Source organism: Fodinibius halophilus, from assembly GCF_011059105.1.
Classification (GTDB): Bacteria; Bacteroidota; Rhodothermia; order Balneolales; family Balneolaceae; genus Fodinibius; species Fodinibius halophilus.
Window position 1 is genome coordinate 57,672 of sequence record NZ_JAALLS010000008.1, and the last position, 101,192, is coordinate 158,863.

90 protein-coding genes (1 of these 90 only partly in view) are annotated in these 101,192 nt (G+C 42.9%); 58 read left to right on the forward strand and 32 right to left on the reverse strand.

What is annotated here, in order from left to right:
- The 4 genes in view from ubiE to G3569_RS07650 are tightly spaced (at most 54 nt apart) and all read right to left on the reverse strand, a layout consistent with a single transcriptional unit that may run on beyond the window.
- Positions 1 to 463 carry the 5' portion of a bifunctional demethylmenaquinone methyltransferase/2-methoxy-6-polyprenyl-1,4-benzoquinol methylase UbiE gene (ubiE, locus tag G3569_RS07635; RefSeq protein ID WP_165267730.1) on the reverse strand. It extends 227 nt beyond the left edge of the window, so 463 of the gene's 690 nt are visible here — the first part of the coding sequence; the start codon lies at positions 461 to 463; the stop codon falls past the left edge of the window.
- A 51-nt stretch (positions 464 to 514) separates the two neighbouring features.
- Complete coding sequence (locus tag G3569_RS07640) at positions 515 to 1,156, reverse strand: histidine phosphatase family protein (protein WP_276611329.1); 642 nt, start codon at positions 1,154 to 1,156, stop codon at positions 515 to 517.
- A complete protein-coding gene (locus tag G3569_RS07645; RefSeq protein WP_165267734.1) occupies positions 1,156 to 1,788 on the reverse strand; it encodes a hypothetical protein in 633 nt (210 codons plus the stop codon). Before G3569_RS07645 ends, G3569_RS07640 begins: the two co-directional genes overlap by 1 nt.
- Positions 1,789 to 1,842: 54 nt before the next feature.
- Positions 1,843 to 2,556 (reverse strand): ComF family protein, encoded by a 714-nt coding sequence (locus tag G3569_RS07650; protein ID WP_165267736.1) that lies wholly within the window; start codon positions 2,554 to 2,556, stop codon positions 1,843 to 1,845.
- 150 nt (positions 2,557 to 2,706) lie between these two features.
- On the opposite strand from G3569_RS07650, the gene G3569_RS07655 reads away from it, so the two are divergent.
- The 6 genes from G3569_RS07655 (at position 2,707) to G3569_RS07680 (ending at position 12,816) form a co-directional block, all read left to right on the forward strand.
- A complete protein-coding gene (locus G3569_RS07655; RefSeq protein ID WP_165267738.1) occupies positions 2,707 to 3,801 on the forward strand; it encodes a helix-turn-helix domain-containing protein in 1,095 nt (364 codons plus the stop codon).
- A gap of 28 nt (positions 3,802 to 3,829) precedes the next feature.
- Positions 3,830 to 5,830 carry an NAD-dependent DNA ligase LigA gene (gene ligA / locus G3569_RS07660; protein ID WP_165267740.1) on the forward strand — a complete coding sequence of 667 codons (2,001 nt, stop codon included), beginning with the start codon at positions 3,830 to 3,832 and terminating at the stop codon, positions 5,828 to 5,830.
- Positions 5,831 to 5,951: 121 nt separating this feature from the next.
- Positions 5,952 to 8,387, forward strand: coding sequence for an HD family phosphohydrolase (locus tag G3569_RS07665; RefSeq protein WP_165267742.1), 2,436 nt, complete (start codon positions 5,952 to 5,954; stop codon positions 8,385 to 8,387).
- Positions 8,388 to 8,395: 8 nt separating this feature from the next.
- Positions 8,396 to 9,304 (forward strand): site-specific tyrosine recombinase XerD, encoded by a 909-nt coding sequence (xerD, locus tag G3569_RS07670; protein WP_165267744.1) that lies wholly within the window; start codon positions 8,396 to 8,398, stop codon positions 9,302 to 9,304.
- Between the two features lie 111 nt (positions 9,305 to 9,415).
- On the forward strand, positions 9,416 to 9,973 hold the full coding sequence (locus G3569_RS07675) for an ECF-type sigma factor (RefSeq protein WP_165267746.1): 558 nt from the start codon (positions 9,416 to 9,418) through the stop codon (positions 9,971 to 9,973).
- A 23-nt stretch (positions 9,974 to 9,996) separates the two neighbouring features.
- Positions 9,997 to 12,816 (forward strand): serine/threonine-protein kinase, encoded by a 2,820-nt coding sequence (locus G3569_RS07680; protein ID WP_165267748.1) that lies wholly within the window; start codon positions 9,997 to 9,999, stop codon positions 12,814 to 12,816.
- 104 nt (positions 12,817 to 12,920) lie between these two features.
- Here G3569_RS07680 and G3569_RS07685 read toward each other — a convergent pair whose 3' ends face one another.
- The 7 genes from G3569_RS07685 to G3569_RS07715 all read right to left on the reverse strand — a co-directional run bounded on the left by G3569_RS07685 (position 12,921) and on the right by G3569_RS07715 (position 22,775).
- Positions 12,921 to 13,508 carry a hypothetical protein gene (locus G3569_RS07685; RefSeq protein WP_165267750.1) on the reverse strand — a complete coding sequence of 196 codons (588 nt, stop codon included), beginning with the start codon at positions 13,506 to 13,508 and terminating at the stop codon, positions 12,921 to 12,923.
- Positions 13,509 to 13,642: 134 nt separating this feature from the next.
- Entirely contained in the window at positions 13,643 to 15,310 is a 1,668-nt protein-coding gene (locus G3569_RS07690) for an IPT/TIG domain-containing protein (protein WP_165267752.1), read from the reverse strand.
- Positions 15,311 to 15,593: 283 nt separating this feature from the next.
- Positions 15,594 to 16,475, reverse strand: coding sequence for a collagen-like domain-containing protein (locus tag G3569_RS07695; protein ID WP_165267754.1), 882 nt, complete (start codon positions 16,473 to 16,475; stop codon positions 15,594 to 15,596).
- A gap of 128 nt (positions 16,476 to 16,603) precedes the next feature.
- The gene (locus G3569_RS07700) at positions 16,604 to 17,467 is read right to left on the reverse strand and encodes a hypothetical protein (protein WP_165267756.1); all 864 of its coding nucleotides are present in this window, start codon (positions 17,465 to 17,467) and stop codon (positions 16,604 to 16,606) included.
- Between the two features lie 286 nt (positions 17,468 to 17,753).
- Positions 17,754 to 18,632 carry a collagen-like domain-containing protein gene (locus tag G3569_RS07705; protein ID WP_165267758.1) on the reverse strand — a complete coding sequence of 293 codons (879 nt, stop codon included), beginning with the start codon at positions 18,630 to 18,632 and terminating at the stop codon, positions 17,754 to 17,756.
- Between the two features lie 153 nt (positions 18,633 to 18,785).
- Positions 18,786 to 20,531, reverse strand: coding sequence for a hypothetical protein (locus G3569_RS07710; protein WP_165267760.1), 1,746 nt, complete (start codon positions 20,529 to 20,531; stop codon positions 18,786 to 18,788).
- A 120-nt stretch (positions 20,532 to 20,651) separates the two neighbouring features.
- Positions 20,652 to 22,775 (reverse strand): IPT/TIG domain-containing protein, encoded by a 2,124-nt coding sequence (locus tag G3569_RS07715; protein ID WP_165267762.1) that lies wholly within the window; start codon positions 22,773 to 22,775, stop codon positions 20,652 to 20,654.
- A gap of 242 nt (positions 22,776 to 23,017) precedes the next feature.
- Here G3569_RS07715 and G3569_RS07720 point away from each other — a divergent pair, with 242 nt between their 5' ends.
- The 3 genes from G3569_RS07720 (at position 23,018) to mtnA (ending at position 26,246) form a co-directional block, all read left to right on the forward strand.
- A complete protein-coding gene (locus tag G3569_RS07720) occupies positions 23,018 to 23,200 on the forward strand; it encodes a hypothetical protein (RefSeq protein ID WP_165267764.1) in 183 nt (60 codons plus the stop codon).
- 190 nt (positions 23,201 to 23,390) lie between these two features.
- Complete coding sequence (gene ggt / locus G3569_RS07725) at positions 23,391 to 25,109, forward strand: gamma-glutamyltransferase (RefSeq protein ID WP_240894645.1); 1,719 nt, start codon at positions 23,391 to 23,393, stop codon at positions 25,107 to 25,109.
- A gap of 81 nt (positions 25,110 to 25,190) precedes the next feature.
- Positions 25,191 to 26,246, forward strand: coding sequence for an S-methyl-5-thioribose-1-phosphate isomerase (gene mtnA, locus G3569_RS07730; protein WP_165267766.1), 1,056 nt, complete (start codon positions 25,191 to 25,193; stop codon positions 26,244 to 26,246).
- 76 nt (positions 26,247 to 26,322) lie between these two features.
- On the opposite strand, the gene ytxJ is transcribed toward mtnA, so the two are convergent.
- Genes ytxJ through G3569_RS07745 form a run of 3 tightly spaced genes read right to left on the reverse strand, consistent with a single transcriptional unit; the run spans position 26,323 to position 28,506 of the window.
- Positions 26,323 to 26,718, reverse strand: a complete 396-nt coding sequence (gene ytxJ, locus G3569_RS07735; protein ID WP_165267768.1) for a bacillithiol system redox-active protein YtxJ — start codon at positions 26,716 to 26,718, stop codon at positions 26,323 to 26,325.
- 39 nt (positions 26,719 to 26,757) lie between these two features.
- The gene (locus tag G3569_RS07740) at positions 26,758 to 27,834 is read right to left on the reverse strand and encodes a 6-phosphofructokinase (RefSeq protein ID WP_165267770.1); all 1,077 of its coding nucleotides are present in this window, start codon (positions 27,832 to 27,834) and stop codon (positions 26,758 to 26,760) included.
- A gap of 3 nt (positions 27,835 to 27,837) precedes the next feature.
- Positions 27,838 to 28,506, reverse strand: a complete 669-nt coding sequence (locus G3569_RS07745) for an L-threonylcarbamoyladenylate synthase (protein WP_165267772.1) — start codon at positions 28,504 to 28,506, stop codon at positions 27,838 to 27,840.
- A gap of 228 nt (positions 28,507 to 28,734) precedes the next feature.
- On the opposite strand from G3569_RS07745, the gene G3569_RS07750 reads away from it, so the two are divergent.
- Positions 28,735 to 29,442: a metal-dependent hydrolase gene (locus G3569_RS07750; RefSeq protein ID WP_165267774.1), complete on the forward strand. Its 708-nt coding sequence runs from the start codon at positions 28,735 to 28,737 to the stop codon at positions 29,440 to 29,442.
- A 183-nt stretch (positions 29,443 to 29,625) separates the two neighbouring features.
- Positions 29,626 to 32,040: a polyphosphate kinase 1 gene (gene ppk1, locus G3569_RS07755; RefSeq protein ID WP_205720080.1), complete on the forward strand. Its 2,415-nt coding sequence runs from the start codon at positions 29,626 to 29,628 to the stop codon at positions 32,038 to 32,040.
- Positions 32,041 to 32,075: 35 nt separating this feature from the next.
- Here the strand turns inward: ppk1 and G3569_RS07760 are convergent, their stop codons facing one another.
- Together G3569_RS07760 and G3569_RS07765 are read right to left on the reverse strand one after the other, a co-directional pair.
- Positions 32,076 to 33,695 (reverse strand): Ppx/GppA phosphatase family protein, encoded by a 1,620-nt coding sequence (locus G3569_RS07760; RefSeq protein ID WP_240894647.1) that lies wholly within the window; start codon positions 33,693 to 33,695, stop codon positions 32,076 to 32,078.
- A gap of 302 nt (positions 33,696 to 33,997) precedes the next feature.
- The gene (locus G3569_RS07765) at positions 33,998 to 34,561 is read right to left on the reverse strand and encodes a DUF420 domain-containing protein (protein ID WP_165267778.1); all 564 of its coding nucleotides are present in this window, start codon (positions 34,559 to 34,561) and stop codon (positions 33,998 to 34,000) included.
- Between the two features lie 369 nt (positions 34,562 to 34,930).
- Between G3569_RS07765 and G3569_RS07770 the strand changes: the two genes are divergently transcribed.
- From G3569_RS07770 to G3569_RS18370, 17 genes are all read left to right on the forward strand, one after another.
- Positions 34,931 to 35,581, forward strand: a complete 651-nt coding sequence (locus G3569_RS07770; RefSeq protein WP_165267780.1) for a cytochrome c3 family protein — start codon at positions 34,931 to 34,933, stop codon at positions 35,579 to 35,581.
- 40 nt (positions 35,582 to 35,621) lie between these two features.
- Positions 35,622 to 38,672, forward strand: a complete 3,051-nt coding sequence (locus G3569_RS07775; protein WP_165267782.1) for a TAT-variant-translocated molybdopterin oxidoreductase — start codon at positions 35,622 to 35,624, stop codon at positions 38,670 to 38,672.
- A gap of 17 nt (positions 38,673 to 38,689) precedes the next feature.
- Positions 38,690 to 40,123: an NrfD/PsrC family molybdoenzyme membrane anchor subunit gene (gene nrfD, locus G3569_RS07780; RefSeq protein ID WP_165267784.1), complete on the forward strand. Its 1,434-nt coding sequence runs from the start codon at positions 38,690 to 38,692 to the stop codon at positions 40,121 to 40,123.
- A gap of 12 nt (positions 40,124 to 40,135) precedes the next feature.
- A complete protein-coding gene (locus G3569_RS07785; protein WP_165267786.1) occupies positions 40,136 to 40,684 on the forward strand; it encodes a DUF3341 domain-containing protein in 549 nt (182 codons plus the stop codon).
- A 35-nt stretch (positions 40,685 to 40,719) separates the two neighbouring features.
- Entirely contained in the window at positions 40,720 to 41,709 is a 990-nt protein-coding gene (locus G3569_RS07790; protein ID WP_165267788.1) for a c-type cytochrome, read from the forward strand.
- A gap of 55 nt (positions 41,710 to 41,764) precedes the next feature.
- Positions 41,765 to 42,949: a hypothetical protein gene (locus tag G3569_RS07795; protein WP_165267790.1), complete on the forward strand. Its 1,185-nt coding sequence runs from the start codon at positions 41,765 to 41,767 to the stop codon at positions 42,947 to 42,949.
- Positions 42,950 to 43,019: 70 nt separating this feature from the next.
- Positions 43,020 to 43,580 carry a hypothetical protein gene (locus G3569_RS07800; protein ID WP_165267792.1) on the forward strand — a complete coding sequence of 187 codons (561 nt, stop codon included), beginning with the start codon at positions 43,020 to 43,022 and terminating at the stop codon, positions 43,578 to 43,580.
- Positions 43,581 to 43,595: 15 nt separating this feature from the next.
- On the forward strand, positions 43,596 to 44,432 hold the full coding sequence (locus tag G3569_RS07805; protein ID WP_165267794.1) for an SCO family protein: 837 nt from the start codon (positions 43,596 to 43,598) through the stop codon (positions 44,430 to 44,432).
- On the forward strand, positions 44,419 to 45,369 hold the full coding sequence (gene coxB, locus G3569_RS07810) for a cytochrome c oxidase subunit II (RefSeq protein WP_165267796.1): 951 nt from the start codon (positions 44,419 to 44,421) through the stop codon (positions 45,367 to 45,369). The genes G3569_RS07805 and coxB overlap by 14 nt, the downstream gene beginning before the upstream one ends.
- A gap of 1 nt (position 45,370) precedes the next feature.
- Complete coding sequence (ctaD, locus tag G3569_RS07815) at positions 45,371 to 47,110, forward strand: cytochrome c oxidase subunit I (RefSeq protein ID WP_165267798.1); 1,740 nt, start codon at positions 45,371 to 45,373, stop codon at positions 47,108 to 47,110.
- A 35-nt stretch (positions 47,111 to 47,145) separates the two neighbouring features.
- A complete protein-coding gene (locus G3569_RS07820) occupies positions 47,146 to 47,802 on the forward strand; it encodes a cytochrome c oxidase subunit 3 family protein (RefSeq protein ID WP_165267800.1) in 657 nt (218 codons plus the stop codon).
- A 22-nt stretch (positions 47,803 to 47,824) separates the two neighbouring features.
- Positions 47,825 to 48,127, forward strand: a complete 303-nt coding sequence (locus tag G3569_RS07825) for a cytochrome C oxidase subunit IV family protein (RefSeq protein WP_165267802.1) — start codon at positions 47,825 to 47,827, stop codon at positions 48,125 to 48,127.
- Between the two features lie 665 nt (positions 48,128 to 48,792).
- Positions 48,793 to 49,272 (forward strand): hypothetical protein, encoded by a 480-nt coding sequence (locus G3569_RS07830; RefSeq protein WP_165267804.1) that lies wholly within the window; start codon positions 48,793 to 48,795, stop codon positions 49,270 to 49,272.
- 21 nt (positions 49,273 to 49,293) lie between these two features.
- Positions 49,294 to 49,815 (forward strand): M23 family metallopeptidase, encoded by a 522-nt coding sequence (locus tag G3569_RS07835; protein WP_165267806.1) that lies wholly within the window; start codon positions 49,294 to 49,296, stop codon positions 49,813 to 49,815.
- Positions 49,816 to 50,002: 187 nt separating this feature from the next.
- On the forward strand, positions 50,003 to 50,530 hold the full coding sequence (locus G3569_RS07840) for an SMI1/KNR4 family protein (RefSeq protein WP_165267808.1): 528 nt from the start codon (positions 50,003 to 50,005) through the stop codon (positions 50,528 to 50,530).
- A 78-nt stretch (positions 50,531 to 50,608) separates the two neighbouring features.
- On the forward strand, positions 50,609 to 51,880 hold the full coding sequence (locus tag G3569_RS07845) for a hypothetical protein (RefSeq protein ID WP_165267810.1): 1,272 nt from the start codon (positions 50,609 to 50,611) through the stop codon (positions 51,878 to 51,880).
- A 58-nt stretch (positions 51,881 to 51,938) separates the two neighbouring features.
- Positions 51,939 to 52,091 carry a hypothetical protein gene (locus G3569_RS18370; RefSeq protein WP_205720081.1) on the forward strand — a complete coding sequence of 51 codons (153 nt, stop codon included), beginning with the start codon at positions 51,939 to 51,941 and terminating at the stop codon, positions 52,089 to 52,091.
- Between the two features lie 256 nt (positions 52,092 to 52,347).
- Here the strand turns inward: G3569_RS18370 and G3569_RS07850 are convergent, their stop codons facing one another.
- A complete protein-coding gene (locus G3569_RS07850; protein ID WP_165267812.1) occupies positions 52,348 to 53,286 on the reverse strand; it encodes a COX15/CtaA family protein in 939 nt (312 codons plus the stop codon).
- A gap of 119 nt (positions 53,287 to 53,405) precedes the next feature.
- On the opposite strand from G3569_RS07850, the gene cyoE reads away from it, so the two are divergent.
- From cyoE to G3569_RS07880, 6 genes are all read left to right on the forward strand, one after another.
- On the forward strand, positions 53,406 to 54,311 hold the full coding sequence (gene cyoE, locus G3569_RS07855; RefSeq protein ID WP_240894649.1) for a heme o synthase: 906 nt from the start codon (positions 53,406 to 53,408) through the stop codon (positions 54,309 to 54,311).
- A gap of 249 nt (positions 54,312 to 54,560) precedes the next feature.
- Complete coding sequence (locus G3569_RS07860; RefSeq protein ID WP_165267816.1) at positions 54,561 to 54,905, forward strand: hypothetical protein; 345 nt, start codon at positions 54,561 to 54,563, stop codon at positions 54,903 to 54,905.
- Positions 54,880 to 55,143: a hypothetical protein gene (locus tag G3569_RS07865; protein WP_165267818.1), complete on the forward strand. Its 264-nt coding sequence runs from the start codon at positions 54,880 to 54,882 to the stop codon at positions 55,141 to 55,143. Before G3569_RS07860 ends, G3569_RS07865 begins: the two co-directional genes overlap by 26 nt.
- Positions 55,140 to 56,279 (forward strand): outer membrane protein assembly factor BamB family protein, encoded by a 1,140-nt coding sequence (locus G3569_RS07870; protein ID WP_165267820.1) that lies wholly within the window; start codon positions 55,140 to 55,142, stop codon positions 56,277 to 56,279. Before G3569_RS07865 ends, G3569_RS07870 begins: the two co-directional genes overlap by 4 nt.
- 400 nt (positions 56,280 to 56,679) lie before the next feature.
- Complete coding sequence (locus G3569_RS07875; protein ID WP_165267822.1) at positions 56,680 to 57,420, forward strand: TolB family protein; 741 nt, start codon at positions 56,680 to 56,682, stop codon at positions 57,418 to 57,420.
- 162 nt (positions 57,421 to 57,582) lie between these two features.
- Positions 57,583 to 58,575, forward strand: coding sequence for a hypothetical protein (locus G3569_RS07880; protein ID WP_165267824.1), 993 nt, complete (start codon positions 57,583 to 57,585; stop codon positions 58,573 to 58,575).
- 444 nt (positions 58,576 to 59,019) lie between these two features.
- Here the strand turns inward: G3569_RS07880 and G3569_RS07885 are convergent, their stop codons facing one another.
- Entirely contained in the window at positions 59,020 to 59,739 is a 720-nt protein-coding gene (locus G3569_RS07885; protein ID WP_165267826.1) for an RDD family protein, read from the reverse strand.
- Positions 59,740 to 59,868: 129 nt separating this feature from the next.
- On the opposite strand from G3569_RS07885, the gene G3569_RS07890 reads away from it, so the two are divergent.
- Genes G3569_RS07890 through G3569_RS07915 form a run of 6 tightly spaced genes read left to right on the forward strand, consistent with a single transcriptional unit; the run spans position 59,869 to position 65,947 of the window.
- Positions 59,869 to 60,816, forward strand: coding sequence for a stage II sporulation protein M (locus G3569_RS07890; protein ID WP_165267828.1), 948 nt, complete (start codon positions 59,869 to 59,871; stop codon positions 60,814 to 60,816).
- A gap of 9 nt (positions 60,817 to 60,825) precedes the next feature.
- The gene (locus G3569_RS07895) at positions 60,826 to 61,692 is read left to right on the forward strand and encodes a hypothetical protein (protein ID WP_165267830.1); all 867 of its coding nucleotides are present in this window, start codon (positions 60,826 to 60,828) and stop codon (positions 61,690 to 61,692) included.
- Between the two features lie 13 nt (positions 61,693 to 61,705).
- Positions 61,706 to 62,413, forward strand: coding sequence for a DUF4129 domain-containing protein (locus G3569_RS18915; protein WP_205720082.1), 708 nt, complete (start codon positions 61,706 to 61,708; stop codon positions 62,411 to 62,413).
- Complete coding sequence (locus tag G3569_RS07905) at positions 62,410 to 63,603, forward strand: DUF4350 domain-containing protein (protein WP_165267834.1); 1,194 nt, start codon at positions 62,410 to 62,412, stop codon at positions 63,601 to 63,603. Before G3569_RS18915 ends, G3569_RS07905 begins: the two co-directional genes overlap by 4 nt.
- Positions 63,600 to 64,616, forward strand: coding sequence for an AAA family ATPase (locus G3569_RS07910; RefSeq protein ID WP_165267836.1), 1,017 nt, complete (start codon positions 63,600 to 63,602; stop codon positions 64,614 to 64,616). The genes G3569_RS07905 and G3569_RS07910 overlap by 4 nt, the downstream gene beginning before the upstream one ends.
- Positions 64,617 to 64,663: 47 nt before the next feature.
- Complete coding sequence (locus G3569_RS07915; protein ID WP_350356553.1) at positions 64,664 to 65,947, forward strand: DUF58 domain-containing protein; 1,284 nt, start codon at positions 64,664 to 64,666, stop codon at positions 65,945 to 65,947.
- Positions 65,948 to 66,594: 647 nt separating this feature from the next.
- On the opposite strand, the gene G3569_RS07920 is transcribed toward G3569_RS07915, so the two are convergent.
- From G3569_RS07920 to G3569_RS07945, 6 genes are all read right to left on the reverse strand, one after another.
- Positions 66,595 to 69,048, reverse strand: a complete 2,454-nt coding sequence (locus G3569_RS07920) for an alpha-ketoacid dehydrogenase subunit alpha/beta (protein ID WP_165267838.1) — start codon at positions 69,046 to 69,048, stop codon at positions 66,595 to 66,597.
- Between the two features lie 95 nt (positions 69,049 to 69,143).
- The gene (locus G3569_RS07925; RefSeq protein ID WP_165267900.1) at positions 69,144 to 70,538 is read right to left on the reverse strand and encodes a class II fumarate hydratase; all 1,395 of its coding nucleotides are present in this window, start codon (positions 70,536 to 70,538) and stop codon (positions 69,144 to 69,146) included.
- Positions 70,539 to 70,700: 162 nt separating this feature from the next.
- Complete coding sequence (locus G3569_RS07930; protein ID WP_205720083.1) at positions 70,701 to 71,834, reverse strand: N-acetyltransferase; 1,134 nt, start codon at positions 71,832 to 71,834, stop codon at positions 70,701 to 70,703.
- Between the two features lie 3 nt (positions 71,835 to 71,837).
- Entirely contained in the window at positions 71,838 to 73,082 is a 1,245-nt protein-coding gene (locus G3569_RS07935) for an aminotransferase class I/II-fold pyridoxal phosphate-dependent enzyme (protein WP_165267840.1), read from the reverse strand.
- Between the two features lie 106 nt (positions 73,083 to 73,188).
- Positions 73,189 to 74,310: a glycosyltransferase family 4 protein gene (locus G3569_RS07940; protein ID WP_350356554.1), complete on the reverse strand. Its 1,122-nt coding sequence runs from the start codon at positions 74,308 to 74,310 to the stop codon at positions 73,189 to 73,191.
- A gap of 25 nt (positions 74,311 to 74,335) precedes the next feature.
- Positions 74,336 to 75,490, reverse strand: a complete 1,155-nt coding sequence (locus tag G3569_RS07945) for a glycosyltransferase family 4 protein (RefSeq protein WP_165267842.1) — start codon at positions 75,488 to 75,490, stop codon at positions 74,336 to 74,338.
- A gap of 193 nt (positions 75,491 to 75,683) precedes the next feature.
- On the opposite strand from G3569_RS07945, the gene G3569_RS07950 reads away from it, so the two are divergent.
- The 12 genes from G3569_RS07950 (at position 75,684) to rpsU (ending at position 87,110) form a co-directional block, all read left to right on the forward strand.
- Positions 75,684 to 76,658, forward strand: a complete 975-nt coding sequence (locus G3569_RS07950; protein ID WP_165267844.1) for an NAD-dependent epimerase/dehydratase family protein — start codon at positions 75,684 to 75,686, stop codon at positions 76,656 to 76,658.
- A 4-nt stretch (positions 76,659 to 76,662) separates the two neighbouring features.
- A complete protein-coding gene (locus G3569_RS07955) occupies positions 76,663 to 78,228 on the forward strand; it encodes a putative Ig domain-containing protein (RefSeq protein ID WP_205720084.1) in 1,566 nt (521 codons plus the stop codon).
- Positions 78,229 to 78,274: 46 nt separating this feature from the next.
- Complete coding sequence (mutY, locus tag G3569_RS07960; RefSeq protein WP_240894651.1) at positions 78,275 to 79,369, forward strand: A/G-specific adenine glycosylase; 1,095 nt, start codon at positions 78,275 to 78,277, stop codon at positions 79,367 to 79,369.
- Positions 79,370 to 79,724: 355 nt separating this feature from the next.
- Entirely contained in the window at positions 79,725 to 80,564 is an 840-nt protein-coding gene (locus G3569_RS07965; protein WP_165267848.1) for a TIGR02757 family protein, read from the forward strand.
- A gap of 145 nt (positions 80,565 to 80,709) precedes the next feature.
- The gene (locus G3569_RS07970; RefSeq protein WP_165267850.1) at positions 80,710 to 82,029 is read left to right on the forward strand and encodes a hypothetical protein; all 1,320 of its coding nucleotides are present in this window, start codon (positions 80,710 to 80,712) and stop codon (positions 82,027 to 82,029) included.
- A gap of 94 nt (positions 82,030 to 82,123) precedes the next feature.
- Positions 82,124 to 82,822 carry a hypothetical protein gene (locus G3569_RS07975; RefSeq protein ID WP_165267852.1) on the forward strand — a complete coding sequence of 233 codons (699 nt, stop codon included), beginning with the start codon at positions 82,124 to 82,126 and terminating at the stop codon, positions 82,820 to 82,822.
- A 5-nt stretch (positions 82,823 to 82,827) separates the two neighbouring features.
- Positions 82,828 to 83,433 carry a hypothetical protein gene (locus tag G3569_RS07980; protein ID WP_165267854.1) on the forward strand — a complete coding sequence of 202 codons (606 nt, stop codon included), beginning with the start codon at positions 82,828 to 82,830 and terminating at the stop codon, positions 83,431 to 83,433.
- Between the two features lie 153 nt (positions 83,434 to 83,586).
- Entirely contained in the window at positions 83,587 to 84,273 is a 687-nt protein-coding gene (locus G3569_RS07985; RefSeq protein WP_165267856.1) for a hypothetical protein, read from the forward strand.
- A gap of 6 nt (positions 84,274 to 84,279) precedes the next feature.
- Entirely contained in the window at positions 84,280 to 84,882 is a 603-nt protein-coding gene (locus tag G3569_RS07990) for a hypothetical protein (protein ID WP_165267858.1), read from the forward strand.
- 132 nt (positions 84,883 to 85,014) lie between these two features.
- Entirely contained in the window at positions 85,015 to 85,629 is a 615-nt protein-coding gene (locus G3569_RS07995) for a hypothetical protein (protein WP_205720085.1), read from the forward strand.
- Between the two features lie 613 nt (positions 85,630 to 86,242).
- Entirely contained in the window at positions 86,243 to 86,443 is a 201-nt protein-coding gene (locus tag G3569_RS08000; RefSeq protein ID WP_165267862.1) for a hypothetical protein, read from the forward strand.
- A gap of 472 nt (positions 86,444 to 86,915) precedes the next feature.
- A complete protein-coding gene (gene rpsU / locus G3569_RS08005) occupies positions 86,916 to 87,110 on the forward strand; it encodes a 30S ribosomal protein S21 (protein WP_138430508.1) in 195 nt (64 codons plus the stop codon).
- A gap of 30 nt (positions 87,111 to 87,140) precedes the next feature.
- Here rpsU and radA read toward each other — a convergent pair whose 3' ends face one another.
- The 3 genes from radA to G3569_RS08020 form a co-directional block, all read right to left on the reverse strand.
- Positions 87,141 to 88,511 carry a DNA repair protein RadA gene (radA, locus tag G3569_RS08010; RefSeq protein WP_165267864.1) on the reverse strand — a complete coding sequence of 457 codons (1,371 nt, stop codon included), beginning with the start codon at positions 88,509 to 88,511 and terminating at the stop codon, positions 87,141 to 87,143.
- Positions 88,511 to 89,611 (reverse strand): lysylphosphatidylglycerol synthase transmembrane domain-containing protein, encoded by a 1,101-nt coding sequence (locus tag G3569_RS08015; protein ID WP_240894653.1) that lies wholly within the window; start codon positions 89,609 to 89,611, stop codon positions 88,511 to 88,513. The genes radA and G3569_RS08015 overlap by 1 nt, the downstream gene beginning before the upstream one ends.
- Positions 89,612 to 89,769: 158 nt before the next feature.
- A complete protein-coding gene (locus G3569_RS08020; RefSeq protein ID WP_165267866.1) occupies positions 89,770 to 90,846 on the reverse strand; it encodes a class I fructose-bisphosphate aldolase in 1,077 nt (358 codons plus the stop codon).
- 187 nt (positions 90,847 to 91,033) lie between these two features.
- Between G3569_RS08020 and dusB the strand changes: the two genes are divergently transcribed.
- Together dusB and G3569_RS08030 are read left to right on the forward strand one after the other, a co-directional pair.
- Positions 91,034 to 92,026 carry a tRNA dihydrouridine synthase DusB gene (gene dusB / locus G3569_RS08025; RefSeq protein ID WP_165267868.1) on the forward strand — a complete coding sequence of 331 codons (993 nt, stop codon included), beginning with the start codon at positions 91,034 to 91,036 and terminating at the stop codon, positions 92,024 to 92,026.
- 72 nt (positions 92,027 to 92,098) lie between these two features.
- On the forward strand, positions 92,099 to 92,320 hold the full coding sequence (locus tag G3569_RS08030; RefSeq protein ID WP_165267870.1) for a hypothetical protein: 222 nt from the start codon (positions 92,099 to 92,101) through the stop codon (positions 92,318 to 92,320).
- A gap of 51 nt (positions 92,321 to 92,371) precedes the next feature.
- Here the strand turns inward: G3569_RS08030 and G3569_RS08035 are convergent, their stop codons facing one another.
- From G3569_RS08035 to serS, 3 genes are read right to left on the reverse strand one after another with little or no spacing between them, the layout of a single operon-like run.
- A complete protein-coding gene (locus G3569_RS08035; RefSeq protein ID WP_165267872.1) occupies positions 92,372 to 93,256 on the reverse strand; it encodes a mechanosensitive ion channel family protein in 885 nt (294 codons plus the stop codon).
- A gap of 3 nt (positions 93,257 to 93,259) precedes the next feature.
- Positions 93,260 to 94,039 (reverse strand): DUF432 domain-containing protein, encoded by a 780-nt coding sequence (locus tag G3569_RS08040; protein ID WP_165267874.1) that lies wholly within the window; start codon positions 94,037 to 94,039, stop codon positions 93,260 to 93,262.
- Positions 94,040 to 94,064: 25 nt separating this feature from the next.
- Positions 94,065 to 95,339 carry a serine--tRNA ligase gene (serS, locus tag G3569_RS08045; RefSeq protein ID WP_165267876.1) on the reverse strand — a complete coding sequence of 425 codons (1,275 nt, stop codon included), beginning with the start codon at positions 95,337 to 95,339 and terminating at the stop codon, positions 94,065 to 94,067.
- Positions 95,340 to 95,543: 204 nt separating this feature from the next.
- Here serS and G3569_RS08050 point away from each other — a divergent pair, with 204 nt between their 5' ends.
- Together G3569_RS08050 and G3569_RS08055 are read left to right on the forward strand one after the other, a co-directional pair.
- Positions 95,544 to 96,020 carry an Lrp/AsnC family transcriptional regulator gene (locus tag G3569_RS08050; RefSeq protein ID WP_165267878.1) on the forward strand — a complete coding sequence of 159 codons (477 nt, stop codon included), beginning with the start codon at positions 95,544 to 95,546 and terminating at the stop codon, positions 96,018 to 96,020.
- A gap of 85 nt (positions 96,021 to 96,105) precedes the next feature.
- The gene (locus G3569_RS08055; protein WP_165267880.1) at positions 96,106 to 97,551 is read left to right on the forward strand and encodes a hypothetical protein; all 1,446 of its coding nucleotides are present in this window, start codon (positions 96,106 to 96,108) and stop codon (positions 97,549 to 97,551) included.
- A gap of 8 nt (positions 97,552 to 97,559) precedes the next feature.
- Here the strand turns inward: G3569_RS08055 and rpoN are convergent, their stop codons facing one another.
- Both rpoN and G3569_RS08065 read right to left on the reverse strand, forming a co-directional pair.
- Entirely contained in the window at positions 97,560 to 99,086 is a 1,527-nt protein-coding gene (gene rpoN, locus G3569_RS08060; protein WP_165267882.1) for an RNA polymerase factor sigma-54, read from the reverse strand.
- Complete coding sequence (locus tag G3569_RS08065; protein ID WP_205720086.1) at positions 99,083 to 99,289, reverse strand: hypothetical protein; 207 nt, start codon at positions 99,287 to 99,289, stop codon at positions 99,083 to 99,085. The genes rpoN and G3569_RS08065 overlap by 4 nt, the downstream gene beginning before the upstream one ends.
- 656 nt (positions 99,290 to 99,945) lie before the next feature.
- Between G3569_RS08065 and G3569_RS18375 the strand changes: the two genes are divergently transcribed.
- Together G3569_RS18375 and G3569_RS08070 are read left to right on the forward strand one after the other, a co-directional pair.
- Complete coding sequence (locus G3569_RS18375; RefSeq protein WP_205720087.1) at positions 99,946 to 100,317, forward strand: hypothetical protein; 372 nt, start codon at positions 99,946 to 99,948, stop codon at positions 100,315 to 100,317.
- Positions 100,293 to 101,024, forward strand: a complete 732-nt coding sequence (locus tag G3569_RS08070; RefSeq protein WP_165267886.1) for an SIR2 family protein — start codon at positions 100,293 to 100,295, stop codon at positions 101,022 to 101,024. Before G3569_RS18375 ends, G3569_RS08070 begins: the two co-directional genes overlap by 25 nt.
- Positions 101,025 to 101,192 lie beyond the last annotated feature (168 nt).

Genomic DNA, 101,192 nt, shown 5'->3' on the forward strand with positions numbered 1-101,192 from the left:
ATCCTTTGGGTTGCCCGAATTCCAATACTACTACTTTTCCACCGGGCCGTACTACCCGCCCCATCTCCTTAAGGGCCTGTACAGGATCGTCGACGTTTCGGATACCAAAAGCGATACTGCTAATATCAAATTTGTCATCCTCATACGGCAGATCCATGGCATCAGCTACCTCAAAATCGACCTCGAGGTTATGATCTTCAGCCTTAGCGGGGGCATGTTCGATCATCTCCTTACAAAAATCGGTACCCAGCACATAACCATTGTCACCTACTTTTTCTTTAAACTCCAGCGCCAAATCCCCGGTTCCGGTTGCACAGTCAAGAACTTTGTCGCCTTCATTGGCTCCGCTAAGCTGTACTGTTCTGTCTCGCCATGCATGATGGACACCGAATGACAAAATGGAGTTGACCCGATCATAGTCATCGGCGATATCGGCAAACATGTTGCGAACTTTTTCGCTCATATATTTCAGTAATTTCCTGTCGGTTCTATTTTTAAATAAATATCAATCATCTCAAACTTTGCTCGCACTACCATTGCTAAGATGCGCAGTACGATTCAAATAAATCGGTTTAAATGCATCGCCGTTCCATTGCAGGTGGTATAAAGCGCCATTCGTATGTGGCACTTTGTGCATCCCGGAAAGCCCGTAACCCAGCCAGTGAGACACGAGAATTCTAATCAGACGTCCGTGCAACACAAACAATAAGTTTTTACCTCGTTTTTCACTTAGAATATCTTCAACCCGTCCAGAAGCCCGCTCTAGCACGACTTCCGGGGTTTCTGCCTGCCCGAATGTAAACGTTGTATTCCCTGATCTCCAATTATTGTGTAGCTCTTCTAGTTTCGACTCTATTTCAGAGATCGGGCGCCCTTCGAGCGGACCAAAATCCATCTCATCAAGATCAGCATGAGGTTCCGGTTCCAACCCGTGCATTTCGCCCACTACCGATGCGGTCTCAAAAGATCGTTTTAAGCTACTGCTAAAGAGGTGATGCAGTTCATTGTTCTTAAAGTGGGAAGCAATTGCACGAGCCTGTCGGTAGCCGGTATCATTAAGAGAAGCATCGATACCCCGCCCCTGGATCTGATTCAAGCGGTTATACTCAGTTTGACCGTGTCTTGCAAGGTATAGGTTTGTCAAAGCCAATGGCATTATTTTTTTCCTTTTCGGCTGCTGGCCAGCTCCACAAATTTTTGTTCCATACCACGCACCTTTTCAGGAGCGATATTATAGTGCATGGCATATTTCGTCAAAATCATTTTAAATACCCGATCATTTAATGACAAACTTTTTGAACTCCCCTGGTCGATCTTATCCCACAACATTTTCAGGAGTCCCAATTTCATCAGAAAAAAGAACACAAGTCCCATTCCAGCTGCTAAATACTGTCCATCCATACCCAAAAAGCTAATTATCACTAAAGAAGTAACCAGCAGGTATCCATCAGTATTCATAAATTTTAGCAGTTTTCCCAGGTAGATTGTCACAAATCCACTTTTTGAGCGGTACCAGAAAAAATGAAAAGCAATCGCTGTTATTGCAGCTAATATCGGATGTATGACCAGTAGTGATCCCAACAAAATAGTTAAGGCCAAACTATCGGCACTGCGTACCCAGGCAATAGCTTCTTCTACTAATGTATCAAGTGGACGCTCATCAAGTAATCCGGGCACAAATTCTTCAATATGTTCCGAAGTAGTATGGAACCAATCGCCGGTACGCGTTACAATTCCTAATTGAGTCTCAATAAAAACATCGTTAGATCTCGGGCTGTGTTTTTTCATAGACCCCAAAATATCCTTCTTTTAGCAGAAAATGAATTTTTCTAACATAGAAAATTATGCCTGGGCTACGGTAAGAATAATCACACTTTTTGCCCCCGCCCTTTGCACAGTTCTACAAAGTTCAAAAGTAGTAGCACCTGTTGTAAAAACATCATCTATAATAACTAGTACCTTATCTTTGATAACGGAAGTATTGTTCACCTCAAATGCGCCTTCCATATTACGCAGCCGTTGATCCAGTGAAAAGCCCGTTTGAGTGTGAGTATATTTATGTCGAATAACATCATCAATATTACAAATTGGTATCTCCTTATACCCTTCTTGAAATCCCTTTGCAATCTTAAAAGCCTGATTAAATCCACGGTAGCGATATTTCAGATAGTGCAGGGGAACAGGTAAAAGAAGCGCACTATCCTTTTTTAAAAAAGCATTAAGGGATGGATGTAATGCAACTCGTTCGCCCAACTTGCGGCCCAGATCGTGACCAATAGTTGTAAGACGATGATATTTAAGCTGATGCAAAAGATCTTGCAACACCCCACCTTTATCAAACTGCCACAGTGCCAACTGAAACTCTACCCCTTCCGGTAATAGGGTATCACTCGATGCGCGTTCATTCTCAGGATTTGCATCCTCAAACCGCTCATCTAAACAGAACGAGCACAATTGATGCTCTTGTCGAGTGTTCTCATGTCCACAACAAACACAGACATTGGGAAATTCAACTTGTGACAAACCTTCCGATATATAACGAAATATTGGAATCATACGCTCTCTTTTTTTGGTCTTCTATAAGTATGATCCCCAGGGATGGCTACCCTTACAAAAGGATCTTTCCAAAAAATTTTTGCCAACCACTATATTTGTTTAGATTTACGACACTTCAATGGTTCTTTTATCTAAACCTGATCACCTTCTATGCCATCACTTGGAAATGACTTGGCCGACATTCGTAAAGAGCAAAAACTGACCCTGAATGATATTCATGAGGCCACAAAAATTCCTAAACATATTCTCAATGCTATAGAAGATGATTCTATCTTTTCTGAGTTTGAGAAGAACCCTACCTATATTCGTAGTTATATACGCAGCTATGCTAAAGCTCTTTCTATTGAGGAAGAAAAAATCATCTATGCGTTAGATAAAAAACAAAAAGATAACTACCAGGGCTCACTGCAGGAACTTCTGGAAGACGGACCAAAGCCCACATTTGAACTGGATGAAGGAGATGAACAACACGAGGCAACGGATTCAGATGACGATGAGCACGAGGCAGCAAAGGATGAGCCAGCTGAACCAGAACCTACTCCTATAGCCAAACCCAGCACGCTAGAATCAGAATCGGATGTACATTCCGTAGATTGGGTTGATATGGGGCAGCGCTTTCAACCCCTGGAATCCACAAAATCAAAGGTATGGGTTGGTATCATAGCCATAATTATTATCGTAGCCTCCGGTACCTATGTCTACTTTTATGAATTTTCAAATGCAGAAACTTCCGCTAATGTTGATGATAATCAGCCAACAGAAGTAACCGACGAAGCAGTTTCAGCCGATTCTTTGCAGCTTGATATTGTTCCCTCCACCGAATCTGACACTTCTGTTATGACAGAAAGTTCTGTTACAACAACAGAAGATGAATCTCTTGAGACCCTGCCCGATACGCTCTCAATGGTTATTTATGCAGCCTATGGCAAACTAGAGCCGGTACGGGTTTATTCCGATGTCACTGATAGTATCAATCCATACTGGATTGAAGAGTCTGAAGCCATTCGTTTTGAATTCATTAATGAAATTCAAATACGCGGGCAATACAGCCGAATGGTTCTTTTATTAAACGGTCATGTGGTACCAAACTTTCGGGAAACCTTTTACAACCCCGATTCACGGTTATTGGAGATTGATCGCTCTTACTTTGAAGGCGATTCTACCTGGTTGCAACCTCCTCCCGATTCACTGGCTATTGATGCTCCCTCTCCTTCTGTTATAAAAGAACGACCCACTTTTAACTGAGATTTATAAGAATTATTACTTAGCAATAATGAACGAAGAACAGGCGAAAAAGCGTGTTAATGAGCTACGCGATCTTTTGAACAAAGCCAATAAAGCTTATTACCAAGATGCACAACCTTTCATTTCTGATAAAGAGTTTGATGAATACCTTGCTGAATTAGAGCGCTTAGAAAATCAGTATGATCTTGCGACCCCCGATTCACCGACACAACGGGTAGGCGGTGAACCCAGCAGTGACTTTGAAACGGTATCCCACCCCGTGCAGCTGCTGAGCCTCGACAACACCTATAACGAAGACGAGCTCAATGATTTTGACCGCCGGGTAAGAGAATTACTGGGACATGAAAATTTTACATACATGGTGGAACTAAAATTTGATGGGGCAGCAATCCGCCTGCGCTATGAAAATGGTGACCTTGTCTTGGGAGCAACGCGTGGTGACGGAGAACGAGGCGATGATATCACTCGAAATATCAGAACAATAAGAGATATTCCCCTTCACCTGGAAAACGAATATCCCGGGGTAGCAGAGATACGCGGGGAAGCATATATAGAGCGCGATGCTTTTGTGCGATTAAATGAACATCGCGAACAGCAAGGGCTAAATGCTTTTGCGAATCCGCGTAACTCTACAGCAGGATCTTTAAAAATGCAGGATCCCCGCGAAGTTGCGCGCCGCCCGATCCGCTTCTTTAGTTTCGATCTTATAACCGATAACGAGGCCCCCATTACGCAGTACGAAAAAATGGAACTCCTCCAGGAGTATGGCCTGCGTGTATGCCAACACTACAAGAGGTGTGAAGAGATTGCAGCAGTGCATGCTCAAATTGATGAGTGGAAAGAGTTACGGCATGACCTCCCCTATGAAACGGATGGTGTAGTTGTTAAGGTCAATGAAGATAAATACCGTGAGGAATTAGGGTCAACTTCGAAAGCACCGCGGTGGGCTATTGCCTACAAGTTTGAAGCCGAACAGGCAACAACCGTTGTAAAAGATATTCGTCTGCAAGTAGGCAGGCTGGGTAAAATTACCCCTGTTGCCGATTTTAAAGCTGTTGAACTGGCGGGCACCACGGTTAAACACGCATCCCTACACAATGAAGATGAAATACATCGTAAGGATATCCGCCCCGGCGATCGGGTAGTTGTTGAAAAAGCGGGCGAAATTATCCCGCAGGTTGTCAGTGTCATTAATCCTGATCGTGATGACCGATCAGTTCCATTTGAGATGCCTACCCACTGCCCGGCTTGCAACGAAGAGTTGGTAAAGCTCGGCGAAGATGTAGACTGGCGCTGTATCAACCCGGAATGCCCTCCCCAAATACGCCAACGTATTGAACACTTTGCCTCGCGCGATGCCCTGGATATCGAAGGGCTGGGTGAAGCGGTGGTAGACCAGCTCGTCACTGAAGGGCTTATTAAAACATATGCTGACCTCTATGAATTGAAGAAAGAGCAGTTGCTACCTCTTGAACGGATGGCCGAGAAAAGTGCCCAAAACCTTATTGACGCCATCAATAGCAGTAAGGAACAACCATTGCATAGAGTTATTTATGCGCTGGGTATTCGCTTTGTAGGAAAAACGGTGGCACGAGACCTGGCCAATGGGTTCCAAACAATGGATGCTCTGATGGATGCCGACGAAGAAACCATTGCTGAAATCGATTCTATAGGGCCTAAAATTGCAGAATCTGTCGTCAAGTTTTTTGATCAGGAGCATAACAGGCAGATGGTGAAAACGCTCAGAGAACATGGGCTTAATTTTGAGATGGAAGAACAAGAACAAACTTCCCAAAAATTAGAAGGAAAAAAACTGGTATTAACAGGCAGCTTGCCCTCTTTTACCAGAAAAGAAGCCACAGAACTTATTGAGAAACACGGAGGTAAGAGAACCTCCTCTGTCAGCGGTAATACCGACTATTTGCTGAAAGGAGACTCTCCCGGCAGTAAATATGACAGAGCCCTTGAATTGGGGATAGCAATTATCGAAGAAAAAGATTTCCTGAACATCATTGGAGAAAAGGTTTAGCTCAAATAGTTTGGTAATATGAATTCGGGTTGGTATAATTTTGTATTCGAAGTATCTTAGCATCATTAATCAACGTTTTGCGGGATCTTTTATCTCCCAATAAACGGACCTAATTGATATTATGAACATTCTTGAAAAGCTGGGACTGGCCCCCAAAAAGCGACGGGGCGCCCCTGTAATTGGCGAAAAGAAGAAAGAGCAGGAAAAAGCCTCTTCACTAAGCCACAATAACTATATACAGGCCTTGGTATTACTAGGGTTTCTTGTTGTCCTCATTTTTTCGGTCCCCCATGCCTCTTTTAAAGAACCCATAAATTACAATGTCGGGGAACCGTGGCGTGCCGAAGATCTTACTGCCCCCTTTACTTTTCCTATCCAGAAAAGCAGTGAACAGATCGAAAAAGAGCGACAAACAATTCGTGAGACCACTCCCCCTATTTTCCACACGGATGATAATGCAAAAGTAGAAATTCAGGCCACACTGGATTCTTTGTTTCAGCAGATGAAACCGCTTGCAGAAAGCTATAAACAGTGGCAGACCGCTAAAGAAAATAACCAAAATGCGAGTCGCGACAGTATTCGGTTTAACAGGATTAAAAACCAAGCACCAATTCAACTGCCTGATAAGAGCTGGGAAATATTAATTGAAAATTATTATGCTCTTCAAAACAACTCACCGGCAGTAAATAACAGCGGCGACCAGTTTACGGCTGTCAACCTGGAAAAGCAGCTGAATAACCTCACAAATGAGATGCTTAATGATGGCATCATCAGCATCACTAAAAATGAGCTCTCTAATGATGAAATTACCGTTCGAGATCTCCGAAATCGGACTGAGCAAACGCTAAACCTGGTTAACGTGCGTGACATGCCCGAAGCACGGGAGTATGCTAAATATCGTATCTCCAGAAACTTTTATGAGGAACTGGCTAATGTAGCAACACAGATTGTTAACCGGGTTATCCAACCCAATTTGATCTACAACAAAAATGAGACCCAGCAGCGTATTGAAGAGGCAATGGCTGATATCTCTACCTCCAAAGGGGCTGTAGCCCAGGGACAGGTAATCATTCGCCGGGGCGATATTGTCACTGAGAAAAAATATAATATGCTGCAGAGTCTTGCCAAAGCAAGAGCTCAAAATGCCAGCACTACCGAGCTGTGGCTGCGTTACGGGGGAGATATCCTGGTTATCATGGCCATCCTTACAATATTTTTTTTCTACCTGTACCTGTATCGGCGCCATATCTTTTCCAATAATGCCATGTTACTATTGGTTGTTATTGCTATGTCGCTCATCTGTGTGGGGAGTTCCATTGTTTACGAAATTGAAAATATCTCTCCCTATATCGTACCTGTAGCCGTTGCTCCCATCATCTTAACAATCATCTTTGATTCCCGTGTGGGATTACTGGCTACTTTTACCCTGGCTCTGCTTACCGGCCTCATCAACGGCAATAATTTTGAATACATCACTGCCACTACGGTAGCCTGCAGCCTTGGTTTGTTTTCTGTACGAGATATTAAAAAACGATCGCAATTTTTCTTTACTACGCCCGGTATTGTTTTCACCGCATATGCGGTGGTCATTCTCGGTTTTAATATGACCTCTTTCAATGGTTTGGGTCCACTATTAAATGAGCTGTTCTATGTGGGAATCAATGCTATCTTTATTCTCTTTACCTATCCTCTGATTCTCCTATTTGAGAAGACTTTTAAAGTTACTACTGATTTTACGCTTATTGAGCTGAGCGATACAAATCTGCCCCTTCTCAAACAACTTATGACAAAAGCACCGGGCACCTTTCATCACAGCCTGCAAGTTTCTAACCTGGCCGAAGCAGCTGCCGGTGCTATTCGGGCCAATGCCCTGCTATGTCGTGTGGGAGGATTATATCACGATATCGGCAAAATGGAGAATCCCGGCTACTTCACTGAAAATCAAACCGAGGCCAATGAGCATGACAAGTTAAAGCCCCGCATGAGTGCCCTGGTTATCAAGGCACACGTTTCTAACGGCGTGAAGCTGGCTGAAGAAGAGGGACTGCCCGATGTTGTTATTGACTTTATTAAAACGCATCACGGTACCTCTCTTATCAAATTCTTTTGGGACAAAGCCAAAAAACAAGCTGACGAGGACAAAAAAGAGATTCGAGAAGAGGATTTCCGGTACGACGGTCCCCTGCCGCAATCCAAAGAAACGGGCATATTATTACTCGCCGACTGTATTGAAGCCTCATCCCGGGCGATGAAAGACCCGAACTACCAGAAGCTTGAGAACCTTATTGATAAAATGGTTGATGACCGTGTTAATGAGGGACAGCTTAGCAAAACACCTCTAACATTCCAGGATATACACGCTATTAAAGAGACCTTCCTCAACATTCTGGTGGGTATTTATCACAGCAGAGTTGAATATCCCGATGATGAAGAAAAAGAAGAGGCAAAGAAAACAGGTGTCAAAGAGCTACCATCTGCAGATTCCGATGAAGAGATTCCCAAACATCCCGAGGCCCCGGAAAGCCCACCCCCGGTTGATGAATATTACAATTCCTGATTTTCTGTATGCATTACAAAAAGGAGTTAAAGAGATACCTGCAGTTTATCAAACTGGAGAAAAATCTCTCCGAAAATTCAGTCGTCTCTTATGAACGGGACCTACGGCGGTACCTCAAGTTTATTGCAGATGATCTTCGAATAAAGAAGCTGAGCGGAGTTACACTGCATCATATTGAGAAATATCTCGAAGAGCTTTCGGCCATGGATCTGGCTGTCAGTTCTATAGCTCGCAACATCTCCAGCATCCGCAGCTTCCACGAATTTGCCGTTGTTGAAGGTATCGCCAGGGCAAACCCCGCCGAACTGGTTGAGCTGCCTAAGAAGGCACAGAATTTGCCTGAGGTATTAGATCAAGATGAAGTTGCAGCCATTATTGACACTCCCAACCGTGAGTCGGATGCCGGTATTCGTAATGCCGCCATCCTTGAAACGCTCTATGCCACCGGCATGCGTGTTAGCGAACTGACAAGCCTGGAAGTGGATAACCTCATTTTTGAAATTGGTTTTATACGGGTCATCGGCAAAGGGAATAAAGAACGACTGGTTCCGGTGGGCGAAGTCGCTCAATCGGCCCTGGAACATTACATTGAAGTGGTACGACCAAAATTTCTGAGTGATAAAGATCCCCACAAGGCAGAAAACAAAGTTTTTTTAAGCCAAAGAGGAAACCCTTTGTCTCGAATGAGTATCTGGAATGTAGTCAATGATGCCGCAGAACGAGCCGGCATAGAAAAGAATGTATATCCCCATATTTTCCGGCACTCATTTGCCACCCACCTGCTCGAAGGCGGGGCCGACCTGCGCGCCGTACAAGAGATGCTGGGGCACTCTTCTATCCTAACAACAGAGATTTACACCCATGTAGACCGTTCACTGCTGCATCAAGTGCATAAAGAATTTCACCCAAGAGCCTAAAACTTTCATTTCAGCTAAAGATCTTGTAATTAGTTGTAAGATTATCTGCAGACATAAATTTGTATCATTTGCGATATAGCTAGTGCTATTAACATTTCATCTTATTTACCGATGGGGAAGAAAAAAGTTACCAGGCTGTTAAAAGACCTAAGAGATCCCGAAAATAAAAGTTATGATGAACTATTTTCCTTGATATATGGGGAGCTCAAGAGGTTAGCTTATTCAAAGCTTCAAAAAGAACGGAAAGATATTACGTTTACTGAAACGGAGCTGGTGCATGAAGTATATCTAAAGATGATTGATCAGACTCAAATACAGGCCAATGATAAAAACCACTTTATGGCCATAGCTGCGCGATGCATGCGCCAAATACTTATCGATCATGCCCGCAAAAAGAAAGCTGAAAAACGAGGTGGTAATAAAAAAGACGTCACCTATATTGATGAGCTTCTTAAACAACACCATAAGACTGAAGAACTCATTAATCTTGATAAGGAGATCAATAAACTCGCAGAACTTGACCAGCGAATGGCCGATGTTGTAGTACTTCGGTTCTTTGGACAAATGAGTGTGACAGCCACCGCAGAGGTATTGGACATATCAGAGCGAACGGTCAAAAGAGATTGGGCCAAAGCGCGAGGTTGGCTTTATAAAGAATTAAAAGGGTAATTTCTTAAAAGCTTCACTATTCTATGAAGCAACATCAATGGAAAAAGGTTAACAAGATCGTTGATACCGCACTTGATCTTGATAAAAAAGAAAGAGCAACCTACATAGAAGAACGTTGTAAAGACGACAAAGAGTTAAAACAGCAAGTTACTCAACTGCTTGCCTCTATTGAGAAGTCGGGTACTGAAAATTTTTTAGGAACTCCTGAAACCTATCTCAGCGATATAGCCGGTGAACTATCTCCCGGCGATGCGCCTATGGCTTCGTCTATGATTGGCCAACAAGTGGGCAACTACAGCCTTCATGAACTTATTGGCCATGGTGGAATGGGATCTGTCTTTAAAGGCGAGCGCGCCGATGAGGCCTATAAAAAGGAAGTAGCTGTTAAAATATTGCGGCGTGGCATGGACACCCCTTCGAACATTGCTCGGTTTAAACGCGAGCGTAATATCCTGGCAAATCTGGACCATTCCAATATTGCACGTTTGCTTGATGGAGGGCTTACCGAAGAGGGACTGCCCTACCTTGTCATGGAATATGTAGATGGAACACCCTTGCTTGAGTACTGTAATAAACATCAACTTTCAGTTGAAAAACGTTTAGCTTTATTTGAACAAGTCTGCTTTGCCGTTCAACATGCCCACCAAAATGCGATTATCCATCGAGATCTAAAGCCTTCAAACATTCTGGTGAATACCCAAGGAGATGTCAAAGTGCTGGATTTCGGTATTGCTAAACTTATAGAACCGGATGATGAGGGAGCCTCCTTTCAAACCCGCACCGGTGCCCGTATGCTAACACTGGGCTATGCAGCACCCGAGCAGTTAGCAAGCCAAACCATAACAACGGCTACCGATTCGTATGTACTTGGCATTCTATTATATGAACTCTTAGCCGGGGTGCATCCATTTGAGATGGATGAGAAGAGCTTTGTAGAGATCGAAGAACAGATACGAGAACAACGTCCATATAGCCCTTCTCAAAGGTTTTCTGATTTATCTACCAATAACCAGCAGCAAATTGCAGAAAAACGTAAGACTTCGCCTGCAACTTTGGTTAAGACTCTGAAAGGCGATCTTGATGCCATTGTGATGAAAGCCTTGCGCAAAGAGCCAAACAGCCGGTACAGCTCGGCCGAGCAGCTGCTGGAAGATCTTAACAGGCAAAAAACGAATCTTCCTATAATTGCCCGGGAAGATACCTTTCGCTACAATGCCTCCAAGTTTATAAAGCGACACAAAACCGGGCTTTCTGTAGCAGCAGGTTTTGTACTACTACTTATTGGCTTTACTGCTTTTTATACCTGGCAAATTGCACAAGAACGTAACAAAGCACAGTTAGAGGCCCGAAAATCCCAAGAGGTAAGCACCTTTCTTACGGATATGTTCAGGGCCAGTGACCCCACATTTAATCCTAAAGATACTGTTACCGCCGCAACCTTTTTAAAGCGAGGACAAGAACGTGTAGAACAACTTGATGGGCAACCTGAAGTGCAGGCAGAACTACTGCGGGTTATTGGCAGAGCACATATACATATTGGAAACTATGATAAAGCAAAAAAACCTTTATATCGAAGCCTATCTATCCGTAAAAGAATTTTTCAAAACCCACATAGCGAGATTGCTTCGAGCCTACGTGAAGCCGGGTATTTACAGCGGAAGATAGGAAATTTTGCTGAGGCAGAATCTCTTAGTAGAGAAGCTTTAGATATCCAGCTAGCAACACTGGGCCCTGATCATAAGAATACCGTCAAAACTCAGAGCCAACTTGCCTTTGTACTAAGTCGGCAAGGGAAATATAAAGCTGCCGACTCCCTTTATGCGGAAACCTTACCCAAGCAACGTAAACTCCTCTCCACTTATCATCCCAATATCGGCACAACCCTCAGTGATTGGGCCCTTACCCTACGACAACTTGGCAAATTCCAAAAAGCAGATACCCTGAAACAGCAGGCTCTGGAAGTTTGGGAACAGAACTATGGTCGTATTCATCCTCAAATATTACAGGGCTTAAACGACCTTGCAGTAGTCAAAGAAAAGATGGGGAACTTTGCGGCTGCCGATTCTTTGTATCAAGAAGCACTAGAAATCAATGACAAACTGTACGACAAAGCTACTCCCTCAACTGCACAGCTTCTAAATAATATTGGTACTACAAATATTAAAGCCGGACGCTATGAAGATGCAGAACCCTATCTTAAAAAAGCTTTAGATATGCGAAAAGAGCTCTTGCGTCCCAACCATCCATCGATGGCTGAAAGCTATATCAATTTGGGCCGGCTTTATGTTGATCAAAACAAATTTGCCAAAGCCCAACCTTTAATTCAGAAAGCCCTGAAAATTGATACAGAACAGCATGGCAAGAATCATCCTTATGTTGCCGGTGACCTGAGAAACCTGGGTTTTATTGCCAAACAGCGCGGACAATATGAGCTGGCAGAACGCCATTTCAAGAGAAGCCTTGAAATCATGAAAAAAACGCTCTCATCGGATCATCCCTCAGTGGCCGTTTCACTGGCATCGTTAGGTAAAGTTTATCTACTGCAAGGCAACCACGAAAAAGCAAAACCACTGCTACAAGAAGCACTGGAAATCAGGCAAAAAAAGTTTGATCAGGGTGATGTTAGAATCGCTCAATCTCAAGTACCGCTGGGAGCAACTTTCATAAAAAGCAATAATTATGAAGAGGCAGAAAAGCTACTTAAAGCAGGGTATCAAACCCTTAAAAAAGAACGGGGACCACAGCATGATGCGACTAATGATGCCAAAGAATACCTTGTTGAACTTTATAACAGTTGGGGAAAACATGACTTGGCAAACGAGTACAAAGTAAAAAGTCCATAATTGGTAAAATATTACCACAACCAGATGACTTAAAACAAAAGCGCTACCCCCCTCGGATAGCGCTTTTGTTAGTTTTAGTGCTCAAGTTTAAATAAAAATCCACTTTAGTTTTCACTAAAGACAATACCATAAGGCTGCGTAAGCACTTCGCGTTCAGATTCACCCGGCAAGTGAGGGTAAATGACTACCAGTGTCTCTCCTGCTGATAAATCGTTTTGCGACAATGCCTTATTCTCTATTTCAGAAGGTGCCCACATAGACCCGGGATACCATTGGGTAGAAGGAACCCATATAGGACTGTCGTTCGCCCACTCTGAGCCACGAAACCAGGGTGAGTCGGGATACATCTCTGCAGTAGAGAGACCCGCCGACAGCTCCTCCAGATTGGTACCCACTGGATCGCTGGTTAAGCGATTGGTTACTTCGCCATTTTGGACTTGAAATACCGACAGAACTATCTCCCCTTCGAAAGAGTCCGGCTTGGGTTCCAAACCCAAAAGGATATTATCATTATAAAAATCCCAGGTGAAATCGCTGGGGGTATTATTAACAATCTGGCTGAGCTCTGATGTCGGGGACGTCGTAAAATCCAATGGTTTCAACTCATCTTCTGCACCCGTTCCTGAATCCGAGCAAGCCCCTGCCAGTAATGCACTACACAGTAAAAAAGTTATAAGTATCGATTTGTTCATAACAGTAAAAATTTTTCATTAATGGTTGTGCATAGTACCCTGCGAAAGAGCAACCAAAAAGGGGACAAATAAAAAACCCGCAGCATTTGAACCACTGCGGGTTTTACAATTACAGATCTGAAAGAGAACAATTTCTATTTAACCATCCCCCAATAAGGACTGCCATCAGTCTTGTTATTAGATAAGCTTGTAGCAGTACCGCTCCCGTCACTGGCTATCTTATAGATTCTTCCATTTCTGCTAAATACTAGTCTTGTTCCATCTGGTGACCAGCTGGGATATGAATCATAGGGCGAAGAATTATCTGTAATTCGTTGAGCACCTCCTCCCTGGGCCCCGGCAACATAAATTTCGAAATCATTATCCGCATTATTATTACTTACAAACGCAATCTTAGAGCCATCGGGCGACCAACGAGGCTCAGTATTCTCTGCATCATTTTCAGTAATCGCTTGAATACTATGCCCTTGCACTGTTACCGTAAAGATATCATCTCCCTTTGGAGGATCATTTTTATCATACAACCGATCACTGTAAAATACTATTTTTGTACCATCCGGAGACCAACTGGGATACTTATCATTCCCTTTATCATCTGTTAAAGGCGTCTGATTGCTACCGCTGCTACTCATGGTATAAATATGTAGATATCCATGCTGCCCAACCGCATCAAAAGCAATTTGGGAATCGTCCGGCGACCAACTGGCATGCATCTCATAAAGATTACTGACGTGGGTTAACCGCTGGATATCAGAACCATCAGCATTCATTTTATACAGATCATAATCTCCATTCCTGTCGCTGCTAAACACAATCGTTTTCCCATCATTAGATATAACCGGACTACCATCGATGGCACTATTGTTTGTCAACCGGGTATGATTACTACCATCAGCATCCATGATATATATTTCCTGGTTTCCATCCCGGTCACTTTCAAAGACAATCTTACTCTTGGCCTTGGCCTGGCAACTTACCTCAAAAGTGGTTTTCGTAGTATCTCCGGCTGCAATGCTTAATGTTCGTGGATTGTTACCACTTAAACTACAGTTGTTTGCCAGTCCGGTGAGCTCCAGGTCATGTGTCCCTTCCTCAATATCTGTCATATACCGTTCTGTATTAATGCCTATTGTTTGACCGGAAGAACCATCCAACGATACTGTGTACCCGTCACTATCTTTATCACTGCCTGATGTCTGTGTTATTATTTGGATCGTTCCATCGGTTATCACATCAAAATCGGGGCCAGTGGTTGACTTCTGCTCTACCGTCACTTTTATGGGACCGTCAGCAGCTCCCTGGGGCACCTCGGTCAGCAGCTGATCTTCAGTCGCTCCTTTCACCGTTGCACTGGTACCATTAAAAGAGATACTATTTTCCGAAGTCGTTGCACTAAAGTTCATCCCCTTAATGGTTACCTCGGTACCCACCGTACCGCTGTCAGGGTTTACCGAACTGATGCCAGGGGCTTTTGTCTCAACCGTAAACTGGGGTCCCGTAGCTGTTTCCCCGCCTACCGTTACTTTTACCGGTCCGCTGGAGGCTCCTTCCGGTACTTCAGCTTGTATCTGGTCTTTGGTGGCACTTATGACCGTGGCTGAAGAGGAACCAATACCCACGCTCATATCTGAGGCATGCGGCTGGAACCCTTTTCCTTTGACAGTTAGCATGGTGCCCGGCGGACCACTGTCGGGTTGAATATTTGTGATCTCAGGCTTAGGCGTACTATTTCCATTACCTCCGCACGATATAACGGTTATAACCATGATGAATAGTATGGATAATTGTAATAGTCGTCTCATAATATTTTTCTTGGAGTATGATTAAAAATCCTTGACTTAGCACTCTGCGTATTACATTGCAAAGAGAGGCCAAATAAAAAAGGGCCACAATCAAGTGGCCCTAAGAATTTCCATAAACAAGGGGGCTTTGCAAAACTATTCACATCTTGTCATGCTGAACCATGTACTGAGCCTGTCGAAGTATCTCTTCCAGCATCTCATAAACAGTTATTAATCTTAAAACCGAGATTCTGAACTGAATTCAGGATGACATGTCCGGTTTTACAAAGCTCCCAAACAAGCTTTACTTTGGTATTCCAAAGTACCTCTTTACCTGTTCATAATCATTCAAATCAATTGGTAGTTCTCCGGCCTTGGCTTTAGTTTTCAGATGTTTTCCTCCGGGAATAAGCACATAACGAAATTCACTACTCGTTCCAAGAGCATTAGGAAGCGTACCGGTAGCATCAGGATTCATATAGGCAATCCGCAACTGTTGAGGATTTAGCTGAAAAAAGTAACTGTAATTGGGATTTCCGGGGCTACCTGCCTTAGCTAACGGTAAGGAATACACCGATGGGGTATTAAAATTGGTATACACCTTAACAATTCCCTTATCAATAATATCCTGAGTCATCGCATTTGCGGAAATATCAAAATAGCGATATTTAGTTGTGGTTTGGGTACTCCCATTCCATTGCGGTGGATTTACCCAACTAGAATACATTACATTTGCAGTACCTTTTAAATTGATGGGCGTTCCCCAACTGTTAGCTGTTTTGGGACCATACAGGTCGAAAGTGCTTTTATTTAGGTAATAATCCCCTTCTTTACCCAATGAGGATTGGGGAGCCGAACTACCGGAATAGATTTGGCTGCCATCTTTGCCATCTTGGCCGGCAGGGCCCTGCAGACTTATAGGGGTGCCCCAACCCTGATCATTCTTCGGACCATACATTTCACCGGTACTAATATCTAAATAGTAATCCCCATTACTCCCTTTACTATTGCTTGGTGTTCCCTGTCTGGAATAGATCTTACTTCCGTCATCGCCCGCCGGGCCTACGGGGCCTTGCTCTCCTTTGGGCCCCTGCGGACCTTGTTCACCGGCCGGACCTTCACAACCAACAAACAGAGTTAAAATTGTGATTAAAAATAATGTTAACACTCGTGACAATCGTCTCATAGTTATTATCTCTTTTATTGTTATTAAAGCTTCTACCTAGCATAATGCGGGAGATCACTCAAAGAGGGGACAAATAAAAAAGGCCCTGCAAAATTGCAGAGCCCTTTAGAATCAAGTTTGAAACCTAATCACTTAAAGTTATAATACTCAAGAAAGGATTGTTGACCTAACACCTCCATCCCTTTAAGAGTCAAAGTTCCGGTATCAGCAACCTCTGTATTGTCTTGGGTATTATTGGCCTCTGTACGAATGATCTCAATTTGGTCATAAGGGATACCCGTTTTATTCGGCTCAGTATTTATGCGGAAATACCCACTCCCATTAACAAAATTGTGCTCAACAGAATACTGGATATTTCGAGCACGCCCTGGCACCGAATAATAAATCTGGTTGCTCCCGGTATCATACATTAAGTACACCGTCCAAGAACTCTGTTTCATTTCTGTTTCTGTTAAACTGCTAAACACCGCAACAAACTGTGGATCTGTACTAAAGTCATGCTGAGGATAAATGTATCGCGTAACATTGGCATTGCCGTCGGCCCCTTTCAAGTTTACCGCGGTGCCCCACCCCTGATCCGTTTTGGGACCGTACATGTCATAGTTGGATTTGTCTAAGTAAAAGTCGCCATTCGCTCCCAATGAAGGGTCTGGTGCACCGGATCCCCCATGAAATTGGCTGCCATCTTCACCGTCTTGGCCCATCAATACCATAATTGGATTTCCCCAACCATTGTTCTCTTTGGGGCCATAATATTCACCCGTAGTAGTGTCTAAATAGTAATCACCCTCACTGCCAATATCAGAAGCGGGGGCTCCAGAACCGGCATACATCATACTCCCGTCATCGCCGGCTGGGCCTACCGGTCCTTCTGGACCTTCAGGGCCTTCAGGACCTTGAGCTCCTTGCTCCCCCGCCGGACCTTCGCACCCTAAGAATAGTGGCAAAGTTGCTATTAAAAACAATATTAACACTCGTGACAATCGTCGCATAGTTGTAAAGCTTTATTCAGATTTTGTAGTCCTACATAGTAAATACGAAATGCAACAGAGAAGGGGCTCAAATAAATAAAGCCCGCGACATTTCTCAGTCACGGACTCAAATTACCACTAAGGCATCTTTTCTATTCTACCGGGCTTCAGGAAGGGGATCCCTGAACACCGTTGCTTGCAGAACCATCGGCATTTATAATAAAATTATCGAGATCTCTACCACGATTAAAAAACGGCCCTGCCTTGTAAGACAGGGCCGTTACTACAATAACGCTGCTAGTCTATACTATTTACTATTAAACCCAAAATATTCAGCTATGGCTTGATAGTCAGAAGTGTCAAGATCCTCCGGAATGGTAGCTCCCGGCTTTGCCTTGGGCAGATTTTCATTATTATTTGCTCTGACCTGTACAAACTCTATCCGATCATAGGCTTCACCCACCGCATTTTGATCGCAGGCAAGAGCAAAGACAACTTCTTGTCTGCTGTCGTAATAATAATGCTGGCTAAAGTAATAAGTTTGGTTGTTCTTACCATACCCTGGTACCGACCAATAGGCTTCATCCACATTGGGACTTGATTGTCCAACAAAGTAGATTAACCAGGCACTTTCTTTCATTTCAGTTTCACTTTGAACGGGAATATTCAACGGATGGTAATTCTGGCTGCTAAAGTCATGTCCCGGAAAAATATAGCGTGTGACATTGGCATTGCCGTCGGCTCCCTTCAGATTAATCGGTGAACCCCATCCCTGATCTGTTTTAGGACCATACATATCATAGTTGGATTTATCCAGATAAAAATCACCATTTTGGCCTTTTGAAGAAGATGGTGCACCGGTTCCGGCATAAATCTCGCTGCCATCTTCACCGTCTTTTCCCATTAATACCATCAGGGCATTACTCCCCCAACCGTTGTCATCCTTGGGGCCATACATCTCACCGGTATTGGTATTAATATAGTAATCACCATTGCTGCCGGTATTACTGGCAGGCGCTCCCGTTCCGGAATAGATCATACTCCCGTCATCGCCGGCCGGACCTACCGGACCCTGTGGCCCTTCCGGGCCTTGCGGACCTTGTTCGCCGGCCGGGCCTTCACATCCCGCAAACAGCGTCAAAGTCGCAATCAAAAATAACGTCATTACTCGTGATAATTGTCTCATAGTTACTATATATTTTATTTAGTATTACTCTTACTTTGAAAACTGCGTATTACTTTTCAAAGAGGGGACAAATAAAATAGGACTCTGTAAAATTACAGAGTCCTATACCAAAAAGTTGGGAAAATACTCACTAATTAAGCAGCATCTTACTGCTTAATTACACTGAACACTATCAAGCATATTACTGGGTGCCGGTGTACTTGCGTCAGTTTCGGTAAGTGACCAACTGCCGCGGCCACTTTTGCCAATCCATCCCCAGCTTCCAGAATCAAATGTGCCGTTTGAAGAATAAAAACTAAAGTCAAACCAACCGGTCTCATCCTCATTTGTGAAGATCCCTACATACGAATTGCCATCCCATATACCGGCAAAGACACCTCTACTGGCATAATCACCAACCAAAAACAAGTCTCTTGCCAACAATTTAATCTCCCCATACGAACTATCATATGTACCATCATAAACTGTCCGGTTGTTATCAATAATTTGAGTCTTAGAGCCATCTCGAGTAAAATTAGATAACTGTGTGACAGATTTTGATGTTCTGGATCCATTCCAAGACCCGCTTAGAGGATCTCCATGCCATGCCCATTCACCATTAAATTGGCCAAATTGTGGGGCGTTAAAACGAAATATCCCACTGCGATCTCCATTTGTAAAAATTCCAGATACACAATTCTCTTTTACTTTACCCAACATAATACCTTGGTCGGCATAGTCGCCCACCACATATTTATCAAATTGATGCAACCGGAGCTCCCCAAAATCGGTATCCCACTTTCCGGAAAAATCAACAGCCCGAGAGGTGATGGTAAACTGGACCTGGTTGCTTGTTTTGCCATAAGAAGACGTTACTGTTAATGGCCCTGTAGTTGCACCAATGGGCACTCTCATCTCTATCCAGTTACAATCGCTTTGGACAATATTAGTTGGTTCGGTCACGTATGATGCTTTTGTACCGTTAAAACTAACTTCCGGAGTCGACCAGTTTAAACTGGAACTGCATTTAAACTGATATCGAAATCGTTGTCCCTCTAAGTAAATGGTATCTCCCACAGCAGCTTGCATATGCGGTTGCCCGGGCCACTTATGCTTTAATGATGTTTCAAAAATAGTGGGCTCTACATTCATCATCTGGGTAGTTATAACTCCAGCCTGTTGTAGATCATTAATGGAAGTTCCTACCGGCAGGCGATGAAAAAGAGTCCATGCTGCTTTTTCATAAGCTGGCAGTGGTGGCTGTACACTTTTTTGAGTCATTATAGCATCGGGAAAACTGGGATGGCCACCAGCACCTAACATCACATGACCAAGTTCATGGACAGGTACTCCCTCATTCCATTGATTTATACCACTCTTAAAGCTATTACTTAAAACAATATATCCCCCGGTAATAATAAGTCCCCCTCCGTTGGACCAGTTAGCTGATTGCGGTCTGGAACTGCCATAGCTCGTGTTACCAAACTCTACCGTAATTACAGTATCTTTATCTCCTTGGAATGTTGTACTGTTATGGAACCTGGCAGTGAATTTACCACCGGTATAATCCTGTACGGCCTGCTGTAGCAAGCTCTCAACTTCTTGTTTACCTTGTGTTCCATGTCCATTTTTGAACCAAAAGATAGGATCTTTGGTAATCCTGCTTGTTTTTAGAAAACGGCTACCATCAAAATCAGCATGAAGCATCATCGCGAGGAAATATTCCCCGGCCTTTTCATTAAAACCTGAGGGTATGGTAACTTGCTTACCATTTACCGTAACGACCTGTTGTGAACCGGATGACATCGGTACAGCTTCTACCCCTTCAGACTGTACTGGCGTTGTCGGTTCACTATGATTTGAGCTGCATGAAATTACAATTAGAATTATTAATGGAAATAAAAAAAGTAGTTTTCTCATAATTGATGCTTAGTTAAATTTAGATAGTAACCTGCGTAATCCATTACTAAAACAGGACAAATAAAAAACCCACTGCAGTACGAGAACCACAGTGGGTGAGAATAGTTGAATTATGAGCTTTCATTGCTGTTCACACTCTAGGGTCATACCGGTAATCCACATATCTTTGCCCCCCTTGGGATCAATATTGTCATCATCGCTGCGGCCCGGCCAACTTGAAGTTGTCACACCCAATGTAAACAGATGCACTTCGCCATTTGCATCACGATACGTTTCAACTGCCGAAGGAAAGCCTCGTCCTTTCTTATCATTCTCAAATTCAAAGAACGTAGACTTTTTACTACCATCTATAAAAAGTGGTCTCCCGCCATCTGCATAAATGCCAAGATATGGGAGTCCCCCGATCTCAGATGCATTTTGGCCTACAAGAACAACTCCTCCACCGGGTATTCGCACGCCACCGTTGTATTTGGTGGATCCGCTATCATCAAACTTTTGCTGGTGGACCCATTGCTCAGCCCCACCAGAGCCCAACCGCTGCACATAGGCATCCTTGATGTATACATTTTTATTTGCTTCAAGGGAGGTACCTGTATTTCCATATACAACCGCTCCGCCATCTGGCATAGGAATAGGCTGTTTGATTTGTCGCGTCACCTGTTCACTCGATGCTTCAATCTGTAAACTACTGCTAAGTCTGGCGAACACGGTATTGCCATCATCATTTCTTGCTCCCAGGAATACTTGGCTTTGGTCATCGGTAGCTATGCTATAAGGTGCCGTATAAGCCTCTATTTGTTGTACGCTCTGCAGGGTCCCATTTTTCTGGAATTTGGCAATAGCCACATCATGAGATCCCTTATCGGGCTCTTTATTAGTTGGTGTGAAAGGACCACTCATTCTGGCAGAGACCAATATTTCACCCGAAGGAAGTACTGCAACTGTTTCATGATTGAGCTCATCAAGATCAGGCGATCCAAATTGCTGGGCCCATCCAAGACTTCCGGAACCGGCATCCAGGCGGGCTAACACAATATCCCTGCCTCCTGTATTAGAATTCCCGTCTTTAAGCGTTGAAAAGTGATACTTCAGTTTTGCTTCTCCCAAGTCCTGATCAGAAACTCCCCGCTCTCCAACAATATACACGCTATTGGCATCCACTTCGATACCTCTCCATGTTGTGGATTTGAGCTTTGTATCAAAATTTGATTTCCAGACCTCATCCCCATTGGAATCATATTTTGCTGCAACTCCTCGATCACGCAGTACCACGTATAGATTTCCATTGGAATCTATTGCCATATCCTGTGATTTATCATCTTTATCTGAGGTCGTCAACCCTTGGCTAACCCACTGCAGATTAGCATCAAGCTGTATATCATTACCATAACAAGCCTGGAGGTTCGTAATAATATCCAAAGGCATACCTTCGGATATCTGTTCCCCGACAATAACCTTAACAGGACCGCCGGTTACCCCCTTGGGTATAACCGTATAAAGCGTATCACTCTTGGCACTGTCAGCATTGGTCATAGTACCGCCAATAGAGATCTTATTTTTTGAAAGTTCATCCGCAAAATACTTCCCCTTTATAGCCAAAGTAGCTCCCTGTACAACCGTATCGGGCTTTATAGCCTTAATCTTTGGTGCCAACACATTGAAATCAGGTCCCATAGCAGATTTTTGATTTACGGTAACCTTCACCGAGCCATCACTGGCATTATCGGGCACCGTTGTCTTTAGCTGATCATCCGAAGCATCATTAACAGCGGCATCGGCTCCATTGAACGATATAGAAATGTCTGCAGGGTTTGAACTAAAGTTCATCCCTTTGATAGTTACGTCAGTCCCAATCATACCACTGTCCGGCTCTACCGAACTGATGCCCGGCGCTTTGGCTTCAACGGTAAACTGTGGGCCTGATACCGTCTCCTGACCAACGGTAACCTTTACCGGTCCGCTGGATGCCCCTTCCGGTACTTTCGTTTTTAACTCAGATTCACTGGCACTTTCGACAGGAGCACTCGTGCCCCCAATAGAAATAGTATTATCAGTATTCTGTGGACTAAACCCTTTCCCCTCTATTGTCAGCAACGTACCAGGCGGCCCACTGTCTGGCTGAATACCCGTTATTTCAGGATTGGGCGTACCGTTGCCCCCTCCCCCGCACGAGGCGACAAACAGCATCACAATAAAAAAAGCAACTGGTCTCAATGAATGTTTGATATCGTATAGTCTTTTCATAAGAAAAAAATTTAATTAGCCGTTTAGCAATTGAATGTAATAACTAATAAATGCCACATTGTCCCTGTATTCAACCACTAAATGCGTTTTTAATTATCACCTTACATACAACATACGTGCTGATTTATAAAGAGGGGACAAATAAAAATAATCTCTTATAATCTCTTGTTTTGGAAGAAATTTGACCTCTGTTCGTTCAAGTTCCCGCATGTAATAGTAAAGAGGACAAACTATTTGTACTTATGGAAAAACAACGTTGGCAACGGATAGAAAGAATTATTGAAGAAAGTTGGACATTTGAGACTTTACAAGAGAAGAAAGCACATGCTAAAAAAGCATGTAATAACAATACGCAGCTTTACAAAGAGGTGATAGCACTATTAAAAGGAATACGACATGCAGAAAGAGATGGGTTCATGGAGTAGGGTCGTATTCACATTAGAATAGCATTTCTTTCAATTGTCTTAATTACGTCCTTACCCCTTTACCAACTTTTGGATAGTCCAAAACTCATGTAATTGGCATCCCTTCTATTTAAAATAGAGATAGACTTTCTTTACAGTAAATATTCTACTTTCTTACTACAGAATTACAACTCAAAAACAGATTTAACATATGCTAGTAGGTAAAAAGATGACAAACCGTTTTCTAACTTCCTTCTTTGTAGTATGCCTTTTCCTTTTTTTGCCCCTGCAAAGTAATGGGCAGGTTGGCTCAGCCAAATCATATAAAAATGGGGTTATTGTCTCAGCAGAACAACGAGCCTCTGCCATAGGAAAAGAGATTTTGCAACAGGGTGGAAATGCTGTTGATGCAGCAGTGAGCATACAGTTTGCCCTGGCTGTAACACTACCGCGAGCCGGCAATATTGGCGGTGGTGGCTTTATGGTATTACACACTGCTGATGGTAATACACGTGCCCTTGACTTCCGTGAAGAAGCTCCCCGAAAAGCCTCCAGCGATATGTATCTTCGAAATGGGGAATATATCCCTGAATTAAGTCGACGTGGAGCATTGGCTGTAGGCGTTCCCGGCGTTGTTGACGGGATGATTAAAGGCCTGGAATACTATGGACGTCTTCCCCTGGAAACTGTTATGCAACCGGCAATTGAACTTGCTCAAAAAGGATATGCTCTGTCATGGGCACAAGCTCAAAGTCTGAACAGTAAGGGCGAAGCTTTTAAACAGTTCAAAAGCTCATCTGATTATTTCTTAAAAGAAAACAATGCACCTTGGCAAGAAGGTGATCTATTTGTGCAAAAAGATCTTGCTAAAACTCTGGAACGGATTGCTAATCGCGGGCGTGATGGTTTTTATTCCGGTAAAACAGCCGACCTTATCGTCGAAGAGATGCAAAACCAAGGCGGCCTTATCACTTATGACGATCTGGATAACTATGAAAGTGTCTGGCGAACTCCTGTGAAAGCCTCTTTCCGAGGGTATGACCTCCATATTATGCCTCCTCCCAGCAGTGGTAGCATAGCGGTACATCAAATTTTAGAAATGCTCAAACCTTTTGAGCTTAAAAAAATGGAATTTAATTCTACAAACTACGTGCACTTGGTTACTGAAACCATGCGACGCGCTTTTGCCGACCGGGCATACTTTCTGGGAGATCCCGACTTTGTAGATATCCCGCAAGAACGATTACTGAGTGATAGCTATAACAAAAAACGAATGCAAAGCTTTAACAATGATAAAGCAAACTCCAGTGATGAGATAGGCCACGGGGACATTCCTTTTTTGAAAGAGTCAAGTCAAACTACTCACTACTCAATAGTAGATAAAGATGGAAATGCGGTATCAGTGACTACTACCCTTAACGGAAGCTTCGGCAGTAAACTAGCCGTAGGCGGTGCCGGTTTTGTCCTCAACAATGAGATGGATGATTTTACTGCAGAACCAAGTGAGCCCAACATGTATGGACTCATCCAGGGCAAAGCCAATGCAGTGCAGCCCCAAAAACGAATGATTAGTAGTATGACGCCCACCATTGTAACCAAAAATGGGAGTATTTGCATGGTACTAGGAGCGGCCGGCGGCCCACGGATTATTACTGCCACTCTGCAAAACTTTCTGAATTTAGCAGTCTTTGGGATGGCACCCCAGCAAGCCATCTCTGCCCCACGCTTCCACCACCAGTGGATGCCTGACAAACTCTATTACGAAGAATTTGGATTAAGTCCCGATACGCGCAATAAACTTTCCAATATGGGGCATAATCTCCAACCACGCGGCCACATAGGCCGTGCCCACTCCATCTTTATAGACGAAGATGGACTAAAATATGGCAGTGCCGATCCCCGGGCCCATGGCTCTGCCGAAGGCTACTAATTAAAAAATACAAATCCCCTTTCTTTCTGCGCGTTAATTTGGTTCCTTAACTAAGTAAAGGAAATTGAAAAATATTGATTTATGAGTAATACAGATACCATAGTAGAATCCATAGAATGGCGCGACGATCATGTCCGCATTCTTGACCAGACCTACCTGCCCAACCGCGAAGTCTACAGCGACATCCGGGATGTTGGCCGCATGTGGGAAGCGATAAAGAAATTGCGCGTTCGCGGGGCCCCTGCCATCGGCATAGCCGCAGCCTACGGTTTTTACCTGGGGATTAAAGAGCTGCCCGAAAATGCCTTTGAAAGCTTTTGGGTAGAAGTCGAGCGCGTCGCCGATTACCTGGAAACCGCACGACCTACCGCAGTAAACCTGCACTGGGCCCTGGAACGACTTAAAACCACCATCCAAGCTCATAAAGACAAAGATATTTCCGAAATCAAGGATATCGTGCTGGAGACCGCTAAAACCATCCATGCCGAAGATAAACGCACCTGTAAAAAAATTGGAGAAAACGGCGTTGAGTTGGTCCCAAAAGAGGCCCGGATATTAACGCACTGTAACACCGGCAGCCTTGCGACCGGTCAATACGGTACCGCCCTTTCTGTGATCTTCCATGCTCACGAAGAAGGGAATAAACTACAAGTATGGGTAGACGAAACCCGTCCACTGTTGCAAGGTTCTCGACTCACCTCTTGGGAGCTGATGAATGCTGAGATCCCCATGAAACTTATTACTGACTCTACAGCCGGTTCTCTAATACGACGGGGAGAAGTTGATATGGTCATTGTCGGCGCCGATCGCGTAGCTTCGAATGGAGATACAGCCAATAAAATCGGCACCTATCCACTGGCAGTATTGGCAAACGAAAATGATGTCCCCTTTTACGTAGCCGTTCCTCTTTCTACCATTGATATAGAACTGGAGAACGGTGAAGATATCCCCATCGAAGAACGAGACGGAGATGAAATTGCTAGCTTTAACGATTCAAAGGTGGCCCCCAAAAAAGTAGAGACCTATAATCCGGCTTTTGATGTAACACCACACCGATATGTTACAGCATTTATCACCGAAGAAGGGATTATCAAGCCAGACTTTGATGAAAATTTCAAAGCATTATTTGAAGACTAATTTTTAACTTAATGTGTCGGGCACCACGGTCAGGTGCCTGATTTCAAAAACCGCTTTAAATTAGATCATCTCTTGCCTAGGCAATGCCCTCCAACTCCTCTAAGATAACATCAGTTTCAATACTGCCGTGTGAGGCGTGCCAAGCCACCTGCTTATTATCAATAATAATAACTTGCGGCGACTCGTGACGCACTTCCAGTTCTTTTTCTATATGATCAGAAGCAGGACGATTACGCACAACATTCAAAAAATGCATATCGGCGACATTCAGAATATCTTCCGCCGCTTTTTCTAAGTTGCCCCTACTCATAAAGCAGACACTACACAGGTGACTGTGCTTGTAAATAAGCTGCGGTCTACCTACAGACTCTTCCAATATCATTGTCAGATGATCCGGCTCAGAAATATTATTCCAAATATCATCGGGGGTAACGCCCGACAACTTTTTCTCTAATGCGTCAAATAACCCCATACTGTTATTCCTTTTTAAATAATCTTAACAAAAAAAGACTTAATCGCCAAGACAGATACCAATATCTCTGGCTGTTTGCACCGTATCACTATCCAGAGGTACCGATTTCATCTTTCCTTCAATACTTGTTATTGGGATCCGCGTCAGTTCATTATCCTGCAACACCACCAGCTTGTTATAATCACGCTGTTGTACACACCTGATCGCTGCAGCACCATACCGCAGTGAAATCAGCCGGTCATAGGTAGAGGGCGATCCTCCACGCTGAAGATGACCAAGAACCACCGAACGCGACTCTTTACCGGTCCGTTCAGAAAGTTCATCCGCTACCTGTTTTGCAATACCGCCAAGCTGTACTTGCTGCCCCACGGTTTTGCCTTTGGTAACAAGTTCACCATCTTTCTTTTTAGCCCCCTCTGCCACTACGATCATCGTATACTGCTGGCCACTTTCTTCGCGCTCCTCAATTTTTTCTACAATAGTATCGTATGAAAATGGGATTTCCGGGATTAATACTACATCAGCGGATGATGCTATACCGGCATACAAAGCGATCCATCCGGCATACCGTCCCATCACTTCTACCGCCATAATACGATGATGCGATGCTGCCGTAGTTGTAATACGATCTAACGCTCCGGTCGCAATATCAATGGCTGTATCAAAACCTAAAGAAACATCACAGTTAAAAATATCATTGTCGATCGTTTTAGGAACTCCAACAACGTTGAGCCCTTTCTTTATCAGGCGACTGGCAATACTCATAGAGCCATCCCCGCCTATGGCAACAAGAGCATCAATTTCATGCTCCCTGAAAGTCTCAATAAGCTGATCCGAAACATCACGGGTATCCCAGCTGCCGTCATCTTTCTGGTAAGGCATATCAAAGGGATTGCCCCGATTAGCGGTGCCCAGTATGGTACCGCCCTGCAAGGTAATACCGTGAACGGCTTCTGCATCAAGCTTTATAAAAGGCTCGTCGGTATAAATTGAACCATAGCCGTTCTTGATGCCAAATACTTCCCAGCCTCTTTTAAGAGCTGCCAGCGTGGCGGCCCGTATTGCTGCATTTAAACCGGGAGCATCACCGCCCCCGGTATTTATTGCTATGCGCATATATTATTCTTCCTCCAGTGGTTCACGTTCCATCCGAAATACCTCTTCGAGCTCTTTAGCTCCTAAATCCCGACGCAAAATTTTTGTGTTGTCATCGGTCATATCCAGAATTGATGTTTCATTTGAGGGTAACGGCTGCTGATTATCGATCGTGACATCCACCAGCTTTTCAAACTCACGTAAGAATGGCTCCCGTTCATATTCAGCAAGGGCATTACCATTCATGCTGGGCTTCTTTGCAGTGATTGCCAACATCGGATTTCCCAGTTCGCGCACCAAGCCTTCAGTTATAGGATAATCAGGCACACGAATACCCACGGTCTTTTTCTTGGGATGAACAAGCAGTTTAGGCACTTCTTTTGTAGCCGGCAATATAAATGTATATGGGCCGGGAATAAGGCGCTTAATCAGCTTAAAATTGTGATCAGAAATATGAGCAAATTTAGAAATACCGGAGAGCGAGTCGCATAATATCGTAAGGTGATCGTCTTTTCCTAATGCCCGTATTTTACGGATGCGTTCAATACCCTTTTTATTTTTGTAATCACAGCCGATTGCATACTGGCTGTCGGTAGGAAATAGCACAACGGCGCCATCTCGAATTTTATCAGTAATTTCAAAAAGTCGTTTAACATGTGGTGTTTCCGGATGCAGTTTAATTCGTTCTGCCATGTTTAAAACCTCAAAATATTTTGACTATTAAAACTGTTTCAGATAAGCAAAAAAATGTGTGGGAATGTTCTCCGTTTGGCTGTTGTGATTATGAATGAAATAACATATTACCTATTATCATCATGAAAACATGATGAATCGTTTCACAGTTATGAATTTCATTAATAACACATTGATTTCGGATAATCAATTCAATTTTCAATAATCATTAATTAAATCATTCGATCTATGGATACATCAGTAAAAGCACAGTGGTTAGGACACTCAGCTTTTAAACTTGTAAGTCCTAACGATAATACAATTTTGATCGATCCGTTTTTATCACAAAACCCGGCCACACCTGATGAATACAAACAACAGGATGATGTAGATTATATTTTACTTACTCACGGCCACGAAGACCATGTGGGTGATACTCTTGAAATTGCCCAAGAAACCGGCTGTACGGTTGCCACCATGGTTGAACTTTCGCGCCTGCTTGTTGGTAAACACGGGCTCAACGAAGACCAAGCCGTGGAGTTTAATAAAGGTGGAACAGTCGATTTTGATGATTTCTCGGTTACGATGGTTTCTGCCAATCACAGTTCTTCTTTTAAAGGCGACTATGCCGGTGATCCTGCGGGACTTGTTATCTCGTTCGATGATGATATCACTTTTTATCACTTCGGTGACACCAACATCTTTTATGACCTGGAACTTTACGGGGAGCTCTATGAACCAGAGGTCATAGCGGTTCCAATGGGCGATCATTATACTATGGGTCCCGAAGAAGCTGCAATGGCTTGCGAACTTATTGAATCTGATTATGCTGTACCTATCCATTATGGTACCTTCCCGGTCTTGACGGGTGACCCTGAGATCTTTAAAGAAGAGACCGAAGATCTTTGTGATACCAAAGTGTTGATTCCGGAAGCGGGCGAGCAGTTCCTGGATTAACGGAGGTCCAATAAAATCCCTTTTTATTAATAATAGATTATATTAAAGTGGCACGGCAGCCCGTGCCACTTTCTATTTTTCCTGCCCTGTTATATTAATTAACTGTTACCATCCCACTCCAAGGTCTCATCGGCGCAAAAAAAGTGCTATATTTTTACGTCAATAGTAACAAAATCGGCAATAGTGACCGAAAATATACCACAACAAATAGCAGTTTGGCTGATCAATCGGATTAAAAACAAAGGGGTTTTAAAGCAGGCTGCAGTGATACCACAAATTGAATCTACCTTTGGCGAAGAGTATTCCGAGCTGACGACCAAGGGAAATAAAACCCTGCATCCTGATATAAAACAGAGCTTTCGGAATCTTAAAGACGATTCAATTTCCTGGAATGTGGGCAAGCAAGCCTGGATATTAAATGAGAATGAAGATCAAGACCATTCTTCGGCCTATAAAAATAAAGAAGATCTACAGGCATTACCCTGTGCGGTTGAAGCGCAGGAGGTTCCAAACAAAGCTCCTCTAGACCATCCATCCCTATTCTTAAATCGAGAACTGGGATGGCTCGATTTTAATTGGCGGGTATTACACCAGGCAATGGATCGCAGAATGCCACTGCTCGAACGCCTCCGGTTTATTGCTATTACAACCAGTAACCTTGATGAGTTTGTGCAAAAACGTGTGGGCGGGCTGAAAAGGCAACAGGCGGCAGGTGTTTTTGATCTGAGTCCCGACGGACGTACCCCGGATGTGCAGATCGAACTCGTACAAAAAGAAGCTTCTAAAATGCTTCAAAAGATCTCCAAGGTCTGGAACCTGCTACTGAAGCAGGAGCTGGAAAATGAAGCTTCTATTGCTATTTCCAGCTACGACGATCTAACTTCTGACCAACGAGAAACCCTTAACGAATATTTTGACGACCACATCTACCCAACACTCACCCCTTTAGCGGTAGACCCGGGACATCCCTTCCCTTTTATTTCAAACCTGAGCCTCTCGCTTGCCGTTAAGCTTAAACGACCTGATCGCGACGGTTTTAATTTTGCACGGGTTAAAATACCTACGAATCAACCCCGTTGGCTCCCCATTGAAAGTGATACTCATGCATTCCACTACGTACCTACCGAAGAGATAATACGACAAAACATCCACAAGCTTTTCCCAGGCATGACGGTTAAAAGCTCTTGTGTTTTTCGCATCACAAGAAATGCTGATTTGCGACGCAATGAAGAAGAAGCAGAAGATCTGCTCGCGATGATCTCTGAAGAGCTCCGGGAACGTCGTTTTGCCGAAGTTGTACGACTGGAGATCGAAAAGAATGTAGATCCGAAAGTACTTAAGCTCCTTAAAACCGAGCTTAATCTCACCGACAAAGATATCGTTTATATAGACGGTCTCCTGGAGCTTTCTGATTTTTTCGATATATCCGACAAAAACCTGCCCAACCTGCGATTCAAAAAATGGAATCCTGTTGTTCCCAAGGCCCTCTACCATGAAGGGGAAGCCGAGGATCGTAAGAACATCTTTGATATTATAAAGAGCGAAGATTTGTTGGTACATCATCCTTACGAATCCTTTTCCGGCAGCGTACGTCGCCTTATCGAAGAAGCCGCTGATGACCCAGATGTGTTGGCCATCAAACAAACCCTGTACCGTACCTCCGATGACTCGCCTATCGTAAAAGCGTTAATACGAGCCGCTGAAAAAGGCAAACAGGTGGCTGTTCTTGTTGAAGTGAAAGCCCGCTTCGATGAAGCCAGTAATATCGAATGGGGTAAAAAACTGGAGAATGCCGGGGTACATGTTGCCTATGGATTGGTCGGATTAAAAACACACGCTAAGGTTGCACTAATTGTCCGGCGTGAAGGCGACGAGCACGTTACCTATTGCCATATTGGTACCGGCAACTACCATATACATACTGCCGAAATATATACTGACCTCGGGCTGCTCACCAACGATCCCGACCTTGGCTACGATGTTACTAACCTGTTCCATTTTCTTACAGGCTATGCCCCCGATCAACAGTACCGAAAGTTATTGGTTGCCCCCAACAAATTGCGGGAATCTTTTTATGAGCTGATTGAAAATGAAATGAAGATTGCTAAAAATGGCGGTAATGGAAGAATTATTGCCAAAATGAACGCCCTTGACGATGTGGACCTTATCCAAAAGCTCTACGCTGCATCGCGTAAAGGAGTAAAAATAGATCTCATTGTTCGGGGACATTCACGTTTGCGTCCACAATTAGAAGGATACAGTGAAAATATCCGCATCATAAGTATTATTGGCCGCTTCCTGGAACACGATCGTATTTATTACTTCGGAAATGCCAGTAATGCCAACATCTTTATTGGCAGTGGTGATTGGCGATCCCGAAATCTCAATAAGAGAGTAGAAGCACTAGTTCCCATCATGCAAGAGACGCTCAAAAAACGGATTAGTCGTATCTTGAACGAGGCATTATCGGATAACCGTCTGGCTTGGGATATGCATGCTGATGGAACCTACACGCTTCGGTATCCTGATAAAGAAGAAACGACCAACAACTTTCAACAAGAGATGATGGCAGATTCACGCAACCGTGCCTTTAGTTAGTACCGATGTTTATTGTTTTCGCTTTCCGAAAAAAGTTATGACTTGTGCTCCGGATAGGGAGTTGGCTGTTCAACTGCAATAACCTTTCCATCTTCTTTTGGAAAAATCTGCAGCTCTTTATCCGTTACTTTCTCAAAAAGGTGAGACTTTCGCATGGCTCCCCAAATTTCCAATTGCGGATCTGATTCTGTGGTGATAATTAATTGAATCTTATTGTTTCCTTTTTTAATCTCGAGTTCTTGCACATTTTGATAGTGACTGCGATCCAGACCATCCGCGACACGTAACAAGGCAGACAACTTTTTAACCCGCTTTCGCAATGGCTTATCTAACTTTCGATATCGCTTATGTCGCTTTTTGGGAGTTGATCGCCTGTGGTAACGAGCAACGTTTGCAATAATATTTATTTCATTTTCTGTAAAGCCCTTTAGATCGGCATGGCGAATAATATATAAGGCGTGCTTGTGGTGTTTACGGTGAGAGATGTAATAGCCGATATCATGCAGATATCCGGCGTATTCCAGTAACTCCCGATCCTCATCCGGCAGATTTAGCTCTTCCCGGAATTCATCAAAAAGCTGCAGCGCCATTTCAGTCACATGTCGGGAATGGGCCTCATGCCAATTGCACTTACGAAGCAGCTCGAAAACACTGCGGCGTCTCGGGTTAGGGTATTGCTCAAGCAGGTCCAGCTCCAGTTCATCCTGTTTATCATTTATATAATCCAAAACCATACCCTCTCGCAGTGCCGATTCCGAAATACGAACCTGTCTAATTCCGCATTGCTCGATTAATAATTTGAGCAGCACCAGGCCCGGGGTTATAATATCAACTCTTTTTTCATCCAAGCCCTTCTGATCTAATCGGGAATCCCGATCCAGCTTAATAAAATAATCATAAAACTCCTGGAAACAGCTCGTTGGGTATTCCAGACCATTTAAGGTAACCGAAGCCGTGATAGATTCCTCATTGGCAATCATATCTGCAATATTTTCCATAGTCCCAGACGAACCGATAATAGTCTTTATATCGTAGGCATCTACAGCTTCAAATACATCTGAAAGCTCTTTCTTAAAATGATCGCAAAGCTGGTCAATTTCGGTCTCAGTAATCGGATCATTGTCAACAAAAAGGCCGGCCATTCGGGCCACCCCCAACTTTTTACTGGTGCTAAAAGTAATGGTCTCGTTATCACCTATGATTAGCTCTACGCTTCCGCCCCCGATATCAACCATTAAAACCGTTTCATCTTCAAAAGAAACCGCATGCTGAATAGCACGTCCAATTAACTCTGCTTCTTTACCACCGGATATTGCCAGTGCTTTAATACCCACCTCGTCAATCATACGCTGGATAAACACGCCCCCATTTTCAGCCTCCCGTATTGCACTGGTAGCACAAGACAACATTTTTTCGACACCTTTACTATCACAGAGTATCTTAATTTTATGCAACGAAGATATTGCCCGGTCCATCACATCATCAGTAAGCCGGTTATCTACCACTCCTTCTCCAAGCCGAACCATCTCTTTTAATTTATCGACTGTCCGGAAACGACCATCACTATAAACATCCACAATTACAGCATGAAAGGAGTTCGTTCCCAGGTCTAAGGCAGCAATACGTTTTTTTGCAATATTATTTTGAGAGGCCATACCCATCGGATCTACTAATTTATATAGCTAAAGTTCGCTTTTCCGTTTCTTGAAAGCTCTAATAAGAAGGGTACTAAAAATATGAGAGTATTAGAACCACAGGGCAAAACCAGCATCATCTGGCAAATGCTCACACGACTTTCGCGAATCCCCACTTAGGATGGCATCTCCCCTGTTCTTTACCAGCTATATAAAAAGAGGTTTGGCAGTTAACAATATCTTAAAATAGAATTGCTCCAAAAATGAGCGTCTAAAATAATCAAGCCCCCTCTCTCTACCCTTTATGCTGTTACTATAACCAGTTAGGAATATGCTCTCAGTAAAAAGAACACCGCCACGCCCGTTACCGAAACATATAGCCACACCGGCAAGGTTACTTTAGACACTTTCCGATGTAATTTCAGTTTTCCTGAAAAAGCCAGATAAAAGCTGGTCAATATTAAGGGCATCACTAACGCTGACAGTATAATATGGGTAATGAGGATAAAGAAATAGAGCGGCCGAATAAGTCCCTCTCCTGTAAAAGGCGTACTACCATGAAAGTTATGGTAGATAACATAACTGATAAGAAAGAAAGCTGAAGTTACAAAGGCAGTAAGATTAAATTTCATATGCCGTTGGAAATCGCGCTTGCGAATCGCTTGGTATCCAAACAGTAACAAAACGGCACTGGTACTATTTAATAAGGCATTCAAAGCAGGCAGGCTATCGATCAAGGTAGAACCATACTCACTTCCCCCTTTAAAATAGATGAGCCAAAACAAGAATCCCAGGGCTCCTGCACTTATTAATAGGATAACCCCAATAGCTTTTGCCAAACTTATATCTTTAAGCAGATCAATAGTGAACGGTTCACCAGAATTCATCACATCGTATTATTAATCGTTAAATATTGCAGATGCTAAAGGTACTAATTTTACTATAGATATAGCAGTCGTATATGAAGACTATAAATCGATGGTAATATTGCTTGCCGTCAAGAGAACCTGTCAAGATTTCATAATGATTTGCCAACTATTTTGGATTCTTATTAAGCATTTGTGAAAAATAGATTTTATCTTAGCCCACTTACTTTTGGGCTGAGAAATGGAGCGATTGGTGCTATTTAGAATCGGTATAAATATATGCCTTGTCTTTTTTTAGGGTTCTAAAATCGCCGGAATTTCCATACATTCAGGCCGAAACTTTTTATGAGAATATCTGGAATACAAGCAACGATAAATTCTACATAACCTATGGCTCAGATCTTTCCCAAATGGGCAAATGAAGTCCCGCACCAGATTTTGCTCGGGCTAACCATTTTAGCAACAGTAACAGTAGCAGGAGTTTGGTACTACTTTTCCCCTGAATACACCGATGTCGGCTATGCCCCCGAGCAGCCCATTGCGTATAGCCATAAACTGCATGCCGGTAAGCTCGACATTGACTGCCAATACTGTCACACAAATGTTGAAAAATCGAAGCACGCAAATGTGCCGGCTACGCAAACATGCATGAATTGCCACAGCCAAATTGATTCCAACAACCCTGAAGAGGTTGAGAAAATTCGCGAAAGCTGGAAATCTGATGAGTCTATTGAATGGGTTCGTGTGCACAACCTCCCCGACTACGCTTACTTTAATCACGCAGCACACGTTAATGTGGGCGTTGGGTGCGAAACCTGCCATGGTCGTGTAGACCGAATGGAGGTTGTTTCACAAAAAGAACCTTTAAGCATGAGCTGGTGTCTCGATTGCCATCGCAATCCTGAACAGTACGTTCGCCCGGTGGAAGAAGTCACCACAATGGGCTATGAGCCTAAAAAAGAGCAGCTGGAACTTGGGCGCGAACTTGTTGCAAAACATAATATTGCACCGCCAACATATTGCCAAGGCTGCCACTACTAATTTTTATTAAACGAATCTGAACTAACTCAATCGTAACCGAATGAGCGAAGACGTAAAAAATCCCAACTACTGGAAAAGTCTGGGCGAACTTGCCAGAAATGATGAGTATGAGAAGTTCGTCGAGCGCGAGTTCCCGGAAAATGCTACAGAACTTAATGATGAGGTATCCCGACGCAGCTTTCTGCGTGTAATGGGTGCTTCCATTGCCCTGGCAGGTTTTGCTGCCTGTCGGCGTCCCGTTCAAAAAATAATGCCATATAGTAAGATGCCGGAAGATGTTGTTCCCGGCAAACCACTATACTATGCATCAGCAATGCCTTTTCAAGGTGCATTAGATGGTATTGTTGTAGAAAACAATGAAGGACGCCCAAGTAAAATTGAAGGAAATGAACTACATCCTTCAAGTAACGGGAATACCAGTATTTTTGGGCAAGCTGCGATCCTTAACATGTTTGACCCGGATCGTTCACGCAAAGTCCGAAAAGACGGAGAACAATCTTCGGTTAGCGCTTTTGCAAAGTTTTGCAGCGAACATTTCGCCGATACATCGCAAAATATCGCCTTTATCTCAGAAGCCAACTCTTCTCCTACTTATAATAGGCTGAAAGAGCAGGCTCTCGACAAGTTTTCAAATGCCCAGTGGGTAACATACGAAGCTTTTGGCGAAGACAATGCCCTGGAAGGAACAAATATTGCATTTGGTCAGCGCCTGCGTACGGTTAACCACTATGATAAGGCTGAAACAATTGTCAGCTTTGATCATGATTTTCTAAATCCGGCCGGAGATAATAATAGTGTCCAGAACACGAAGCAATTTACTGATGGACGCGATGTAACTTCTCCCGAGGATGAGATGTCTCGCTTTTATGCTATTGAAAGCACATTCTCCCTTACCGGATCCAATGCTGACAACCGCCTGCGTGTTAAGTCGGGCGAAATAGACCTCTTTATATATGCACTTGCTGCTGAATTGGCCAAGTCCGTTAACGGATTGTCGGCATTTAGCGGTTACACAAACAAATTTTCTGATCATGAGTGGATTCCTGTTCTCGCTGAAGAACTATTGGAGAATCAGGGTGAATCCATTCTTACGGTCGGACGAGATCACAAGCCGGCTCTTCATGCAGCGGTAGCAGCAATGAATGTTGCACTGAATAACGCTGAAGAAACCGTTACCTACCACGATGTACCACATATTGATAACCACAATAACAATGAAGCATTTGCTGAAGTTGTTGAAAGTCTTGAAAACGGTAACATTGATACGGTAGTACTTGTGGGAACCAATCCTGCATTTACGGCCCCGGCTGATCTTAACTTCTCTGATGCCCTATCCAATGCCGGTCAGGTTATACATCTCTCTGAATATTATAATGAGACGTCTAAACTGGCCAATTGGCACATCAACCGTGCCCACTTTCTTGAAGCATGGGGCGATGGATACTCTTACAGTGGCACACGATCTATTATACAGCCACAAATTGAACCGCTTTATTCCGGCGTCAGTGAAATCGAATTTTTAAGTACAGTCCTTAATGGCGAAAAGCCAAAGGGATATGATCTCGTTCAGCACACCTGGAAAGATTTTTACTCTTCTGATTTCAAAGCCCAATGGAGAAAAGCGCTGCACGATGGTATTGCAGATGATACGGGCTTCCCTACTAAATCAGTAGATATTTCACGAACATTTAACAACCGTGTAAGCGACTTTTTAGGTAATGCCAGTACCGCAGAAGGTATGGAACTGGTTATTCGCACGGATTCTACCGTTTTTGACGGACGTTTTGCCAATAACGGCTGGCTGCAAGAGCTTCCTAAGCCAATGACCAAGATTACTTGGGACAACGTTGCCCTTATGAGCAAGAAGACTGCTGATGAGCTGGGCGTTGAAGAAGCCGGTTTGGGCAAAGCGGAAGTAGAAATGATTGCTATCACTGTTGACGGCACTACCGTTGAGATGCCCGCTTGGGTCCAGCCGGGACATGCCGATGACAGTATTACAATTACAGTGGGTTACGGACGCGAAGGGGTCGGACGTGTTGCGAACAAGTCCGGTTTTGACACCTATCCGCTCCGTACCACCGACAACATGCACTTTGCGAGCGATGTCTCTGTGGAAAAAACAGGCCAGATGTATGAAGTTGCCTGTACGCAAGACCATAATACCATGGAAGGGCGTTCTTTGTTAAGACACGCAACCCTTCAAGAGTATCGCGAAGATCCCCATTTCTCTTCTTATGAATCATCTTATGATGCAGAGATGCCGGGAGTGGCATTTGCCGAAGAGCATGGCGAAGACGATCCACTGTCGATCTTTAACCCAATTGATGAACAAGAGTACCCGGATGACCAACCGCAATGGGGCATGTCTATTGACCTGAATGCCTGCACCGGTTGTGGAGTCTGTACTATTGCCTGTACGGCAGAAAACAACATTCCGGTTGTTGGTAAGCGTGAAGTAAACCGCGGCCGTGAAATGCACTGGATTCGAAATGATCGTTATTTCGACGGTGATGTTAATAATCCAAAGGCGTTGCACCAGCCTGTACCCTGTATGCATTGCGAAATGGCGCCTTGCGAGCAGGTATGCCCTGTTGCAGCGACTACCCACAGTGAAGACGGCATGAACCAAATGGCCTACAACCGCTGTATTGGTACGCGTTACTGCGCTAACAACTGTCCGTACAAAGTTCGTCGTTTCAACTTCTTCAATTATACGAAGGAGTTCTTGACGGGCGGTGATGATCCTGAAATCATCCAGATGGCAATGAATCCGGAGGTTACCATTCGTTTCCGCGGTGTGATGGAGAAATGTACATACTGCGTACAGCGTGTTAACCGAGCAAAAATTAATCGCGATATCGAAACGGACGGTGCTACCCAGAAACCGGAAGACGGAGCAGTAGAAACAGCTTGTCAGCAAGCTTGCCCTGCTGATGCGATCTATTTCGGTGATCTTACCGATCCGGAAAGTGAAGTAGTGAAAACGAAGAAGAATAATCGTAACTACTTGCTACTCGAAGAACTTAATACACGTCCTAGAACGTCGTATCTCTCAGAACTTAGTAACCCCAATCCGAAATTGGCTTAATTTCCAACAATTTTACGATGAGCACAGATTACCAATACGTACCAGAGCCAAAACTCGTAAAAGGTGACCATACCTTTGGGAGTATTACTGATATTATTGCTAAGACTCCCTTATCCCCCACACCTAAATTGTGGTACCTGGCATTTGGTGTTGCCAACGTCTTACTGATCACCCTTTTAGGAGCAATAGGCTATCTTGTTTGGGATGGAACCGGAATTTGGGGCCTTAACAACCCGGCAGGTTGGGGTTGGGCTATTATCAACTTCGTTTGGTGGGTTGGTATCGGCCACGCCGGAACACTTATTTCTGCTATTTTATTCCTCTTTAGACAGGGCTGGCGTACAGCCATTAACCGCTTTGCGGAGGCTATGACCATCTTCGCCGTAATGTGTGCAGGTATTTTCCCTGCTATCCACGTTGGTCGTATCTGGGTTATCTACTGGGTTTTCCCTATTCCGAACCAAATGGCAGCTTGGCCGAACTTCTCCAGTCCCCTGTTGTGGGATGTTTTTGCAGTAAGTACCTACTTTACTGTTTCTCTGCTCTTCTGGTATGTTGGTTTAATCCCCGATCTTGCTACCCTGCGCGATAAAGCAAAAAGCAAAGTGGCGAAAATTGCATATGGAATTGGCGCTCTGGGCTGGACAGGCAGCTTTAAGAACTGGTGGCACTACGAAAAGGCCTATATGATTCTGGCCGGTCTTGCCACTCCCTTGGTACTTTCTGTACACACTATTGTATCTTTTGACTTCGCCGTTTCGGTTATTCCGGGCTGGCACAGTACCATTTTCCCACCTTACTTTGTTGCCGGTGCTATTTATTCCGGTTTTGCCATGGTATTAACCCTGATGTTGATCGCTCGCAAGATATACGGTCTTGAAGACATCATGAACATCGATATCATGGAAAAAATGAACCTCGTGATGATGGTAACAGGTAACTTAGTTGCCTTTGCATACCTGATGGAAGGGTTTGTTGCCTGGTACAGTGGATATATCTATGAACAAGGAATTTTCTGGCTATACGTCGTTGGTCCCTACGCATGGGGCTTCTGGATACTGATGTTCTGTAACGTTGTAACCCCTCAGTTCCTCTGGTTTAAGAAAATTCGACGTAATGTAGCCCTTACTTTTGTGATTTCAATTATTGTAAATATCGGTATGTGGTTTGAGCGATTCATGATTTCTGTAGCATCGCTCGCTACCGACTTTATGCCCGCAAACTGGGATTATTATTCCCCAACACTGTGGGATATCCTCACCTACGTGGGCACTTTCGGGCTTTTCTTCACCTTCTTCCTCCTCTTCCTGCGGTTCTTACCAATGGTTGCGATTGCTGAGGTTAAAGGTGTTATGCCCCAAGCCGATCCACACAACTATGACGAGGAAACAAAAGAATTCGACGTATCAAAAACTGAACCTGTTGTGGTTCAACAAGAGCAAACTGTTTAGTAACTGATATCTATGGAAGCAGAAAATAAAGACGTTTACGGCGTATTAGCCGAGTTCCGCAATCCAAAGGAACTTGTTGATGCGGCAGAATCTGTAAAAAAGTCCGGCTACCAGGATTTTGACACCTATGCCCCTTTCCCGATCCACGGAATGGAAAAAGCTATGGGGATCAAAGAATCTCCCCTTGGCTGGATTGTCCTTGGTGGTGCCCTAATCGGTATGGTTGGTGCACTTACCCTCATGGTTTGGGTTATGGGCTACGAATACCCGATGAATATAAGCGGTAAACCATTTATCAATATACCGATCTATATCCCCATTACTTTTGAGTTGACCGTCTTATTATCTGCTTTTGCAGCGGTATTTGGAATGATAGGCCTTAATAAACTGCCTCGTTTCCACAATCCACTGTTTAACGTAGATCGCTTTGATAAGGCATCGGATGATGGCTTCTTTGTTTGCATTGAAGCAACCGACAGCCTTTTTGCCGAGGAAAAAGTTACCAAGCTGTTCCAAGACAACGGGGCAACACATATTGAAACTGTTTACGATTCGGAATAATCACCATAAAAATCTTTAGTTTGCACAACGATCCGATGAAAGCTTCTAAGTACTTATTTTTTGCAGCTATTGCTCTACCACTGGTACTATCTTCTTGCCGTGGTGAACGGTTTAAGCATCAGCCTGTCCACCCTAATATGAATATGGACCAGCAAGAACGATTTGAACCACAGGAGAAGAACGAATTCTTCGATGACAATCGCGCTATGCGTAAGCCCGTGGACGGAACAGTGGCTCGCGGAAAACTGAAAGCCGATAAGGCCTTTTATAAAGGTGTCAACAAAGATGGAGACTACATTGATAATATTCCCGTAGACCTAACAAAGTCTTTTTTATACCGGGGTAAAAAGCAGTATGAGGTCTTCTGTACTCCATGTCACGGCATCAAAGGCGATGGCAATGGTATTATCATGGCTAATAACTATGGTTATGTTCCGGCTCCGGATTTTCATTCAGACTTTGTTCGTGACCGCAATGATGGCTACTACTACGCTGCCATTGCTAACGGCGTTCGAACTATGCCTTCTTATGCTACCCAAATTGATGTAAAAGACCGATGGGCTATAGTGGCTTATATTCGCGCGCTTCAAAAGAGTCAAAACGTTTCTGAAGAGGAGATTCAACAGTACGATGTTAACGTAGACTCCTTAAATCAAGATTTTGCTGAAGCTCAAAAGGCTGAGGAAGCCAAAAAAGCAAAGCAGAAGCAAAAAGGCGGCGGTGAGGTATCTGTTGAACGTGGTAAAACGATAGCTACAAATAATGCATGCAATACTTGCCACTCTACCGATGGTTCCCGTTTAGTAGGACCAACCTGGAAAAATCTCTACGGCAGTGAACGTACACTTACCGACGGAGAAACCGTAGTGGCAGACGAAGAATATTTACGCACAGCTATTGTGGAACCATCGGCTCAAGTTGCTGAAGGGTTTGCCCCTTCTATGGTACCTTATGACCACCTAAGTGATAGCAAAATCAATTCCTTGATTGCTTATATCAAGTCACTAAGCGAGAACGCAGAATAATTACAGAATTTCTTTTAAAACGTATTTTACGAATACAAATAATTTGGTTTAATCTATGAGCAAGCCCAAAATAACCGATACACTGGAGTTCCCCTCTGACTTAAATATAACCAAATCGTTATTTGGTGTGGGTATCGTGGGACTCTTGGCTACGGGTGTAGGATATTTCTTACAACACGATCAGTTCTTCTTTTCTTACCTGGTAAGCTTCTCGTTCTTTTCCAGTATAGCTTTGGCCAGCTTGTTTTTTGTGATGTTACAGCATTTAACTCGCTCGCATTGGAGTACTGCTATACGTCGTATCCCCGAGGCGATCTCATCAAACTTGTGGATTTGGGCCATCTTTATTATTCCAGTACTTCTGGGTATGCACTCCCTTTATCACTGGACCCATGCTGATGCTGTTGCCCATGATCCGGTCATGAAAGGCAAAGTGCCCTATTTGAACACGAGTTTCTTTATTATTCGACAATTTATCTACTTTGCCCTTTGGAGCTTTTTGGGCTACCGCATGTACTCTAAGTCTGTAGAGATGGATGAAAGCGGCGATTGGGGCATCCAAACATTATTACGACGCACCAGTGGTCCCGGATTGTTCTTCTTTGGAATTACTCTTGCATTTGCTTCTTTCGACTGGTTAATGACTCTTGATCCGCACTGGTACTCCACCATTTTTGGAGTCTATTACTTTGCAATGAGCTTCCAGGGACTTTTTGCTACCCTCATTCTCATTGTGATGTATTTGTGGAAGCAGGGATTACTTACCAATACGATTAAGAAGGGGCATATTTATGATCTGGGCGTTCAGATGTTCGGATTTACCGTATTCTATGCTTATATCGCCTTCAGCCAGTTTTTATTGATTTATTATGCGAACATCCCGGAAGAGACCGTGTGGTTTTTAGAGCGTCTCAACGGTGGCTATGAGTACTTGGCCTATTTGTATATGTTCGGCCGCTTTGTAATTCCGTTTGTTGTTTTACTTTCAAAGCGCGCAAAATCGAATTACAAAATTGTAACCAGCATTTCTGTATTAATCCTGATATCTCACTTGGTTGAGCTCTACTGGATTGTAATGCCGGTATTGAATCACCATGGTTTCCACTTAAGTTGGATGACCATCACAAGTTTCATTGGACTCGGCGGAATCTTCTTTGGACTCTTCTTCCATCGCTTTAAGCAAAGCAAGATGGTTCCCATTAACGATCCTACGCTCGGTGATTCACTAAACAAACACTAAAAAACAATCAACAGCTAAAACGTTGAACGCAGTCAGGGTCTGCCCGCTGCGAACTAAGCTTTAAATTCTCATGGCAAGCGAAGACAAAAATTATACTTCGGAGTTTAAAAGAGAAGTTGCCCAAAAGGCACTCGATCAACAAAAGCAAGACTTAGACAAGCTCTCTGATAAATATGAGCTGCCGGTCTCTGTTATCTTAATGTGGGCTACCGAACTGGAAAACGCCATTGATAACAATGCAGATCTTGATGAAGTATTTGCTTCCGAAGAAGAAGCAGAAGAGGCTACAGAAGCTCCTCAAGAAGTTGACATAGAAGCAGATGACAGAGTAGCAGAATCTGTAGCGCATGGCGTTATGGATGACAAGCTTAACTATAAGCGCCTCGTTTTCTGGAGTGTTTTAGGAACTATTCTTGTTATCATCTTCGTGAAGGCGCTCCTTGAAATGTATCAACTTAATGAGCGGCAATTGAAAGATAGTGTATCTGCAGACAGTGAATACTATCAAGTAAATAAGATGAACCGTGAAGCTGAAGAAGAGCTGAATAGCTTTGGTGTTGTAGACGCCGAAAATGATGTTTATCGAATTCCTATCGACAGTGCAATTAATAAAGTAGCTGCCGATAAATAATGAGTATGTAGTATAATGAAATATGTTGGGCTAATAGCGGCAATATGCCTGTTACTACATCCGGTAACAACACGTGCTCAACTGAACAAACAAAAGCCGCGTAACTTAAAGGATGTTGGCGTAACAGAGCAATTAGGCGAAAAGATACCGCTGGATCTGCGCTTTGCAACAGCAGAAGGCGACTCAGTAAGATTAGGCGATTTATTTACTGATGGCAAACCGGTACTCTTGAACCCGGTTTACTATGAATGTCCGCAACTGTGCTCCATGGTAAAAGAAGCGATTTATAAAGGTGTTGAAGACCTAAAATGGAGTCCCGGATCAGAATATAATATTGTTACTTTTAGCTTCGATCCCGATGAAGGACCTAAACTTGCCGCCGATAACAAACAACGATTTTTAAAAAAACTGGATCGGGAAGGCGCTGCACATGGTTGGCACTTCCTCACCGGTAATAAGAAGAATATAAAAAAGCTTACTGATGCTATTGGGTTTGACGTCCGCAAATTAGAAGACGGACAGTATGCTCACGGCGCAGCAATCACTTTTTTGAGCCCCAACGGGGTAATAACACGTTACCTTTATGGTCTCAAATTTGAAGAATTTAATATGCGGAATGCCTTATATGAAGCAGCAGACGGTAATATCGGCAGCACCGCAGAACAAGTATTACTCTACTGCTACCAATACGATGCAGATGCCAATACCTATGTACCCGTTGCCTGGCGAATAATGAAAATTGGTGGCTTTGCTACCATGCTTATTCTGGGTATTTTTCTTAGTTTCATGTGGGTACGACATAGATATTCAAATAACGAACAGCAAATAACAGATACGAATGGACGCGCTTAACGATTTATTTCTTCCACCGGCAAAATCAACGCTGGCAAGCCAGACCGACACGCTCTTCTGGTTTGTTCATTTAAGCAGCCTTGCATTAACGATCGGCCTTATTGCCGTAATTGTATACTTTGTATATAAATATAGGCGTAAGTCTGAAGATGAAGTTACACCGCTTATCACCCACAATAATAAGTTGGAGGTAACCTGGTCGGTGATCCCCCTTATTTTAGTACTTATCGTATTTGGCTGGGGATACCAGGTATTCATGAACCAGCGAGTAGTGCCCGATGATGCTTATGAGGTCAATGTAACGGCTCAAAAATGGATCTGGCAGTTTCAATATGAAAATGGGGCTCGAACAACCGGTGAACTACACGTTCCGGCCGGGCGACCCATTAAACTTGTCATGAGCTCTAATGATGTTATTCACTCCTTTTTTGTACCGGATTATCGCCTGAAGCAAGATGTTGTTCCGGGCCGTTATACCGAGATGTGGTTTAACGCTCCCGACCCCGGTGAATCGATTGTGTACTGTACCGAATATTGTGGTACTGACCATTCTAATATGTTGGCCAATATCATTGTTCACGAACAAGACGATTTTGAAAACTGGCTAGCCGAAAATGCAGGCGGTGCTTCAAAACCCGACGATATGCCTCCCGCTGAATGGGGTAAGCAGATTGCTCAGGAATATGCATGTTCTACCTGCCACTCTGCCGACGGCAGCCAGATGGTTGGACCTACCTGGAAAGGAACGTTTGGCAGCGAAGAACCTCTTGCCGACGGTTCTACCGTTACTGTGGACGAAAACTATATTCGTGAATCTATTTTAGAACCGAATGCCAAAGTTGTTGAAGGCTATCCTGCCGTGATGAATACTTACCAGGGACAGCTCAATGATGAACAGATCAACGCGATTATTGAATACATCAAAACACTGAAGTAATATGGATACAGCAGAATCTAGCTCAACTCTTAACAAAATACAGGTACAGCGGTTTAAACCCGATGACAATCCTGATAAACACTACCTGAATGAGGAAACCGGGTTGTGGTCGTGGTTAACGACTGTCGATCATAAAAAGATCGGTATTATGTATCTGGCGTCCATCACCTTCTTCTTCTTTATTGGTGGATTGATGGCCCTACTGGTACGTACTGAACTTTGGACACCGGCCAAAACATTTATTGAGGCAAACACCTATAATCAGCTGTTTACGCTGCACGGTGCTGTAATGATTTTCCTCTTCCTGGTGCCCTCGGTTCCCGCTGCTCTCGGTAACTTTATACTGCCGTTGCAGCTCGGAGCCAAAGATGTGGCCTTCCCCAGGTTAAACTTACTGAGTTATTACTTGTACCTGGCAGGCTCTTTTATTGCTGTCTACGCAATTTTTAGCGGGGGTATCGACACTGGCTGGACCTTCTACACCCCCTACTCATCGTCAACAGGCGGTGCGGTAACCACCATGACCTTTGGGGTATTTGTAATTGGATTCTCCTCTATCCTGACCGGAGTTAACTTTATTACCACCATCCACAAGATGCGTGCGCCCGGTCTCACATGGGATAAATTGCCACTTTTCTGCTGGGGACTTTATGCAACAAGTATTATCCAGATTTTAGCAACACCCGTACTTGCTATTACTCTTGCTCTTGTAGCTATGGAGCGAATTCTGGGAATCGGAATTTTTGATCCTGCTCTCGGTGGAGATCCCGTTCTTTATCAACACTTCTTCTGGTTCTACAGCCACCCCGCAGTATATATTATGATTGTTCCCGGTTTCGGAGTAGTCTCAGAAATTATATCTACATTTTCCAAGAAGCATATTTTCGGATACTGGGCCATTGCCCTTTCATCCCTGGCCATTGCCTTTATCGGTTTCCTCGTTTGGGGGCACCACATGTTCGTATCCGGGCAGGCCACACTCGCTTCTATGGTATTTTCATTCTTAACATTTCTCGTAGGTATCCCAACAGGAATTAAGATGTTCAACTGGACAGCCACCCTTTATAAAGGTTCTATTAAACTGGCTTCTCCCCTGTTATATATCTTCGGTTTCTTCTTCCTTTTCCTCGTTGGCGGACTTACAGGAATCGTTCTCGGATCTATTGCACTCGACGTGCACCTGCACGATACCTACTACGTAGTAGCACACTTCCACTTTGTAATGGTTGGGGGTATGGTGATGGCATTCTTAGCCGGGCTGCACTACTGGTGGCCTAAAATTACCGGTAAGATGTATAACGAAACCATGGCTAAAATTGCCTGTGGTATCATCTTTGTAGGCTTTAATGTGACCTTCTTGCCCCAGTTTGTTATGGGCTCGCAGGGTATGCCGCGACGTTATTTCAACTACATTGAACAGTTTCAGCCTTTCCACCAGGTTTCTACTATCGGCTCCTATATTTTAGGACTCGGATTCCTGATGGTATTCTACTATTTGGTTAAATCAATCTACAGAGGCAAACAAGCACCGGCCAACCCTTGGGGCAGCCGTGCACTGGAATGGCAAATATCTGCAATGCCCCCGCTGCATAACTTCCATCACACTCCCGTTATTATTAACGGTCCCTATGATTATCATAAACCGATGGAAGAGTTCCAGCTTGGACTCGCAGAGTCGGGCAATGGACACGGTCACGATGTGGAAGTAACTAAAGAAGGCGAAGACCTTTCTGCCGAATAACTGAAACTCAATTTCTAAACTAGCACAATCTGATTATGGCAAATCATTCATCATCCGCATCAGAATCCAGGTTTATGCAGCACCATTTTGTGGATGCAGACCAGCAGTTCGATGCTGCTAAAATGGGTATGTGGATATTCTTGGTAACAGAAATACTCTTTTTCGGTGGACTCTTTGCGGCCTATGTCGTTTACCGTTTATGGTATCCTGAACTCTTTACACTGGCCTCAGAGGAGCTTAACACGCTCTGGGGTGGTGTTAACACGGTAGTTCTTATTGGTAGTAGTCTTACCGTTGCAATGGCCATTAAATCGGCTCAGCTCAATCAAAAGAAAAATATTGCCATTAATTTGGGGATCACCCTGGCCTTGGCCGGTGTATTTATGGTCATTAAATATTTTGAATGGACCCACAAGTTTCACCTGGGCATCTTTCCGGGAGAGTTCTACTCTTTCGAAGGCATCGACCATCCAAAGGCAAACATATTCTTTAGCCTCTATTATCTGATGACCGGCCTTCACGGCATTCACGTAGTGATAGGAATGGGATTAATGGCATGGCTGCTATGGCGCTCCTTAAAAGGCCATTTCAACAGTGAGTATTATACCCCTGTTGAGATCACGGGCCTGTATTGGCACCTTGTCGATATCATCTGGATATTCTTATTCCCACTCTTCTACCTAATTGATTGATAACTTAAAATTTCTTTAGCTCATGAGCGGACATCATATATCAACTGACAAAACATTACTCGGCGTTGCGGGGGCACTACTTTTCCTCACAATCCTTACTGTAGGAGTACACTATATTCATATCCCCTCACCCTGGAATATCATTGTGGCAATGGGGATCGCAATTTTTAAAGCGACATTGGTAGCAATGTTCTTTATGAATCTTTACTGGGATGAACAGTTCAACTCCCTGCTACTTATTTCGTCTATCGCATTTTTTGCGCTTTTAGTAGCCTTTACATTGTTAGATACCTTGTTCAGGCCTGAAATTATGCCAGGCTTCTAAAAGCTCGCTATTTCCATAAAAGCCGATTGGAGGAGACTCCGATCGGCTTTTATTATTTATAGGCTTCCCGACTATACTTTGTAATACCAATAAACTCCCAGCGCAATCATAACCAACCCCTGTAGTTCTCACAAGAAGTGTACTCTTTTTTAGTTATCCAAAAACACTAGAAGAGCTCCTTCCCAAGAAAAAACCTTAAAAGGGTAAACAGTAAACTGATCACAGAACAAATTGAGCGTAACTCACAAAGTTATATAGCCCCCCCTTATCAACCTTGTTTTTTTGATAAAGTCCAGAATGTTCCTTTGATATACTCGACAGGTATACGGGTTATAGTAAAAGTAGATTAGGTGGGTGAACATTCTGCCCCGGTCATATTACCTCATACTTTAATCTCACTAAACTACATTTTATCTCGAACTCCTTGTCTCGTATATTCGGGAGCAAGTTGATTGCATTCAACCAACAGGAGAGCTTTTTTGCGAGGCACTTGTCCAGAGAATCCAGACAGAAACTGCATCATTTTATAGCTCGCAAATGGAACAAATAACAATAATGATACTATCAATATTTGATACAGAAATCTATCTTATCAAGACAGGGGTAAGCAACCGCCTTTAAGATCTCTGTCGTTATAACATCAAAGCAATATTACAGATCAAATAATGAAGCATTCTTCTAAGAAAATCGGCTACGGTGCTGGGCTCGAATACAGCAGTGAGCTCCGGGAAAAACTGGATCAGTGTAGGTATTTCTATCTCAAGTCCCCCCGAGGCGGACACTTCAACGACGGCTATGAACTTATTGCAGATATCGTTTATGAGAACAGTTCACAGTTATTAACCATGCTTGATATCTTAGAAGCTGATTATTCATTATCCGCTACGAAACCTTCGATCGCTGAAAATGACAAATACTGCTATTGCAGACCGGTTGAAATCTCCCTCGATAAAGAAACACAGTGGCTACTGGTCAGACACTTTCCTACCAACAAAGATCCCTCTATCTACATAAACTACGTCACTGATGAGCTCATCAGACTCATTGGCAATCAGTCAAGCTGGTACAAAGTCACCCTATACGATATCGAGGTGGCCTTACAATACGATACCAAGCTCGAAGCCTTAAAAAAAGTTCCTCAATAGCAACGGATCCTCCATAATTGTATGAAAGAACTTTATAAGATCGCCCGATTCCCTCTCATAGGCTTGTCAACGATAATCGTTCTCGGCTTCCTGATACCCGAAGAGCCTGTAATCCCGGCTCGCGGAGCCTCCTTCAGTGACTGGAATTCTCAATCATTTTGGTACGAACCGTGGGGTACCTCCGGCGTGCATAAGGGCATCGATATTTTTGGGACAGAGAAAACGCCCATCGTAGCAGCAACACGCGGAATAGTAATATATGCCGGTAAAATCGAAAAAGGAGGCAAGGTAGTGGTTGTGCTAGGACCCAAATGGCGCGTGCACTACTACGCCCATTTGGAAACTAAAGGCGTTTCTACGACTGATCTAATACCCGCAGGTGAAGTACTGGGTTCAATGGGCAATACCGGCAACGCTGCGGGCAAACAGCCCCATCTACATTATGCTATTTTATCACTGGTACCCTACCCCTGGCGTGCTACCGGAGAAACACAAGGTTGGAAACGTATGTTTTACCTGGATCCGGATGAATTCTTGAGGTAAGCGACCTACCATTACAAAAAACATGAATAAAAACTGTTTGTTAAGGTCCAAGAGATAGCAAGCATGACTAAAAACTAAATCGCTTTTAACACCAAGTTTGTTGCTTACTGTTTTTCACTTGAGTAAATACAATTTTAAAATAAAGACGTCATACTCTTAACTACCAACTAGAATACAGATTCATCATATGTCGAATATTTTTAATGATTTTGACCTGAGCAGTTTCTGGGATGAATGTGAATATGCTCTCAGCACCTATCGACTCGAAGAGGCAGATGAGGCCACTATAAGTGAGGTTGAAACCAAGCTAAGCTATAAACTCCCGGATTCCTATATCGAACTAATGCAATACAAAAATGGAGGCATACCCTGCAATACCGCTTTCCCTACCCAAGAGTCTACCACCTGGGCCACCAGCCACGTTGCCATAGCAGGAATAATGGGCATAGGCAGCAGCAAATCCTACTCCCTGTGTGGAAGTATGGGCAGCCAGTTTATGATTGACGAATGGGGCTATCCCAATATCGGGATCTATTTCGGAAACTGTCCCTCAGCCGGCCACGATATGATCGCCCTGGACTATCGAAAATGTGGTCTCTCAGGTATCCCCCAAGTCGTCCACGTAGCTCAGGTCAGTGACTATAAAATCACTTTTCTGGCACATACTTTTGAAGAGTTTGTCAAAGGGCTAGTGCCTGACCATGTCTTTGACTAACTAACGGGCGGTTAAGGCAACCACCAGGCACAAACGCTAGTAATAACATAAATTCTCAACCTGTTTCTCATAACAATAATGGCAAATTCGACTAATCACTCCAACCATCAGTTTCCCACGGAAAGTGATGAAGGGCACATGTATATTGCCGATAACAAGATCGTATACAACAATAGGCAATTGTCAGGAAGCTCTGAAGTTAATATTGACCAAATTCAGTATGCTTACGTAACTGTTGATGCCAATAAGCAGGTTTCTTTATTCCTTTTCGATCACCATCAACACTACTTGCCTATCACTTATAGTGGCTTCAAAAAGGTCTACCGGGCGCTTTCCTCCAAGCTGGGGTTTAACGACAAAATCTTTTTTACCTATATAAACAGACAACAAAATAAGGGGAAGAAAGAGATCTGGAGACGAACACATAGTACCAGCTATAAAATTTTAGATTCAAATTTTAATGACTACGACCAAGGATTTGAGCTACTATCTACTCAACCAGAGTTTATACTTTGGGATACTACTTATGAAGAGCTGAGATCAAACCCCAACACCTATTTTGAAGAATCCCCCTACGACCAAACTCTACTAAAATTTCGATATCCGGTAAGAGTCGGAAATATCCAGTTAATGAATTTACGTGCTTATTTTAACAATGCCCGAACCGATGTTCCCGTACTCCACTTTCATACCCACTGCCGGGACAAAAGCTGTTCGGACACCAGTTATTATGAGCTCAAAAAGCAGCTTACCCAAGACTTTCTCCCCAAACAACAGAACCTGAGATATGAAAGGGTAGATCAAAACAATTTTTGTTTCGATGCCAACAATATGCTCCTTTCACTGGTGTACACCTACGACAGCGATTGGCAGTTTGATCGAGGTTATACCTCCTTCTCCATCAGAAACCAACGTGAGTATCCCAAACTGCTGATCGATAAAGAATATGAAGACAACCTTGAAGTAACATCCCGCCTATTGATTGAAGAGCCCATTAGTACTTCTTCTCACTATAAAAAGAATCCGCGTGTCAGACGCCGTCCACCAGACCTCATTTCAAATGATCCGGTTTGCCCGGTCATCTGGTTCGATTCAAAAAACGATAAAATTGGGTTTGCAGATCGATCTCACTGCCAAGTTTTCAACTGGGGTAAAATTGAATCATTTTCCATACAAAATGTACTGCCCGCCCGCGGAGCCGGCAGAGCACACTTAGAATTAAAACTTAGGGGCGGTCAATCCCATTCTATATTCAGAGGCCAATGCCATGTTTTCGATCCCTATAAAGAAAAAATAGCTGAGTTTACCAACAAGGTTGTTACCACGGCTCCCGAATCATATGACTGCTAAGCTGTAGTAGCTTTCTCTGGCTCGATCTTCCCCCCAACCTATCACAGCTCAGTATTACTTGATCTTTGTTACTTCCCAGTCCGAACGGTCTGGTGGTGGCGATGACAGACGACACTGCCAAGATAAATTACCGGATACCGATGCTTTATGTCCCGGGCACGACCTCCGTACAGCAAACGGCTCGGGGATTGTCGAAAAGAACTCGGTCTAAAGGGAGCAACAGCTATTGCATTAACACTCGACTGATTGCGATCGGACATGATACTTAACGCCTACGACCTGACAAAAACAACTGGCGCAAATTCTAAGGGGCAAAATACGCCATGATTACAAGGTAGACTCATCTATTGGTTCTTGGACACCAAATAGCTACAAGAGCCTACCTATACTGCATAAATATGCTATTCCTGTGACCATACTCCAGGGAACTAAGTTTAATCGATCCCAAGGTCGGCCCAAAAATCTATTCACTTATTTGCCTTCGCAGCCGGGTTGCTCTTCACCATTAACAACAGTAAAAACTCGAATCCAATAAGAAATGCGATGCCCGTCAGGTGAACAACTTGGTAAACCGGTGGCAAACTCAGATAGTATAATCCTACCCCGGTGGCAATTTGCAAAAGTATAAGACCGAATACTACCGTCCCAACTTTCTTGATGATCTGCGAGCTATTTCTCCATCGGGATAAATAGAATAAAGCCGCACCAGAAATTAACACTATCCAGGAAAAGCTGCGATGTACCTCATCCATTAAGCCAACTTTTGAAATCCAGTTTTCTCTTGGGGGAGGTTCGGCAAGATTCTTTAATACATCAATAACTTCGCGAACCTGGGTTCCTAACATTAACTGTACAAAGGTACTTACTATTACTATAACAAGAACTATAAATAACGCTTGTTTCGAATCGGATGAAAGCTGTACAGTGAACCTATCAGCCGATGCATTATACACTGCATAAATTAAGGCCATCATAATGATCATCGCCAAAAGCATGTGCAACGTAATTAACCACTCATCCAAGCCCGTAATTACTACTTGTCCGCCTAACCAGCCCTGCACCAATACCAATACAAAAGCAGCACCAGAACTGTACATTACTTCTGGCTTAGATTGGCGATATCTAAATGAGAGTGCAAAAGTAGCAGTAATCAAAAGTCCAATAACAACCCCGATAAGCCGATTGATATACTCGGTCCAGGTTTTATACACGTTAAATTGGGACAAATCATAACCGGAAGGCAGTTCTGCCGGTGAAGTAGGAGGAATCCACATCCCAAAACATTTGGGCCAATCGGGACATCCCAGCCCCGCCCCGGCTGCTCGTACAAGTCCCCCTACAAAAATGAGAAAAATAGTAGCACCCAACGTCGTAAGTGCTACTTTTTGATAGGTATTTAGTTTCATATTTCGCCTTTCCTTCTTTCTATTTAGCCGGTGGAGTATAAAATTGAATTATACGCTTGGAGAGTAACAATTTTCATTTAAAATTGGTAACTTAAGCCGTTCTAAAATCACAGATGCGCATGAAGTTAATTACAGATTCTACCCTTTCAAAGTTTCTTAATACAGAAGTAATTTCGGCTTATTATGAATTAACCAAGCCCGGGATTACCCTTACTGTATTAGCCAGTATGATCATTGGCTTTGTATTGGGGTCAGGAAGTGAAATAAACTACATCCTGATGCTTCATGCTGCGCTTGGTACCTGGCTTATTGCCTCGGGAACCGCAGCCCATAACCAGTTTATGGAGTGGCGGTACGACGGACAGATGAAACGCACCCAGAGCCGACCGGTACCGGCCAGCAAGATCTCTCCCAAGCAGAGTGTAATATTCTCGATGACACTCATTGCGACCGGTCTTATCTACCTGATCTCTGTTGTAAATATTGTAGCCGGTGCTGTTTCACTGCTTACTACGCTTATTTATCTCGGTGTGTATACTCCCATGAAACGCGTATCGGTTGTTAATGTATTTATTGGAGCTGTGCCCGGTGCCTTGCCCCCTGTAGGCGGGTGGGCCGCTGCTACCGGTCACTTAGGGAGTACCGCAATGTGGATTTTATTTGCTATCGTTTTTCTTTGGCAAGTGCCACATGTCATGGCTATCGCCTGGGTTTGCAAGGATGATTACAGCGGTGCCGGCTTCAAAATGCTTCCCAAAAATGATCCCAAAGGATATAAAGCATCAGCTCTTATTCTGCCTTGTCTCATTGTGCTCCTTCCTGTTTGCTACGGATTATATCATGTAGACATGAATAGTTGGCTGTACCTGGCAGGATCACTCATCTGTAGCCTCTTCTTCCTGTATTACGGCGTCATCTTTACAATCAAGCGAGACAAACCATCAGCCAAAAAATTGATGTTTGCCTCTTTTGGGTACCTCCCTCTTATCTGGGTTTTTGTGATTTTAGACCTGCTCCTTCTGTAGTTTTTCCCTTTCGCCTGAGCTTATCAAAACCGTTTAAGCAACTTTTCTTTTTCCTTTCAGTGCCCTGACCAAACAATAGTGCGGGCAAAACAGACCGAATTCCCCTCCATCCGTCGCTCCGCTGAGGATGGCGGGTATAGTGATTCACTTCTAATACCTTACTATTAGACTTTTCTAATCTGTGTAACAAATATCTTCCAAATTTCTCTTGATTCTAGAAAACATCATCTATCGGGAAAGTTTTGATCAATGAGACATTACTTAGTAGTACTGATCCTTTTGTCGAGTATCGGGGGACAAATATCAAAAGCGCAACATTCATCTTCGGTGATATATACAGAAGGGGAGCTTATTAATTCAGGAACTACTCAACGTCCTGTTCAAGAAATGCCTTTTTCTCATATGCTCCTAAATATGAGTTCTTATCAAGATATTAAATATAAACTAAGTAAGACCCGGCAAAGAAAAACAGCAGTACGCACCTTAAAAGAGGGTAACACTCTTTCTTTCTATGTTCGGGATATTTTACAAACCGACAAATGGAATAGCGTTAAAGCTGAATGTATTTATGTATCAGATAAACTGGCTATATGAAACCTACACCTATACCAAGCGGATACCCCTGAAAAACGATGGCGCCCTTTCTCCACACTACGGCGTTTGGGACCAGGGCGATAGCCCAAATGATAGAGAGCATAACTGGGGCGGCTATAATGCCCTCGAACTCATGCGCTACCGGCGTACCTATACCCAGGGTAACAACAAAAAAGGTGATCTGGCCAAGCCGATGGATGATACCAGGAAATGGTTAGAAGACGAGGTATTGAAATGAAAACGTTTATTTTTCCAGCAAGCCTCATTCTTGTTTGTCTAAGCGTATTGGTTTCTTGCACCTCGTGCTCAACCCAACCGGAAAATGAAAATCCAGAGGAGGAGTTAAACCTCCTCTGGTCTTTTGAATATACCCAAGAGATTGATGGACTATCTTCTGTTTCGGTCCGTCCTGCATTAGTCCCGGACGGAAAAGTTATTACAGCACTTGACCATCAGTATAATAGCCTGTCCCAAGAAGATGGGTCCTTAAGCTGGCAGCGTCCTTTACCTGACAATATGTATGAATCGGTTAACCGGCTTACTCATGACGAACAGTATCTTTATGGAAAAGGCAATAGAAATGCCAACTACTTTGCCATTAACTTACAGAGTGGTGAAATGGTATGGGAAAAAACCAATGCAAAAGGAACTCTTGATGACTATGTACATGCTGCCGTGGATGAGAATTATGTGTATCTGGCCGGAGAAGATTCCGTACTATATGTTTTTGACAAACATACCGGAGATTATCAAGATACGATACCCTTACGAAGCTATGCACGAGCTATAGTTAGCACCGGCAAACAGCTGTATATGACCCAGGCCTGGAAACCGGACAGCACCGAAAGTGCCTATGGCAGAATTGTACGTTTAGATGCTGAGACCTACGAGCAAAAATGGGCCTATGAGACTACCAAAGGTGGCTTTTATTATGCTGATCTTGTGCTTAAAAACGAGGTATTGTATTCGGGTACTACCTCCGGCCCCTCGGTCTTCGTGGCCTTGGATGCAGCCACCGGTCAGGTAAAGTGGGAGCATCACGGGCTGCTAACCTTTCGTTTTACCCTTGGAGATGGAAAAGTCTTCGTTAATGATGGGCAGTATATTGTTGCTTTAGATCAACAAACAGGAAAAGAGCTCTGGCGACAGGATTTTACCTATGCCACGACTTCAAACGTCGCCTATCTCGACGGCTATGTATATCATGCTCATAATGGCAGATTATATGTAATGGATGCCCAAACCGGAGAACTGGTCGCCGGCCCTATCGAATCGCCCGACGGTTCGGGCTTCTACAACCTCAACGCCGGCAACGGCAAGGTGTTCGTCCAAAGCGACTATCACTTGTATGCTTATGAGGCGTGGAGTAATTAAACCAAATAGAACCCGATTTTAAGATTTCTAAAAACGAAAGAGAAACAGACCCCAATTTTAGTTATGAATACATATACCCTGCAAAATCAGTTCAAATTTCTAAGGTCCCTTTCCTACTTGATGATAGGGTTCTGTATTCTTTCTATGGCTTTAACAGGATGTAAAGACCATTCAACTACAGTCAAAGACGAGGATAAAAAAACAACCTATTATAGCATCAAATATTATGATTTTACCTCAGATAAAGAGAGCGTACAGGTTCATAAATGGATATACCCCATCAATTTTGTATATCACGACTCAACTAAAGGTCAATTTTCCTGGCACTATTTTGACAAAAAAAAATAAACTTTATTACCTGAACTTTTTTCAATCGGACGGAAGTGATGGTTTTATAACAATGAATTTTTACCCCTCTTCCAGTGATGCCCTTGATCTAAAATATTCTCACCCATTTATTTTGTTTAGTGTAGAGGCTCAAATAGCAAACTATCAAAACTTCAAAGAGGTTAATTTCCTCACTAACTATTCAAACGAATATATCGCCTCCAGTCCCCAGCTTGCACCCGATCAATCATTCATTGTTTTCGACCTATTTCAAAAGTCGGAAAACAGACATTCCCTAGTCAAAATTGATACAAGCGGTGCCAATAAGCAGCTAATCAGTGAATATACCTTTTCAGAAAAAACGACAAATGCAGAAAATTTCAGAATTTCCCGTGATAGCCAAAGGATATTTTTTGTCCATCAAAAAGAGATATGGAAATTAAATGTTGATGATCAAAACCCAACCAAAATAGCAACCTTACCTTTTAATCCCCAGTATCTCTCTTTAAGTCCAGACGAACATAAAGTCACTTTTATAACTGATGACAAAAAATATTCAGGCGTCTATTATTTTAACATGAATACAAATGAGTTAATTGAAGTTAAGAAAGAGAAAAAGAAATTCGGAGCAGTCGGATTCCGAAATAACCACCAACTTGTTTTCAGTCAACCGGGACAAGAAGGAGGCCTGTATAGCTATGATCTTTCAACCAAAAATCTGGAAAAACTGATTGTCGATGACCTGTATAATAAAGGCGTGCCTGTATTTAATAAAGATCACTCACGAATCTATTACCTTGTTGCAGAACAATAAATACATTATAGTTAAATCTCATGCCTTCAATTATCCTCTACAAATAAATCGCCTACAGTTCGTATTTAACTTTCTTGGTATTACATATTTTATGGCTGACATTCTAAAATTTCACCTATAACATGAATATCAAAAAATAACTCTTTTCTAACATATTTCAGCATGAATAAGATCATACGGATACCTACAACAATACTATTCCTGGGGTGTCTGCTGGTGCTGGCGGGATGTCACATTTTCGGTAATCAAAAAGAAACCGAACCGGAATATATTTGGCAAAAAATGGATGGATTTGCTGACCAAGAGATACGTGAACTTGCACTACGGGATGACGAAACCCTGGCAGTTGCAACGGACTCGGGAATATATATAAATCAATCATTAGATCAGCCCTTACAAAGGGCTGATCTTCCAGCCTCTTTGGATTTTTCCATTGTCAGGGAAATTATAACCTCAGATACACTTTTTTATTTCTCTACCTTCACTTTTGTCAATCAGATGTGGTCTTCAGTTGACGGACAAAAATGGGAGTTACTCTTAACGAAGAAAAAACCGATGTTCAATATCTGGATTACCCCGCAAGGCAATCGTATTATTGGCACCTGGCATGGAGTGTACCGCCAGCTTGGCGGCACCTCTGACGTTGAACTGGTTACCTTTCTCTATACGGATCATTTTGCCGGACTAGACCGGATCACAAGCGTGACACAAACCTCCTCAGGAGCCCTGTTTTGCGGTTCCCACGACGGGGTGTACCGCTCACTGGACGATGGGCTAAAATGGGTAAAGGTTAGCCACGACATTCATAAAAGTAAGGATTTTGTAGTAGCATTATATACAGATTCAAACAATCATATTTATGCACAAACCCTATTTGGAGAGTTGTATCGGTCTGAAGATGATGGGGATAGCTGGGAAAAAATGGGGGGCTTCGATGGGCTGGGAGTAAAAGAGGCAACGTTTCCCGGTAATGAAACTGTTGTAGCAATGACGAGCGAAGCGGTTTGGAAGGCCTCGCTGACCGACGGTAAATTCCGTAAAGTTGGACCGGACCACTCCCCTGAATACAAAAAAATGGGAGCAATAGAGAATGGCAAGATTGTGGTTGCAACCGATTCTTCTCTATTTATCGGGGTCCCCAATCCCTCGTACTAAATAATAAGTGTGATCACAGTTTTGAAGCTGGATAAGTGCCCATTTCCATCCTATAGTGTGAATCTACACCAAAGAATAGCGCAAACGTCCTACTCCTGTAATAAAGTAGCCCTAACTATCGTACAATCGGGACACTTGCGCGATGATAGGGTCTTAAAAATCATCTCCGACGGCATCCATAGCCCTTCTATTACGGGAGTACAACTCCCTTAGAGCTTGAGAGTATAATTACTTTGTAGATCGATTGTGAGTGGAGCGAGAATTGCTTTTACCATTTAAGAATGGAATTACAACAAAACAATAGCGCGAGCGTCTCGCTCGTGCTAAAAACTGGCACCAAATATCGCACAAGCGAGACGCTTGCGCGATGACTAATGATCTTCCAGCTCGTGATATAATTTCCAAAACAAAATCCCCGGCACTTTGAAAGTGCCGGGAGTTCACCTAGCCATGAATCACATTATAATCTTTAACAACCGTGCGCAGAAACTGTAACACACCCTTTTCCCTAGCCTTCTCGATTCCCATCTTTTCCTGGATAGCATTGCGGGTTTTCATAGCCATTATTTTATAGGTTTGCCGATCATACGCTTTTCTCTCGTTCAATACCTCCTTAATTATTGAAATATCCTTATCAGTTAACACCGAGACCTCAGGGTAAACCGGCTCGTAATCCTCTTCAAAATCGGTATATAAGGTATCCGACAGGCTGGTTTTCTTTTTGCTTTCTACTACCGCAGTACCCGCGGCCAGATCACCCAGCCGCTGCCCTTTGCCATTAATCAAAATGGTAATAAAAGCCACCGTACCCGATGTGGAAGTAATTTCAATAAGACGAAAAACCCAGCGCATCACGTAATTCCCAAAGGTTGCAGGAGTCCCGTCCGTTTTTATCACCTTGATCCCCGCTACTTTTTTCCCGGGAGATTGCCCTTCCATAAAAAGCTCAAAAATGAGGTGATAAGACATTAGTGGAAGTACCAAAACAAGAATGATCATCCACGTGGGTGGTTTTACAGCATCAAAAACGAAAGCATATAAAACAACAAAATAGATTGTCATTATTATAATATCCAGTGCATAAGCGCCAAGGCGTGCCCCAATACCAGCCGGCGAATAATCTATTTGTACGTGATGGGAGGTCTCTATATTCAAATGTTCCATATACCAAGGCTAAGTAACTATATAATTTTTGATGAGTTTGAGAAATTCTGTTTATTAGGTTAAAATATCAAAAGCTTTTCACATCAACACAGTCGTTTCAAACTCACGAGCGCTTCCAACTAACATTTTATGCGAGAGGTTAAGTTTTTACGTACGAATGCTCCTCACTGGAAAAAGTTTGAGCAACTACTTGAACAGCCCGAAAAGGCCGATGCAGATGAACTCGCTGATTTATATACCCGGCTAACGGATGATCTGGCGTGGGCGCAAACCTACTATCCCAATAGCGAGACTACAGCTTATCTTAATGAGCTAACTGCTAAAGTACATGAACAGATCTATGAAAACAAGAAAGAGGATAAAAGTCGTATCCTCCATTTCTGGAAGCAAGAACTGCCCCAACTCTACTACAAGCATCGCCAAATGCTTACGGTTGCATTCACCGTGTTTGTCATAGCCCTGGGCATAGGTATTATATCGGAACTCAACGATCCCGATTTTAGCCGCATGATACTGGGCGACCAGTACGTAAATATGACCATTCATAATATCGAGCAAAACGACCCAATGGCGGTCTATAAACAGGAACACTCGATGGATATGTTTCTGGGAATCACCTTTAATAATATAAGAGTCTCTTTTATGGCGTTCATAACCGGGATTCTCGCTTCCGTTGGTACCGGTTTATTACTCATGTACAATGGTATTTTTATCGGGGCTTTTCTTGGCATGTTTAGCAAATATGGTTTGGTTTCAGAATCATTGCTTGTAGTTTTTATTCATGGTACACTCGAGCTATCAGCAATTATCATTGCCGGGGCAGCGGGGCTGGTCATGGGTAGTGGTATCCTTTTTCCGGGCAGTTATAAGCGCTCTACTTCTTTTAAACGAAGTGCCCGAGAAGGCCTTAAAATGACAATCGGCCTCGCTCCTATTTTCATATTAGCCGGTTTCTTAGAATCTTTTGTTACACGCTATACCGAAATGCCACTATTGTTAAGCTTATTTATTATAATAGCTTCACTATTTTTTGTACTGTGGTATTTCGTTTTTTATCCTCGTCATCTTCAACAATAATTCATCATTATGCCTAACACTTTCAAGATAAAACAACCTCGAGACTTTGGTGCACTTATTACCGCGCCTTTTACATACATCCGTAAACACTATGAAGTACTTGGTAAAAGTCTGCTTTATTTTATTGTTCCTCTTATTGCTGTCACAAGTATTTTAATGACCCAATATTTTACTGCTACTTTTGAGATGGGGATGAATCCGGAAGCCCTGGAAACAGGCGGTGGTTTGTCAAATATGTTTTCAATGTACGGGGCCAGTACACTTTTCTCGATGATTACAATGACAGCCCTTGCTGCTTTAATTTACACTCATATGAAGCTGGTAGCTAATGAAACTTTTGCTAATTCCAGGATCGCAGTAGATCATATTTGGCAAGGGATTAAATCAAACTTTGTTGGGATATTACTTATCTCCATTGGTATCTTTTTCGCAACCATGCTCGGTTCATTATTTTTTATCCTTCCCGGCATCTTTATTGCTATTAAACTTACTCTGGTTACCGCAGCATATGTATTAGAAGATAAACACTCTATTAGTGATGCTTTTTCCAGGTCATGGCATTTAATTACCAATCACTGGTGGTTTACATTAGGGCTAGTTATTGTGCTATCAATTCTTATTGGCCTTCTCTCTCAAGCCCTTAGCCTGCCTTTTATAATAGCTACAGCTATTAGCGGGTTCTCAGGATTTACCGATCCCAATTCAGCAGGAACAATCATCGCTATTTTTTATGGCTTTGTAACCTCATTAAGCTATATCTTCTACAGTATTATATACCTGGCCCTTGGTTTTCATTTTTACAACCTGGTAGAACGCAAAGAAGGAGAAGGACTGCGCCAGCGTATTAATGAAATCGGAAACTCTGCAAACGCTTAAGTACTGCCCTTCTGTGAAGCATCACTATTTTCTTTTTTTAATTCTTATAACTGTTATCCCGTTTGTTGCTTCCGGGCAACAAACGGATCAACAGTACTCTGTTCCTGATGTTCGGCAACCGACCGAACAAACCATAGATTCTTTTGCCCAACAAGAAGATTTCATCTATCGCTCTTTGCCCAAAGAAGAACAATCTTTTATGGATAAAGTTTGGGAGTGGATTTTAACACAAATAGGAAAACTACTGGCCAATCCTACAGCCAGTACCATCCTTGAATACGCATTTATACTGGTCTTTGCTGGACTTTTGATACTACTTATTAACCAGTTTATGAAAGGAAATATTAGCAACATTATCCGCAGTAAAAATATTAAAAAACAGCCCATATCCTTTAACCAACAAGATTTTGATACCCTTGATCTAAACAAGCTCATCAACAATGCGATTGCCGAGAACAACTATGGCCTGGCGGTGCGATACCTGTACCAACAAAAACTGCAACAGCTGCAAGAGGGCGGCTATATTGACTGGAAAAAAGAAAAAACCAATCGCACCTATCTCTATGAAATAGATGAACCCAACCTCCGTACTCACTTTCGTGAATTGACGCGCTATTACGAACTGATTGAATATGGTAATTTTTCTATCACTGATACCGATTTTCAATCTATTCATAAACAGTTTAAAGAAATGCGAACTCTTATTCGGCGTTCATCGTGAAAAAGAAGCACCTCTACATATCAATTTTAATAATCACGGTAGTGGGTTACCTGTTAGTTCAATGGGCCCAACCCAAACCTATTGACTGGTCTCCCAGTTATTCGGGACTTGCCAAAAAACCCTACGGCTGCTTTATAACCCGTAATGTATTGGATAATATTTTCCCGGATCACCCTATCCACTATCGCAACAAGCCTATTTTTAAAAGTCGTGATACGGCTTCGTACCAAAATGAAATTTATATCAACAGTAGTTTTTCTCCCGATCGGTATGAAGCTGAAATCTTGCTCGAACGCCTACGCTCAGGCAAAACCATTTTTATTTCTGCACATAAGCTGGAGGGACCATTAGCCGACAGCCTTGATTTAAAAGTATCTAGGCCACACCTTTTCTCAGCCCCTGCCCTGGATACAAAACTGGATTCTCTGGGGGTGAAGTTCGCTCATAGCAAGAGTTCTTATCAGGGGCAGTGGTACTTCCCTAAAATGCTTGCAAGCTCTTATTTCACCGACTTTGATTCCTCTGCAACTACCATTATGGGTAGAAATGAAAACAAAGAAACCAATTTTATTAAGGTTGAAGAAGGAGAAGGTGAACTTTATGTGCATTCGGTTCCCTATGTATTTACAAACTACTTTATGCGTGAATACCCAAGTGCACAGTATGCCGCCCGTGTACTTTCTCACTTGCCACCGGCCCCTACCATTTGGGATGAGTACAATAAAGACGGGCGCATGATTAATACCTCTCCCCTGCGATACGTCGTATCGCATCCTTATTTAAAGTGGGCCTGGATTACTGCACTTTTCGGCTTAACACTATTCCTTCTGTTCCGCGCAAAACGTCGTCAGCGAATTATTCCTGTTATAAAGCAACCCCAAAATACGACGGTAGAGTTTACCAAAACTATTGGTCGTCTGTATCACCAAAATGGCGATCACAAGGGACTCGCTTCTAAAAGAATTAGGTATTTACTGGAACATATCCGAGAAGATCTTAACCTGGATACTCAAAATATCAATGATGAGTTTTTAAAGCATCTTAGCCGGCGATCGGGTGCAGACAGTGACACTGTACAAACCCTTTTCGACTTTATTGATCGTATTCAGCATAAGAAAGAGATCTCTTCTGACCACCTTTGGCACTTAAACAAACATATTGAAACTTTTTATCAACAATCTTCGCGATGAGTAAACAACCTGACAAAAATTCTACAAACTCCAACACCTTTGCCCCGGCGGTACAAGATCGAACTGACCTTTCGGGCATTAAAACACTGGCTGACAATCTCCGCAGCGAAATTGGAAAAATCATTGTCGGTCAAGAACGCATGGTAGATCTGTTAATTACTGCTCTGCTAGCAAATGGTCATGTGCTCGTTGAAGGCGTCCCCGGGGTTGCTAAAACCCTTACGGCCCGACTATTTGCGCGTACCTTGTCAACCGATTTTTCACGCATCCAGTTTACTCCCGATCTCATGCCGGCAGATGTTATCGGTACTTCCGTATTTAATCCCGAAACCACGGAATTTAATTTCAAAGAGGGACCGGTGTTCTCCAATGTTGTTCTTATTGATGAGATCAACCGATCACCGGCAAAAACACAGGCCGCCCTTTTTGAGGTAATGCAAGAACGCCAAATCTCAGTAGATGGTACCACCTACACGATGGAGGAGCCTTTTATTATCCTGGCTACGCAGAACCCCATAGAGCACGAAGGCACTTATAAATTACCGGAAGCACAGCTGGATCGTTTTCTTTTTAAAATTAATGTGGGTTACCCCGAGCAAAAAGATGAAACAGCTATTTTAGAAGGAGTCCACCAGCGTAAAAATCAAAATGATCCCTCCCAATTGGATGCTGTAGTTAAAGCTGACAAGTTGATTCAAAATCAAGCCTTGGTTTCTGATATCCACGTTGAAAAATCGCTAATGCATTATATTACCAGCATCACACAACACAGCCGAAATCATCCGGCTATTCACATTGGAGCCTCACCGCGAGCTGCTGTATTTATGATGCGCGCTGCTCAAGCGTGGGCTGCTATTAATGGACGCGATTTCGTTATCCCCGATGATATTCAGGATATTGCCCAACCGGTATTACGACACCGTCTTATCTTGACACCCGAAAAAGAGATGGAAGGTACCTCTACGGATGAAGTGATAACCCGAATTATTAAACAGATAGAGGTCCCGCGATAGTACGTTTCTTAAAAAATATCTACCTCACAAACCGGTTTTTCATTTTCGTGGGTTCCGTATGTGTACTTTTTGTACTGGGATATTTTTTCCCCGTCTTCGGGGCCTTGGCTAAAATACTATTACTGGCTCTTGCCGTCTGTATGTCGACAGATGTCCTGTTGCTGTTTTATCCCGGGCAGGCAGTAGAAGCCTCAAGAGAACTCCCTAAACGGTTATCGAACGGTGATCCTAACCCTATCACTATCTCCCTGCAGCACTATTATCCGTTCGAAATTGGTCTTAATATTATTGATGAACTGCCATTTCAATTTCAGAAAAGGGACCACAATTTTGAAGGCAGCCTTGCGCCTAAGAAAAGGACTGAAATCAGTTATAAGCTAACTCCAACCCAGCGAGGCAGCTATTCGTTTGGTGCCCTCAATATTTATGTTTCTTCTCCTTTGGGGCTAACCGAACGGCGATATCGTTTTGATGAAGAACAGGAAGTGCCGGTGTATCCCTCGTTCATTCAGATGCGCCAATTTGAACTGTATGCCATCTCAGATCGGTTGCAAGACATAGGCATTAAAAAGATACGTCGCATTGGCCATACCATGGAATTTGACCAGATACGCGAATATGTGCGAGGCGATGATGTGCGATCCATCAACTGGAAGGCCACCGCTCGCGCCGGCGATCTTATGGTGAACCAGTACCGGGATGAACGCTCCCAGCAGATGTACAGCGTTATTGATACAGGACGGGTTATGAAGATGCCTTTTGAGGGACTGCAACTGCTTGATTATGCGATAAATTCCAGCCTGGCTATTTCCAATATTGCCCTCACCAAGCAAGATAAAGCCGGACTCATCACTTTTGGGGATCAAGGTTGTAAGATTATACCTGCTCAGAAAAAACGCACCCACTTGTACAATATTCAAGAAGCGCTCTATAATGTTGATACCGATTTTATGGAGTCGAATTTCAATCGACTGCTCACGTTTATGCATAGCAAAATCTCGCAACGGAGTCTAATCTTGCTATACACGAATTTTCAGACCATCGAGAGCATGAAACGGAAGCTGCCAATCCTTCAGCAGCTTGCCTCTAAACACCTATTGGTTAGTATATTTTTTGTCAATACGGAACTGGATGATCTATTGCAGAGCACCCCGGAAAGTGAAGAGGAGATCTATATTAAAACCATTGCAGAAAAGTTCAACTATGAAAAGAAGGGGATCGTCAAAATGTTGAATCGCCATGGAATTCAAACCATTCTTACCCGCCCCCAGGATCTCTCGATTAATACGATCAACAAATACCTGGAGCTAAAAGCCCGCGGGTTGATTTGAAAAGCTTTTAGCAACTGAACGATCTGGTTCTATAAAGCTTTACGCACCCATTACATTAGTACAATAACAGCCCTGTTCGCCTTCTAATGCTCTTTCCCTCCATCCGCAGCAGAGCGACGGATGGAGGATATAACCTCTAACCTCTTATGCAGGAGTACCCCCCCTTTGAGTTTGGTAAGGGTAATCCAAATCCCCTCTTGGGATAGATACTTGGCTAGGTCGGGGTGGGATGGGTTGTTAACATTACTTTTGCTAATATAACAATAATAGTGCGAGTGTCCCGCTCACGCTCTATTGGATCCCCCTCCCACATCTGCACTATCAGCTTTGATATGGAGTTACTTAGCAGATTATAAAGTTTCGGTTTACAGGCTTGCTCCCTCCCTACAAGTATAGAGGGAAATTTCCTCACAATACTTAAAACCACTAAAGAAAATATTATTGCGAGGAAATGAAGCAAGTTCTCATCTTCCAGTGCCTGCTCTGGAAAAGAAATGCTCGACCATCCACTGCAGAGCAAAAAAATCCCTCAACAATCTCTCCTCCATCCGTCGCTCCGCTGCGGATGGAGGTAAGTGCTCTAAAAACAAAACCCCCGGCACTTTTGAAGTCCCAGAGGTTTTAGCGTAGACTATAACATGAAAATATTACTCGTAAATAGGCGGGTATTTCGCCGGATTGGCTTCGCTCATCAGGGCATACACCGCCTCGAAGATATCCTCTTCGTTAGGCTTGGAGAAGTAATCTCCATCGGAACCATAGGCCGCACGGTGCTCTTTGGCCGTCAGGCACTGCGGCTCAGAATCAAGGTAGTAATAGCCTTTCTGCTCCTGCAGCACCTTGTTCATCATGAAGGCGGATGCGCCACCCGGCACGTCTTCATCCACAAAAAGTATGCGGTTAGTCTTCTTGAGCGACTCTACAATATCGTGGTTGCGATCAAAAGGCAAGAGCGTGCGCACATCAATAAGTTCAGCAGAGATACCCACCTCTTCGAGTTCCGATAATACCGACTCGCAAATATTACATGTAGATCCGTAAGAAACGATCGTGATATCCGATCCTTCTGAAACTACATTTGGAATACCCAGCGGTACGGTAAACTCGCCTAAGTTCTCAGGCTTATCTTCCTTCAGGCGATACGCATTGAGCGGCTCAATAACGAGAGCCGGATCATCGCCCTGCAGCAGTGTATTGTACATACCAGCTGCATCGGTTAAGTTGCGCGGCACACAAACGTGCACACCGCGTATCCCGTTAATAATCGTACCCATAGGCGATCCGGTGTGCCAGATCCCCTCGAGACGGTGACCACGTGTACGGACAATAAGCGGCGCTTTCTGCCCGCCCATACTGCGATAGCGTACCGTAGCAAGATCATCACTGAGTCCCTGGAAGCAATACAGCAGGTAATCCAGGTACTGGATCTCGGCTATAGGACGCAAGCCCCTTAGCGCCATTCCTATACCCTGCCCAAGTATCGTTGCTTCACGGATACCGGTATCACGAACGCGGAGCTCTCCGAATTTATCCTGCATATTTTCGAGCCCTTTATTTACATCCCCCAGCTTTCCGGTGTCTTCACCAAAAACCAGTGTTTCGGGATATTTCTCAAAAATCTTATCAAAATTATCGCGCAGCACCAGTCGGCCGTCAACCTTTTCCGGATCATCTGAATACTCTGGTTCTACCTCTTCGATATTAAGCGGCGACTGGTCCGTTTCGCTATACAAATGACTGTGGTATCGCTCGGCATTCTCTTCATTATTTTCATCAAGCCACTGTTGAAGCTCACTTCTGCTATCCAGCTGTTCATTGCGCGTAATACGAAGTGCTTTACGGGCACCGGTCACAATATATTTTCGAAGCGGAATTAAGGGAGCCCCCATATTCTTTTTAATCTTCTTTAGGGCTTCGGCATGACTACTTTCAGCAATTAGGTTATCCAATATGCCTTCTACTGTTTGCAGCTCTTCTTTAAGCTCATCCTTAAACGATTTCCATGCCGCTTTCTGAGCCTCTTTTACATCTTCCTTGGCCTCATCTTCAAGAGCCTCGAGCTCTTCTTCTGAGGCAATACCTTCATCAATCAGCCAATTGCGGGTCTTATTGATACAGCAAAATTCCTCTTCCCATTCGAGTCTTTCATCAGACTTATAGCGTTCGTGCGAACCGGAGGTTGAGTGCCCCTGAGGCTGCGTTACTTCCTGAACATGAATCAGTACCGGCACATGCTCTTCACGAGCAATCTGTTCTGCCTGGCTGTAGGTCTGCATCAGCGCAGGATAATCCCAGGCATTCACGGTCAATATCTCGAGCCCCTCTTTATCTTCGGTACGCTGAAAACCTGATAATACCTCAGAAATACTCTCTTTGGTAGTCTGGTATTTTCGGGGCACAGAAATGCCGTATCCGTCGTCCCAAACCGACATCACCATCGGTACCTGGAGTACACCGGCCGCATTAATAGTCTCCCAGAAAACCCCCTCAGAAGTACTGGCATCACCAATGGTTCCCCACGCAATCTCATCTCCATTTTCAGAGAATCGCTGAAATTCTTCATCTTCTAGAAGTGATTCGTGATTTCGATAGATTTCAGAAGCCTGGGCCAGTCCCAACAGGCGTGACATCTGACCTGCCGTTGGAGAAATATCGGGAGAGGTATTTTTCATCTCCGTAAGATCTTTCCAACGGCCATCATCATTAAGACTGCGCGTGCTGAAGTGCGCATTCATTTGACGGCCGCCGGAATGCGGTTCCTCATCTACGTTGGCATGGGCATACAATTGCGCAAAAAACTGCTGTACCGTCACCTGGCCTATGGCCATCATAAACGTCTGGTCACGATAATAGCCGGCCCGGAAATCACCATTTTTAAAATATTTGGCCATAGCAATCTGTGGAAGCTCTTTACCGTCGCCAAAAATGCCAAATTTGGCTTTTCCCGTGAGGGTTTCTTTTCGACCAATATAGGAAGCTTCCCGACTCATTACTGCTAATTTGTAATCGTCCAGGATCTCCTGTTTATGGTCATCCGTATACGAACCGGATGCTAGTTGTGATGCCAGTGATGTCTGCTCTTTTGTCTCTGTTTGTGCCATAATACCTGTTCATGGTTATGGGCTGATCAGATCAGCCGGAGATATTAATTATTGTGATGATGCCGGATGGCAGTACAATGTTGCGACTAGCCGCGTTACTCCATAAATCCTCCCTTCGTCATCTTAATAGGATCAAGCGCCTCATCAAGTTCTGTGTCGCTCAAGTCGGTCATTTCGCGCGCTACTTCTTTAACCGGTCGTTCTTCTTTAAAGGCCTTTTTGGCAATTTTAGCAGCTTTGTCGTACCCGATAAGCGGATTTAACGCGGTAACAAGTACCGGATTACGTCCTACCATATCAGCAATCTTTTCCCGGTTAACGTTCAGTCGAGAAACAGACCGTTCGGCAAAATTATCTGCAGCATTGCTCAATATCTCAATTGATTCCAGCAGGTTGTGTGCTACTACCGGTAACATTACGTTAAGTTCAAAGTTACCCGATTGTCCTGCTACCGTAATCGTTGAGTCATTACCTATCACTTGAGCACATACCATTGTTATAGACTCTTCAATTACAGGATTTATTTTACCAGGCATAATGGATGATCCCGGCTGCAGTGCTTCCAACTGAATTTCACCGATGCCGCTGTTAGGGCCGGAGTTCATCCAGCGCAGGTCATTACCTATTTTCATCAACCCAACAGCAATCGTTTTAAGCTGACCACTTAGTTCGACCGGTGCATCTACTGTTGCCTGTGCTTCAAAATGGTTTTCTGCTTCTTTAAAATCAATTCCTGTCTCTTCAGATAATGCTTCAGCCACTTTGCTGCCAAACTCAGGGTTTGTATTCAGTCCTGTACCTACAGCAGTACCACCTTGCGGCAGCTCTGTCATGCGATCTAGCGCCGCTTCTAATCGTTCAATACCGAGCTCAATTTGTCGTGCATAGCCCTGGAACTCCTGTTCAATGGTAACAGGCATGGCATCCATCAGGTGCGTACGGCCCGTCTTGGCTACATCAGAAAACTCAGCACCTTTTTCTAAAAATGCTTCTTTAAGCTTTTGAAGCGCCGGGATGAGGTTATTTGAAACCCCCAATACAGCCGCCACTCTTATGGATGTTGGGATCACGTCGTTCGAGCTTTGCCCGTAATTCACGTGATCGTTGGGATGAATTTCGACGTCGCCGCCACCATCCTTGAGCTCATTAGCCCGCCGAGAAATAATTTCATTGGAGTTCATATTGGTAGAGGTCCCCGAACCCGTCTGGAAAATATCGATGGGGAAATCATCATCGTGTTTTCCATCAATAACTTCCTGGGCCGCCTTCTGGATGGCATCGGTAATGCCGCTATCCAGTTCGCCCAGTGCGTGGTTCACTTTGGCTGCATTCTTTTTCACCATCCCTAATGCTTGAATAAAAGAACGGCTGAAACGAATACCGCTTACGGGAAAGTTGTCAACGGCACGTTGTGTTTGTGCGCCGTAATAAGCGTTTTTGGGCACTTCTACTTCTCCCATAGAATCGGTTTCAATACGAGACTCACTCATAATCTCTAAATAATTTTGATCAAAATTTCCTTTTCCTCGTTTTTTTAGCTTGCCTAAACGAGCACTCAAAGGTAGGAAATTTTTGGGAGATTTCGGAGTTTTGAAAAGGACTTTTATTTAAGTACCTAAAAAGGTTAATCCGAAAGGAAAAATAAGAAAATTTTATAAGGTTTTGGCGTACATTCGATAGGTCTTTTCAATATTGGCACCAATTTTTTTGGCAACTTGGATCATTGGGGTATTGGTCTCGAGAACCCAACTGAGTTCTGATGAACGGTATCCTACTTCTCTTGTATTTATAAGAGCTTCCTTATGGAGCATTGCATCAATACCCTTGCCTTGATATTTCGGAAGAACCCCCATCAATGCGGTACGCAACCGGTCTATGTTCCTGCGGTGCCATAGCAGTTTAAAAATACCTGTCGGAAATAACGTTCCATCCATATGTCGTAAAGCTTGGTTTAAATCGGGCAACGCTATAGAAAAAGCTACCGGCTCATCATCGATTTCAACAATATGAGCCCCCTTGGGATCCAAAATAAGCTTGAGGTCTTTGGCCAGATCTAATAATTCTTCATTTTTAAGCGGTATAAATCCCCAGTTGTCAGACCATGCTTTATTAAAGATATGACGAATAATCTCTACTTCTTCCTCAATATTCTTTAAATCTACTTCTCGAATATTGAACTTTGGCAGACGTCGGCGTACAATCTCTTCGGCCCGGTACATCCTATGCAAGTCAATCTTGGAATGGTACGCACGAAAGGCATACATGTCGACCTCTTTGGTAAGGCCCGCATTCTTAAGCAGCCTATCATAATAGGGCTTATGATAGGGCATCATAATGCTGGGATAATACTCAAAGCCATCTACCAGTATTCCAACCTCATCCATCATACTGGGGTTAGAGGGGCCCAATATGTCGGTATGCCCACGTTCGCAAAGCCAATCGGATGCTACCTTTATTAATAAGTTGGCTACTGACTGGTCGTCAATGCACTCAAAAAATCCGAAAAAACCGGTATTGTTATCGTGATGTTTGTTGTAACGGCGATCTTGAATGGCAGCTATACGGCCACAAATCTCTCCATCCTGTTCAGCAAGAAAGAGAGCAATATTTCCCTCATCATAAAAAGGATTATTCTCCTCATCTATGAGCTTCTTCTGTTCCATCTTAAGAGGAGCAACCCATTTCTCCTCATCCGAGTAGTGCTCGTAAGGAAAGTTTATAAACTGCTTCCGCTCTTGCTTAGTGGTAGCAAGGGTTATTCCATTTATCTGCTGTACGTCTTCCACGATCTATTCGTTTTCCAAAAGCGAGTGGCCATTCTGATCAATAATCCCCTGCTCAATACCAACCTTGCGAAAAGCTTCTAAAATTCTATTGAGATGGTCATCGGTATGAGTAGCCATATAACTGGTACGGACAAGAGATTGCCCACGCGGTACTCCCGGAGGCACAACGGCATTAACATAAACACCGGCCTCGAAAAGACCTTTCCAAAATTCAAAGCAATCGATCATTTCGCCAATAACCACCGGAATAATCGGAGTTTGGCTGCTCCAAACATTAAAGCCCATATCCCGAAGCGAATTACGCATATAATCAGAAATCTCCTCAAGACGATCAAGCCTCCATGTTTCTTCCTGAAGTATTTCAAGTGCTTTCAATACTGTAGCTACATTAGCGGGCGGCATTGATGCACTAAAGATATGTGCCGGCGAATTATGACGGATATATTCGATAACCTCATAATCTCCTACCAAGAAACCACCCAGCGATGCAAAGGATTTAGAAAAGGTTCCACTAATAAGATCCACCTCATCCATCAATCCGTACGTAGAAGCCGAACCTCGTCCGCCTTCACCAACAACACCGATAGCATGGGCATCGTCGAGATACAAACGAGCATCATGCTCATTCTTAAGTTTCACGAGCTCGTCAACTTTGGCTATAGTCCCCGACATGGAGAAAACGCCATCACTGACAATAATCTTTCCGGCTTCCCGGTCGGCTCTTTGTAATAATTTTTCCAGTTGTTCCAGGTCGTTATGCTGGTATCGCATCGTTTTTGCATTCGACACCAGTGTTCCCGAAACAATACAGGCATGGTTATCTTTATCGGAGAAAATAACATCTCGTCGCCCGGCAATAGTCTGGATAGAACCTTCATTAGTTTGGTACCCGGTACTAAAGAGAACACATGCATCTTTGCGCATAAATTCTGCAAGTTTCTCTTCAAGCTCCAGGTGCAGATCTAATGTCCCGTTCAAATAACGGGATCCTGTGCATCCTGTTCCATAGGTTTTAATAACTTCTCGCGCGGCTTCAATTACTCTGGGATCGTTTGTTAATCCAAGATAATTGTTAGAACCGGCCATTATTACTTCCCGTCCATCAATCTGAACGGTAGTACCATCAGTGGCTTGGAGAGGCTTAAAATAGGGATAAAGACCCTTTTCTTTAATTTCATCGGCTTTTGTAAAGTCATAAGCCTTTGAAAAAATATCGTTCGTTTTTACATCAGAATTGGATTCGGCCATTCGTCCTTTTTTCGGCTTTTTGAAAAGTGCTTATCAACGTAAATATACTTCCATATTGAGCATCAATCAAATTATGAATCAGATATTATAAATCGTGATTCTGAATTCAGAAGTGGTTTATTTTTTCATCTAAATAGTCAACATATTGCTGTGCCACATGTTGCCAACTAAACTGTTCCTGTACATAAGTACGGGTTCCCTTAGAAAATTGTTCCAGGGGACCTGTGAGCACTTCATCTATTTTAGCAGCAAAGGTTTCAGCATCCAGGGCCGGTACACGATAGCCATTTTTACCTTGGGTTATTACATCTTTAATACCCTCCAGGTTAGCCGCCACGGCAGGCGTCTCGGCCATATTCGCTTCCAACAACACAATACCGAAGCCCTCCATATCTCCCGGCACGGGCACATTTGGCATCACAAACAGGTCTGCCGCAGCATATGCTTGTTGTAACACTTCATCGGGCTGTCGACCCAGTATAAAAATACGATCACGAAAAGAAGTTCCTTCGGCAGCTTTAACGATACTATCATATTCGGGCCCATCGCCCACCGTTACATATACCACCCGTTCATCAAGCTTTGGCATAACTTCACGGATAAACCACTCGTGCCCTTTTCTTTTTACCATACGCCCCACTGTTAGTAACATTGTATGGCTTTCCAGGGGAATTCGAAAGTTCCGCTGCAGCCGATTGCGTGACTCCTTCTTGTCCGGAAAGTTGTTAAGCTTGTTGAAATCGAAACCATTGGGCAGTGCCACCCCTTTTTCCGGCTCCATCCCCCGCGCGATACATTCATCACGGGTAGCCCTCGATACTGAAATCACACCATCGAGGTTATCGAAAACCTTTGGCACAAACCATTGATAAGGTTTTACCGGTAAGGTAACATCGCGCCCGTGGTTAATGGTAACCATCGGTATTGTAATTTTATGACGGATAAAAAAGGCCAAGCTCGCCGTTACCATTGAAGAGAAAAGGATGATATCCGCATCAGACTCTCGGGCTTTATGCGGAAGTCTCATCATCTGTTTCAACAAGAAGCCAACAGTCTGAAAAGCGATCCTTCCTTTTTTTGCAACATTAATAGTTTCGGTAATAACTTCTACCGATTCTTTCCGATTTAATTCCTGTATTAACTGCTGGCTAACCCGCTGCATGCCACCAACGTTTTCAAGGATCTCTCCTTTTGGCGGATGGGTATGAGAAACGTATAATATTCGCACGTAATAACCTTTTAACTTATTAACACTAAAATTTGAGGGCAGGTCGTGGTTCTTTCAATGCTTCACGGTAGTTATCAAGCAACTTTCCGTTTACATTTTCCCACGAATAGGCAATGGCCTTTTGGCGGGCGGCCTCTCCCATCTCTTGCCAGAGGTCAGAATCATCTATCAGCTTAGCCACGCACTTGGCAAATCCCCTGGTATCCCGAGGGGGTGCTAAAAAGCCGTTAACCCCGGACTCTACCAACGACCGACTTCCGGTAGCATCAGCTACAACACAAGGTAAACCGCTAGACATTGCTTCAAGCGTTACATTGCCGAACGTTTCGGTTTCAGAGGGGAATAAGAAAATATCACTGCTGGCATAGGCACGGCTCAGCTCATCCCCGGTTACAAAACCGGTGAAATGAGCTTCGGGCAACATATGTTCGAGTTCCTTCTTGGCAGGCCCATCACCTACTATCATCGATTTTACATTATCGTGACTCTGCTGCAACCGTTTAACGGTATCCACAAAGGTTTGCAAATTCTTCTCCCAAACCAACCGCGACACAAAGGTCACAACCTTGTCATCATCCTCGAACCCAATCGAGCGTCGCCACTCCATATCCCGATAGCCGGGATTAAAATCATCTGTATTTACACCGCGCGCCCAAATACGGATTCCTTCATCAATTCCTTCTTCATTCAACTCATCGGCCATTGAAGGTGAAGGCACATAAATATGCTTACACTGGCTGTAGAACCATCCCAGGTATTTCCAGCCCAAGAGCTTCAACATCTCCAGGTTGTAATACTTTAAGTAGCTGGTAAAGTGGGTATGATAGGAAGCCACAATCTGGATATTATTGGCCTGTCCCCATCGCATTGCTCGAAATCCCAGCACATCAGGAGTAGCAAGATGAATAAGGGTGGGATCAAATTCTCGCAATCGCTTTTGAGCTCTTTCAGGGAACCCAACCGTAATACGATACTCGGGCCTGCCCGGTACCGGCACCGAAGGCACGGGTACAAACTCCCCCTCATGATCTATTTCGGGTTCATCAATAGTGGGGCCAAACACTAGAACCGGTATGCCTTTATCTTCTAAAAAAGCTACCAACCGGTTAAGCGTCAGTGAAACGCCATCCTGAATATGGTTATAATTTCCTGTGAATATTGCTACTCGTAGATCACTCATAAATTTTCCAATACATCATTGAGATTTGTATCTTAACCGTGCTTTTGAAAGATCGCAAATATAACAGTGTCGCACACGCAACACTAACTGGGTTTGGCCCGGCCAATGCTATATACTAAGGCAGCTTTTATGTGCTACCCAAACATATTTGTACTCACACAGTTTAATTAAGCCACCAAATATACAAAATTTGATGAAAGCCTTCGTAACCGGCGGAACAGGTTTTATTGGAAGTCACCTAGCAGACCATTTAATGGAATCAAATGACTACTCAGAGGTACGTTGCCTGATTAGAAACAATGAAAAATGGCTGAAAGGAAAACCCTTTACCCGTATTAAAGGCGATCTCGATGATCTGGCTGTGCTTAAAAAAGCCGTCAAAGATGTTGATGTTATTTTCCATATTGCCGGACGGGTTAAAGCCCCAACCTATGCCGACCTGGCCCATGCGAATGTAGACGCTACCGAAAACCTGCTTCGGATAGCGCAAAAAGAAGGAGTTCCTAAAGTTGTGGTTCTCTCTTCTCTTGCCGCCGCGGGCCCCAGCCAGAACGGCCCACTCAGTGAAGATGCTCCGATGAATCCCATCAGTAATTATGGTAAGTCGAAAAAACAGATGGAGCATGTGATACACGATCTTGCCGACGGAGAAACCTCCATTACAATCCTGCGTCCGCCGGCTGTGTATGGACCGCGCGAAGACCAGATCTACTCATTTTTTAAAATGGCCGACAAACGCCTATGCCCTATCATTGGCGATGGTAACCGACCTCGAATATCTATGATTTATGTGGGGGATGTTGTTAATGCTATCTTAAACGCAGCCGACCAACAAGAAAAAGGGGTGCACACCTATTTTATTACAGATGATACTATTCATACCTGGGATGAAATTCGCGGAACTACGGAAACGGTTTTAGGTAAAAAATCGGTACCCATTTATATTAAGCCGAAGTATGTTAAGAAGATCGCTAAAACAGTTGAAAAAACTGCATCATTTTTTGGCATTTATCCCGTTTTAAACAGGGAAAAAGCAAAAGAATTAATATTAGAATGGACTTGCTCCACTGAAAAAGCAAAAAACGAACTTGGGTATGAACCCGAATACTCACTCGGCGAAGGAATCTCTCGAACAATTCACTGGTATCAACGACATCATTGGTTATAATTTTATGAACAGATTTGTGTCTATACTATTTGGCATTTTACTTTTCACTGTCACTACTGTTGCTACTGCACAACCAACCCTTGAGAAGGATTATTCCTACGTGATGGAAATCCCATCCGTTATTACTATAGACAGTTCTCCGGCTCATCTCTACGTATTATCTGAAACCGAAGGGATGGCTGTTTTTCGCACCCAAAAAGATAGTTTACAGTGGCTCTATACCTCTACCGGTATGGCTCAGCGCGGCAATACAATGACAGCTGATATACGCTTTGCATACCTTTTTGGCAACAATAGACGATTTACCGTGCTGGAACCCACCTCGGTTCTTGGAGTTTATTCATCTACTCTTTTGCCCTCCAATCCTTTAGATGCCCAACGCATTGCCCAAAGTTTATATGTGGCTCTTGGAGATAAGGGGCTGGGCAAACTGTCGCTTAAAACACAGACCACAGTCGATTCAACAGTAACTTTTGTAAGTCGGTCAAAGCTAAGCGATACTTATATTCTAGACATTGAAACCTCTGGCAACCAACTTTTTGCGCTCTCCCGAGACCAAACGCTTTTTCAGTTTAAGCAAGATACCAAAGACAATACCACTATCCTGGAACAAGAGTTTGCTCTCTCTAAGCCATTGAACAAAATTTTTCTTGTCAATAATAACACCTTATACGGATCTGATGCGGACGGTAACATCTATGAAATTGACGGACAAGGCAACGTAGCTGCTCTCGGAACAATTGGAGAAACCGTCAACAAAATTGAAGCATGGAAAAACTGGCTTATCATCCGGGGTACCTCTAACAGACTTTGGACTTCATATAAAAACAGAAGTCCCAATCTCTGGAAAGAAGATCGCAAAGCCGGTAACTATATTACTATCTCTGAAGATACTTTTTGGCTGTGCGAATACAATCAGCTGAGTAGAATCATCATCTCTGAACAAGAGGATTCTCCGGCACAGAAAAATAAGTTGGAATCCAATTATTCAGGGAATTTAAACCTACAATCTATTTCAAATCAAAATATCCCACATGCCAAACCCCTGTTGGTTCCAATACAGTTCACAACAGAGGTACCCGCTAGTGCCGTAAAGATAACCTACCAATCCCAGGATATTAGCAATGCCGAACTAAGGGGACACAGTTTTTACTGGCGACCAACCTCCGACGACATAGGCCGTCATAATGTTAAGGTTATTGCCAGCACCAGTGGTGGGCAAACTGACAGCACTACCTTTACCATTAATGTTCGCTCTTTCAATTCGCCCCCGCGATTTGCCCCTATTCGTTCTATTACCATTCCTGTCGGCGAATCTTTTACACTGCCTGTTCAGGCTACGGACCCCGACGGCACAAACAAAAATCTCGTTCGCTTCCTCGGGGTAGATATGCCCGATGGCGCTTCCATTGATGAAACTACCGGGGAGTTTAAATGGACGCCGAAGGCCCGGCAAGTTGGAAAAAACAGTTTCCGTATTATTGCGACGGATCAATATGGAGCAGCTAAATCAGTTGATATTACAATAAACGTGATTGAAAGTATTGACCGTGGAACCTCGGGCAAATAATAGATTAGCTTTTAGTTCTTTTTAATTTTCTACTTCTTAAAATCCATTGAACAATATCGATTTTCAGGAACGACTGTTGGCTTGGTACGATAACAATAAGCGCGAAATGCCGTGGCGTGATTGTGGAGATCCCTATAAAATATGGATCTCTGAAATTATGCTTCAGCAAACGCGTGTAGATCAGGCCACTCCCTATTTTCATCGATTTATGGAACGCTTTCCAACGGTCGAAAGCCTGGCTAAAGCCGACCAACAAGAGGTGCTCAAGGTGTGGGAAGGCCTGGGATATTATAGCCGGGCCCGACATCTGCATGATGCTTCTAAGCTTGTAGCAGAAGAGTTTGACGGTACTGTGCCGGATAACTGGGATGACATCACCGAACTTAAAGGTGTGGGACCATACACGGCCTCAGCAATTTTGAGCATTGCATATCAGAAACAACATGCCGTTGTGGATGGAAACGTCATCCGTGTTTTAAGTAGGTATCTGGGCATTGAAAATGATGTCCGAAAAACAGCTACAAAAAATGCGATACAAGAAGCTGCCGATGAACGCATACCGGAAGAGCGGCCCGGTGACTTCAACCAGGCCGTAATGGAGTTGGGGGCCACGATCTGTACTCCCTCGAATCCCGACTGTGAAGGGTGCCCCCTGCAAGCTGGATGCGTAGCTTATAAAAAGGTTAAAACTGAGGAGATTCCATACAAATCCCCGGCCAAAAAACGCCCGCACCACCAAATTGGAGTAGGCATCATCATGAATGAGGATGAAGAAGTTCTTATTGCGCTACGTCCCGAAGATGCTATGCTGGGCGGCATGTGGGAATTCCCGGGCGGCAAGCAGGAAGAGGACGAAGATATGGAGGAAACGGTAGCTCGTGAACTAAATGAAGAGTTAGGAGTAGAGGTAGCAATTACAAAACCATTTATGAAGCTCGACCATGCCTATTCCCATTTTAAAATCACAATGCACGCTTACCTTTGTGAACTTGAGAACGGAACTCCCTCTCCAAATACCAGCCAAGAAGTACGATGGATCTCCATTGATGAACTGGAAGACTATCCCTTTCCAAAGGCCAATAGAAAGCTTACAAAAAAGTTGATGAACATCGACAAAGGCCAGCAAGAACTAGAAATATAGTCACCTTGTCATGCTGAACCATGTACTGAGTTTATCAGCCGAAGCCATACCCATACTTAAGGGTTCCAGAGGATTAGACCTTGGCATAGGTTGGCCTGTCTAAGTATCTCTTTCAGCATCTATTACTGGTTCAGGTTTGTAACCCAGTAATGAACTTACTTCCCTTATTTCCAGTCCCCCCACTGTGTAGCTAACATGTTTTTGAAACGCCTACTGGTTCAAGTTTGCAACTTGGACCAATAGTAAACCTGAACTCTAGTTTTAACATAGTTTTCTAATTTATTTTAGGGCTTTTTCAACCTATCTTCAGCCTGCACAATATCAGATAACTTTTTTTACAGCTGAATTACCTACCATGAGCCAAAAGCTCACCAAAAGATCTAAGCAACAAATCAAAAAGCTTAAACCTTTTCTTGATGAATGGGTAGAGCGCGTTGAAGAACCCAGCTATATTGATGATGATCCCGTGCTGTTTATGCACGCATTTAATGATAAGGAAGATCAGCTACTAGCCGGTTTTTTTGCTGCCACTATGGCCTGGGGACGTCGGGATATTGTGATTCGCAAAGTGCGCGATTTCTTAGACCGGATGGATAATCGACCTACCGAATTTATTACAAATTTTGCAGATCGCGATGCCAAACGCTTTGAGGGCTTCAAACATCGTACCTTCAAGCCTGTCGATATGAAGTGGTTGGTCAAAATACTGCAATCTATACTCCTTGAGTATGGCTCATTTCAAGATTTCTGGGCGTTTTGCCATCAACGAGCAACAGAAAATAGCAGGCCGCTGATGTCGGTGTTCCATGAGCAGTTCTTTGCCCAACATCCTGAAGCTCCACAACGGACCCGCAAACATGTTTCGAATGCCGATAAAAAGAGTTCTTGTAAACGCTTGTATCTCTACCTTCGCTGGGCCATCCGCAAAAAAAGTCCCGTGGATCTTGGTATTATGGATTTTATGCCTGCCTCAGAATTATATATCCCCCTCGATGTACACGTGGCCCGGCAGGCTCGTGCACTTGGACTATTAACCAGAACCTATAACGACTGGTGGGCGGTTGAAGAGCTGACTGACGCATTACGATTGCTTGATCCCAAAGACCCGGCGAAATATGATTATGCCCTATTTGGACTGGGGGTAGCTGAGGATGGTATCCCGGAGGAGTATATTTTGAATCCGAACGTACTATGACAAAATCAACCCATACATAACAACTGCATTAGTATTTTCTAACATCATTGATTATACTAGCTTCATAAAATATCATGGTAAATTAGCAGAAACCTCAAAGAGAGTTCCAAATAATATAAGAGGAACTACTTAAAACTTTACCATCATGGGAAAACTATATCCAATAAGTATAATCTTAGTATTAACTCTTTTTTTTAGTTCTTGCCAAGATAACTCTACCTCAATAAATCAAAAGACAAAAGAAGATAATGAACAAATTAAAACACCTTCTGTAGAAGGAAAATCGTTAGTATTTGATTCAAGTAATGATTTCAAAGGTTTTGTTCAAAACCTTCAACAGAAATCTTATGGCGAATTAGATAAATTTGTGAACCAAAAAGCACATGGTTTCACATCTCTAAAAATGGCTCAAGAACACATTCGAAAAAAGAAAAGTAAAAGTAACAGTCTTACCACTCAGGAAGAAAAAACTATGCACTTGAATGTTGAAGACCCAGCTTTTGCTAGTATCTTGAATAAAGATGGGGTATTTCAGGTCGGTAAACAGATATTCAAAATCACTAACAAGTATACCTATATCTTCAAAGACAAGGGGGCCTATCAGAATTTTCAACCTTCTAAGAAAAAATCATCCAATCCCAGCCTCTCTTATGTAAAACCTTGCGAGGAAATCCGACAAGAACCTATTCGGATAAGACAAGACGTTTATCGAGTGGAAAATTGCGGGGGAGGTGGCGGAGGATCGTATGACCCCGGAGACGATGACGATGAATACACTGACCCAAGTGACTTAGACCCCTATGCTAATCTTAGCAAAAAATATCCATCGAAAATAACTCAAGAATACAGAAGTGGTGGAACTAAGGGTCGATTAAAAGGGCAAACTTGGCATAGAGACTTTTTTGTTTATGAAAGCATTGGTGTTAAATCGGTTCATGAACGGCATACGTGGCTTAGATGGTGGAATCGAAAAGCAGAAAAAATCACAATAGCATCTTTTGCAAAATTTAGTTACGGAGAAGTAAAAATAAGCTTCTTGGATCTAAAAAATTCCTTTACGGTTAAACTCAGAGACGTTATATCCACGATACAATCATATCCAGCCAACCCAGTTACTAACTTACTTAATGATATTGAACAAATGAGTTCAAATTCTAAACTCACAAGGTATGGATATGATGCTCTTAACAGTCTTCAAGTTAAAATTGAAATAACCAAAAACAAAACAAGAGGGGAGGAGGTTTTTACATATGATATTGCCCCTAAAAATATTCAAGAAACATATTCTAAAGTTAAATATAATGCTAAAAAAATTCGCCATGTGTATGACTGGTCAACGGCCGTAATTAGTTATCCTCCAAATATCAAGGACGTGGTAGATTTCGAAATTGATCAAATTAGATCTAAACATACCCTAAAACATGATGGGTATCACTTTGGATTCATCACCGAAGAACGTTACTAATCATTTTTTTAAATAAAAAATCAATCCGTTGGGCGGCATGATAATCGCCCAATGGGTTCCTTAAATCACTCAAGTTTTAAAACTATTAAAGATTATGAAAAATAAGCTACTTACCTCTGGAATATTACTATTCTTATTTTTCTTTTTAACGAAAAGCCAGGCACAAACAACCTATAAGAGTGACCCTGGATTTTTTAGCCCTATTGTGGAATCATTATATCTACAAGGGGGATCTATTGGTGAAAATACCGTACTCGTTGGTCCGGCTTTAGGTTACCGCTTTAATAAAAATTACGATCTTACACTGCATACCGAATATTTATCTACAGAATTCAATGCTAACAATAAGTTTTCGATGCTAAATTTCGGTTTAATGTTTGGCCGCACTGACCATTTTTCTGACCATAATATGTTGCGTTCAGAACTCTCCGTTTATAAATCAGTAACACTAAACATCACAGGTCTGCCACCTTCTGTTCCCGATCCGAACCTTACAACAGCCAAACTAACATCCTCTTTTTACCGAAGCATAACCCTGTCTGATTCGGTCACACTGTTACCTAATGCCGGTGGATTTCTCGGATATGGCGATTATCAGCCCGCCGTTTCCTCTGCAACATTGCGACAGGGCTATGACGGATTTATATTGGGTCCCAGATTGGGTTTCGATATATTATTTCAATTTTCTAATTCATTTTATCTTGTTGTAAAGCCCGACTACCAGCTGCGAATTGATCCTAGTCAGGATACTTCAGAGGGTACGCTATTGTTTAATATTCAGCTCAATTTTTAATAGATATGCGCTATACCATTTGTATTCTTGTATTTTTGGGCTGTGCATTTACTTCAGCATATGCACAACATTATCCCCTCAAGATAAATGCCAAAGTAAACGCAAATCCCAACTTCAAAATAAACAGCGTAACTAATGGTGGTTCATCACAAGGCCTGGGTCTTCTTTTCTCAAACTTAAATAAATATCCGGTCGAATTTGGACTTGTAATGCAACGGGGTTACAACTCATCTGTGCAATTCTCTTTCGGCTTAACATTAGCATACGTGCTTGTTGGTTTTAATAATAACTGGTTAAAAACCGGTTTAGAAGTAAGCCGATTTCATTTAAAAAAGTACCGCTATGAAGATGATATGGTTGGAGATGTTATGGAGGATGATCGACCTACCTCGTTTAAACCTTACCTTGAATGGGAATGGGGCATTGGTCAATCATTCTCCCTGTTTATTCATAGCGGTTATCGACTAACACTGAGTCAAACCAAAACGATTACCGAAATATTATCACGAAATGCCGATGGTACTGTCCAAAGGTTTCGAACTAAAGAAGAAACAAACTTTTACAGTTCTGGGTTTGAGGGAGGCATTGGTATAAACATAAAATTATATTAATACCATATTTTACTTTTGGAGTTTGATAAATCATCTATTTATTCAGCCTCAGAATTTGAATTCGGAGCGGGGATCAATCTGATTCTTTAAAAATCCATCTTCAAAAGATAATAGTTCACAAACTATAAAAGACTAAAATAAATCATCTATTCCATGAGAAAACTACTGCTTACACTGTCGATTTTTCTTTTCACAATTACTGCCTTTGCCCAAACCACCTATAAAAAAGATTCCGGTTTCTTTACCCCTATTGTAAAATCACTGTATCTGCGCGGGGGAGTTTTTGAAGATGCCCAACTTATCGGACCTGCGGTGGGTTATCGCTTCAATGAAACCTATGACGTAACGCTGCATACCGAGTTTCTGTCTAATGAATATAAATTCGGTTTTAGACCAACTCTCAAAACGAGCCTGCTTAATATTGGAGTTATTTTGGGGCGTACTGCTGATCTTTCTGATCGTTTCTTGCTGCGCTCGGAGCTGTCTCTTTATCAAGCTATAACGCTTAATACGGAAGCATATAATAATATTTCGAAACCGTCGCTGACATCCGGGATGGTTTCTTCTTCCTTATTTTGGGATATCCCTTTATCCAAGTCCGTCTCTCTGCTACCAAATCTCGGAGCTTTTTTGGGATATGGAAATTATTCGGCACCATACAGCACGGCACGTTTGCGACAGGGATTTGATGGATTTATTATTGGCCCCAAAGTAGGTTTTGACGTACCCTTCAACCTGTCAGACTCTTTCTACCTGGTAGTAAATCCGAAGGTCAATATTCCGTTAAATAAAGAGGAGTACGGGAGCACTTTGTTATTTAACGTTCAACTAAACTTTTGACAGTTTATGCGTTTGCTGATCATCAGTATTGCTCTCATCTTAGTAGCCCCCAACCTACATGCTCAGGAGCACAAGGGGTCCTTACTCAGCTTTCAACAAAAAACAACCCCCAACTTTGAGCTCTATGGCCAACACCATACTGGGCTTAGCCCCTGGGAACTGGAAGCTTCCGCTTATAATAGTGAGATTAGTCCCATTGAGGCTGGAGCCTATCTTTCCAGCGGCTATCCCTCATATATAGCAATTTCGTACGGACTAAATTTGGCTTACCTGTATCCAATTAACAGTTCACAACTACTGAAGGCGGGTATTAATGTTGGACGTTTTAAAATGAATTCATTTGATGACACCGTCGAAGTTGGGGCTGTATTGGAAGATGAATTTCACGAATCTTTTAAACCTTTCGTAGAGTGGCAGTGGAATTTTTCAAAATATATAAGTCTATTTGCACAAGCAGGATACCGGTTTCTACGCACCGAAACCGAGACAGTAAAAAAGATTCTATCTCGCTATGAAAATGGCCTGGTGAAATCATACCGCGTATCCCATAACACTGACTTCTATGGCTCCGGTTTTGAGCTGGGTGTTGGAGTAAGCTTAAGACTGTAATAATTACAGATAATAGCAGTTTCGGATCTATCGTAAACCTATTGAGGATAACTTTTATCGCTATTATGATTTTGCAAAAGCCTGATCAGTTATAGTCTCATACGTAACTTAACTAAAGACTCCACATCTACCATGCGCTCATTATTTATTTTAGTCTTATTTCTAGCCAGTATAAGTGTTCAGGCGCAGTCAGTTAAATCGAAGATTGGTATTCAAACCATCCATATGCCAAAGCTAAAGGTACAAGAAGCTTCTGAGCACAACGTACAAGCTGTTGGCTTACGGTGGACAATCTCTGACTATGATGGACTGCCCTATGAGCTTGGGTTTCACTTTTTTATAGGCTACGGCCGTGTTGCCAGTGGTTCTTTGGGACTTAGATTGGCATACATCTTTGGAGAACCCAATACAACAAATGTTAAACTTGGCTTAAGCTTTAGCAAAATAGACCTTAATGATGTGGATGTTGAGAAAAAAGGATTCGGTCCTCATGTAGGAGACGTTAATTTTACCTCAAGGGGAAATGTGTTCAAACCATTTATTGAGTTTGAGTGGGATTTCTTACGATTTAGTTCCATTTTCGTACGATCCGGCTATCGAATTATTAATGGCCAAAAATCAACCATCACATCTGTTGACCCTACTACTGACCCCTCCTCCAATAAAACAGAGGTTGAACGGCGAGATACCTTTTTCTTTTCGGCAGCCGGTTTTGAGTTCGGAGCAGGAATTAGTCTGATTTTTTAGAAGGGGCCAATATTTGAGGGGAATAACTTTTATCCCCTAAACGATTCGTCGGACGACAACCCCAGTCGCCTGACGAAAGATAGTGCAAAGCCAACAGATGAAACTTCTGAATGTTGCAAGTTGTATCATGGCCGAGCTGGAAGCACGGCCTACATTTCAAATGCCTCCCAGACTGTTTTATGATGTATATCCTTAGGATTCAACACGAACCTCAATGAAAGAACCCCATCCGCTAGTTGTCGAACAGGATGACATTTCTTTCAATATGGTTTCCAATCGGGGGTCTGGGGTGAATCGCGGGAAAAGCGTGTTAATAGCACCTAATGAGACAGAGCAGTACTCGATCTCATTGTTTTAACTAGAACAAAATCTACGATTCCCCCAGCAGTTTTTTCGTCTATTTTTTGCTGACAAAAAATGGACAACACATTTACTGGTGATTTGCATCAGTTATGTAATAATATATACTCATAAGTTACAAGCTTGCAAAAGATTGCCTGTTTCTTAACCACCCCACCTCGTACCTCAGCACTCCTCCTGCGGAGGGAATTTCACTTGCTCTTTAGCTCCTACCTGGGCTCAGAGAAACTGCTTTTTAAAACAACGTCCGTCATTGCGCCGTGCCCCGTTCTACGGGGAGGAGTACCGTGGTTTGGTGGTACGACGAGGCAACCTCCCTGAAACGATTGGTCGATATGTAAAGGTTACCCTTCAGATACTACGCGAACTTGCCCTCGGAGATTACTTCGTCGGCAAGCCTCCTCGTAATGACAGTGCTTTAGATGGGGAAAAGAGTTTCCCTCCCTGCTTGTAGGGAGGGATAAAGGGTGGGGCATAAAAGGGCTTTACAACACCTCCCTTTATATAATTCGTCGGACGACAACCCCAGTCGCCCGACGAAAGGTAGTGCTAATTCATCTAGAAGTTACATTTGGGAATGAGGCAAGGTATGGGTGTCTCGTGGCCGCACTGGAAGTACGGCCTACATTCTTTATCTGCAGAAAAGACACCTTAATTTGAGATATTATTCAGGAATACTCATTCTGAATCAAGACTTCTGTATTCTAAATATTTTAGAGGATGAACCCAGAATGGATCAGAAAAAGAGGGCTATGAGCGGGGATTAGAGATAAGTGTATTGCTATATTAACTCTAAGAACACTTGGAGCGGACCAAACTGGGGTTAAGAAATGATATACAACTTTTCTCTGTTATTATTATGCACATTAACAAAAAGATCCTTATATTTCGCGTCCGAGAATTGAAAGTAAAACAATTTTAGTTATATGGTTGGAGTTAAAGTAAAAGATAACGAAAGCATCGACCGAGCAGTCAATCGCTTTAAGAAATTGGTTGCCCGTTCACGAATTCTGAATGAATACAAAGATAATCAGCAGTATACGAAGCCTTCTAAAGAACGTCGTGAGGCTCTGAAGAAAAGTATTCGTGAACAGAAGCGTCGTAGTCGCCACCAGTATTAAGCACGATTTTTGTACAGAAGAGCTCTTTGGTTAATCCCGAAGGGCTTTTTTTATCGTGCTCATGATATTGCTAGTCCCTGTTATAGCTAATCCGTCTTCTTTTTGCGGATTATTCGCTTTGGGCACAATAGCATGTTTAAATCCGAGCTTTTGGATCTCTCCCAACCGGTGATCTACTTTATTCACGGCACGCACCTCTCCACCCAGCCCTACTTCACCGAGAAAAGCCATTTCATCTGAAATTGGTTTATCTACCAAACTGGAAACCAGCGCCAACATCACACCCAAATCGGCGGCGGGATCATTAACTTTCAATCCCCCGGCTATATTCAGGTACACATCCTGTCCGGAAAATTCATACCCTCCTCTCTTTTCCAAAACTGCCAATAATAGCGACAGGCGTTTGTAGTCAAAACCATTAGCAGTACGCTGGGGTGTTCCATAATTGCTGGGCGTTACCAGGGCCTGTACTTCTACCAACAAAGGACGAGACCCCTCAATAGAACAGATCACAGCATTTCCACTTACCGTGCTGTCATATTCCGACAAAAACAACTGCGAGGGATTAAGTACATCAATAAGCCCTGTTTGTTTCATCTCAAAAACCCCCACTTCTTGTGCCGGTCCAAAGCGGTTTTTAATACTCCGCAGCATGCGATAGTTGTAGTTGCTATCGCCCTCAAACTGCAGTACGGTGTCTACCATATGCTCCAATACCCGTGGACCGGCAATGGCTCCGTCCTTGGTAACATGTCCAATTACTAAAGTCGTGATGTCCTGCTTCTTAGCCAGTTGCTGCAACAAAGCGGCACACTCCTTCACCTGCTGTACGCTACCCGCCATACTGGTAAGCTCGGTCCGATAGACCGTTTGGATAGAATCAACGATAAGCAGATCGGGATCCAGCTTTTGTGCCTCTTTGATTACCTTATTAATATCGGTATCGGTATAGATATAAAAGTTATCCGAATCCACACCCAGCCGCTCGGCACGTTGTTTAATCTGACCGGCCGATTCTTCGCCGGCACAATATAAGATCTCCAAGTCGGGGTTGGACTTAGCAACCTGCAGGGTTAAGGTACTTTTTCCAATACCGGGATCCCCCCCAATGAGCACAAAGGATCCCGAAACAAATCCCCCGCCCAGCACCCGGTCAAACTCTTGAATATTACTCATAAACCGTTCTTGGGTATCTGAGTCAATTTCGTCGAGCTTTTGAGGGGATTGGGAGTCGGCAAGTCCATCAACTTTACCTTTATGCTCCTTTTCTGATTTCGTTTTACGCTCAACGGTAAACTCCTTAAAGGTATGCCAGGCACCGCAGTTGGGACAGTTCCCCAACCAGTTGGTGGAGGTATGCCCACAATCACCGCATACATATTGCATTCGATCTTTTGGCATCAGCTAATAGAGTCTGGAGATGAAATATCACTTTCTAATGTTTCGCGGGAATCCTTTTTATCACTCTTTAGCTCAACCACCGAGCGATTAATATACCAGGTAGTTGCCATCATGCCCAAGCCTACCGTGATGTAGTAACTGATTATACGCCATGCAAATACCGCTAAGCCAATAAAGGCTTTACGATCAATAAGCGGCCCTTGAAATATGGCAAATAACCCCTCTACCCCGCCGCTGCCTCCGGGAGTTGGCATTATTAAGAACGCTAAATTCATAGCTAAACTTCGCAGTGCAGATAAAATAACATCCGCCGGTAATAGACTTAACACTACAATAGTGGGAAGTGCAATTCGGCACAGCCACGACATGGTAGATAAGAAAAACGTTTTCAACAAAAAGCTGTTGGGTTTTTGGCGAAGTTCATGGGAATACTCTACCAGGTTATCCGTTTCTTTGCTAACCGGCTCTCTCCAACGTCGCAAAAGTGGCAGCTTAAATAAGAAGTTAACCACTTTCTTAATAGCATTGGGATTCTTAAGCACTCCATATGCCATTAAACCGGCATAACTCAATAATCCTATATAAAGCATCGCCATAGAAACATGCCCTACCATTCCTGTATTATTGGGCACTACCTCAAAAAAGATCCCGGAAATCAAAAGAATGGGCACCGCTAGTGCAAACCAAAGCTGATCGAGAAGAACGCTATACAAAATTATTGCTGTCGACTGGCCAACATTAAACCCTTCTTTGGTCATGGCATACGTTGCCATAGGAGCCCCGCCAATGGTAGAAGGGGTAATAGAAGAGGTAAAATCCCAGCTCAACATTACACGAAACGATGCTAACCAAGAGAGGGAGTTTTCTGAGAGTGCGCGAATTTTTGCTGCTGAAAACCATAATCGCATAAAAGATACGATAATAGCTATCACGATACCCGGCATACGCTTTAATTTAAGATGTTTTAGTACGCCGGGGGTATACGTCAGATAGATTAAGAATGCCATTGTGGCAATGCTCAACCCAATAGATATGAACAGATACTTTTTGGAAAAGTATTTATTTGGATTTTCCTGTATTTGGTCTTCGTTGTTAGACAAGAATAATCAATAATTATTAAAAATAGATACTCTCATAATAGTAAATATGAAGAGGAAATGAGAGTAGGTGTACTTATAAAACGTGTATTGAAATAAAAGGTTTCTACAAAAAAGGCCTTATGGAGACTCTTCCATAAGGCCTTACGAGAAAAAGTGCGTTAAGCTACAGTAATATTATCATCCAGATAAACGTCTTGAATGAAGTTCAAAATGCGAACTCCTTCTTCCATTGGGCGCTGGAATGCTTTTCGGCCGGTAATAAGTCCCATACCGCCGGCACGTTTATTAATGACGGCTGTTCTAATAACTTGTTCAAAGTCATTATCACCAGAAGCTCCACCGGAATTAATAAGCCCTGCTCGTCCCATGTAGCTGTTTGCTACTTGGTAACGAGTAAGATCAATAGGATGATCACTGGAAAGCTCATCATAAATATCTTCATCAAGCTTACCATACGAAGAATCACCCATATTTAATGCTTTATACCCACCATTAAGGGTTGGTTGCTTCTGTTTAACAATATCAGCCTGGATTGTAACGCCAAGGTGATTTGCCTGGCCGGTTAAATCAGCTGCAGAATGGTAATCCTTACCGTCAACTTTAAATGCAGAGTTACGGGTATAGCACCATAGGATTGTTGCCATGCCAAGCTCATGCGCTCGTTCAAAAGCACGTGCAACTTCCTGAATCTGACGACTCGATTCTTGAGAACCGAAATAGATGGTAGCACCAACGGCTGTAGCTCCCATATCAAAAGCGCGGTCTACCGTACCAAACATAATTTGGTTGTAGTTGTTGGGGTAGGTCATCAACTCATTATGGTTGAGCTTAACAATAAAAGGAATCTTGTGGGCGTACTTTCTTGCTACAGAGCCCAATACCCCAAATGTAGAAGCAACACCGCTACAACCACCTTCAATGGCTAGCTTCACGATATTTTCCGGATCAAAATAATCGGGATTTGGCGCAAAAGATGCTCCGGCTGAGTGCTCAATACCTTGGTCAACCGGTAGAATTGATATGTAACCGGTGCCACCGAGCCTACCATGATTTAACAACTCCTGCATATTCTTAAGAACACGCGGATTCCTGTCAGATTGCCCCAATACGTCATCAACATACGACGAGCTTGGAATATGAAGGCGTTCTTTTGGAATCGTTTCACACTTATGATTTAATAGATCCTCGGCGTCCTCACCTAAGAGTTCTTCAATACTTTTTGATGCTAAAGCCATAGCGTTGGTCCCGTTATTTCAATAAAGTTAAATTTAAGAGATTGCTAATATAAGTGATAAAAAAGGAAATGACTAGTCGCATCATATTGTTTGGAAGCCCAATACCAAATACTCTTTGTAATCGATCTTCCACCAAAAAATCCGTATATTCCAAGCCTTCAAAAAATTGAACCGAACCCCCTTTTGTATGAAGATTGGCAATCTTGACCTAGGCAATAAACCTATTTTACTGGCTCCCATGGAGGATGTCACCGACTCCCCTTTCCGCACTATCTGTCGCAGAAAAGGAGCCAGCATTGTATATACCGAATTTATCAGTTCAGAAGCTATTATTCGGGACAATGATCAGGCGATGCATAAAATGGACTTTACGGAAGAACAACGACCATTCGGGGTTCAGATTTTTGGTGGCCGCGAAGAAGCAATGGAGGGAGCGGCGAAGATTGCTGAGTCTAACGATCCTGATGTTGTGGATATCAACTTTGGTTGTCCGGTATACAAAATTGTAAAAAAAGGAGCAGGCTGTGCATGTCTTAAAGATATGGACCTGATGAAATCGATGGCTGGGAGTGTTGTTGATGCGGTAGAAAATAAACCAGTAACCGTAAAAACACGCCTGGGATGGGATGACCGCACCATCAGAATTCAAGAAGCCGCTTTAATGTTACAAGATTTGGGCATAAAAGCGCTGACAGTGCACGCCCGAACACGGTGTCAAAAGTACAAAGGCGATGCGCGCTGGGAGTGGCTAAAAAAACTCAAAAACACTAAAGGACTTGAAATCCCTATTATTGGAAACGGGGATGTGACTTCTCCGGAAGATGCCAAACGAATGTTTGACGAAACCGGCGTTGACGGGATCATGATTGGCCGCGGTGCTATCGGTAATCCCTGGATTTTTGAACGATCTCGCCACTATATTGAAACCGGTGAACTGCTGCCCGAACCAACGGTAGAAGATCGGATCGACCTCTGTATTGAACAGTTACGCCGCTCAGTGAAACACCACGGCGAACGATATGGAGTTATCATCATGAAAAAGCACTACGGGCAATATCTCAAAGGGGTACACAACAGCCGCCACTTGCGGGCTGATATCATGAAAGAAAGTGAAATGCAGCCTATTATCGACCTAATGTTGAGATTCAAAAACGAAAAGATGTTCGCGACGGCTTCATAATATTGCGATTTTGAATCTTTTTATGCTGTAAGGCGTATCCCATAACAGACATTTAAAAAAACATACTCTCTTATGTGGCAACGCCTACTTCGCCTGCTTTCGACCGGCCTTAATGCTTACAGCTTTTATACAAATCCCGTTCGTTTTGTAACCAGCATCCTGTTAGTAATTATCCTCCCCTACTTGGCTTATATCTTTTGGGGGACTCTCATCATATTGGTACTGATTGCTGTAGGTATTTTCCTGATTTATAAAGCTATCACTAGTAGTACTGAAGGCTCCAATAACTATTGAGTGCCCAATGTGAGAAGACATTAGTCACAGCTTGGGGCACTTACTTACCATTTATTCAGCAGTCTCTTCACTCTCTTTAGCCTGCCCTGATTTATTAACCATCTCAATTGGCAGTGCTTCAGAAGCAGAACCCGCATACAGAGAAACATGAGGGAAAGGAATCTCGATACCTTCTTCATCAAACTTGGCTTTAACCTCTTCCTGAAGGGTATTTTTAAGCAGCAACCAATCATCCACAGGCGCCCAAACTCTAAAATCCAAGTTAATAGAAGAACTGCCGAAAGCATCAAAAATAATCTGCGGTTCGGGCTCACTTAACGAGTATTTATTCTTTTCAGCTACCTCCATCAGCAGATCACGTACACGCCCAATATCTTCTTTATAAGCTACCGAAACTTTTGCATCGAACCTGCGAATGGGAAACCGCGTCAAATTCGTAAGCTCTGTCTTAATGATCATTTCGTTCGGTATGCGCACATACTTATTGTCGAAAGTACGCAACTTTACCGACAACACATCTATTGACATCACTATACCCGTTGTAGTGTTAATAGTGATAATATCATCAACCTTAAAAGGCTGCTCAGCAATCAAAAACAACCCGCTGATGATATTAGAAACACTTGTCTGGGATGCAAAACCTATGGCAACACCCACAATTCCTGCGGCCCCTAACAGGGGAGCTAAACTAATTCCGAGTTCGCCCATCACGGTTACAAGCATGATGATCAAACCGGCATAGAAAACCAGTTTACCGGCTAACATTCCATAATGCGGAGCGTATTTTTTGGTAAAAAATCGCTGTGCCCATCCCCGTAAAATAAAGAGCACCGGTAAGGCGATAGCTATTAAGAGAGCTACCTTAATAATTAGCTGGAGCGTTTCCTCAGAAATATAGTGATAAATGTTAAATACAGAATCTTGAAAAAAATCCATAAACTATCGTCCTAAGGTTAGTGCATCTTCAAATATCTTGAACGTCCGAGTTGCTAAACTTTTTTGAATTTTCTTGCGAGGTGGAGTCAACAACTGGTCTTGTGATACTCCATCATGCAGCTTCCCGGTCATAATAACATCACTGTTTAGATCTTCGCCCTGGAAAACAATTTGGGTTTCATCAGCCCAAAGGTCCGTATTATGAGCAAACATACTCAGTCGCTCAACACGAAAGCAAAAATGTTCAAAATTCAGTTCTTCTGGGGACCGATTTGAAATAATAATCGGACAACTCACCAGGTGAGGCTTCTTTTCCACATCAGAAAGATCGCGTCGTGCCTTAGTCACAGCGTGATAACAGAGCTCGCCATCGGTTAGCGTGCCAAACCATGTTCTGGATAGCTTAGCAGTAGGTAATTCAATAAGTTGGTAATTGTTCTCAGCTATAGAGATACGAACCCAAATAGGAATGCGCGTATAGATCTGGATCTGAGTCTTTGGACTAATCTTGAGCGTATATTCAGAATGTACAACTAACGGCATATCAGGATATACCGGGCGTATATTTATCTCATCAGATACATTCTTGTGTGCCCATCTTGACCACTCCACACTTTCAGGCAGTTTTTCAGGATTTATCTCGCACGCGAGGTCAGACTTATAGCAATAGGCAATCCATATCTCTTCATTCCTGCGAACAAGCCAGAGGTGGAGATCTCCTATTGAAAAGTAACGCCTTTCTTCATCACTAAGCGTAAAATTGCCCCAAATATTTTCATCCATATGAGCTAACTCTATCTTTCAAATGCTATGAAGTGATAATTTCCGTTCCCATAAACGGCTGTAAGACATCAGGCACAAGGATACTGCCATCCTCTTGTTGGTATATTTCTAAGATGGCCGCTACCACACGCGGCAGTGCCAACCCTGACCCATTGATTGTATGCAAGGTCTCAGTATCACCATTTTCTTTACGATAACGAAGCATCATTCGACGTGCCTGAAAACTACCAAAATTTGAGCAAGAGCTGACTTCCAGCCACCGCTGCTGCCCCGGACTCCAGACTTCAAGATCGTATTTCTTTGTCTGTGTAAAGCCCATATCTCCGGTACACATTAGCAGCGTACGGTAAGGGATCTCCAGTGCTTCCAATAAAGATTCGGCGTATTCCCGCAAACTTTCCAACTCATCATAGGCATCGTCTGGATGCACCATCTTTACCAACTCCACTTTGTCGAACTGGTGCAGACGATTTAACCCGCGAACATCTTTACCATAGGAACCGGCCTCTCGCCGCCAGCAAGGAGTGTACGAAGTGTAACGGATCGGCAGATCATCTTTGTCAATAATCTCATCACGGTGAAAATTTGTTACCGGCACTTCGGCAGTGGGTATAGCAAAAAACTCATCGCGTGGTATCTCATACATCATATCCTCTTTATCGGGAATTTGTCCCGTGCCACGTGCTGAATCTTCATTAATAAAATAAGGTACCTGCAGTTCAGTAAACCCATTCTCCGTTGCTGTATTCAAAAAGTAGTTAATAAGCGCACGCTGGAGCCGGGCGATAGGCCCTACATAAAAAGGGAACCCTGCACCTGTGACTTTGGCTCCCCGTTCAAAATCGATCCACTCCTGTTCTTCACCTAATTCCCAGTGTGGTTTACGCCACTCCTCCTTGTTGGGCTCACCCCAGCTTTTAAATACTTCGTTATCTTCTTCAGTTTTTCCTACCGGTACCGATTTATGGGGCACATTGGGGATTTGCAACAACAGGTCTTCGCGATGGTTTTTTAGCGAGCGAAGCTTCGTTTCCTTTTCCTGTATTTCTTCTTTTAGTTTACTGGTATAATCAATGATTTCCTGGGCCTCATCTTTCTTACCCTGGCCCATCAACGCACCAATCTTTTTAGCTTTGTCGTTGCTTTCACTTCGCAACTCATCCGTTTCTTGTACCAGCGATCGCCACTGTTCATCTACAGTAATAACCTTATCGACGATCTCGGGGTTTGACTCTCCCTTATTTTGCATCGCCTGTTTAACTTTTTCGGCATTTTCTCTGATATATGTGACGTCCAGCATTCGTTAAATACTTTTTATTAATTAATCTGTTTGGGCTAAAGATAATAGAGTTTTACCAAAGGTATGAACCTTAAATAATCAATTTTTGGGATCTCTTGTTTAACGATATGATAAGGAGTTAAAAAGCATTAAAATGGTTGAATTCCTAATTATTTAAAGTTATTTTCCGTAAATCATAGAAAAATTAGGAAAATTTAGGTTTAGATGGCACAGGGACTAGATGAAATTGACATTAAAATACTTAAGCATTTACAAAAACATGGTCGTGCCCAGCGTAACAGACTTGCCGAAATTGTGCACCTCTCCGTGCCTTCAGTTTCGGAACGGATGCGAAAACTTGAAGAAAAAGAGCTAATAACAGGATACCACGCCGTTTTAGACTCTAAACGTTTCAAATTTGATATTACGGCTTTTGTTTTTGTTGAGGTTGACGGCTCTGAAAACTACCCAAAATTCATTGAAGCAGCTACTACTGAACCGGAAATTCTGGAATGCCATTCAATTACGGGCGATGGTTCGCATATCCTTAAAATCCGCACAGAAAACACTGCTTCCTTTGAAAATTTACTCTCTCAAATTCAAGCATGGCCCGGCGTAAGTAAAAGTCGCTCCAACGTAGTATTGAGTAGTTTCAAAGAAACGGCTGAACTGCCTATTGAAAATACATTTGAACCCAAATAATTATATCCGGCCATTTCCATTGGCGTATTCCAAATATCGCTTCTTTTGTCTCACTCTTCTTTTTCTGGCTTTAAGTAGTTCATTAGTGACCGCCCAACGGTCAGTAGGTGTGGAGTGGGACATCCCCCAAAAACCTGATGTTGCAATACAGCAACTTAATCAATTTAATGAACTGGGGATCTCCATTCTCAAATTGACCCCTCCCGTTGAACCGCTTGTTTGGCGTAAAATCGAAGAGATGGGATTTACCGTCTATGGCGATATTGATATTTCTTACCCGATAACAGAGACATTCGCCGAACCGGACTCCTCTCTTATCCTCAAAATACAGGAAAAATCTGCAGCGCTTTTAAATCGACCGTCTGTAAAAGCAATAGGGCTTTTTGAATACGGTCTTATAAATGAAGAGAGGTTTCAAAGTGCTATAGCGCCCTTTATTACCGAACTCCAAAACGCCGGAGTCGACAGTATTTATTATAAAGTCAGTTACCAACAAAGAGCAACTAGCAACACACGAAGGGCAGACTTTATTATTCGGGATATCCATATAACTCCTGCGAATATTAATACTCTCTCAATTTCTAATCCCAAATGGGCCGGTGTATTTAACTTTTCTCCTGCAGCATCTGTTGATCAATATCTGACTCCATTCAAAAAGTTTCTTTCTGTTACTGCTGAATATGCCGACAAACCACTGCTGATTGACAGCAACTGGCTGCTTACAAAAGTTGAAGAAGAGCCTACATTTAGCACTACAATACAAACGCTCACCAACCAGGCAGAACTTATTTTCCCGGTACCCAGTGAATCACTGCCCAATGATCATACCTCCCCAACCCCTATCATCATATTGCTACTCATTTGGGCAAGCGTAGGGCTTCATTATAACAGCAGTCCTCTGTACCGAAAATCTTTATTCCGCTATTTTTCGGCTCACAAGTTTTTTATTGATGATATTTTTCAAAGACATATTCGATCTGTTGTACCCGCTATTTTCTTAATACTACAAAATGCCTTTTTAATTGCTGCAGCTATATGTGTCGTTCGCATAGCTATATTTTCACCCCGGGGTTTTGATGCCTTGCTGTACCATATTCCTTCGATAGCAATTATGGGTTCCAGTGGCATCTCACTCTCTGCCTGGGCATTTCTACTCTCTTTAGCACTTGCTTTTATAAGTATTATCTGGCTCTACATAAGCCACAAACAGATAAATTCTTTAACACAAGTTGCTACAATTTATGCCTGGCCACTCCAGGTTAATTTAGTTGTCACCTCAATTTTAGTTGTCCTTTTTTCGGCCGGGGCTGCTGCAACGTTAATTATGATAATTGGTATTTTGCCGATAATGATACAGCTCTTTAGCTTTATTATCACCTCTTTTGACGCAGCACGCTATTCCTCTTCTCGCACATTGGTGTACCTACTGCTTACAAGTGGGTTATTTATGCTAATAATGGTCGTACTATTAATCTGGGGCTTAACGTCCCCCTCTCTCACAGAAACACTCTCTTTAGCAGCTTCGCTATAAGCTGTATATTAACAGATCTGTTTCCGAAGTCGGGCAACTGGGATACTCAACTTTTCACGATATTTACTTACGGTTCGTCGCGCTACCTTATATCCCTGTTCTTGTAGTTTATCAGCAATAGCCTGATCACTCAGTGGTTTCTGCTTGTTTTCATTGTCAACAATTTCTTGTACCGCATTTTTGACTTCTCGGCTGGATACTTCTTCTCCATCTACTGTTTCTAATCCTTCACTGAAGAAGTATTTCAATTCGAACACCCCAAAATGAGTTTGCACATACTTTCCATTAACCACGCGAGAGATCGTAGAAATATCAAGGTTTACCCGCTCTGCAATATCTTTGAGGATCATCGGTTTTAACCCCTCTCCGTGTTTAAAGAAGTTTTCTTGAAGGGCTACAATAGTCTGCATCGTATTCATCAACGTATTCTGTCGCTGACGAATAGAATCAATAAACCACTGTGCTGATTCTATCTTACTCTTGATAAAGTTTTTCGTCTCTTTATTCTGTTTACTTTTCTTTTTCTTCTTTTTTAGGTCGTCCCACATCTCTTTATAACGTGGCGAAATACGTAAAGGGGGCACATTACTGTTATTCAGCTGAATAACAAAATCCCCCTCTTCTTCTTGTCCATTTTTATTCGGTCCCGCCGGCTGATAATAAACCTCGAAGTCGGGCTCAATGTAGTTTTGTGTATCATCAACGGCATTACCGCCTCCCCCGGGTTTAGGATCCAATCCTTTAATATAATCAAACGCAGACTTAAGCTGTTCATCATCAACATCCAGCTTTTTCTTCAGTTTCTTGAAGTGCTTTTTCTCAAAAAGCGCCCAATAATCCCGCAACATTTCAATAGCAATTTCTCTTCCCTCGGACTTATCTCCCAGCATCTCAAGCTGCACCAAAAGGCAATCTCTGAGATCGCGCGAGGCAATACCAATAGGGTCTAAGCGCTGAATCTCTTTTCGTACCTTCTCAACCTCTTCCTTATTGGTCAGGGTACCCTCATTGAAAGCAATATTATCTACCACTGCTTCAATTTCTCGGCGGAAATAACCATCCTGGTCAAGAGAACCTAAAATCTGATTAGCTATGAGTTTCTGTTCATCGTCAAAATTGAGAAGGCTCACTTGTTGCTCCAGCTCTTCGAGTAAAGACTCATGGTATGGATTCGGAAGATCACGCCAAGTTTGATCACCGCCACCGCCGGCATATCCTGACCCGCCGCTGTAGTTCTCTCCTTCATATTCGGTATTGTTCATAAACTCTTCCCAGTCGACCTCTTCATTCTGATCAACGGGTTCGAGCTCGTCCTGCGTATCTTCTTCTGCTTCCCAATCCGACTCGTCAAACTCCTCAAGTGAATCGTCTTGTTCTGCTTCTTCAAGAACCGGATTCTCTTCCAACTCTTCTTTAATACGCTGTTCCAAAGCTATAGTAGGGAGCTGCAGCAGCTTTATATATTGTATCTGCTGGGGTGACAGCCGCTGTTGCTGCGACTGCTTTTGATTCATCTGTTGACCAGTTTTAATCATACTTCGGGAGCCCCTTCTTTTTTAGTTCTAATTTCTTTACAGAACTTTTTAAACGCACTATACCAGTTTTTATCGTATCGACGAATTAAAGATTCTTTCAAAAAATTAGGTGAATAAACTTCTTCTTGTTCTCCTTTTATAGATGCAACCTTACAGTTGGATAAGTCACAAACAAATTTTGCCGTGGCAATATCTTCGGACAATATGGTATTTTGAAGTCGAAACATTTATTTAAAAGATACTTTTTATCAGGGCGAACTTAAATATTGAATTCGTACCCGCCAACTGCCTGCTTATTAAAATGGTTTCAGAAACCCTTCCTTTAACGATAACATAAAAAATTTATCGGATTAATTGTGTAATTGATTGACTATTTAGAATCTCAATGGGCCACTCATCATTCCATAATGTGCGCAAACCTCTCAACTAGAGAGCTTGCAAAAAATATTAATGACCCTGCTGCCTTCTTATTGTTAATGACTCTGAAAAACTAATCATATCTTGTCATGCTGAACTTATTTCAGCATCGCATATACAATTATTAGCATTAAAACCGAGATCCTGAAACAAGTTCAGGATGACATGTAACTTTCTATATTTTCTATAAGTTAAGCATAAAAAATTACTTAAGAGTTGTTACAAGGCGGTATATAGGCTCCTTAAAATAACATTTAGGGTCTAGTGCAGCATTTCAAACGAGCGAACGAGCGCAAGCTCGTGAGTGAGTGTTGCTTAGAAAAAGGATAGATCTGGGACAATTCAAAGTAAAAGGCAACAAGTAACAAAATAGACATAGCTTTATGGTTTTTGTTGATTTGTTTACAACTTACGAGCTAATACTTCAATCATCGAGTGACTTATGAACATAGCCCTAATTGTTGGTAATGGCCTAACTATTGATCTGATCAAGAAAAATGATTTATCAATTGACACCAGTAAACCATTATCACTTTCGTTTGATGTACCTCTAAACTCTGGCAAGAATTGGAAAGAGGCATTTCCAATTTTCTTTGAGCTGTACAAAAATAGGTTTAACAAAATTAAGTACTGTTCAAGATACTGTAAGACCGATTCAGACTTTGATTTTTTTGAATTTGTCTCAGAAGAATATCTAAAACATGGTGATATTGATATAGATTGTGAGGCTAGACAGTTTTTGTCTTTCTCTTATTCATACCTACAAACAAAAATAGTTAGTAGGGACCTTTGCAAAACCAGGCAGTTATCCTGAATGTAATGAAGGATCTCCCTTTCAACGGCAGCAGATGGATACTGGAGATTCTTCGACAAGCTCAGAATGACGAAATCAAAGGTTTTGCAAAGCCCTCTAGTAATCATTATGAAAGTTGGAAATGGACAGACTGGCTAAATAGTCATATAAATTCTATAGGAGCTGTCATTTCATTCAATTATGATTTGGTAGTTGAAAAGCTTTTTAAGGAGTTTGGGGTTAAGTTAACTCCCCACGAAATGAATAATGAATCGGGAGATATATTTTTTACAAAGCCACACGGATCTATAAATTATGAGGTTAATTCTTCTCATGTCAATGTACCTAAAAACCAATATCCTTTAACAATCAAAATTGCTGGCATTGATACTCCTAATATCGAAATTATCAGTGATGACCAGTTGCACGAACCTCGCAAAACATCTTTTTTAGTTTTGCCCAACGAATACAGAAAAAAGTTGCAATGGGTTGAGAATGCATATAAGCATTTTAGCCTTATTGCTCAGTCCTATTCACATATTTTATTTGTTGGGCTTTCATATTGGCCAAAAGACAGACCAGAGATAAACAAAATAGTTAAAGGAACTTCAAAAAAATCTACAATTATTGAAGTAAATACGTCACCTCAAGAAGGGTTTAAAGAGTACGTGACAGAATTAAATAGAGCCTATGAATTTTGGAAGTCTGACCCTGAGATTCGGGCGTAACTTTTGCCCTCCCCATATCCGCCTCTCTTTTTAAAAAAAATAAACAGGGGATTTAACTGCCTTCTTATTGTTAAGGAGCTTTGCGAAACTAGCCACATCTTGTCATGCTGTCATTAGCATTAAAACCGAGATCCTGAAACAAGTTCTTTTAGACTTCGGTAGGAATAT

Excerpts from the sequence above, each read along its gene's own strand:
- G3569_RS07640 (WP_276611329.1), bottom strand. The coding sequence starts at position 1,156 with ATGCCATTGGCTTTGACAAACCTATACCTTGCAAGACACGGTCAAACT.
- G3569_RS07645 (WP_165267734.1), bottom strand. The coding sequence starts at position 1,788 with ATGAAAAAACACAGCCCGAGATCTAACGATGTTTTTATTGAGACTCAA.
- G3569_RS07650 (WP_165267736.1), bottom strand. The coding sequence starts at position 2,556 with ATGATTCCAATATTTCGTTATATATCGGAAGGTTTGTCACAAGTTGAA.
- G3569_RS07655 (WP_165267738.1), top strand. The coding sequence starts at position 2,707 with ATGCCATCACTTGGAAATGACTTGGCCGACATTCGTAAAGAGCAAAAA.
- ligA (WP_165267740.1), top strand. The coding sequence starts at position 3,830 with ATGAACGAAGAACAGGCGAAAAAGCGTGTTAATGAGCTACGCGATCTT.
- G3569_RS07665 (WP_165267742.1), top strand. The coding sequence starts at position 5,952 with ATGAACATTCTTGAAAAGCTGGGACTGGCCCCCAAAAAGCGACGGGGC.
- xerD (WP_165267744.1), top strand. The coding sequence starts at position 8,396 with ATGCATTACAAAAAGGAGTTAAAGAGATACCTGCAGTTTATCAAACTG.
- G3569_RS07675 (WP_165267746.1), top strand. The coding sequence starts at position 9,416 with ATGGGGAAGAAAAAAGTTACCAGGCTGTTAAAAGACCTAAGAGATCCC.
- G3569_RS07680 (WP_165267748.1), top strand. The coding sequence starts at position 9,997 with ATGAAGCAACATCAATGGAAAAAGGTTAACAAGATCGTTGATACCGCA.
- G3569_RS07685 (WP_165267750.1), bottom strand. The coding sequence starts at position 13,508 with ATGAACAAATCGATACTTATAACTTTTTTACTGTGTAGTGCATTACTG.
- G3569_RS07690 (WP_165267752.1), bottom strand. The coding sequence starts at position 15,310 with ATGAGACGACTATTACAATTATCCATACTATTCATCATGGTTATAACC.
- G3569_RS07695 (WP_165267754.1), bottom strand. The coding sequence starts at position 16,475 with ATGAGACGATTGTCACGAGTGTTAACATTATTTTTAATCACAATTTTA.
- G3569_RS07700 (WP_165267756.1), bottom strand. The coding sequence starts at position 17,467 with ATGCGACGATTGTCACGAGTGTTAATATTGTTTTTAATAGCAACTTTG.
- G3569_RS07705 (WP_165267758.1), bottom strand. The coding sequence starts at position 18,632 with ATGAGACAATTATCACGAGTAATGACGTTATTTTTGATTGCGACTTTG.
- G3569_RS07710 (WP_165267760.1), bottom strand. The coding sequence starts at position 20,531 with ATGAGAAAACTACTTTTTTTATTTCCATTAATAATTCTAATTGTAATT.
- G3569_RS07715 (WP_165267762.1), bottom strand. The coding sequence starts at position 22,775 with ATGAAAAGACTATACGATATCAAACATTCATTGAGACCAGTTGCTTTT.
- G3569_RS07720 (WP_165267764.1), top strand. The coding sequence starts at position 23,018 with ATGGAAAAACAACGTTGGCAACGGATAGAAAGAATTATTGAAGAAAGT.
- ggt (WP_240894645.1), top strand. The coding sequence starts at position 23,391 with ATGCTAGTAGGTAAAAAGATGACAAACCGTTTTCTAACTTCCTTCTTT.
- mtnA (WP_165267766.1), top strand. The coding sequence starts at position 25,191 with ATGAGTAATACAGATACCATAGTAGAATCCATAGAATGGCGCGACGAT.
- ytxJ (WP_165267768.1), bottom strand. The coding sequence starts at position 26,718 with ATGGGGTTATTTGACGCATTAGAGAAAAAGTTGTCGGGCGTTACCCCC.
- G3569_RS07740 (WP_165267770.1), bottom strand. The coding sequence starts at position 27,834 with ATGCGCATAGCAATAAATACCGGGGGCGGTGATGCTCCCGGTTTAAAT.
- G3569_RS07745 (WP_165267772.1), bottom strand. The coding sequence starts at position 28,506 with ATGGCAGAACGAATTAAACTGCATCCGGAAACACCACATGTTAAACGA.
- G3569_RS07750 (WP_165267774.1), top strand. The coding sequence starts at position 28,735 with ATGGATACATCAGTAAAAGCACAGTGGTTAGGACACTCAGCTTTTAAA.
- G3569_RS07760 (WP_240894647.1), bottom strand. The coding sequence starts at position 33,695 with ATGGCCTCTCAAAATAATATTGCAAAAAAACGTATTGCTGCCTTAGAC.
- G3569_RS07765 (WP_165267778.1), bottom strand. The coding sequence starts at position 34,561 with ATGAATTCTGGTGAACCGTTCACTATTGATCTGCTTAAAGATATAAGT.
- G3569_RS07770 (WP_165267780.1), top strand. The coding sequence starts at position 34,931 with ATGGCTCAGATCTTTCCCAAATGGGCAAATGAAGTCCCGCACCAGATT.
- G3569_RS07775 (WP_165267782.1), top strand. The coding sequence starts at position 35,622 with ATGAGCGAAGACGTAAAAAATCCCAACTACTGGAAAAGTCTGGGCGAA.
- nrfD (WP_165267784.1), top strand. The coding sequence starts at position 38,690 with ATGAGCACAGATTACCAATACGTACCAGAGCCAAAACTCGTAAAAGGT.
- G3569_RS07785 (WP_165267786.1), top strand. The coding sequence starts at position 40,136 with ATGGAAGCAGAAAATAAAGACGTTTACGGCGTATTAGCCGAGTTCCGC.
- G3569_RS07790 (WP_165267788.1), top strand. The coding sequence starts at position 40,720 with ATGAAAGCTTCTAAGTACTTATTTTTTGCAGCTATTGCTCTACCACTG.
- G3569_RS07795 (WP_165267790.1), top strand. The coding sequence starts at position 41,765 with ATGAGCAAGCCCAAAATAACCGATACACTGGAGTTCCCCTCTGACTTA.
- G3569_RS07800 (WP_165267792.1), top strand. The coding sequence starts at position 43,020 with ATGGCAAGCGAAGACAAAAATTATACTTCGGAGTTTAAAAGAGAAGTT.
- G3569_RS07805 (WP_165267794.1), top strand. The coding sequence starts at position 43,596 with ATGAAATATGTTGGGCTAATAGCGGCAATATGCCTGTTACTACATCCG.
- coxB (WP_165267796.1), top strand. The coding sequence starts at position 44,419 with ATGGACGCGCTTAACGATTTATTTCTTCCACCGGCAAAATCAACGCTG.
- ctaD (WP_165267798.1), top strand. The coding sequence starts at position 45,371 with ATGGATACAGCAGAATCTAGCTCAACTCTTAACAAAATACAGGTACAG.
- G3569_RS07820 (WP_165267800.1), top strand. The coding sequence starts at position 47,146 with ATGGCAAATCATTCATCATCCGCATCAGAATCCAGGTTTATGCAGCAC.
- G3569_RS07825 (WP_165267802.1), top strand. The coding sequence starts at position 47,825 with ATGAGCGGACATCATATATCAACTGACAAAACATTACTCGGCGTTGCG.
- G3569_RS07830 (WP_165267804.1), top strand. The coding sequence starts at position 48,793 with ATGAAGCATTCTTCTAAGAAAATCGGCTACGGTGCTGGGCTCGAATAC.
- G3569_RS07835 (WP_165267806.1), top strand. The coding sequence starts at position 49,294 with ATGAAAGAACTTTATAAGATCGCCCGATTCCCTCTCATAGGCTTGTCA.
- G3569_RS07840 (WP_165267808.1), top strand. The coding sequence starts at position 50,003 with ATGTCGAATATTTTTAATGATTTTGACCTGAGCAGTTTCTGGGATGAA.
- G3569_RS07845 (WP_165267810.1), top strand. The coding sequence starts at position 50,609 with ATGGCAAATTCGACTAATCACTCCAACCATCAGTTTCCCACGGAAAGT.
- G3569_RS07850 (WP_165267812.1), bottom strand. The coding sequence starts at position 53,286 with ATGAAACTAAATACCTATCAAAAAGTAGCACTTACGACGTTGGGTGCT.
- cyoE (WP_240894649.1), top strand. The coding sequence starts at position 53,406 with ATGAAGTTAATTACAGATTCTACCCTTTCAAAGTTTCTTAATACAGAA.
- G3569_RS07860 (WP_165267816.1), top strand. The coding sequence starts at position 54,561 with ATGAGACATTACTTAGTAGTACTGATCCTTTTGTCGAGTATCGGGGGA.
- G3569_RS07865 (WP_165267818.1), top strand. The coding sequence starts at position 54,880 with ATGTATCAGATAAACTGGCTATATGAAACCTACACCTATACCAAGCGG.
- G3569_RS07870 (WP_165267820.1), top strand. The coding sequence starts at position 55,140 with ATGAAAACGTTTATTTTTCCAGCAAGCCTCATTCTTGTTTGTCTAAGC.
- G3569_RS07875 (WP_165267822.1), top strand. The coding sequence starts at position 56,680 with ATGAATTTTTACCCCTCTTCCAGTGATGCCCTTGATCTAAAATATTCT.
- G3569_RS07880 (WP_165267824.1), top strand. The coding sequence starts at position 57,583 with ATGAATAAGATCATACGGATACCTACAACAATACTATTCCTGGGGTGT.
- G3569_RS07885 (WP_165267826.1), bottom strand. The coding sequence starts at position 59,739 with ATGGAACATTTGAATATAGAGACCTCCCATCACGTACAAATAGATTAT.
- G3569_RS07890 (WP_165267828.1), top strand. The coding sequence starts at position 59,869 with ATGCGAGAGGTTAAGTTTTTACGTACGAATGCTCCTCACTGGAAAAAG.
- G3569_RS07895 (WP_165267830.1), top strand. The coding sequence starts at position 60,826 with ATGCCTAACACTTTCAAGATAAAACAACCTCGAGACTTTGGTGCACTT.
- G3569_RS07910 (WP_165267836.1), top strand. The coding sequence starts at position 63,600 with ATGAGTAAACAACCTGACAAAAATTCTACAAACTCCAACACCTTTGCC.
- G3569_RS07920 (WP_165267838.1), bottom strand. The coding sequence starts at position 69,048 with ATGGCACAAACAGAGACAAAAGAGCAGACATCACTGGCATCACAACTA.
- G3569_RS07925 (WP_165267900.1), bottom strand. The coding sequence starts at position 70,538 with ATGAGTGAGTCTCGTATTGAAACCGATTCTATGGGAGAAGTAGAAGTG.
- G3569_RS07935 (WP_165267840.1), bottom strand. The coding sequence starts at position 73,082 with ATGGCCGAATCCAATTCTGATGTAAAAACGAACGATATTTTTTCAAAG.
- G3569_RS07945 (WP_165267842.1), bottom strand. The coding sequence starts at position 75,490 with ATGAGTGATCTACGAGTAGCAATATTCACAGGAAATTATAACCATATT.
- G3569_RS07950 (WP_165267844.1), top strand. The coding sequence starts at position 75,684 with ATGAAAGCCTTCGTAACCGGCGGAACAGGTTTTATTGGAAGTCACCTA.
- G3569_RS07955 (WP_205720084.1), top strand. The coding sequence starts at position 76,663 with ATGAACAGATTTGTGTCTATACTATTTGGCATTTTACTTTTCACTGTC.
- G3569_RS07965 (WP_165267848.1), top strand. The coding sequence starts at position 79,725 with ATGAGCCAAAAGCTCACCAAAAGATCTAAGCAACAAATCAAAAAGCTT.
- G3569_RS07970 (WP_165267850.1), top strand. The coding sequence starts at position 80,710 with ATGGGAAAACTATATCCAATAAGTATAATCTTAGTATTAACTCTTTTT.
- G3569_RS07975 (WP_165267852.1), top strand. The coding sequence starts at position 82,124 with ATGAAAAATAAGCTACTTACCTCTGGAATATTACTATTCTTATTTTTC.
- G3569_RS07980 (WP_165267854.1), top strand. The coding sequence starts at position 82,828 with ATGCGCTATACCATTTGTATTCTTGTATTTTTGGGCTGTGCATTTACT.
- G3569_RS07985 (WP_165267856.1), top strand. The coding sequence starts at position 83,587 with ATGAGAAAACTACTGCTTACACTGTCGATTTTTCTTTTCACAATTACT.
- G3569_RS07990 (WP_165267858.1), top strand. The coding sequence starts at position 84,280 with ATGCGTTTGCTGATCATCAGTATTGCTCTCATCTTAGTAGCCCCCAAC.
- G3569_RS07995 (WP_205720085.1), top strand. The coding sequence starts at position 85,015 with ATGCGCTCATTATTTATTTTAGTCTTATTTCTAGCCAGTATAAGTGTT.
- rpsU (WP_138430508.1), top strand. The coding sequence starts at position 86,916 with ATGGTTGGAGTTAAAGTAAAAGATAACGAAAGCATCGACCGAGCAGTC.
- radA (WP_165267864.1), bottom strand. The coding sequence starts at position 88,511 with ATGCCAAAAGATCGAATGCAATATGTATGCGGTGATTGTGGGCATACC.
- G3569_RS08020 (WP_165267866.1), bottom strand. The coding sequence starts at position 90,846 with ATGGCTTTAGCATCAAAAAGTATTGAAGAACTCTTAGGTGAGGACGCC.
- dusB (WP_165267868.1), top strand. The coding sequence starts at position 91,034 with ATGAAGATTGGCAATCTTGACCTAGGCAATAAACCTATTTTACTGGCT.
- G3569_RS08030 (WP_165267870.1), top strand. The coding sequence starts at position 92,099 with ATGTGGCAACGCCTACTTCGCCTGCTTTCGACCGGCCTTAATGCTTAC.
- G3569_RS08035 (WP_165267872.1), bottom strand. The coding sequence starts at position 93,256 with ATGGATTTTTTTCAAGATTCTGTATTTAACATTTATCACTATATTTCT.
- G3569_RS08040 (WP_165267874.1), bottom strand. The coding sequence starts at position 94,039 with ATGGATGAAAATATTTGGGGCAATTTTACGCTTAGTGATGAAGAAAGG.
- serS (WP_165267876.1), bottom strand. The coding sequence starts at position 95,339 with ATGCTGGACGTCACATATATCAGAGAAAATGCCGAAAAAGTTAAACAG.
- G3569_RS08050 (WP_165267878.1), top strand. The coding sequence starts at position 95,544 with ATGGCACAGGGACTAGATGAAATTGACATTAAAATACTTAAGCATTTA.
- rpoN (WP_165267882.1), bottom strand. The coding sequence starts at position 99,086 with ATGATTAAAACTGGTCAACAGATGAATCAAAAGCAGTCGCAGCAACAG.
- G3569_RS18375 (WP_205720087.1), top strand. The coding sequence starts at position 99,946 with ATGAACATAGCCCTAATTGTTGGTAATGGCCTAACTATTGATCTGATC.